General features: G+C 65.0%; 100 protein-coding genes and 1 pseudogene (2 of these 101 running past the window's edge). 60 read left to right on the top strand and 41 right to left on the bottom strand.

The genetic code is table 11. The features are described from left to right. A protein-coding gene (locus tag F3J17_RS16895) for a winged helix-turn-helix domain-containing protein (protein WP_167060820.1) crosses the window boundary here: on the top strand, positions 1-1,534 show its 3' portion. 281 nt of this gene lie to the left of the window's left edge; 1,534 of the gene's 1,815 nt are visible here — the last part of the coding sequence; its start codon lies off the left edge, out of view; it ends in the stop codon at positions 1,532-1,534. 61 nt (positions 1,535-1,595) lie between these two features. Here F3J17_RS16895 and F3J17_RS16900 read toward each other — a convergent pair whose 3' ends face one another. After that, a complete protein-coding gene (locus F3J17_RS16900; RefSeq protein WP_240161020.1) occupies positions 1,596-1,856 on the bottom strand; it encodes a hypothetical protein in 261 nt (86 codons plus the stop codon). A 359-nt stretch (positions 1,857-2,215) separates the two neighbouring features. On the opposite strand from F3J17_RS16900, the gene F3J17_RS16905 reads away from it, so the two are divergent. Further along, complete coding sequence (locus tag F3J17_RS16905; protein WP_167060822.1) at positions 2,216-3,400, top strand: MFS transporter; 1,185 nt, start codon at positions 2,216-2,218, stop codon at positions 3,398-3,400. Positions 3,401-3,467: 67 nt separating this feature from the next. Beyond that, entirely contained in the window at positions 3,468-4,619 is a 1,152-nt protein-coding gene (locus F3J17_RS16910; RefSeq protein ID WP_167060825.1) for an MFS transporter, read from the top strand. 100 nt (positions 4,620-4,719) lie between these two features. Here the strand turns inward: F3J17_RS16910 and F3J17_RS16915 are convergent, their stop codons facing one another. The 3 genes from F3J17_RS16915 to hmgA all read right to left on the bottom strand — a co-directional run bounded on the left by F3J17_RS16915 (position 4,720) and on the right by hmgA (position 8,609). Then, positions 4,720-5,805, bottom strand: a complete 1,086-nt coding sequence (locus F3J17_RS16915) for an acyltransferase (protein WP_240161021.1) — start codon at positions 5,803-5,805, stop codon at positions 4,720-4,722. A 198-nt stretch (positions 5,806-6,003) separates the two neighbouring features. Then, complete coding sequence (gene fahA, locus F3J17_RS16920; RefSeq protein ID WP_167061185.1) at positions 6,004-7,305, bottom strand: fumarylacetoacetase; 1,302 nt, start codon at positions 7,303-7,305, stop codon at positions 6,004-6,006. A gap of 2 nt (positions 7,306-7,307) precedes the next feature. Further along, a complete protein-coding gene (gene hmgA / locus F3J17_RS16925) occupies positions 7,308-8,609 on the bottom strand; it encodes a homogentisate 1,2-dioxygenase (RefSeq protein WP_240161032.1) in 1,302 nt (433 codons plus the stop codon). A 364-nt stretch (positions 8,610-8,973) separates the two neighbouring features. On the opposite strand from hmgA, the gene F3J17_RS16930 reads away from it, so the two are divergent. Next, positions 8,974-9,801 (top strand): EAL domain-containing protein, encoded by an 828-nt coding sequence (locus F3J17_RS16930; RefSeq protein WP_167060830.1) that lies wholly within the window; start codon positions 8,974-8,976, stop codon positions 9,799-9,801. Between the two features lie 72 nt (positions 9,802-9,873). On the opposite strand, the gene murB is transcribed toward F3J17_RS16930, so the two are convergent. Next, positions 9,874-10,929: a UDP-N-acetylmuramate dehydrogenase gene (gene murB / locus F3J17_RS16935; protein ID WP_167060833.1), complete on the bottom strand. Its 1,056-nt coding sequence runs from the start codon at positions 10,927-10,929 to the stop codon at positions 9,874-9,876. Positions 10,930-11,110: 181 nt separating this feature from the next. Between murB and F3J17_RS16940 the strand changes: the two genes are divergently transcribed. After that, on the top strand, positions 11,111-11,596 hold the full coding sequence (locus F3J17_RS16940) for a YajQ family cyclic di-GMP-binding protein (protein WP_167060835.1): 486 nt from the start codon (positions 11,111-11,113) through the stop codon (positions 11,594-11,596). 43 nt (positions 11,597-11,639) lie between these two features. On the opposite strand, the gene F3J17_RS16945 is transcribed toward F3J17_RS16940, so the two are convergent. The 8 genes from F3J17_RS16945 to queG form a co-directional block, all read right to left on the bottom strand. After that, the gene (locus tag F3J17_RS16945; RefSeq protein ID WP_167060838.1) at positions 11,640-12,116 is read right to left on the bottom strand and encodes an SRPBCC family protein; all 477 of its coding nucleotides are present in this window, start codon (positions 12,114-12,116) and stop codon (positions 11,640-11,642) included. Positions 12,117-12,161: 45 nt separating this feature from the next. Continuing rightward, positions 12,162-12,608, bottom strand: a complete 447-nt coding sequence (locus tag F3J17_RS36275) for a DUF2442 domain-containing protein (RefSeq protein WP_240161022.1) — start codon at positions 12,606-12,608, stop codon at positions 12,162-12,164. A 472-nt stretch (positions 12,609-13,080) separates the two neighbouring features. Then, positions 13,081-14,880: a methyl-accepting chemotaxis protein gene (locus F3J17_RS16955; protein ID WP_167060843.1), complete on the bottom strand. Its 1,800-nt coding sequence runs from the start codon at positions 14,878-14,880 to the stop codon at positions 13,081-13,083. Positions 14,881-15,178: 298 nt separating this feature from the next. Beyond that, positions 15,179-15,802, bottom strand: coding sequence for a glycerol-3-phosphate 1-O-acyltransferase PlsY (gene plsY, locus F3J17_RS16960; protein ID WP_167060846.1), 624 nt, complete (start codon positions 15,800-15,802; stop codon positions 15,179-15,181). Between the two features lie 144 nt (positions 15,803-15,946). Further along, complete coding sequence (gene ybaK / locus F3J17_RS16965) at positions 15,947-16,438, bottom strand: Cys-tRNA(Pro) deacylase (RefSeq protein ID WP_167060848.1); 492 nt, start codon at positions 16,436-16,438, stop codon at positions 15,947-15,949. Between the two features lie 68 nt (positions 16,439-16,506). Further along, a complete protein-coding gene (gene xerD / locus F3J17_RS16970; RefSeq protein WP_240161023.1) occupies positions 16,507-17,583 on the bottom strand; it encodes a site-specific tyrosine recombinase XerD in 1,077 nt (358 codons plus the stop codon). Then, complete coding sequence (locus tag F3J17_RS16975) at positions 17,580-18,065, bottom strand: methylated-DNA--[protein]-cysteine S-methyltransferase (protein ID WP_345891212.1); 486 nt, start codon at positions 18,063-18,065, stop codon at positions 17,580-17,582. Before F3J17_RS16975 ends, xerD begins: the two co-directional genes overlap by 4 nt. Before the next feature lie 162 nt (positions 18,066-18,227). Next, entirely contained in the window at positions 18,228-19,457 is a 1,230-nt protein-coding gene (gene queG, locus F3J17_RS16980; RefSeq protein ID WP_167060854.1) for a tRNA epoxyqueuosine(34) reductase QueG, read from the bottom strand. A gap of 119 nt (positions 19,458-19,576) precedes the next feature. Here queG and tsaE point away from each other — a divergent pair, with 119 nt between their 5' ends. Together tsaE and F3J17_RS16990 are read left to right on the top strand one after the other, a co-directional pair. Then, complete coding sequence (tsaE, locus tag F3J17_RS16985; protein WP_167060857.1) at positions 19,577-20,161, top strand: tRNA (adenosine(37)-N6)-threonylcarbamoyltransferase complex ATPase subunit type 1 TsaE; 585 nt, start codon at positions 19,577-19,579, stop codon at positions 20,159-20,161. After that, positions 20,143-21,696 (top strand): N-acetylmuramoyl-L-alanine amidase, encoded by a 1,554-nt coding sequence (locus F3J17_RS16990; protein ID WP_167060860.1) that lies wholly within the window; start codon positions 20,143-20,145, stop codon positions 21,694-21,696. The genes tsaE and F3J17_RS16990 overlap by 19 nt, the downstream gene beginning before the upstream one ends. 90 nt (positions 21,697-21,786) lie before the next feature. Here F3J17_RS16990 and F3J17_RS16995 read toward each other — a convergent pair whose 3' ends face one another. Further along, the gene (locus tag F3J17_RS16995; RefSeq protein WP_167060862.1) at positions 21,787-22,692 is read right to left on the bottom strand and encodes an EamA family transporter; all 906 of its coding nucleotides are present in this window, start codon (positions 22,690-22,692) and stop codon (positions 21,787-21,789) included. 201 nt (positions 22,693-22,893) lie between these two features. Here F3J17_RS16995 and F3J17_RS17000 point away from each other — a divergent pair, with 201 nt between their 5' ends. Together F3J17_RS17000 and trxA are read left to right on the top strand one after the other, a co-directional pair. Then, positions 22,894-23,778, top strand: coding sequence for a pirin family protein (locus tag F3J17_RS17000; protein ID WP_167060865.1), 885 nt, complete (start codon positions 22,894-22,896; stop codon positions 23,776-23,778). A 73-nt stretch (positions 23,779-23,851) separates the two neighbouring features. Then, positions 23,852-24,700: a thioredoxin gene (gene trxA, locus F3J17_RS17005; RefSeq protein ID WP_167060867.1), complete on the top strand. Its 849-nt coding sequence runs from the start codon at positions 23,852-23,854 to the stop codon at positions 24,698-24,700. 102 nt (positions 24,701-24,802) lie between these two features. Here the strand turns inward: trxA and F3J17_RS17010 are convergent, their stop codons facing one another. Then, positions 24,803-24,955, bottom strand: a complete 153-nt coding sequence (locus F3J17_RS17010; RefSeq protein WP_167060870.1) for a hypothetical protein — start codon at positions 24,953-24,955, stop codon at positions 24,803-24,805. A gap of 153 nt (positions 24,956-25,108) precedes the next feature. Next, entirely contained in the window at positions 25,109-26,005 is an 897-nt protein-coding gene (gene tcdA, locus F3J17_RS17015) for a tRNA cyclic N6-threonylcarbamoyladenosine(37) synthase TcdA (protein ID WP_167060873.1), read from the bottom strand. A gap of 180 nt (positions 26,006-26,185) precedes the next feature. Between tcdA and pdxH the strand changes: the two genes are divergently transcribed. From pdxH to F3J17_RS17030, 3 genes are all read left to right on the top strand, one after another. Further along, entirely contained in the window at positions 26,186-26,827 is a 642-nt protein-coding gene (gene pdxH, locus F3J17_RS17020) for a pyridoxamine 5'-phosphate oxidase (protein WP_167060876.1), read from the top strand. A 190-nt stretch (positions 26,828-27,017) separates the two neighbouring features. Then, positions 27,018-28,232 carry a cyclopropane-fatty-acyl-phospholipid synthase family protein gene (locus F3J17_RS17025; protein WP_167060879.1) on the top strand — a complete coding sequence of 405 codons (1,215 nt, stop codon included), beginning with the start codon at positions 27,018-27,020 and terminating at the stop codon, positions 28,230-28,232. Positions 28,233-28,314: 82 nt separating this feature from the next. After that, the gene (locus tag F3J17_RS17030; RefSeq protein WP_167060882.1) at positions 28,315-29,649 is read left to right on the top strand and encodes a DUF72 domain-containing protein; all 1,335 of its coding nucleotides are present in this window, start codon (positions 28,315-28,317) and stop codon (positions 29,647-29,649) included. 61 nt (positions 29,650-29,710) lie between these two features. On the opposite strand, the gene msrA is transcribed toward F3J17_RS17030, so the two are convergent. Then, complete coding sequence (gene msrA, locus F3J17_RS17035; protein ID WP_167060884.1) at positions 29,711-30,256, bottom strand: peptide-methionine (S)-S-oxide reductase MsrA; 546 nt, start codon at positions 30,254-30,256, stop codon at positions 29,711-29,713. Between the two features lie 182 nt (positions 30,257-30,438). On the opposite strand from msrA, the gene F3J17_RS17040 reads away from it, so the two are divergent. After that, the gene (locus F3J17_RS17040) at positions 30,439-30,951 is read left to right on the top strand and encodes a flavin reductase family protein (RefSeq protein ID WP_167060887.1); all 513 of its coding nucleotides are present in this window, start codon (positions 30,439-30,441) and stop codon (positions 30,949-30,951) included. A 74-nt stretch (positions 30,952-31,025) separates the two neighbouring features. Here F3J17_RS17040 and F3J17_RS17045 read toward each other — a convergent pair whose 3' ends face one another. Then, positions 31,026-31,529 (bottom strand): Lrp/AsnC family transcriptional regulator, encoded by a 504-nt coding sequence (locus F3J17_RS17045; protein WP_103702042.1) that lies wholly within the window; start codon positions 31,527-31,529, stop codon positions 31,026-31,028. 131 nt (positions 31,530-31,660) lie between these two features. Between F3J17_RS17045 and kynB the strand changes: the two genes are divergently transcribed. The 3 genes from kynB (at position 31,661) to kynA (ending at position 34,598) form a co-directional block, all read left to right on the top strand. Next, positions 31,661-32,293, top strand: coding sequence for an arylformamidase (gene kynB, locus F3J17_RS17050; RefSeq protein ID WP_167060889.1), 633 nt, complete (start codon positions 31,661-31,663; stop codon positions 32,291-32,293). 87 nt (positions 32,294-32,380) lie between these two features. Next, positions 32,381-33,631 (top strand): kynureninase, encoded by a 1,251-nt coding sequence (gene kynU / locus F3J17_RS17055; protein ID WP_167060892.1) that lies wholly within the window; start codon positions 32,381-32,383, stop codon positions 33,629-33,631. A gap of 10 nt (positions 33,632-33,641) precedes the next feature. Then, positions 33,642-34,598, top strand: coding sequence for a tryptophan 2,3-dioxygenase (gene kynA / locus F3J17_RS17060; RefSeq protein ID WP_167060895.1), 957 nt, complete (start codon positions 33,642-33,644; stop codon positions 34,596-34,598). A gap of 100 nt (positions 34,599-34,698) precedes the next feature. Here kynA and purM read toward each other — a convergent pair whose 3' ends face one another. Next, complete coding sequence (gene purM / locus F3J17_RS17065) at positions 34,699-35,760, bottom strand: phosphoribosylformylglycinamidine cyclo-ligase (RefSeq protein WP_167060897.1); 1,062 nt, start codon at positions 35,758-35,760, stop codon at positions 34,699-34,701. A gap of 241 nt (positions 35,761-36,001) precedes the next feature. On the opposite strand from purM, the gene F3J17_RS17070 reads away from it, so the two are divergent. The 7 genes and pseudogenes from F3J17_RS17070 to panB all read left to right on the top strand — a co-directional run bounded on the left by F3J17_RS17070 (position 36,002) and on the right by panB (position 43,061). Beyond that, complete coding sequence (locus tag F3J17_RS17070) at positions 36,002-37,081, top strand: AI-2E family transporter (protein WP_167060899.1); 1,080 nt, start codon at positions 36,002-36,004, stop codon at positions 37,079-37,081. Positions 37,082-37,153: 72 nt separating this feature from the next. Further along, a pseudogene (gene hda / locus F3J17_RS17075) lies at positions 37,154-37,837 on the top strand (DnaA regulatory inactivator Hda); the annotation flags it as partial. Positions 37,838-38,523: 686 nt separating this feature from the next. Next, entirely contained in the window at positions 38,524-39,210 is a 687-nt protein-coding gene (locus F3J17_RS17080) for an HAD family hydrolase (protein WP_167060901.1), read from the top strand. Beyond that, the gene (pcnB, locus tag F3J17_RS17085; RefSeq protein ID WP_167060904.1) at positions 39,207-40,856 is read left to right on the top strand and encodes a polynucleotide adenylyltransferase PcnB; all 1,650 of its coding nucleotides are present in this window, start codon (positions 39,207-39,209) and stop codon (positions 40,854-40,856) included. Before F3J17_RS17080 ends, pcnB begins: the two co-directional genes overlap by 4 nt. Positions 40,857-40,928: 72 nt before the next feature. Then, entirely contained in the window at positions 40,929-41,495 is a 567-nt protein-coding gene (folK, locus tag F3J17_RS17090; RefSeq protein ID WP_167060906.1) for a 2-amino-4-hydroxy-6-hydroxymethyldihydropteridine diphosphokinase, read from the top strand. Further along, positions 41,492-42,172: a deoxynucleoside kinase gene (locus F3J17_RS17095; RefSeq protein WP_167060909.1), complete on the top strand. Its 681-nt coding sequence runs from the start codon at positions 41,492-41,494 to the stop codon at positions 42,170-42,172. Before folK ends, F3J17_RS17095 begins: the two co-directional genes overlap by 4 nt. A 73-nt stretch (positions 42,173-42,245) precedes the next feature. Beyond that, complete coding sequence (gene panB, locus F3J17_RS17100; RefSeq protein ID WP_167060912.1) at positions 42,246-43,061, top strand: 3-methyl-2-oxobutanoate hydroxymethyltransferase; 816 nt, start codon at positions 42,246-42,248, stop codon at positions 43,059-43,061. An 86-nt stretch (positions 43,062-43,147) separates the two neighbouring features. Here the strand turns inward: panB and pabB are convergent, their stop codons facing one another. The 7 genes from pabB to hrcA all read right to left on the bottom strand — a co-directional run bounded on the left by pabB (position 43,148) and on the right by hrcA (position 52,559). Then, positions 43,148-45,037, bottom strand: coding sequence for an aminodeoxychorismate synthase component I (gene pabB, locus F3J17_RS17105; RefSeq protein ID WP_167060915.1), 1,890 nt, complete (start codon positions 45,035-45,037; stop codon positions 43,148-43,150). Between the two features lie 66 nt (positions 45,038-45,103). Then, positions 45,104-46,237 (bottom strand): molecular chaperone DnaJ, encoded by a 1,134-nt coding sequence (gene dnaJ / locus F3J17_RS17110; protein ID WP_167060918.1) that lies wholly within the window; start codon positions 46,235-46,237, stop codon positions 45,104-45,106. A gap of 287 nt (positions 46,238-46,524) precedes the next feature. Continuing rightward, positions 46,525-48,483 carry a molecular chaperone DnaK gene (dnaK, locus tag F3J17_RS17115; RefSeq protein WP_167060920.1) on the bottom strand — a complete coding sequence of 653 codons (1,959 nt, stop codon included), beginning with the start codon at positions 48,481-48,483 and terminating at the stop codon, positions 46,525-46,527. Positions 48,484-48,772: 289 nt separating this feature from the next. Then, positions 48,773-49,333, bottom strand: a complete 561-nt coding sequence (gene grpE, locus F3J17_RS17120; protein WP_167060924.1) for a nucleotide exchange factor GrpE — start codon at positions 49,331-49,333, stop codon at positions 48,773-48,775. A gap of 505 nt (positions 49,334-49,838) precedes the next feature. Beyond that, complete coding sequence (locus F3J17_RS17125; protein WP_167060927.1) at positions 49,839-50,246, bottom strand: RNA-binding S4 domain-containing protein; 408 nt, start codon at positions 50,244-50,246, stop codon at positions 49,839-49,841. Between the two features lie 54 nt (positions 50,247-50,300). Further along, positions 50,301-51,368: a ferrochelatase gene (gene hemH / locus F3J17_RS17130; protein WP_167060928.1), complete on the bottom strand. Its 1,068-nt coding sequence runs from the start codon at positions 51,366-51,368 to the stop codon at positions 50,301-50,303. A 171-nt stretch (positions 51,369-51,539) separates the two neighbouring features. Then, positions 51,540-52,559 (bottom strand): heat-inducible transcriptional repressor HrcA, encoded by a 1,020-nt coding sequence (gene hrcA, locus F3J17_RS17135; protein ID WP_167060931.1) that lies wholly within the window; start codon positions 52,557-52,559, stop codon positions 51,540-51,542. Between the two features lie 241 nt (positions 52,560-52,800). Here hrcA and F3J17_RS17140 point away from each other — a divergent pair, with 241 nt between their 5' ends. Both F3J17_RS17140 and recN read left to right on the top strand, forming a co-directional pair. Further along, a complete protein-coding gene (locus F3J17_RS17140; protein WP_167060933.1) occupies positions 52,801-53,721 on the top strand; it encodes an NAD kinase in 921 nt (306 codons plus the stop codon). Positions 53,722-53,866: 145 nt separating this feature from the next. Beyond that, complete coding sequence (gene recN / locus F3J17_RS17145) at positions 53,867-55,549, top strand: DNA repair protein RecN (protein WP_167060936.1); 1,683 nt, start codon at positions 53,867-53,869, stop codon at positions 55,547-55,549. A gap of 43 nt (positions 55,550-55,592) precedes the next feature. Here the strand turns inward: recN and glnE are convergent, their stop codons facing one another. Continuing rightward, positions 55,593-58,433: a bifunctional [glutamate--ammonia ligase]-adenylyl-L-tyrosine phosphorylase/[glutamate--ammonia-ligase] adenylyltransferase gene (gene glnE / locus F3J17_RS17150; RefSeq protein WP_167060939.1), complete on the bottom strand. Its 2,841-nt coding sequence runs from the start codon at positions 58,431-58,433 to the stop codon at positions 55,593-55,595. Between the two features lie 319 nt (positions 58,434-58,752). On the opposite strand from glnE, the gene F3J17_RS17155 reads away from it, so the two are divergent. From F3J17_RS17155 to aroG, 4 genes are all read left to right on the top strand, one after another. Beyond that, positions 58,753-63,093 (top strand): AsmA-like C-terminal region-containing protein, encoded by a 4,341-nt coding sequence (locus tag F3J17_RS17155; protein WP_167060942.1) that lies wholly within the window; start codon positions 58,753-58,755, stop codon positions 63,091-63,093. A gap of 151 nt (positions 63,094-63,244) precedes the next feature. After that, entirely contained in the window at positions 63,245-64,087 is an 843-nt protein-coding gene (locus F3J17_RS17160) for a carbon-nitrogen hydrolase family protein (RefSeq protein WP_167060945.1), read from the top strand. Between the two features lie 91 nt (positions 64,088-64,178). Continuing rightward, entirely contained in the window at positions 64,179-65,645 is a 1,467-nt protein-coding gene (gene tldD, locus F3J17_RS17165) for a metalloprotease TldD (RefSeq protein ID WP_167060948.1), read from the top strand. A gap of 433 nt (positions 65,646-66,078) precedes the next feature. Next, the gene (gene aroG, locus F3J17_RS17170) at positions 66,079-67,152 is read left to right on the top strand and encodes a 3-deoxy-7-phosphoheptulonate synthase AroG (RefSeq protein ID WP_167060951.1); all 1,074 of its coding nucleotides are present in this window, start codon (positions 66,079-66,081) and stop codon (positions 67,150-67,152) included. 82 nt (positions 67,153-67,234) lie between these two features. Here the strand turns inward: aroG and hmpA are convergent, their stop codons facing one another. Together hmpA and F3J17_RS17180 are read right to left on the bottom strand one after the other, a co-directional pair. Next, complete coding sequence (gene hmpA / locus F3J17_RS17175; RefSeq protein ID WP_167060954.1) at positions 67,235-68,440, bottom strand: NO-inducible flavohemoprotein; 1,206 nt, start codon at positions 68,438-68,440, stop codon at positions 67,235-67,237. Between the two features lie 109 nt (positions 68,441-68,549). After that, the gene (locus F3J17_RS17180; RefSeq protein WP_167060957.1) at positions 68,550-69,134 is read right to left on the bottom strand and encodes a cob(I)yrinic acid a,c-diamide adenosyltransferase; all 585 of its coding nucleotides are present in this window, start codon (positions 69,132-69,134) and stop codon (positions 68,550-68,552) included. A gap of 192 nt (positions 69,135-69,326) precedes the next feature. Between F3J17_RS17180 and F3J17_RS17185 the strand changes: the two genes are divergently transcribed. The 6 genes from F3J17_RS17185 to proC all read left to right on the top strand — a co-directional run bounded on the left by F3J17_RS17185 (position 69,327) and on the right by proC (position 76,661). Further along, positions 69,327-70,751 carry an FAD-linked oxidase C-terminal domain-containing protein gene (locus F3J17_RS17185; RefSeq protein WP_167060959.1) on the top strand — a complete coding sequence of 475 codons (1,425 nt, stop codon included), beginning with the start codon at positions 69,327-69,329 and terminating at the stop codon, positions 70,749-70,751. 87 nt (positions 70,752-70,838) lie between these two features. Beyond that, positions 70,839-72,380: an FAD-linked oxidase C-terminal domain-containing protein gene (locus tag F3J17_RS17190; RefSeq protein ID WP_240161024.1), complete on the top strand. Its 1,542-nt coding sequence runs from the start codon at positions 70,839-70,841 to the stop codon at positions 72,378-72,380. Between the two features lie 126 nt (positions 72,381-72,506). Then, positions 72,507-73,595: a glycolate oxidase subunit GlcE gene (glcE, locus tag F3J17_RS17195; protein WP_167061194.1), complete on the top strand. Its 1,089-nt coding sequence runs from the start codon at positions 72,507-72,509 to the stop codon at positions 73,593-73,595. Positions 73,596-73,613: 18 nt separating this feature from the next. Beyond that, positions 73,614-74,843 (top strand): glycolate oxidase subunit GlcF, encoded by a 1,230-nt coding sequence (glcF, locus tag F3J17_RS17200; RefSeq protein ID WP_167060962.1) that lies wholly within the window; start codon positions 73,614-73,616, stop codon positions 74,841-74,843. A gap of 281 nt (positions 74,844-75,124) precedes the next feature. Next, positions 75,125-75,823, top strand: a complete 699-nt coding sequence (locus F3J17_RS17205) for a YggS family pyridoxal phosphate-dependent enzyme (RefSeq protein ID WP_167060965.1) — start codon at positions 75,125-75,127, stop codon at positions 75,821-75,823. A gap of 22 nt (positions 75,824-75,845) precedes the next feature. Next, on the top strand, positions 75,846-76,661 hold the full coding sequence (proC, locus tag F3J17_RS17210; protein WP_167060967.1) for a pyrroline-5-carboxylate reductase: 816 nt from the start codon (positions 75,846-75,848) through the stop codon (positions 76,659-76,661). Between the two features lie 74 nt (positions 76,662-76,735). Here proC and ubiA read toward each other — a convergent pair whose 3' ends face one another. The 5 genes from ubiA to recG form a co-directional block, all read right to left on the bottom strand. Further along, positions 76,736-77,599 (bottom strand): 4-hydroxybenzoate octaprenyltransferase, encoded by an 864-nt coding sequence (gene ubiA / locus F3J17_RS17215; RefSeq protein WP_167060970.1) that lies wholly within the window; start codon positions 77,597-77,599, stop codon positions 76,736-76,738. A 171-nt stretch (positions 77,600-77,770) separates the two neighbouring features. Continuing rightward, entirely contained in the window at positions 77,771-78,259 is a 489-nt protein-coding gene (locus tag F3J17_RS17220; protein ID WP_167060998.1) for a Dps family protein, read from the bottom strand. A 208-nt stretch (positions 78,260-78,467) separates the two neighbouring features. Beyond that, positions 78,468-78,644, bottom strand: a complete 177-nt coding sequence (locus tag F3J17_RS17225) for a hypothetical protein (protein WP_167061001.1) — start codon at positions 78,642-78,644, stop codon at positions 78,468-78,470. Positions 78,645-78,946: 302 nt separating this feature from the next. Then, on the bottom strand, positions 78,947-79,906 hold the full coding sequence (locus F3J17_RS17230) for a hydrogen peroxide-inducible genes activator (RefSeq protein WP_167061004.1): 960 nt from the start codon (positions 79,904-79,906) through the stop codon (positions 78,947-78,949). Between the two features lie 162 nt (positions 79,907-80,068). Next, entirely contained in the window at positions 80,069-82,363 is a 2,295-nt protein-coding gene (gene recG / locus F3J17_RS17235; protein ID WP_167061007.1) for an ATP-dependent DNA helicase RecG, read from the bottom strand. Positions 82,364-82,619: 256 nt separating this feature from the next. Here recG and queA point away from each other — a divergent pair, with 256 nt between their 5' ends. The 5 genes from queA to secF all read left to right on the top strand — a co-directional run bounded on the left by queA (position 82,620) and on the right by secF (position 88,817). After that, positions 82,620-83,681: a tRNA preQ1(34) S-adenosylmethionine ribosyltransferase-isomerase QueA gene (gene queA, locus F3J17_RS17240; RefSeq protein WP_167061010.1), complete on the top strand. Its 1,062-nt coding sequence runs from the start codon at positions 82,620-82,622 to the stop codon at positions 83,679-83,681. Positions 83,682-83,787: 106 nt separating this feature from the next. Further along, a complete protein-coding gene (tgt, locus tag F3J17_RS17245; RefSeq protein ID WP_167061013.1) occupies positions 83,788-84,987 on the top strand; it encodes a tRNA guanosine(34) transglycosylase Tgt in 1,200 nt (399 codons plus the stop codon). Positions 84,988-85,290: 303 nt separating this feature from the next. Further along, on the top strand, positions 85,291-85,617 hold the full coding sequence (gene yajC / locus F3J17_RS17250; protein ID WP_167061016.1) for a preprotein translocase subunit YajC: 327 nt from the start codon (positions 85,291-85,293) through the stop codon (positions 85,615-85,617). Between the two features lie 176 nt (positions 85,618-85,793). Next, positions 85,794-87,851 (top strand): protein translocase subunit SecD, encoded by a 2,058-nt coding sequence (gene secD, locus F3J17_RS17255; RefSeq protein WP_167061019.1) that lies wholly within the window; start codon positions 85,794-85,796, stop codon positions 87,849-87,851. Between the two features lie 15 nt (positions 87,852-87,866). Beyond that, positions 87,867-88,817, top strand: coding sequence for a protein translocase subunit SecF (secF, locus tag F3J17_RS17260; RefSeq protein ID WP_167061022.1), 951 nt, complete (start codon positions 87,867-87,869; stop codon positions 88,815-88,817). A gap of 78 nt (positions 88,818-88,895) precedes the next feature. Here the strand turns inward: secF and F3J17_RS17265 are convergent, their stop codons facing one another. Further along, positions 88,896-89,471: a YceI family protein gene (locus F3J17_RS17265; RefSeq protein ID WP_167061197.1), complete on the bottom strand. Its 576-nt coding sequence runs from the start codon at positions 89,469-89,471 to the stop codon at positions 88,896-88,898. Positions 89,472-89,540: 69 nt separating this feature from the next. After that, positions 89,541-90,170, bottom strand: coding sequence for a YceI family protein (locus F3J17_RS17270; protein WP_167061025.1), 630 nt, complete (start codon positions 90,168-90,170; stop codon positions 89,541-89,543). A 416-nt stretch (positions 90,171-90,586) separates the two neighbouring features. On the opposite strand from F3J17_RS17270, the gene F3J17_RS17275 reads away from it, so the two are divergent. From F3J17_RS17275 to F3J17_RS17310, 8 genes are all read left to right on the top strand, one after another. Further along, positions 90,587-91,441, top strand: coding sequence for a paraquat-inducible protein A (locus F3J17_RS17275; RefSeq protein WP_167061027.1), 855 nt, complete (start codon positions 90,587-90,589; stop codon positions 91,439-91,441). 37 nt (positions 91,442-91,478) lie between these two features. Next, the gene (locus F3J17_RS17280) at positions 91,479-92,177 is read left to right on the top strand and encodes a paraquat-inducible protein A (RefSeq protein WP_167061030.1); all 699 of its coding nucleotides are present in this window, start codon (positions 91,479-91,481) and stop codon (positions 92,175-92,177) included. After that, on the top strand, positions 92,170-93,783 hold the full coding sequence (locus F3J17_RS17285) for an MlaD family protein (RefSeq protein WP_167061033.1): 1,614 nt from the start codon (positions 92,170-92,172) through the stop codon (positions 93,781-93,783). Before F3J17_RS17280 ends, F3J17_RS17285 begins: the two co-directional genes overlap by 8 nt. Beyond that, positions 93,780-94,553 (top strand): PqiC family protein, encoded by a 774-nt coding sequence (locus F3J17_RS17290; protein ID WP_167061036.1) that lies wholly within the window; start codon positions 93,780-93,782, stop codon positions 94,551-94,553. Before F3J17_RS17285 ends, F3J17_RS17290 begins: the two co-directional genes overlap by 4 nt. A 136-nt stretch (positions 94,554-94,689) precedes the next feature. Further along, complete coding sequence (locus tag F3J17_RS17295; RefSeq protein ID WP_167061038.1) at positions 94,690-96,822, top strand: site-specific recombinase; 2,133 nt, start codon at positions 94,690-94,692, stop codon at positions 96,820-96,822. Positions 96,823-97,016: 194 nt separating this feature from the next. Beyond that, on the top strand, positions 97,017-97,295 hold the full coding sequence (locus F3J17_RS17300) for a type II toxin-antitoxin system RelE/ParE family toxin (protein ID WP_167061200.1): 279 nt from the start codon (positions 97,017-97,019) through the stop codon (positions 97,293-97,295). A gap of 9 nt (positions 97,296-97,304) precedes the next feature. Beyond that, positions 97,305-97,595: a HigA family addiction module antitoxin gene (locus F3J17_RS17305; RefSeq protein ID WP_167061041.1), complete on the top strand. Its 291-nt coding sequence runs from the start codon at positions 97,305-97,307 to the stop codon at positions 97,593-97,595. Between the two features lie 103 nt (positions 97,596-97,698). Then, positions 97,699-99,021 (top strand): class I SAM-dependent RNA methyltransferase, encoded by a 1,323-nt coding sequence (locus tag F3J17_RS17310; protein WP_167061045.1) that lies wholly within the window; start codon positions 97,699-97,701, stop codon positions 99,019-99,021. Between the two features lie 29 nt (positions 99,022-99,050). Here F3J17_RS17310 and F3J17_RS17315 read toward each other — a convergent pair whose 3' ends face one another. After that, positions 99,051-99,845 (bottom strand): glycosyltransferase family 2 protein, encoded by a 795-nt coding sequence (locus F3J17_RS17315; protein WP_167061048.1) that lies wholly within the window; start codon positions 99,843-99,845, stop codon positions 99,051-99,053. A gap of 286 nt (positions 99,846-100,131) precedes the next feature. Here F3J17_RS17315 and F3J17_RS17320 point away from each other — a divergent pair, with 286 nt between their 5' ends. Continuing rightward, positions 100,132-100,557: a VOC family protein gene (locus F3J17_RS17320; protein ID WP_167061203.1), complete on the top strand. Its 426-nt coding sequence runs from the start codon at positions 100,132-100,134 to the stop codon at positions 100,555-100,557. Between the two features lie 109 nt (positions 100,558-100,666). Beyond that, complete coding sequence (locus F3J17_RS17325) at positions 100,667-101,353, top strand: YafY family protein (protein WP_167061051.1); 687 nt, start codon at positions 100,667-100,669, stop codon at positions 101,351-101,353. A 57-nt stretch (positions 101,354-101,410) separates the two neighbouring features. On the opposite strand, the gene F3J17_RS17330 is transcribed toward F3J17_RS17325, so the two are convergent. The 3 genes from F3J17_RS17330 to F3J17_RS17340 are packed head-to-tail and all read right to left on the bottom strand — an operon-like array spanning position 101,411 to position 104,359. Continuing rightward, on the bottom strand, positions 101,411-102,865 hold the full coding sequence (locus F3J17_RS17330) for an NAD(P)(+) transhydrogenase (Re/Si-specific) subunit beta (protein WP_167061054.1): 1,455 nt from the start codon (positions 102,863-102,865) through the stop codon (positions 101,411-101,413). Further along, the gene (locus tag F3J17_RS17335; protein ID WP_167061057.1) at positions 102,862-103,194 is read right to left on the bottom strand and encodes an NAD(P) transhydrogenase subunit alpha; all 333 of its coding nucleotides are present in this window, start codon (positions 103,192-103,194) and stop codon (positions 102,862-102,864) included. The genes F3J17_RS17330 and F3J17_RS17335 overlap by 4 nt, the downstream gene beginning before the upstream one ends. Before the next feature lie 13 nt (positions 103,195-103,207). After that, entirely contained in the window at positions 103,208-104,359 is a 1,152-nt protein-coding gene (locus F3J17_RS17340) for a Re/Si-specific NAD(P)(+) transhydrogenase subunit alpha (RefSeq protein ID WP_167061060.1), read from the bottom strand. 280 nt (positions 104,360-104,639) lie between these two features. Between F3J17_RS17340 and F3J17_RS17345 the strand changes: the two genes are divergently transcribed. The 3 genes from F3J17_RS17345 (at position 104,640) to F3J17_RS17355 (ending at position 108,224) form a co-directional block, all read left to right on the top strand. Then, complete coding sequence (locus F3J17_RS17345) at positions 104,640-105,143, top strand: NUDIX hydrolase (protein WP_167061062.1); 504 nt, start codon at positions 104,640-104,642, stop codon at positions 105,141-105,143. A gap of 6 nt (positions 105,144-105,149) precedes the next feature. Beyond that, the gene (gene mnmA, locus F3J17_RS17350) at positions 105,150-106,370 is read left to right on the top strand and encodes a tRNA 2-thiouridine(34) synthase MnmA (RefSeq protein ID WP_167061065.1); all 1,221 of its coding nucleotides are present in this window, start codon (positions 105,150-105,152) and stop codon (positions 106,368-106,370) included. Positions 106,371-106,616: 246 nt separating this feature from the next. After that, entirely contained in the window at positions 106,617-108,224 is a 1,608-nt protein-coding gene (locus F3J17_RS17355; protein WP_167061067.1) for an FMN-binding glutamate synthase family protein, read from the top strand. Between the two features lie 125 nt (positions 108,225-108,349). On the opposite strand, the gene F3J17_RS17360 is transcribed toward F3J17_RS17355, so the two are convergent. After that, positions 108,350-108,961, bottom strand: a complete 612-nt coding sequence (locus F3J17_RS17360; RefSeq protein ID WP_167061070.1) for a glutathione S-transferase C-terminal domain-containing protein — start codon at positions 108,959-108,961, stop codon at positions 108,350-108,352. Between the two features lie 222 nt (positions 108,962-109,183). Here F3J17_RS17360 and F3J17_RS17365 point away from each other — a divergent pair, with 222 nt between their 5' ends. From F3J17_RS17365 to purH, 7 genes are all read left to right on the top strand, one after another. Beyond that, the gene (locus tag F3J17_RS17365; protein ID WP_167061073.1) at positions 109,184-110,665 is read left to right on the top strand and encodes an aminopeptidase P N-terminal domain-containing protein; all 1,482 of its coding nucleotides are present in this window, start codon (positions 109,184-109,186) and stop codon (positions 110,663-110,665) included. 36 nt (positions 110,666-110,701) lie between these two features. Continuing rightward, positions 110,702-111,973, top strand: a complete 1,272-nt coding sequence (locus F3J17_RS17370; protein WP_167061075.1) for a UbiH/UbiF/VisC/COQ6 family ubiquinone biosynthesis hydroxylase — start codon at positions 110,702-110,704, stop codon at positions 111,971-111,973. Positions 111,974-112,065: 92 nt separating this feature from the next. Continuing rightward, entirely contained in the window at positions 112,066-112,308 is a 243-nt protein-coding gene (vapB, locus tag F3J17_RS17375) for a type II toxin-antitoxin system VapB family antitoxin (protein WP_167061078.1), read from the top strand. Further along, complete coding sequence (locus F3J17_RS17380; RefSeq protein ID WP_167061081.1) at positions 112,305-112,703, top strand: type II toxin-antitoxin system VapC family toxin; 399 nt, start codon at positions 112,305-112,307, stop codon at positions 112,701-112,703. Before vapB ends, F3J17_RS17380 begins: the two co-directional genes overlap by 4 nt. Before the next feature lie 230 nt (positions 112,704-112,933). After that, a complete protein-coding gene (gene dusB / locus F3J17_RS17385) occupies positions 112,934-113,998 on the top strand; it encodes a tRNA dihydrouridine synthase DusB (RefSeq protein ID WP_167061084.1) in 1,065 nt (354 codons plus the stop codon). Continuing rightward, positions 113,995-114,228 carry a Fis family transcriptional regulator gene (locus F3J17_RS17390; RefSeq protein ID WP_027816854.1) on the top strand — a complete coding sequence of 78 codons (234 nt, stop codon included), beginning with the start codon at positions 113,995-113,997 and terminating at the stop codon, positions 114,226-114,228. The genes dusB and F3J17_RS17390 overlap by 4 nt, the downstream gene beginning before the upstream one ends. Positions 114,229-114,301: 73 nt before the next feature. After that, positions 114,302-115,343: the 5' portion of a bifunctional phosphoribosylaminoimidazolecarboxamide formyltransferase/IMP cyclohydrolase gene (gene purH, locus F3J17_RS17395; protein ID WP_167061086.1), read on the top strand. Its footprint extends 524 nt past the window's final position; 1,042 of the gene's 1,566 nt are visible here — the first part of the coding sequence; the start codon lies at positions 114,302-114,304; the stop codon falls past the right edge of the window.

Below are 115,343 nucleotides of genomic sequence, written 5' to 3' on the forward strand. Positions count from 1 at the left end.
CGTGAAGGGCAAAGGCTATCGGCTCGACGGTGCGGATTTCGCCAGCCAGCCCAACGCCAGCGCAAGCGACTCCGCCGATGCGATCGACACAGCGGGCGCACATAGCGCCGTGCGCGTGCTGGTGCTGCCGTTTGCAAACCTCACCGGCGACGGCAATCAGGAATACCTGTGCAGCGCCCTCGCCGATGAAATCTCGGCCACGCTGGGCACGATCGGCGCACTGGGCGCACAGCCGTTGCGCCTGATCGCGCGGACGACGGCGGCGCGTTACCGCGACACGGCCAAGGGCATTGGTGAGATCGCGCGCGAGCTCAAGCTCGACTACGTGCTCGAAGGTTCGCTCTCGCGCGAAGGCCCGCGTGCGCGCATCCTCACGCGCCTGATCCGCTGCGCCGACGAAGTGCAGATCTGGAGCCGCGCACACGAGCCGGTTTCGCCTGGCGCGCTCGACATCCTCAAGGAAGCCGCCGCCGCGCTCGCGCAGGATCTCGCCGCCACACTGCCTGAGCTGCAGCGCTCGATGCTCGCGCGGCGCCTGCCCGTCGATCCCGCCGCGCACGACGCCTACGTGCGCGGACGCTACTTCTGGTATCGGCGCGTGCATTTCGATGCGGCGTTCTGCGCGCATCACGGCATCGACGGCGAGGACTTCGCGCGCAGCCGCGGCTACTTCGAAACCGCGCTCGAACACGATCCGAACTACGCGCTGGGCTATGCGGGCCTGTCGAACTACTACGGCGCGACCGTGGTGCACGGCATGTTCGCGCCCGACGACGGCTGGCCGATCGCACGCGCGCTCGCGCACAGCGCACTCGAACTCGACCCCGACCTGCCTGAAGCGCACCACGCGCTCGCCGCCGTGCGCTACTTCTTCGAATGGGACTGGGCGCGCGCCGAAGCCGGCTTCAAGGAGGCGCTGCGGCGCAATCCGAGCTACCCGGAAGCGCACCGGCTGTATGCGCGCCTGCTGCTGTCGGCGGGCCGCCGTGCTGAAGGCGAAGTGGAGATGGCGCGCGCAGAGCGCATCGATCCGCTGGCGTTCCAGGGCTCGCGCGCCTTCGGCATGATTCTCGCGGGACGGCACGAAGAAGTGGTGAGCGACTATCTCTCGCCGGGCCACATGGATTATTCGCCGCTCGCGTATCAGGTGCTCGCAACGGCCTTCGAAGTGAAAAAGCTCTACGCGCAGGCCGTGGATGCGACCGTGGAGGCGCTGGTGCGCTGCGGCCTGCACGCGCGCGCAGCGACGATCCGCGCGCAATGGGACGTGGGCGGTTACGACGCGGTGCTGCACTGGTATCGCGACGATCTGCTGACGAGACGACGCAGCCAGTACACCTCGCCGCTGCTGATCGCCGAAATCTACGCGCGCCTAGCGCAACCCGACGAAATGTTCCACTGGCTCGACGCTGCAGTCGCCGAGCGCAGTTCGCGCCTGTGCGAGCTGCGCATGAATCCGTGGTTCAAGCCCTATCGCCCCAGCGGGCGGATGAGGAAAATCGAGCAACTGATTGGCGAAGGCCGGGCGCAATAGCCATGCAAAAGCGGCGTCGCGCTCCGGCCCTGAGAAAGACGGTCTCCTGGCGTCGAGCGTCCTAGTTGCCGTGATAGAGATCGTTGTTCAGACGATCGCGTTCACCCGTCTGCTCCGAGCGCAACAGATCCTGATAGACCTGTGCGTGCGTGAGCGCCATCGGCGCGCCCGAGGCGCTATTGGTCATGGGCGTGCCGCCCACATCCTGCGACGCCGACGGCGCGGCCTGTGACGGATCGGCGGGCGTATCGGCCAAAGCGAGTCCTGCAAACAAGGCGGCCGAGCAGGCCACCGCGATGCGTACGGTATTCAGCGTGTTCATGTCATCGCTCCAGGAAAATCCACGAAAGGAAAAGCGCATGCGAGGCGGCCGCCATGCGCGGTGCGGACGAAAACCGGCCCGATGCGCTGACACGGCGGCGGCGGGCGGGTTCGTCGTCGCATGGTGCGGCTCGCCCGCGTCGCGCACCATGGACGTAACCTGAAGAAATCGTCAAGGCAACCGGCCAATGGGCGGTGTTGCGTAAGAAGAACGCAAGAAAAGGGTGTCGCATGCGGCGCGGCGCATTTCAGTACAATCCCGGCTTGACTCCTGCTCGATTTCAGCCAGAGGCCCGCAAACGGGGCTTTGCGCATGCGGGATCTGCCCCGATCACGTCCGATCACGCCAGCCACACAGCCATGCCACTGCCCCTCCTCGCCCTTGCCGTCGCCGCGTTTGGTATCGGTACCACCGAATTCGTCATCATGGGCCTGCTGCCCGATGTCGCGCGCGACCTCTCCGTGTCGATTCCGGCGGCGGGCATGCTGGTCTCGGCCTACGCGCTGGGCGTGACGATCGGCGCGCCCATCGTCGCCATCGCTATCGCCAACGTGCCGCGCAAGGCGGCGCTGATGCGGCTGATCGGCATCTTTATCGTCGGCAACCTGCTGTGCGCACTGGCGCCCAATTATTCGATCCTGATGGCCGCGCGCATCGTCACGGCGTTCTGCCACGGTGCGTTCTTCGGCATCGGCTCGGTGGTGGCGGCCGGACTGGTCGCGCCCAACCGGCGCGCCCAGGCGATCGCGCTGATGTTCACGGGCCTGACGCTCGCCAACGTGCTGGGCGTGCCGCTGGGCACGGCGCTCGGCCAGCTCGCCGGCTGGCGCACGACCTTCTGGGCCGTGACGGGCATCGGCCTGCTGGCGGCGCTCGCCTTGCAGGTCTGCCTGCCGAAGCACATCGAAATGCAGAAAGCGAGCCTCGTGCGCGAATTCAGCGTGCTCAGGAATCCGCAGGTGCTGATGGTGCTGGGGATCAGCGTGCTGGCGTCGGCGAGCCTGTTCTCGGTGTTCACCTACATCACGCCGATCCTCGAAGACGTCTCCGGCTTCTCGCCGCACGAAGTCACCTTCGTGCTGCTGCTGTTCGGTCTGGGCCTGACGGTAGGCAGCACGCTGGGCGGCAAACTCGCGGACTGGAAGCTGATGCGCTCGCTGCTGGTGTTCCTCGCGATGATCGGCGTGGTGCTCGCGGTGTTCTCGGCGACCATGCACGACCCGGTCATGGCGAGCGCGACCATCTTCGTCTGGGGCGTGCTGGCGTTTGCGATCGTGCCGCCGCTGCAGATGCTGATCGTCAACCGTGCGAGCGAAGCGCCCAATCTGGCCTCGACGCTCAATCAGGGCGCGTTCAACCTGGGCAATGCCGGCGGCGCGTGGATCGGCGGCGTGGCGATCGGCTCGGGCGCCGCGCTCACGACGCTGCCGTGGGTGGGCCTGCTGATGGCGCTGGCCGCACTTGGCCTCACGTTCGTATCGGCGCAACTGGATCGCCGCGCGCGTCGCCGTACTGCGGTGAGCGGACCGACCACGGCGGTCTGACACGCCAGCGGGATTTTTCCACACGGACGGCATGGACAACACAGCGGGCGTAGTAGGATTGCGCCCGATGAAAACCGTCCTTACCCGCGATTTCCTCGCGCTGATCCTGAGCGTGGCTGTGGTTGGCCTGGGCTCCGGCGCGACTCTCCCGCTCACTGCTCTCGCGCTGACTGACGCCGGCTACGGCGCGACCGTGGTCGGCCTGCTCACGGCTGCCCAGGCGCTCGGCGGCCTGATTGTCGTGCCGATGACGGCGTGGATCGCCGCACGATTTGGCTCGCGCCAGGTGATCGTGGGGTCCGTGCTGGCCGTAGCCGTGGCGACGGCGCTGATGCAGTGCTGCGCGAATCTGTGGCTATGGGGTCTGCTGCGGATGATCTGCGGCGCGGCGCTGATGCTGCTGTTCACGATCGGCGAAGCGTGGGTCAACGAACTTGCCGACGACACCAATCGCGGCCGCGTGGTGGCGATCTACGCGACCACTTTCACGCTGTTCCAGATGACGGGGCCGGTACTGGTGAGCCAGATCGCCGACTATACGGCGTGGCGCTTCGCGATCTGCGGCGCGATCTTCCTGGTCGCCTTGCCGATGCTGGCGGCGATCCGCTCCAGTCCTCACACATCCGATCTGCATGAGCCGCATGGCAGCTGGCGACACGTGCTGCCGAAGATGCCGGCGCTGATTATCGGTACGGGATTTTTTGCGCTGTTCGATACGCTGGCGTTGTCGCTGCTGCCGCTCTTTGCGATTGGGCATGGGATTGGCAGCGAAGAGGCGGTGCTGTTTGCTTCGGTGGTGCTGCTCGGCGATACGACCATGCAGTTTCCGATTGGCTGGCTTGCCGACCGGCTCGGGCGTGAGCGGGTGCATGCGCTGATGGGCGTCGTCGTGGTTGCGTTGTTGCCGTTGCTGCCTTTTGTTGTCGAGGTGCCGTGGTTGCGCTGGCCGTTGTTGTTTGTTTTGGGGGCGGCGGCTGGGTCGATCTACACGCTATCGATTGTGGCTTGCGGGGAGCGGTTTGAAGGGGTGGCGCTGGTGTCGGCTAGCGCGTTGGTGAGCGCTTCGTGGAGCGCGGCTAGTTTTGGTGGACCGATTGTTACCGGGGCGCTAATGCAGCGTGCCGGGGGCGATTCCATGCTGTGGGTGCTGTTTGTTTGTGGGCTGATGTTTTTGGGGGCGTTGCGGTGGGAGCGGGTTCGCGCCATTGCGCGGCCATAGTGCCCGGCCTCTCATAAAATTGATCGGACCGCAAATCAATCACGAAAAGGTTCAGGTGTAACGGGCACTGCCAAACTTATTTCGCGAAATCAATACAACTTCACGTGCGTACCGACTGGAGAATCCGGGCGGACCTTTTGTCCGCGAACCAGCCCAGTAGCGGCTTTTCGACGTACAAGTGAACAATCACAGCCGACGCAACCGCAAGACCCGCTATGCTGGCGACTGCCAGCCAGAGGCTGAACTGATGGTGGAACATCCCGGACTTGATGGCCTTAGCAAAGACGTTCATCCAGAATCCGTGAGTCAGATAGAGTACATAGGACGCGTTGCCGAGCAATGCCAGGGTGCGCCCTAATCGGCCATGCCGGTCCTCCATGCGCATAAATGCGGCTACCAGCAGCACTGCCGGAATCCCCCAGGCCCACCATCTGAACGTGGTCGGCAGGCCGGCTGTGGCTTTATCGGGCGAGACCAGCGAAGCCCAATAGAAGAGCGCGACACACGCCATCGACACCATCCATCTGATGCGGGAGCTGGATTCAGGCAACCGCATGCCTACAGCGCCGAGAAATATACCGGCCAGAAATTCGACTACGATCGGATTTCCGTAATATTCGCCTTGTGCAGTGGCACCGACCGTTGAAAGCACGATCGGCACACCGGCGATGAGTGCGCCGATGAACGCCAGCCGATACTTTTGCCACGGAAGAAAGAGTGCAGCGGTACAAATGAGGTAAAAATAGACCTCATACACGAGCGTCCATGCAACGCCGAGAACCAAACCCGCCGAGGTAGTCGGTGGAAGCAAAAATGCCGATTCCACTAGGCCCACGGCTGCCAGCGGCCGGTGCTTATAGGCAATTCCGCTGCAGGATAGCGCGATCACCACGGCAAGGAACATCCAGTAAGGCGGGATGATTCGCGTAAGGCGACGGGTGAGAAAACGCTTGGCCGACGTTTGCGAAGAGAAGCCCGCAGTCGTGTGCCACATAACCAGCCCGCTGATCACGAAAAACACGTCGACACCGCATGCGCCTACACGCTGTATGGCAGCAGGCACATGCGCGAGCGGGCTAGCCGACATTTCTTCGAGAATGTGATGCGCCAGCACCGCAAATGCCGCAAAAAAACGCAGGTATTCCAGGCCACAGAGCTTGGGTTGCTGGTTCGTACGCATCGTCATAACTGAATGACTCCGGCGACATATCGGGTGTGGACCGCGAGATTATAGAATCGCGCCGTTGATGCCTGCGATCAAACTACTGCGTAACGTGCTTTAGACCACAGTACGGTGGCTTTCCGCGCGACAAAAAAATGCTGTCCCGCACGGGGACAGCATGAGTCGAACAGAGCGGCACGATCACCAGATCGTGCCAACGAGTTACTTAAGCGCAGGCAAAACCACCCCAACAGACGCCCCAAACCCTACGCGATACCCATCGCCTTGACACCATCCAGCCAGCGTCAGCTCATCGCCATCCTCGATAAACCCACGCGTCCCACCCGACTTAAGCGCAAGCGGATTTTTAGCGTTCCAGGTAATCTCAAGCAAACTTCCAAACGAATCCTCAGTAGGCCCAGAGATCGTCCCCGATCCCATCAGATCGCCCACGCGCGTGTTACATCCAGCGACCGTGTGATGCGCGAGCTGCTGCGCCATCGTCCAATACATGTGCTTAAAGTTAGTCCGCGAAATCGTCGTAGCCTCATCAGCGCCTTCAGGCCGCAGCAGCACTTCCAGCTCGATATCAAACCCATGCTCGCCAGCATGGCGCAGATACGCCAGCGGCTGCGGCTCCTGCACCGGCTGCGCCACGCGGAACGGTTCCAGCGCATCGAGCGTCACGATCCACGGCGAGATCGTCGTCGCAAAGCCCTTCGAATTGAACGGTCCCAGCGGCACATATTCCCACTGCTGGATATCGCGTGCGCTCCAGTCATTGAGCAGCACCATCCCGAAGATATGCGTCTCGGCATCCTCGCAGGCGATCGGCTCGCCCAGCGCGTTGCCCCGCCCGATGATGAATCCCGTCTCCAGTTCGATGTCGAGCTTGCGGCACGCGCCAAACACCGGCCGCTCCTGGTCCGGCAGCTTCAGCTGACCATTCGGACGGCGCACCGGCGTACCGCTCACCACCACCGACGATGCACGTCCGTTATAGCCAATCGGCATTTCCGACCAGTTCGGCAGCAGCGCATTCTTCGGATCTCGAAACATCGATCCCACGTTGGTGGCGTGCTCTTTCGACGAATAGAAGTCCGTGTAGCCGGGAATATCCACCGGCAGATGCAGCTTCGCATCGGCGAGTTTGACGAGCGCGCGGGCGCGCAGTGCGGCGTCGTCACGCAACGGGGCGGTGTCCTTCGCGAGCAGCGACGATAGCTGTACCCGCACGCTGCGCCATGTATCGCGGCCGAGTGCGATGAAGTCGTTCAGCGCCGGCCGCGCAAACACATTCGCCTCCGACGGCAGGCGCAGCAGTCCGGCTTCAACCAGCGCGGCCAGATCCGCGACCTGATCGCCGATCGCCACGCCCACGCGCGCATGCGCCTGCTGCGCCGTGCTGAACACGCCGAACGGCAGGTTCTGGATCGGGAAATCGCAGGCCGCGTCGTTTGCGCTGTCGATCCAGCTCTTGCGCGCGGGGTCGAGGGTCGCCTGCAGATCGCTATGGTTAGGGATGCTCATTGCTGCTCCGGATTGAAGTGTTTCTTGAGGCCTTGCCAGCACTCGTAGTAATGCGCCTGCAGCTGGCTCGTTTCGAGCGCGAATTGCGTCGGGCGGATCAGCGTGCGGGTCTCGAACATGAACGCCATCGTGTCGCCAACTTTGTGCGGCTTGCTCGTATCGGCGTTCGAGGCTTTTTCAAAGGTCTCGGCATCCGGGCCGTGGCCCGACATGCAGTTGTGCAGGCTCGCGCCGCCCGGCACGAAGCCCTCGGCCTTGGCGTCGTAGACGCCGTGCACGAGGCCCATGAATTCGCTCGCCACGTTGCGGTGATACCAGGGCGGGCGGAAGGTGTTCTCGGCGGCCAGCCAGCGCGGCGGGAAGATCACGAAGTCGATCGAATCGACGCCCGGCGTGTCGGTCGGCGCATGCAGCACGAGGAAAATCGACGGGTCCGGATGGTCAAAGCTGATCGAGCCAATCGTGTTATAGCGGCGCAGATCGTACTTGTAGGGCGCGTAATTGCCGTGCCACGCCACCACGTCGAGCGGCGAATGGCCCATATCCGCGCGCCACAGTTCGCCGTTCAGTTTGGTGACGAGTTCGAACTGCCCTTCACGGTCTTCATAGGCGGCCACCGGCGTCAGGAAATCGCGCGGGTTCGCCAGTCCGTTCGAGCCGATCACGCCCAGATCCGGCAGGCGCAGCAGCGCGCCGAAGTTCTCGCAGATATAGCCGCGCGCCTCGCCATCGGGCAATTCGACCGCGAAGCGCACGCCGCGCGGGATCACCGCGATCTCGAACGGCTCGATGTCGAGCTTGCCCATTTCCGTCGCAATCGACAGTCGCCCCTGTTGCGGAACGATCAGCAGTTCGCCATCGGTGTTGTAGAAGAAGCGGTCCTTCATCGAGCGGTTGGCCGCGTAGAGATGGATCGCGCAACCGCTCATCGAAGCCGCCGAGCCATTGCCCGCCATCGTCACCCAGCCGTCGATGAAATCGGTCGGCGCGGTGGGCATCGGCAGCGCGTCCCAGCGCAGCTGGTTGGGCGGCGTGGGCGGCACAGCACCGAAATCGGCGACGAGGCGCGCGCCTTCGCCGTCGGCTTTGCTAGCGAGCGGCGTGAACGGCTGATGCACCGCGCCCGGACGGATGCGATAGAGCCACGAGCGACGATTGTGCGAGCGCGGCGCGGTGAAGGCCGTGCCCGACAGCTGCTCGGCGTACAGGCCGTAGGCGCAGCGCTGCGGCGAGTTCTGGCCCGCGGGCAAGGCGCCGGGCAACGCTTCGGTCGCGAATTCGTTGCCGAAGCCGCTCATGTAGCCATCCGGGTAACCGTCGTGGCCGCGAGCGGGCGCGTGCTTCACGTCGGGCAAAGGTGCGTTCATCACTGTCTCTCCAGGTTCCCTACCGATTCGGCCGGCGCGGCGGCATGGTCAAGCTGTCTTCCGTCGCGCGATTTACGAATAGTAAAACGGATTCTGATTAGTGAAATTACATGTAAACCCTGGGAATCCCCTTCCTGAGCGGCGGAGCCACGCCTGGCAAGCCTTCGCGTGTGGATATCGTTATCACCAATCAGTGCATGCCGCAGCGTCCGGGGCTGCTACCATCAAGTCATGCGGCCCCCGTGGCCGCGTCGCTGTTTTTTCTTTCCGACTTCCTGGTTCTCTTCATCGCGTCATGATCGCTCCGACCATTCCCGAGCTTGTTGCCCGCTCCGCCAGCCATCCTTTTCTCGGCGAGCACCTGGCGATGGGGAGCGGCGCGCATCACGCCGAAGCCATCGCGCGGCGTCGCGGCGTGGAAATGCTCAGCGCCTACGAGCCGATCTACGACATCAGCGTGCACGGCGGCGCACAGTCGCTCACCGCCGATCTGTCGTCGGCTGCGCGTTTTGGCGACGAACTCGGCTTTCAGGCGGTGACGCTGCGCGACGACGGCGGCAAGATCACGCCCTTCGATCCCTTCTCCGACACGCTCGACGACCCCGAACTGGTGGCGCTCGATCGCTGCGTGCGGGCGCTGCATACGATCAACTTTCTGGGTTCGCAGCAGCACGGCCTGCTGTTCCTGCGCGTGCACGAGCGTCTGCTCAAGAGCGTGAAATACGATCACGGACGCCATTTTTCGAACGTGCTGGTGTCGTTCGGGCTCAATCCCGGGCGGGTAGTGATTGAATTGCCGGCGGCGGCGGTCGCGCATCGCACCTTCGTCGGCTATCTGACGAAGAGTTATCAGCGCTATGGCTTCAAGGTGGCGGGCAATCTGTCCAACGCGGGGCAGATCCTGTCGGTGTCCGACAGCGCGCGGCTCGATTTCGTGAAGATGGACGCCAGTTCGGCGTTGCGCGATTCGATGGTCAAACCGCTCGTGAGTTACGCGGCGCGGCTGCGCATTCCGCTGATTTTCAACCGCGTGATGGACGTCGCCCAGTTCGAGCAATTGCAGCAGTACGACGTGCGCTTCGTGCAGGGGCCCGTGTTCGACGCGCAGAACAGCGCGGCTTGATGAGCCTGAAAAGCAGAACGCCGCGCTTCAAAGGCGCGGCGTTCTGCTTGTAGAGGATGCGGGTTGCCCGGTTTAGAGGCTGATCGGTTCCTGTTCCAGTTCCACGCCAAAGCGCGCCAGCACATCGGCCTGGATCGCCCGCGCGAGGTCGAGGATGTCGCTGCCGCACGCGCCGCCGCGATTCACCAGCACGAGCGCCTGACGCTCATGGACCGCCGCCGCGCCCAGCGCGCGCCCCTTCCAGCCACACTGATCGATCAGCCAGCCCGCCGCCAGCTTGACGCGGCCATCGGCCTGCGCATACGAGACCACCTGCGGCTCGCGCAACACGAGCGCGTCGAACTGCTCCGCCTCGATCACCGGATTCTTGAAGAAACTGCCCGCGTTGCCGAGCACGAGCGGATCGGGCAGCTTGGCGCGGCGCACCGCCACCACCGCGTCGAACACGTCGCGCGCGTGACGCGCTTCGGCGAGCCCTTGCTGCGCGAGTTCGCGCGCCAGGTCGGCGTAACCGGCGTTGGCGCGCCAGGCCTTCGGCAACCGGAACGTGACCGATGCGATCACGAAGCGATCGCGCCCTTCGCGCTTGAAGAAGCTGTCGCGATAGCCGAAGCCGCAGTCGGCGGCGTCGAATTCATAGGCCGTGCCGGTTTCAAGCTCGATGGCGCGCACGCGGACGCAGCGTTCGGCCATTTCCAGCCCGTAAGCGCCGATGTTCTGGATCGGCGCGGCGCCCACCGTACCCGGGATCAGCGCGAGGTTTTCGAGACCCGGCATGCCCGCTTCGAGCGTCCACGCCACGAAATCGTGCCAGTTCTCGCCCGCGGCGGCTTCCACGTACCACGCGGCGTCGTCTTCGTGCACGACGCGCTTGCCTGCCAGCGCGATCATCAGCACGAGACCGTCGAAGTCGCGCGTGAGCACGACGTTGCTGCCGCCGCCCAGCACGAGCGTGGGCAGACCGGCGGCGCGCGGGTCGTTCAGCGCCTTCGTGAGATCGGCTTCGTGTTCGATGCGGCAGGCCAGACGCGCGCGCACGTCGAAGCCGAAGGTGTTATGCGCGCGCAGCGCATAGCCAGCGGAAAACCACACGGGGGACGGATCGGCGGGCGCGAGAGAGGCAGACATCGGGAAAAATCGGGACGGAAACTGGACGGGATCGGGCTGAGGGGCTGTCGTTGCGCTTCGCGCCGCGCAGCCTTGGGCAAACCGGGCCACGCCGGTAAAATGGCGCGGTCCGTGATTATAGCGAGTGCGCGGCGCGTCTCAGTATGCGACGCAGCGTGGCTCGCACCTTTGGGAGAAAGCAATGCCATCGTTTGACGTCGTCAGCGAAGCCAACATGATCGAAGTGAAGAACGCGATCGAGCAATCCAACAAGGAGATCTCCACTCGCTTCGACTTCAAGGGCTCGGATGCGCGCGTCGAGCAGAAGGAACGCGAGCTGACCGCGTTCGCCGACGACGACTTCAAGCTCGGCCAGGTGAAGGACGTGTTGATCTCGAAAATGGCCAAGCGCAATGTGGACGTGCGTTTCCTCGACTACGGCAAGATCGAAAAGATCGGCGGCGACAAGGTGAAGCAGATCATCACCGTGAAGAAGGGCGTCTCGGGCGACCTCGCCAAGAAAATCGTGCGTCTGGTGAAGGACAGCAAGATCAAGGTCCAGGCCAGCATCCAGGGCGACGCCGTGCGCGTGACGGGCGCCAAGCGCGACGATCTGCAGAACACCATCGCCATGCTGCGCAAGGACGTGACCGACACGCCGCTCGACTTCAACAACTTCCGCGACTGATGTAGCCGCACGCCGCTCGTTGCGGCGGGACTTGAGGCAGGTTTCAAGCGCCCGTCGCGACGAGCGGCATCAATACCTCGCCCGTTTCCAGCAGGGTCTTCAGATTCGACAGGATGCGCGGCCAGCCGTCCGACACGGCGTCGATGAACTTCGAGCCTGGGCGGTTCACCCGATGCGTGACCGTAAGTTTCACGGCATGCTCCACCGCCTCGATTTCCAGCGTGCAGAGGGAATCGCCCTCCTCGCTCAGCTCCGGGCGAAACACATTGCGCCAGCGAATCACCAGTCGTTTCGGCTTGGCTGCTTCAACGATCTCGCCCGAATCGGCCACGCGGCCATCGGCGAAATGCAGCGACCAAGGCGAGCCCGCCTGCCAGTCGCTTTCCTGATGCATGCCGTACCAGTAGCGCTCGGTAAAAGCGGGGCTCGTGAGCGCCGTCCAGAGTTCGTCGGGCGTGGCGCGGATGTAGGTGACGTAGGTGAAGCGTGATTCGCCCGCTGCGTTTGCGTCATGGGGCATGTCGGTTTCCTTGCGCTTCGATCGACTCAACGAGCATACGCATGCTCATACCGTTCTTTCAAGCTCCATCTCCAATGGCGTTGCCGACCTCTGACGCAACAGTCCCGTCTGGCGGCCCTTTTCACGAATGATCCTCGCTCTGGCCCGCGCCCTGAGCGCCGACGTGGCTCGCGTGATGTCTTCCATCCAGATCTTCGAACCATATGCCCCATTGAGCAGCCCTGGCGCCCATACCGCTTCATCCAGACGCGGAAAGTAAATCGACGACCCCGCGCCCCAGATTTCGATCCTTGCCAGTTGCGTCGGCGTGGGCCACGACTCCATGAAGTGGAATTCTTGAATCAGCACGATGGGCACCGCGATATCTACGCCATGCGCGTACGAGATTTCGAGTTTGCGACTTGTGCGGTTGTAATGCGCGGCGACCGCGACCGGAATTTTCTCTCCCGCCCGCCCAGCGGCTTCGTACTCCTCACAGGTGAAGACAACCATGTTTGAGATCTCCTGAAGTCAATTTGTTTCCAGTGCCAGCAAAGGTGTCGGACTTCCGGTTGCAGCGCTTTTACGAAGCGTCTGACGACGCGTTGTGTAAGCGGAGTGCGTTCGCGCAAAACCGGCGGCCCATCCGGACAATTGAGGTTTAAGACGCACTCGCCGTCAGAGGTCTCGACGTGAACATGCGCTGGATCATGGTCATTCGAATGGATTCTCACGAGAGCGCCTAAGACACGAAGAACGATTGGCATTGGGACTTCGAAATTAACCGAATGTGAGGTTTCCTGAGCGTCCGTTCCCGGCAAAGCCACAGCGCTTCCTTGCGCCAAAACAAAGCCATCCACAAACGCGATCGAAGCCCAGCATAAGCATTCGCACCGATGCTGAAACCTCAGCCAAACGGCCAAAACTACAGGCGAAAAAAACGGCGCCGCAGCGCCGTTTTCCCACTTCCGCTCAACCAAAAAAATCAATCGAGCTTGAACTGCCCCACCGCTTCCGCGAGATTCACCGCCTGGCTACGCAACGCGGCCGCAGCCGCCGTCGATTGCTCGACCAGCGCCGCGTTCTGCTGCACCATCTCGTCGAGCTGGCTCACCGCGCGGTTCACTTCCTGAATCCCGCGCGTCTGCTCGCCGGCGGCATTGGTCACTTCCGAAATGATGGTCGTCACGTTCGAGACGTTCGCGACGATCTCGTCCATCGTTTCGCCCGCGCGGCGCACCAGTTGCGAGCCCGAATTCACGCTCGCCACCGTCGATTCGATCAGCCCCTTGATCTCGCGCGCCGCCTGCGCGCTGCGCTGCGCGAGGCTGCGCACTTCGCCCGCGACCACCGCGAAACCGCGCCCCTGCTCGCCCGCGCGCGCTGCTTCCACCGCCGCGTTGAGCGCCAGAATATTGGTCTGGAATGCGATCCCGTCGATCACGCCGATGATGTCGGCGATCTTCACGGAAGCCTTCTCGATCGCGCCCATCGTATCGACCACGTCGCTGATCACCGCGCCGCCGCGCGACGCCACCGTCGAGGCCGAGTTCGCCGTGATGTCCGCCTGCTGGGCGGCGTTGGCCGATTGCGCGACCGTCGCGGTGATTTCCTCCATCGAGGCCGCGGTTTCTTCCAGGCTCGCCGCCGCCGATTCCGTGCGGCCGGATAGATCGATGTTGCCAGCGGCAATTTCATCGCTCGCGGTGCGTACGGACTGGCTCGCGTCGCGGATATGGCGCATCACGTCGCGCAGTTTGTCCATGAAGCCGTTGAACGAGCGCGCGATCTGTGCGACTTCGTCGTTGCCGGTGACCGGCAGGCGCTGCGTGAGATCGCCCTCGCCCGCGCTGATCGCGTCCATCGCGTCGCGCACGCTCGACAGGCGCTTGAACGATACCGAGGTCGCCGCGCCCACCACCAGCGCCGCCACCACCGAAATCACCACCAGCGTAATCAGAGAAACGGTGAGCAGCGAGCGCATGCCCGCCAGCGCATCAGCGCGGTCGAACGCGACGATCACGCGCCAGTCCGTGCCCGCAATCGCCTGCGCGCGCATCAGCTTGGCGTCGCCGTTCACGTCGATATGCACCGGGCGCGTCGCGGCAAACAGCGCGGCCAGCTTGTCGCCGGAGAGATCGGGCGCAACGTCGGTGACCGGCTTGAGCGTGAGCTTGGCGTCGTCGTGCGCGACGATCTCGCCCGCGCTGTCGACCAGCATGCCGAAGCTCGCCGGCGTCGGGTGAATCGAGCGCACGTTGGCGATCACGCTGTCCATCGCCACGTCGCCGGAAATCACGCCCTTGACCTGGCCATCGCGGATCACGGGCGTGGCGAACGCCACCACCAGCTTGCCGGTGCCCACGTCGACGTAAGGCGGCGTCACCACGCCCTTGCCCGCCGCCACGGCTTGCTTGTACCAGGGACGGCCGGTCGGGTCGTAGTCGGGCGGGATGCCGGTCGCGTCGGAGAACTTCGCGGTCTTGTCGGCGTAACCGACGTAGACGTTGGTGAAGCCGCCGGCCGTCGCGATCTGCTTGAGCATCGGCACGGGATCGGGTTGCAGCACGGCGTCCTGCAACGATTCGATCATCTGCGCGTGCGTCGCCACCCAGTCGCCAATGCCCTCGGCGTGGCTGTTCTCGACCGCAGTCAGTGTCGCGTCGATCGAATCCTTGTTGTGCGAGTTCGCAACGAAATAGTCGAGCGCGGTATTGGCCGCAAGCGCCACGACGACGATAACGACGCATAGCGCGACGATGCGCGCGCGAATGGTGGAAAACATGGGTGAAAAAGCGCCGTGTGGGAGTGGTTTGAATCAGACTGCCGAACAGAAAAAACTGACTGCGACTGACTGCCATGAGTGGACGACAGACGCAATTACGGCAGGCGGCGCAGGCGACTTGAGTAGGGTTTATCGGGGTATGAACGCGCGATTATTCGGGCATGCGCGCGCAATCGGTAAATCGCATAAATGCCTGATCTGGCGGGAATTTATTGCAGGCGGATCGAAAGCTGAAATGCAAAACGGCCCGCACACAGGGCGGGCCGTTTCAGGGCAATCGGTTCAACCGTAAAAAGCCTTATTTGCTGGCCGCGGCGGCCTTCTTTTTATCGCCGATACGGCTTTCGGTGCCGTTCATCAGCTTGCTGATATTGGCGCGGTGACGCCAGAACAGCAGCACGCTCATGGCGAGAATCGCCAGCGCCATGACGTGCGCGCCGAACATGAAGACGTCGAACAGCGGCGCAAACACCGCAGCGGCCAGCGCCGCCAGCGACGAATAACGCGTGAAGAACGCGACGATCAGCCAGGTGAGCAGCGTCAGGCCGCCCAGTACGGGATTGACGGCGAGCAGCACGCCAGCGGCGGTCGCCACGCCCTTGCCGCCCTGAAAGCGGAAGAAGACCGGATAGAGATGGCCGAGAAACACGGCGATGGCGGCCAGCGCCACGGCGGTTTCACCCAGACCGAATTGCGGCGCGAAGCGCGCCGCCAGCCAGACCGCGAGCCAGCCCTTGAAGGCGTCGCCGATCAGCGTGAGGATGGCGGCCTTCTTGTTGCCGCTGCGCAGCACGTTGGTCGCGCCCGGATTGCCGGAGCCGTAGGAACGCGGGTCATCCAGGCCCATCACGGCGCTGACGATCACGGCAAACGAAATCGAGCCGATCAGATAGGCGGCGACGGCGACTAACAGGTTGTACATGCACGAAACCCGAAGGAGTGGAAACAGAGCGCTGCGTGCGCGAAGGCGCTCATTCTACCGAAGCAGGCGCGCGCTTTCCCCCTGTATTCCACCTATAGCAGGGAAACCCATGGAAACCAGGGATCGAACGTTGGCGGCGCTTGCTCAGTCAACCAGCGCGCACTGGACCGGCTTGGCGCCCAGCAGCGTGGTCAGCACCGCGGGCGCGAGGCTCACGAGATAACCGCGTTTGCCGCCGTTGAGCCAGATCTGGTCGAGTTCGAGGATCGTCGATTCGACGTAGACCGGCATCGCCTTCTTCGTGCCGAACGGCGACGTGCCGCCCACCAGATAACCCGAATGACGATTCGCGACTTCCGGTTTGCAGGGCTCGACGCTCTTCGCGCCAATCTGCCGCGCGAGATTCTTGGTCGACACCTTGCGGTCGCCGTGCATGAGGACGATCAGCGGTTTGGCGCGCTCGTCCTCCATCACCAGCGTCTTGACGACGCTATGCTCGTCCACGCCGAGCTGGCGCGCGGATTCTTCCGTGCCGCCGTGCTCGACATACTCATAGGGATGCTCGCCGAACGCGACGCCCGCGCGGCGCAGCATCTGCGTGGCGGGCGTTTCGGAGACGTGTTTCGATTTGCTCATGGCGCGCATTTTAATGCGCAACGCCAGCCAACGTCGGGCAAGGCCGCCGCGCCGCACATCGGATCGCTTCAACCGCGCGGATGATGCTTCGCGTGCAGCAGGCGCAAACGCTCGCGCGCAACGTGCGTGTAAATCTGCGTGGTCGAAATATCGCTATGGCCGAGCAGCAGTTGCACCACGCGCAGATCCGCGCCGTGATTGAGCAGGTGGGTGGCGAAGGCGTGCCGCAGCGTGTGCGGCGAAAGCGGCGCATGCACGCCCGCTTGCAGCGCGTGGCGCTTGATGATGTGCCAGAACTGCTGACGCGTCATGCCTTCGGCGCGAGCGGTGACGAACAGCGCGTCGCTCGTGCGCGCGCCCAGCAGCGCGGGCCGCGATTCGCGCAGATAGCGCGTGATCCACGCCGACGCCTCTTCGCCAAAAGGAATCAGCCGCTCCTTCGAACCCTTGCCGAGCACGCGCACGACGCCTTCGTTCAACCCCACCTCGACGGTCTTGAGCGTGACGAGTTCGGTCACGCGCAAGCCGCTCGCGTACATCAGTTCGAGCATGGTGCGATCGCGCAGGCCCAGCGGCGTGGCGACATCGGGCGCGCCGAGCAGCGCCTCGACCTGGGCTTCCGTGAGCGTGGTGGGAAAGCGCGGCGCCTGTTTCGCCGAGCGGATGCGCACGGTTGGGTCCGCGCTCACGCGCTGCTCGCGCAACGCCCAGCCGTAATAGCGGCGAAACACCGAAAGCCGCCGGTTCGCCGAAGTCGATTTATCGTCCTTGCGGCGCGCGCTATAGGCGATCAGATCGTCTTCCTGCACCACGTCGAGACCGTGTTCGCGCGCCCTGGCGAGCCATTGCGCGAACAGGCGCAAATCGCGCCGGTAAGCATCGAGCGTGTTGCGTGACAGATTGTGCTCAAGCCACATGGCGTCGCAGAACGTGTCGATGGCGAGCTGGCTCGTGGCGAGCGCCTGCGCGGCGGCGGGCGTGAGCGTGCTTTCGTCCGCGTCGGCGGCGTCGGTCGCTCCGATTGCTTCGTCGGCGAACGCGTCTTCGTGCTCGTCCGCGAAATCGTCGTCGCTCGGGCCGTTGTCGGGGTCTTCGTGTAACTCGTGCTGATCGTTCATGTCTTTCGGGTTGTGCGCCGCGCTCATCGGATCGTGACGCCTTCGTGGGCGAGCAGCCAGCGTTTCACGTCGCGGAAAAAACCGTCGCCGCCGTGATGCGAAAAGCCGCCGATGCCGCTGGCCGACACCACGCGATGGCAGGGAATCACGATCGGAAAATAGTTCGAGCCGCAAGCCTGCCCCACCGCGCGCGCGTTGATGGTGCCGACGCGCTGCGCCAGCTCGCCGTAAGTGAGCACGCTGCCGAGGCCAATCGAGCAGATGCCGTCCCACACGCGGCGCTGGAAATCGGTGCCGAGCGGTGCAAGCGGCAGATCGAAAGGCGCGGCTGCGTCGTCGAGATAGCGCACGATCTGCACGGCAGCGCGTTCGGCGAGTGCGGAATTGGGCGCGAGGCCCGGCGTGTCGCCAGGCAGATAAACGATATCGCGCACGCCGTCCTCGCCAGTGACGATGCCGACCTTGCCGAACGGCGCGTCGATCACCGCGTTGTAGTTGCGCGGCGCGATCTTGCGCAGCGCCTGCGCGCTGGGCGCTTTTTCGGGCTTTGCGGGCCTCGCGGGTGGCGCGGGCGGCACGTGCGCGGCCTCGCGCATCGCCGCGTCTTCCGCGTCGTCCCACAGTGAATACGATGCCGATGCTTTCATCTCGTCGCTCCTTGTCCGGATCGATCAGGCCGCTTCCAGCGCCCACTCCACATGTTCGCGCACAATCGCCGATTCGTCATGCGCGCGCTCGCGCAGCGCCGCCACGATGGCCTCGCGTCGCTCCGGCATGTCGCTTGACGCCGGATTGCGCAGCGCATTACCCATCGCCACGGCGATGTTGCGCGACCAGCTCTCGAAGCCGATGCGCCGGATCGCGCTGCCTTGCATGCGCTCGTCGAATTGCGCCGCGCTCCAGCCGAACAGCTCGACCAGACTCGCGCGATCGAGCCCATGCCGCACGTCGAAATCGGCCACCGGCGCGGCCTGCGCGAACTTGTTCCACGGGCACACCAGCTGGCAGTCGTCGCAACCATAGACGCGATTGCCGATCGGCTCGCGCATCTCCAGCGGGATGCTGCCCTTGAGTTCGATCGTCAGATACGAAATGCAGCGCCGCGCATCGACGCGATACGGCCCGGTAATCGCGCCCGTCGGGCACGCGTCGATGCAGCGCGTACAACTGCCGCAATGCGCGCCGGGCGTTTCGGGCGCGGCGGATTCGGGATCGTCGGCATCGGTCGGCAGCGGAATATCGACGAAGATTTCGCCGAGGAAAAACAGCGAGCCCGCATCGCTTTGCAGCAGCAGCGTGTGCTTGCCGCGCCAGCCGATGCCGGCCTTCTGCGCCAGTTCCACTTCGAGCACCGGCGCGGAATCCGTAAAGACGCGATAGCCGAATGCGCCGATTTCCTTTTCGATGCGCTCGGAAAGCTGTTGCAGGCGCGCGCGCATGACCTTGTGATAGTCGCGCCCGCGCGCATAGACCGAGACGACCGCTGCGTGCGGGTCGGCCAGGCGGGCGTGTTCGCGTCGACGCCAGTCTTGCGGCGCGCTTTCAGACTGCAATTCGGGCGTCTTTCCCGATGCGTTCGCCTGCGCAACGCCCTCCAGCGTCGAAGCCGGTAAATACGCCATGCGGGCCGTGATGACACGTCGCGTACCGGCCACAAGCTCGGCGGGCCGCGCGCGTTTCATGCCATGTTTGGCCATATAATCCATCTCGCCGTGGCAGCCCGCTTCGAGCCATGCGGCAAGGCCCGCCTCGGCATGCGACAGGTCGGTATCGCTGATACCGATCGCACCGAACCCCAGCTCGCGCCCCCATGCGCGGATACGCGCCGCGAGCGCGGCCAGCGCCGCCTCGTCGAGCGTTGCGGTTTGCTCGCGAGCAGCCGCGTCAGCGCCCGACGCCATATTCGACGCCACTGCTGGCTGTGCTGGCTGTGCTGGCTGTTGCGAGGCAGGCGCTGCGTTCGACGCGCGCGCCTCGTCCGAGGGGGAAAGCAAGGGGTTCATCACGCTATTTTACGAGAATGCCCGACACGCCCGAACAGCACCACGCGAGCCTGCCCGCCGTTCCCGTTCAACTCGAACGCCGTTTCGAGCTCGCGGACGAAACCGCCACCGATGCGTTCGGCGCTCGCTTCGCGCACGCGCTCGACGCCCTGCGCACGCAAGAATCCAGCCAGTCAGACGCCTCACGGCCTGCATTCGCGGGCCTGCACGTGCAGTTGCTCGGCGATCTGGGCGCAGGCAAGACCTCGCTCGTGCGCGCCGCGCTGCGCGCGCTCGGCCATACGGGCCGCGTGCGCAGCCCGACCTACACACTGGTCGAGCCTTATACCGTCGCGCGCCCGGATAGCGCGGGCGGGGAACTCCAGCTCTATCACTTCGATCTGTATCGATTCAGCGACCCGGCCGAATGGGCCGACGCCGGCTTTCGCGAGTATTTCGCGCAAGGCGCGGTCTGTCTCGTCGAATGGCCCCAACGCGCGGGTGGCCTGCTTGGCGTGCCCGACCTCGTGTTCCAGCTCGAACCCGGTCCGCACGGTGAAGGCCGCGTGCTCACCGCCTACGCATACAGCGCATCAGGAAAGGCATGTCTAGAAAGATGTTAATCAAACCGTTCCGCTCGATCGAATCGGCCGCCACCGCCACGCACAACTGGCGACGCCGGCAGATCCTGAAAGCGGGCGCGTCGTCGCTGTTGCTGGGCCTCGCCGCTCCGCGCCTCGCGTGGGCGACCTCGGTGATGGGCGTGCGGGTGTGGCCGGCGCGCGATTACACACGCGTGACCATCGAATCCGATCAGCCGCTCACCAACACGCAGACGCTGCTGCAAAACCCCGATCGACTCGTGGTCGATCTAAGCGGCCTCGATCTCGACGACGCACTGAAGAACCTCGTCTCCAAGATCACGCCGAACGATCCGCAGATCCAGGCGGTGCGCGTCGGGCAATACCAGCCGCACGTCGTGCGCATGGTGTTCGACCTCAAGGGCACGGTCAAGCCGCAGGTGTTCACGCTGCAGCCGGTGGGCTCGTACAAGTACCGGCTGGTGTTCGACCTTTACCCGGCCGTTGCGCCCGATCCGCTGATGGATCTGCTCGCGCAGACCGAACACAAGCAGCAGCAACTCGACGCCCACCAGGCGATGCGCGACAGCGCGCCGCCCTCGACGCCGTCTACGCTGGCCGGTCCCAACACGCCGCCTGCGCACGACAACAGCGACGCGTTCTTCAACCGCTACGCGCAGAACGACGGCGCGCCCGCGCCTCGGCCCACGCCGTCTGCTCCGTCCATGCCGCCTGTGCCGCCCGTCATGGCGAAGCCGAAGCCCGCGCCAAAGCCGCCCGTCGTCGCCCAGAACAACGACGACGATGGTGGCAAGGACAGCGACAACTACGCCTTCACCACGCCGAAGTCGAACAAGAGCGGCACCACGCGTCTGCTGACCGTGGCGATCGACCCGGGCCACGGCGGCGAAGATCCGGGCGCGATCGGCAGCGGCGGCACCTACGAGAAGCACATCGCGCTCGACATCGCCAAGAAGCTGCGCGCCAAGATCGACGGCCAGCCCAATATGCGCGCGATGATGACGCGCGACGCCGACTTCTTCGTGCCGCTCAACGTGCGCGTGCAGAAGGCGCGCCGCGTGGGCGCGGACCTGTTTGTGTCGATTCACGCCGACGCCTTTACGACGCCTTCGGCGCGCGGCTCGTCGGTGTTCGCGCTGTCGGAGCACGGTGCGTCGAGCGCGGCCGCGCGCTGGATGGCGAACAAGGAAAACTCGTCGGACCAGATTGGCGGCATCAGCGTGCAGACGGCCGACGCCGCCGTGAACCGCGCGCTGTTCGATATGTCGACCACGGCGCAGATCCGCGATTCGCTGCGCTACGGCAATTTCGTGCTCAACGAAGTCGGCGACATCAACCATCTGCACAAGGGTTCGGTCGAGCAGGCCGGCTTCGCGGTGCTCAAGGCGCCCGATATTCCGTCGATCCTCGTGGAGACCGCCTTCATCAGCAACCCTGAAGAAGAATCGAAGCTCAACGACGACGCCTATCGCGACAAGATGGCCAACGCCATCCTCAAGGGCATCAAGCGCTATTTCGCGGCCAACCCGCCGCTGGCGAAGAACCGCATGACGTAACGCGCGCATTCGCACGCGCCGCTTACGCGAAAACGCCGCGCCATCCTCACGGATGCGCGGCGTTTCCTTTTGCTGCCAGGCTAGCGCGGCTTACGTGCGCGCCGCCGAAAACCGCTGCTTCACCCAGCCGCCGAACACGTTGACGATCAGACCGGCCATCACCAGCGCCGCGCCGCCGACCTGCGCCCCCGTCAGACGCTCGCCAAGCAGCACGGCCGCCGAAGCCAGCCCGACGATCGGCACGAGCAGCGAGAACGGCGCGACCTGGCTGGCCGGATACTTCGAGAGCAGGCGGCTCCAGAGGCTGTAACCGAGGATCGTCGCGATAAACGCCAGATAGACGATCGCGCCGATCGACGGCATGCCAATGCCGGTGAGCGCGGCCTCGATGCGCTGCGGCCCTTCCATGAAGTACGACAGCACGAGGAACGGCAGCGGCGGAATCAGGCTCGCCCACACCACGAGACCGACCAGATCGATCTTGCCCACCTTCTTCGTGACGATATTGCCGAGCGCCCACATGCAGGCCGCGCACAGCGTCAGCACGAAACCGGCCGCCGTCATGACCTGCGCGCTTGCAGCGCCGCCTCCCGACGACTGCAGTCCGATCAGCGCCAGCCCGCCCGCCGCGATCAGCAGGCCGATCACGTTCTGCGCGCGAAACCGCTCGCCGAGGAAAAACGCCGCGAACACCAGCGTGAAGAACGCCTGCGCCTGCAGCACCACCGACGCGAGCCCAGCGGGCATGCCCACGTACATCGCCGTGAAGAGAAACGCGAACTGGCCGAACGAGATGGTCGCGCCATAGGCCAGCAGCCAGCGCAGCGGCAGCTTCGGGCGCTTGACGAACAGCACCGCCGGGAACGCCGCCAGCGCGAAGCGCAACGCGCCGAGCAGCAAAGGCGGCACGCCGTGCAAGCCCACCTTGATCACGACGAAATTCACACCCCACGCGAGCACCACGACCAGCGCGAGCAACAGGTCCTTCGGTGACATCTCCGGCTCCGGTTATTGTTCTGTCAAATGAATCTGTAAGTTTAACGGTTGCGTCGCTGACGCGTCGGCCCCCGCCTTACACGGACTTAACGGCATACCGTCAGAGCGAGCGTTAGAATGAGCGCCTGTCCGCGCGGCGGCCCTTCGCCTGCCGTGCCTCACCTCCAGATTCGTACCGTCCGGTTCATCAAGGAAGCGTCCATGTCCTCATCGATCAAAGCGGTCCTCAAGCCCCACCAGCGCGACATCGGCAATCTCTATGTGCGCCGCGTGCTGCCCGCGATGGCCGCGCGCCTGGTCGGGCCGTTCATCTTCTTCGATCACATGGGCCCGGCCACGCTCGCGCCCGGCGCGGGCGTCGACGTGCGCCCGCATCCGCATATCGGCCTGGCCACCGTCACCTATCTGTTCGACGGCGCGCTGATGCACCGCGACTCCATCGGCTCGAATCAGAAGATCCTGCCTGGCGACGTCAACTGGATGACGGCGGGACGCGGCATCGTCCATTCGGAGCGCACGCCCGAGGACAGCCGTGACGGCAGCCTCACGATGCACGGGATCCAGACCTGGGTGGCGCTGCCGCTCGAACATGAAGACACCGATCCCTCGTTCTTCCACCACGAAGCCGCCACGCTGCCCAAGGTGGAGCGCAACGGCGTGACGCTGTGCGTGATCGCGGGTACGGCGTTCGGCGCGACCGCGCCCGTCAAGACCTTCTCGGGCACGCTCTATGTGGCCGCCGATTTCGCGCCGGGCAGCGTGATCGCCCTCGACGCGGAACACGAAGAACGCGGCGTCTATCTGGTCGAAGGCGATCTGACGATCGACGGCACGCCGCTCGAACAGCACACGATGGCCGTGCTCACGCCCGGCGAAACCGTCACGCTCGCGAGCACCAATGGCGCGCGCGTAATGCTGCTGGGCGGCGAAAAGCTGGCGGGCGAGCGCTTCATCGAATGGAATTTCGTGGCCAGCTCACGCGAGAAGATCGAAGCGGCCAAGGCGGCGTGGACACGCCAGGAAATGGGGCAGGTGCCGGGCGAGACGGAATGGATTCCGTTGCCCGAGAAAAAGCCCGCGCATTGACGCGCGTTCGCATTGAAGCACATCGTTTTGCCCCCATCTTCGCGAATGACGGAATTTTCCTAACGAGGACGCAATGGATACCACTCTGGCCACTTTTGAAAAGGACGTGATCGAAGCGTCGGCGCTCGCGCCCGTGCTGGTCGACTTCTGGGCGCCGTGGTGCGGCCCGTGCAAGACGCTCGGCCCGATGCTCGAAAAGCTGGAAGCCGAATACGCGGGCAAATGGAAGCTCGTGAAGGTGAACGTCGACGAAAACCAGGAACTAGCCGCGCACTTCCAGGTGCGCAGCATTCCGCACGTCGTCGCTTTCGCGGATCGCCAGGCGGTGGACCAGTTCATCGGCGTGTTGCCGGAAAGCCAGTTGCGCGCGTTCCTCGACCGCCTGATCCCGGACTCGGCCGAAGCCTCGCGCCTCGCCGCCCAGGAAGCGCTCGCCGAAGGCCGCCGCGAGGATGCCTATGAAGCGCTGCAGGCCGCGCTCGCCTATGACCCGGGTTTCGACGAAGCCCGCATGGATCTGATCGAACTGCTGCTGGCCGACAATCGCGCCGACGACGCGCACAAGGAAGTCGAACTGCTCTCGCCCAAGACCACGCAGGGAATCGATGCGCGCTTCAATGCGCTGAAGACGCGTCTGGACGCGCTGGACGTCGCAGCCGATCTGCCGCCGACCGACGCGCTGGAAGCCCAGGTGAGCGCGAATCCGGACGACCTGGAAGCGCGTTTCGATCTGGCGAGCGCCTTGATCGCGCGCCGCAAGTACGCCGGTGCGCTGGAGCACTTGCTGGAGATCGTGAAGCGCGACCGCACGTTCCGCGACGATATCGGCCGCAAGACCATGCTGTCGGTGTTCGATCTGGCCGAACATCAGCCGCAACTGGTCAGCGAATGGCGACGCAAGTTGAGCGCGACGCTGAACTGAGTCCGCGCCGATCCGCAATGACTGCCCGCAAAAAAGCCCGCGAACTGCGGGCTTTTTGCTGGGCGCGCTTTGAGGTGTGATTAGCCGGGGCGCGTCTTGCGGCTATGCCTCAGACTGCCGACGTAAGCGACGCTCATGAGCTGCGACATAAAGCCGGAACAGATACGAAAGCGCCTGAACAATGCAGAACGTGATGCCCGCGATGATCAGCACGCCATAGTTGTGTGAAAAATTCCACGCGAGATTCGTCATCATGTTGCCTGCGGGATTAGCGTCATTCGATGCTACAACGACGCCGCCGCTCATTTCGCGAACAACACAGAACTCCGAAGCATCAAAAGCTTTGCGAGATCAAACTTCCAGCGCGGCACGCGACCGTTAGTTCCGGAAACTGCGCGCCGCCGCACCTCAACGCGAATTCGCCTGATGCGCAAGCGTGCGCAGCACATACGCCGCGGCCGCAAAACCAAAGCTCGCGGTCACGCAGACGCTCGATCCAAAACCCGCGCAATTGAGCCCCACCGGACCTTGATGGCCCGGCGACGTCGTCACGTGCTCGGCTTCGTTATCGACGTCGCACACGGCGGCTTCCGGATAAATCAACGGTTCGTCCGAATACACCGCGCTCACCTTGAAGCGCGCCTTCGGGCCGCGCGGAAAACCGTGGTGCTTGCGCAGTTGCCCGCGCACCTTCGAAAGCAGCGGGTCCTGAATCGTGAGCGCGAGATCGTCGATACGGATGCGCGTCGGGTCCAGTTGACCGCCCGCGCCGCCCACGGTGATAAGCGGCACGCGATGCTCGACACACCACGCAATCAGCGCGGTCTTGGTACGCACGCTGTCGATCGCGTCCACCACGTAGTCGAAGCCGCTGCCCAGTAGCGCGTCAAAATTCGACGGCTCGACGAAATCCTCCACGAGGCGCACGTCGCAGTCCGGGTTGATCAGCTTGATGCGCTCGGCCATCGCTTCGACCTTGGGCTTGCCGTAGTTGCCGTCGAGCGCGTGGATCTGGCGGTTGGTATTGCTTTCCGCCACGTTGTCGAGGTCGATCAGCGTCAGCGTGCCGATGGCGCTGCGCGCAAGCGCCTCCGCCACCCAGGAACCCACGCCGCCGATGCCGATCACCGCCACATGCGCGCGCTCGAACGCTTCGAGCGCGGGTGCGCCGTAAAGCCGCGCCACACCGCCGAAGCGGCGCGCCCGGTCGGCAACATCGGCCGCGTCGGGCGCGGTAAGATCGGCGGGTTCGGCCGCGGGTTGGAACGAGGCGGTCGAAGCGGAAAGCGGTGTACTGGTGGACATGACGGTAGAAGATCGAAAGCGGACCGATTGCATACTGTCACGGCCCTGGCAAGACCCGTATTTTGCCTGATCGCGCCGTGTTGGGCTGAGCGCCGTCTCGCCACGGTGCGCCCCGCCCGTCCGCGGCATCCGGCCCGCATTCTGGTTATACTCGTCCGCACTGAAGCGCCTGCATAAAACATGACCTCCCTCGCCGATCTCCGCAAGAACTACTCGCTCGGCTCGCTCGACGCCGCCGACGTCGACGCCGATCCGATCCGCCAGTTCCAGACCTGGTTTGCCCAGGCGCTCGACGCGCAGCTGCCCGAACCCAACGCGATGACCGTCGCGACCGTCGACGCCGATGGCCGTCCGGCCGCGCGCATCCTGCTGATCAAGGGCGTGGACGAGCGCGGCTTCGTGTTCTTCACCAACTACGACAGTCGCAAGGGCCGCGAGCTGGGCGCCAATCCACACGCCGCGCTGCTGTTCCACTGGGTCGAACTGGAGCGACAGGTGCGTATCGAAGGCCGCGTCGAGAAGACCAGCGATGCGGAAAGCGACGCCTACTATCAGTCGCGTCCGCTCGGTTCGCGCATTGGCGCGTGGGCGTCGGAGCAAAGCGCGGTGATCGACAGCCGTGCCCAACTCGAAGCGCGCGAGCGCGAAATCAGCGCACAGTATGGCGATGCGCCGCCGCGTCCGCCGCACTGGGGCGGCTACCGCCTCGTGCCGGACGCCATCGAGTTCTGGCAAGGCCGCCCCTCGCGGCTGCATGACCGCATCCGCTATACGCGCGAGAACGCGCAGGCGCCGTGGCGCATCGACCGGCTCGCGCCCTGAGCGCGTTCTGACCGTCGATCGACCCAGGGCGCGCAGCGCAAGGCACGCCCGCCGTTTCGCCCGAGTTTTGTAGTGCGCATCGCAATTCGCTTTTGTCTTTTTGCTTGAGCCGTTCAATTCACAGCAATCAACCCGCATGGGACCGGACTCAGTGCGCCGCACTCGCTCCGGGCGACACGGAGAGAAACGCATGTTCTGGGAGAAAAAACTCGCACAATGGGTCGACGATGTGCGCAGCAAGGCCAACCTGCCGGCGCGGCTGGTGCTGTGGAGCGGCCAGCAATACGATTTCGGCCACTTCGCCGCGCCGCAGGTCACGCTGAAGGTCAATAGCGCTTCCGCGCTGCCGCTGCTGCTCGAACCGAGCCTCGACAATCTCGGCGAGGCCTACATCAAAGGCAAGATCGACATCGAGGGCAAGGTCGCCGACATCATCAACATCGGCTACTCGCTCGCGCGCAGCACGGTCACGAGCGCCAGCAAGCTCGCGCGGGTGCGCCGCTACTTCACGCACTCGAAGTCCACCGACAGAAAGGCCATCCAGTATCACTACGACGTCTCGAACGCGTTCTACAAGCTCTGGCTCGACGAGAACATGGTGTATTCCTGCGCGTACTTCGAGAACGGCGACGAAGATCTCGCCACGGCGCAGATCAAGAAGATCGACCACATCCTCACCAAGATCCAGTTACAGGAAGGCCAGACGCTGCTCGATATCGGCTGCGGCTGGGGCGCGCTGGTGCTGCGGGCGGCGCAGAAGTTCGGCGCGCGCTGCGTGGGCGTGACGCTCTCGCAGAACCAGTTCGATCTGGCCACGCAGCGCGTCAGGGACGCGGGCCTGGAAGACCGTATCGAAATTCGTCTGCAGGACTATCGCGACGTGCAGGGCCAGTTCGACCGCATCACGAGCGTGGGCATGTTCGAGCACGTCGGGCGCAAGAATCTCCCGGGCTACTTCACGAAAGTACGCGAACTGCTCGCCGATGACGGCATCGCCATGAATCACGGCATCACGTCCTCGGATGCCGAAAGCGGCGAGACGGCGCTGGGCGGCGGCGAATTCATCGACCGCTACGTGTTCCCCGACGGCGAGCTGCCGCATATCAGCCTGGCGCTGGAGGCGGCGCAGCGCGGCGGTCTGGAAGCGGTTGACGTGGAGAGCCTGCGCCGTCACTATGCGCACACGCTCGATCTCTGGGCCGACAACTTCGAGGCGCACGCCGAGGAAGCGAAAAAACTCGTCGACGACGAGAAGTTCCGCATCTGGCGCGTCTATCTGGCAGGCTGCGCCTACGCGTTCGAGCACGACGATGTGTCGATTTATCAGATCGTCTGCCGCAAGGCCGGCCGCAGCGCGACGACGCTGCCGTGGTCGCGCCGCTATATGTATGAAAAGCCGCTGTGAAGTCGCTATGAAGCACGTCTCGCGAGTGAGGCAGGCGGCGTTTCCTTGATCGCCCGCCCTCACTCGCCATCCTGAAATCTGCATGAACGAACGCGACGACGGCCTTTTTCCCGATCTGCCGGATTTCGGGGCGCACAACCACGATGGAACGGCTTCGGCGCAAGGTCGCACGCGTGGGACGACGCGCACGGCTTCGCGGCGCGCCGCCCCCGTCGAGCGCACGGCCGAACCGCAAACCGATCTGTTCGGCTTCGCGCCGCCCGAGCGGTCCACATCGTCGAAGCATGCCGAATCGGCGAGCGCCGAAGCCCCTGCCGCCAAACCCGCCGACTCGCCCGCCCCAAAGCGCCGCGCGCGCGGCGTACTGCCCGCCGAGCCCACGCAGGATGTGCTCGATCTCGCCGTCGACCTGCCCGCCGGCGTGCGTCTGGGCACCTCATCGTGGTCGTTTCCGGGCTGGAACGGCATCGTCTACGGCGACGACTACAGCAATTCGAAGCTCGCGCGCGACGGCCTCGCGGCCTATGGCGTGCATCCGCTGCTGCGCTCGGTGAGCATCGACCGCTCGTTCTACGCGCCGCTCACCGTGACCGACTATCTGCGTTACGCCCAGCAGGTGCCGGATCACTTCCGCTTCATCGTCAAGGCACCGGCGCTCATCACCGACGCCAGCGTGCGCGGCGATCGCGGCGAGCCGGTGTCGGCCAATCCCTGCTTTCTGAACGCGGAAATGGCCGCGCGCGACTTCGTCGAGCCGTGCCTCGCGGGCCTGGGCAAGAAAGCGGGCGCGCTGGTGTTCCAGTTTCCGCCGCTGCCCGATCAACTGCTCGCCGATCCCGCCGTGTTCGTCGAGCGGTTGTCGGCGTTTCTCGCCGCGCTGCCGCCGCTGCCCGCGCCCAGCCTGGACAACACCGAAGACGCCGCGCCCGGCGACGCCACCTGCTACGCCGTCGAGATCCGCGACGGCATTCTGCTCACGCCACGTTTCGTGCGCGCGCTGCGCGCGGCGGGCGTGCGGTATTGCGTCGGGCTGCACGCGCGCATGCCCGATCCGCTGCGCCAGGCGACCGCCCTCGCGCTGATGGACGGCGAAGCGCCCGCCGGGCCGCTGATCGTGCGCTGGAGCCTGCACAGCGGCTTCAAGTACGAACAGGCGAAAGCGCGCTATGAACCGTTCGACAAACTCGTCGACGAAGACCCGCACACGCGCGACACGCTCGCCGAACTGGCCGCGCGCTACGCCATCGCGGGCCAGCCGGTGCTGATCACGACCAACAACAAGGCCGAGGGATCCGCGCCGCTCACCTGCCAGAAACTCGCCCGCGCCATCGCCGATGAAATGGCGCGGCTGCGCGCCGAAGCCGAAGAAAGCGACGAAGGCGCCGAAGGCGACGAGAGCAACGACAGCGCGCCATAGGTAAAAACGAGCGCGGTCCGTATCCGGAACCGCGCCCGCCGTCAGAAAATCCTAAGCCCGCTCAAGCCTTGAGCCGATGCGCGAACTTCTGGCGGAACTTCGCCACCTTCGGCGCGACCACGAACGCGCAGTAGCCCTGATTGGGATGCTGCTCGAAGTAGTTCTGGTGATAGGCCTCGGCGGGGAAATAGTTGCCGTCGAGCGGCAGCACCTGGGTGACGATCTTGCCGTCGTAGACGCCTTCAGCCGTTACCTCGCGGATCGCCTGTTCCGCGATTTCGGCCTGTTGCGGCGAATGCGTGAAGATCACCGAGCGGTACTGCGTGCCAATGTCATTGCCCTGACGGTTCAGCTGGGTCGGATCGTGAATCGCGAAGAAGATGTCGAGGATCTCGCGATAGCTGATCTTCGACGGATCGAAATCGACCTTCACGACTTCGGCATGGCCGGTCACGCCGTCACAGACCTGCTCGTAGGTCGGGTTGAGCGTCTGGCCGCCCGCATAGCCCGATTCCACCGCCGTCACGCCGTCCACACGCAGATAGACCGCTTCGAGACACCAGAAACATCCGCCGCCCAGGGTGGCCGTTTCGATCGTCTGACTCATGCTCAACTCTCCTTTGACAATGGCGGGCGCGCCGTGCGCGCCATGCGCAAATTGCGCGGTAACCGCTGCGCGAGTGGGTCTAAATCCCAGCCGCGCGCTGCTTTTCGCTAAAATTGGGGCAATTCGCCGAAATTCCACATGACGTTCATTCCGACTTCCGCTACGACCGAGGGCGTGCAGCCATGACCCGCCGCGCCAGCCCGCCCAACTTCGACGCCGCCTCTTTCCGCCGCGCGCTCGGCCAGTTCGCGACCGGCGTAACGGTCATCACGACGCGCGCGCCCGACGGCCAGCTCATCGGCATCACGGCCAGTTCGTTCAACTCGGTGTCGCTCGATCCGCCGCTGGTGCTCTGGAGCCTCGCGACGCGTTCGGCGTCGATGCCGGTGTTTCGCAGCAACAGCCATTATGTGGTGAATGTGCTCGCGGCGTCGCAGCTCGACCTGTGCAAGCGCTTTGCCACCGTGAAGGGCGACCGCTTCGAAGGCGTCTCGCACGCGGCCGGCGACTCCGGCATGCCGGTGCTGGACGGCGCGATCGCCTGGTTCGAGTGCCATAACCGCAGCCGCTACGACGAAGGCGATCACGTCATTTTCGTCGGCGAAGTGGAGCGCTGCGGCGTGCGCGAGGATCTCGATCAGGCTTCTCCGCTGGTGTTCCACGGCGGCGGTTTCCATAAGATCGAGCCGCTTTAAGCGCGAGAAAGTGGTCGAATGAGCGGTCGAAAAGCCCGGCGCAACACCGGGCTTTCGTTTGCCTCAGTGCAGCCTCAATTCGCCTTCGGCTCCCCGCGCTGCGCGATCAGATCGACGGGCACGCCCGCTTCCACCTTCAGCGTCGTCAGCACGATATTCGAGCGGATATCCATCACGCCCGGCGCCTTGTACAGCTTGTTGAGCACGAAATCCGAATAGTGCTTGAGGTTGTGCGCGAGCACGCGCAGCAGATAGTGCGTTTCCCCCGTCACCACGTACGCGCCCACCACTTCGGGCCAGTCGCGCAGCGCCGTGACGAAGCGCTCGTGCCAGCTTTCCTGGTCGTTGCGCATCGACACCTGCACGAAAGCCTCCATCTCGAAGCCGAGAATCTCCCGGTTCAGACTGGCGCGGTAGCGCTCGACCACGCCCTGCTCTTCCAGCAGGCGTAGCCGCCGCAGACACGCGGATGGCGACAGCGAAATCCGTTCGGCCAGATCGAGGTTACTGATGCGTCCCTCGTTCTGTAGAACGGCGAGAATCCGGCAATCGGTTGCGTCGAGCGAGATAGCGTTCATATTTGGTCCCCTTTCCCCTCTTGTAACAAATTATGTGCCAAGAACTGTAGCCTAAGGCGTTTTTTTCGCAAGCACATTTCGCGACGGGTTGCCTATCATTCGAAAAATACGGAGACAACCTTGTCAGCGCAATGAAAAAGCTCTGGGATATTTCCCCTTCGATCCATCCTGCAACGCCCGTCTGGCCCGGCGACACGACCGTAAACGTCGAGCGTGTCTGGCGTATGGAAGCCGGTTCGCCGGTCAACGTGGCGCGCGTGACGCTCTCGCCGCACACCGGCGCGCATACCGACGCCCCGCTGCATTACGACGCCGAAGGCGCGCCCATCGGCGAGGTGCCGCTCGATACGTATATCGGCCCGTGCCGCGTGATTGATTGCATCGGCGCGGCGCCGCTGGTGCTGCCCGAGCATGTAAAAACTGCACTCGACGGCATTCCGCCGCGCGTCTTGCTGCGCACCTATGCGCACGCGCCGCAGGATCGCTGGGATAGCGCGTTTTGCGCCGTCGCGCCCGAAACCATCGAATTGCTCGCCGCGCGTGGCGTGCGTCTGATCGGCATCGATACGCCGTCGCTCGATCCGCAGGAATCGAAGACGATGGACGCGCATCACCGCATCCGCGCGCATCGCATGGCGATTCTCGAAGGCGTGGTGCTCGACGACATCGACGCCGGCGACTATGAACTGATTGCGCTGCCGCTGAAATTTACGACGCTCGACGCCAGCCCCGTTCGGGCTGTGCTGCGCGCGTTGCCGCAATAAAAACGCACGGAATTTTTACGAACGACGCACCAACATCGTTTCGATTGCACCGCAATCGCCCCGAGACACCTTCAAGCCCCCATCGATATGAACGACCGTAACGAAGCCCTGGCGCTGGATAGCGCCGACCCGCTCGCGGCCTTGCGCGATCAATTCACGCTCGCCGCCGGCACCATCTACCTCGACGGCAACTCGCTGGGCGTGCCGCCCAGTGCGAGCGCCGCGCGCGCCCAGGCCGTGATCGGCGGCGAATGGGGCGAAGGCTTGATCCGCAGCTGGAACACGGCGGGCTGGTTCGCGCTGCCGCGCCGTCTGGGCAACAAGCTCGCGCCGCTGATCGGCGCAGCCGAGGACGAAGTGGTCGTCACCGACACCATCTCGATCAACCTCTTCAAGGCGCTGTCCGCCGCGCTGCGCGTCGCCAACGAGCGCGATCCGAAGCGCCGCGTGATCGTATCGGAACGCTCGAATTTCCCGAGCGATCTGTACATCGCGCAAGGCCTGATCGAGCAACTCGACCGCGGCTACGAGCTGCGTCTGGTCGACGACCCGTCGGAACTGCCCGCCGCGATCCGCGAAGACGTCGCCGTGGCGATGATCACGCACGTGAACTACCGTACCGGCGAGATGCACGACATGCGCGCGCTCACCGAACACATCCACGCGCAAGGCGCGCTGGCGCTGTGGGATCTGGCGCATTCGGCGGGCGCGGTGCCGGTCGATCTGAACGGCGTGAATGCCGACTACGCGGTCGGTTGCACGTACAAGTATCTGAACGGCGGCCCCGGCTCGCCGGGCTTCGTGTGGGTGCCCAAGCGCAACCAGAACACCTTCTCGCAGCCGCTGTCGGGCTGGTGGGGCCACAAGTCGCCGTTCGAGATGAACCCGACCTACCGCCCCGACGACGGCATCGGCCGCTATCTGTGCGGCACGCAGCCGATCGTGTCGATGTCGCTGGTCGAATGCGGCCTCGACGTGTTCCTGCAAACCGATATGCAGGCGATCCGCGCCAAGTCGCTCGCGCTCACCGATCTCTTCATCGAACTGGTGGAGACGCGCTGCGCCGGCCTGGATCTCTCGCTCGTCACGCCGCGCGAGCACGCGCAGCGCGGCTCGCACGTGAGCTTCGAGCATCCGCATGGCTATGAGGTGATGCAGGCGCTGATCGCGCGCGGCGTGATCGGCGATTATCGCGAGCCGCGTGTGCTGCGCTTTGGCTTCACGCCGCTGTACGTGCGTTACGTCGATGTGTGGGACGCCGTGGAAACGCTGCGCGACGTGCTCGCCACCGAGTACTGGCGCAAGCCCGAATTCGCCGCTCGCGGCGCGGTGACCTGAGGAACGCGCGATGAACGACCACATGCAGATTCCGGGCGTGCCCGAAGACGCCAGCGCGCCGAACGACGCGCCGCGCGGCGGTTGCCCGTTTGGGCACGGCACTGCTCAAACCGCGCCGTCCACGCCGGTCAGCACGGAAGAAAAAGGCGACGGCTGGCACGACGCCCAGCTCGACTTCTCGAAGTCGATGAGCTACGGCGACTACCTCGGGCTGGATAAGGTGCTGAACGCCCAGCATCCGCTTTCGCCCGACCACAACGAGATGCTGTTCATCGTCCAGCATCAGACCAGCGAGCTGTGGATGAAGCTGGCGCTGTACGAGTTGCGCGCGGCGCTCGCCAACGTCCATCGCGACGAGTTGCCGCCCGCCTTCAAGCAACTGGCGCGCGTCTCACGCATCCTGGAGCAGCTGGTGCAAGCGTGGAGCGTGCTGTCGACGCTCACGCCGTCCGAATACACGGCGATGCGGCCGTATCTGGGCGCGTCGTCGGGCTTCCAGTCGTATCAGTATCGGATGATCGAGTTCCTGCTCGGCAACAAGAACGCGCAGATGCTCAAGCCGCACGAGCATCGGCCCGAAATCCTCGCGCAGGTGAAGGCGACGCTGGACGCGCCGTCGTTCTACGACGAAGTGATCCGCCTGCTCGCGCGGCGCGGTTTCGCGATCGCGCCCGAGCGCCTGAATCGCGACTGGAGCCAGGCAACCGAACACGACACGACGGTCGAAGCGGCGTGGCTGGAGATTTACCGCAATCCCTCGAAGCACTGGGATCTGTACGAAATGGCCGAAGAACTCGTCGATCTGGAGGACGCGTTCCGTCAGTGGCGCTTCCGCCATGTGACGACGGTGGAGCGCATTATCGGCTTCAAGCAGGGCACGGGCGGCACCAACGGCGCGCCGTATCTGCGCAAGATGCTCGATGTGGTGCTGTTTCCGGAGTTGTGGCACGTGCGCACTGTGCTTTGATTTCCGCCAAGCACTTCGCTGAGTGCCAGAAATGCAAAAAGCCCGCCATCAAGGCGGGCTTTTTTACGAGAAGAACGCGGCGCGCTTAGACGGGGTCGCCTCAGACCACCACGGTCTGCGCTTCGCCTTCGCGGCTTTCGCGCACGTGGCCGATCTTCCAGACCTGCTCGCCCGCTGCGGCCAGCAGTGCAGCGGCTGCGTCGGCCTGATCGGCTGCCACGACCACAGCCATGCCGATGCCGCAGTTGAACACGCGATGCATTTCCGCGTCCGCCACGCCGCCTTCCTTCTGCAGCCACGAGAACAGCGGCGGCAGCGGCCATGCGGCGTGGTCCAGCTCAGCCGTGAGGCCGTCGCGCAGCACGCGCGGAATGTTTTCGACCAGACCGCCGCCGGTGATGTGCGCCATGCCCTTCACGGTGATGGTTTCCATCAGCTTGAGCAGCGGCTTCACGTAGATGCGCGTGGGCGCCATCAGCGCGTCGCCCAGCGAGCGGCCGTCGAAGTCGGCGTTCAGGTCCGGGTTCGCGCGCTCGATGATCTTGCGCACCAGCGAGAAACCGTTCGAGTGGATGCCGCTCGACGCGAGACCCAGCACCACGTCGCCCGGGGTGATGGTGCTGCCGTCGATGATCTTGCTCTTTTCGACCGCGCCGACCGCGAAGCCCGCCAAGTCGTATTCGCCGTCCGGGTACATGCCCGGCATTTCAGCGGTTTCGCCGCCGATCAGCGCGCAGCCCGACAGTTCGCAACCTTGTGCGATGCCCTGCACGACCGTGGCCGCCGTATCGACGTCCAGCTTGCCGCAGGCGAAGTAGTCGAGGAAGAACAGCGGCTCGGCGCCTTGCACGAGGATGTCGTTGACGCTCATCGCGACGAGATCCTGGCCGACCGTGTCGTGTTTGTTCAGATGAAACGCGAGACGCAGCTTGGTGCCCACGCCGTCCGTGCCCGACACCAGCACGGGTTCCTTGTAGCGCTTCGGCACTTCGAAGAGCGCGCCGAATCCGCCGATGCCGCCCATCACGCCTTCGCGCAGGGTCTTCTTTGCAAACGGCTTGATGCGGTCGACGAGCGCGTCGCCCGCGACCATGTCGACGCCGGCGTCGGCATAGGAGAGGCCTTGAGCCTGATTAGCGGGGCCGGATTTCGGTTGATTCATGGGGAAGCGCCAGAAGGTCGGTAAAATGCGATTTTAACCGATTGACGGCGACCCGCCGCCGCGCCCTGGGTGAGTATTTTGGGATGACGCCTGGGATCAGCGCTTTGGATGCGCCCCACGCGAGCGGAACGACAGGCGCGCCGCGGCGCGCCAGCACGGGCAGGAGACAAGGCGAAACACGCGCGGAGCACGGCTCGCGCATGACCGACGCCAGCCCGCCCTACAACCGGAAAACAACGTTTTGTCGCAGAACACACCGATTTTCACGCCGTATCAGCGTCAGGCCTTCATCTGGGCCGCGCTCGCGCTCGCCTTCGGCATCGTGCTCTGGCTGCTGCGTCCCGTGCTCACGCCCTTTCTGCTCGGCGGGCTGCTCGCCTATGTGCTGCAGCCGGGCGTGGCGTGGCTGGTGCGCCGGCGCGTGCCGCGCGGCCTCGCCGCGCTCACCATGATGCTGTTTTTCGCGCTGGTCGTGACCATGCTGGTCGTGCTGCTGCTCGCCGTGATCCAGAAAGAAGGGCCGCAGCTCAAGCAGCAGGTGCCCGCGATGATCACGCATCTGCACGACTGGGCCACGCCCAAGCTGGCATTTCTGGGCGTGAACGACGATGTGCTCGACTTCCAGAGCCTGCGCGACCTGATCACGAGCCGCGTGGAAGGCAGCGCGCAGACCATCGCGCTCTACGCGTGGACGTCGATTCGCACCAGCAGCAACGTGGCGATCGAAGTGATCTCGAACGCCGTGCTGGTGCCGCTGGTGCTGTTCTATCTGCTGTACGACTGGAACGCGATGCTCGCGCGCGTGCAGACCTTCGTGCCGCGCCGCTGGTTTGCGCGCACCATGGAACTGGCCGGCGAAATGGACCGCATGCTGGCGCAATATCTGCGTGGCCAGTTGCTGGTGATGGCTATTCTCGCGGCGTTTTATGCGATTGCGCTGTCGATCGCGGGCTTCGAAGTGGCGCTGCCGGTCGGCGTGTTCACGGGCCTCGCGGTGCTGATTCCGTATCTGGGTTACGCGACGGGCCTCGTGCTCGCACTCGTGGCCGCGCTGTTGCAGTTCGGCAGCTGGTATGGTTTCGGCGCGGTGGCGCTGATCTACGGCGTGGGCCAGGTGCTCGAAGGCTTTTTCCTCACGCCGCGGCTGGTGGGCGAGCGCATCGGGCTGCATCCGCTCGCGGTGATTTTTGCGTTGCTCGCCTTCGGGCAACTGTTCGGGTTCTTCGGCGTGCTGCTCGCGCTGCCGGCCAGCGCGATCCTCTCGATCGCCCTGCGTGAATTGCGCCGCAGCTATCTCGCCAGCGCGCTCTATCGGAATTGAACGAGCAGGAACCGGATTCGTACTGAGAGCACTGAACGCACTGAGAGACCCGACACTTCGGCCAGACATACCGTGCAGCGACAGCTAACGCTCGATCTCGGCACCCCGCCGCCATCGACCTTCGACAACTTCCACACCGGCGCCAACGCGGAGCTGGTCGCGCGCCTGCGCGGGCTCGATGCCGCGCTCGCTGCCGGCGTCGATCCGAAGGCCGACCGCACGTTCTACGTCTGGGGCGAACCGGGCAATGGCCGCTCGCATCTGCTGCGCTCGCTGGCTTACGAAGCGCCGCCGGGCCACGTGCGCTATCTCGGGCCGCAAAGCGGCCTGGCCGCCTTCACCTTCGATGCGCGCGTGACGATTTACGCGGTGGACGACTGCGATTCGCTTTCGGGCGCGCAGCAGATCGCCCTGTTCAACCTCTTCAACGAAGTGCGCTCGCATCCGGCCACGGCGCTGGTCGCCACCGGCAATGCGCCGCCGATGGGCCTCGCGGTGCGCGAGGATCTGCGCACGCGCCTGGGCTGGGGGCTGGTGTTCCACCTCGCGCCGCTCTCGGATGCGGGCAAGGCCGCCGTGCTCAAGCAGGCGGCGCGCGAACGCGGCATCAATCTCGCCGACGACGTGCCCGCCTATCTGCTCACGCACTTCCGCCGCGACATGCCGAGCCTGATGCGCCTGCTCGACGCGCTCGACCGCTTTTCGCTGGAGCAAAAGCGCGCGGTGACGCTGCCGCTGCTGCGAACGATGCTCGCGAACGGCGAAGGACCGCTGAGCCCCGAAGCGCTCGCAGGCAATGACGCCGCACTGTTCGCACTGCGGCCTGATGGAACGGAACACGCCGACATTGCCGATATCGCGGATCTCCCGGAGCTGGGCGAAGCACAGGACGATGCGGCCCCGGAATCCGCCGCCGCACCGGCAGGCGTCGAACTCGAACTGTTCCCGCCGCAGGACGCGACGGACCCGACGGACTCGCACCCGGCCGATCCGGCCTACGAAGCGCCCAAGGCCCCGGCCCTGCAGACCCGCGAGCCGATGGACGACAAGCCCTTCGAGCCGCCAACCGACAATGTCGATGGCGAACTGGGGGTCAAATTCCGCGACGTCGTGCATCGCGAACTGGGCACCGACCTGCAAGGCGAGGTCAACGCCGACGTCAGCAACGAAATGAGCGGCGAGCTGAACGGCGATCTCGATCCGCCCGCCGCGGACGCGAACGCGCCCGAGGCTGCGACCGCTCCTGCGAGCCCGACCGAAGCACCGCCAGCGCAGCCTGACGCCAACGCGGCGCCCACCGCAGCGCAGACGCCGGACGCACCAGACGCATCGGACGCACCGGAAGCAGCGCCCGCGCCCGACGAATCCAACACGCAGCCCGCCCCGCCGGCCCACGCCGGCACCGGCAACGGCTTCACCCGCTTCAAGTAAAATGAGCGCCCATGGCTAATCTCGCACTTTTCGATCTCGATCACACGCTGATCCCCACCGACAGCGACCACGAATGGGGCCGCTTCATGGTGAAGCTCGGCCTCGTGGACGCCGAGCGCTTCACCGAGCAGAACGACTTCTTCTACGGTCAGTACAAGGCCGGCACGCTCGACATCAACGCGTACCTCGTCGCCGCCCTCACGCCGCTCGCCAAGCACTCGCGCGCGCAGCTCAAGGCCTGGCACGACCAGTACATGCACGAAGTCATCAAGCCGGCCATGCTGCCGGTGGCGATCGAACTCGTGCGCGAGCACAAGGACGCGGGCGACCTCGTCTGCATGGTGACGGCGACCAACGAATTCATCACCGCGCCCATCGGCGAAGCTTTTGGCGTGGACAAGCTGATCGCGTGCGAAGTTGAAACCGTGGACGGCCATCCGGAATCGGCTTTCACCGGCCGCCCGACCGGCACGCCGAGCTTCCGCGAAGGCAAGATCACGCGCGTCGAAGCCTGGCTGGCCTCGATGGGCAAGACCTGGTCGGACTTCGATCGCAGCTACTTCTACAGCGACTCGCACAACGACATTCCGTTGCTCGAAAAAGTCACCGACCCGATCGCGACCAACCCCGACGACACCCTGCGCGCCCACGCGCAACAAGCAGGCTGGCGCATTCTCGATTTGTTCCAAGCCTCGTGATCAAGAAATTCATCCGCAAGCTGTTCGGCCAGGACGACGCCGAAGCCGTTGAAACGCAAGGCGAACACGGCGACGACGCCCGCGCAGCAGCGCATGACGGCGACGCCGCCGTCGGCACCGATGTGGGCACCGATGTGGGCACGACTGCCCGCGCGCGCCGCAAGACCGTCACCGTCAAGAAGGAAACCAAGCCGCGCGGCGCGCAGGGCAAGAAAGGCGCCGCCGATCCGACCACGCCCGTGATCCTGTCCGCCGACGTGCACGGCATCAACCCGGCGCTGATTTCCCGCAATGCGGTGCGCGTGACCGAAGGCCTGCAGCAAGCGGGCTTCCGGGCGTTCATCGTCGGCGGCGCGGTGCGCGACCTGCTGCTGGGCATCGCGCCCAAGGATTTCGACGTCGCCACCGACGCTACGCCCGATCAGGTGCAGAAGCTGTTCCGCCGCGCGCGCATCATCGGCCGGCGCTTCCAGATCGTGCACGTGCAGTTCGGCCAGGAAATCATCGAAACCTCGACGTTCCGTGCGCTCGTCGATCCGCCGCCCGCGAATGCCGCGCCCGCCGCGCCGCAAAAGCGCATGCGCCGCGACGAACTCGACCGCAAGACACACCACGTGGACGCCAGCGGCCGCGTGCTGCGCGACAACGTCTGGGGCGAGCAGCACGAAGACGCCACGCGCCGCGACTTCACGATCAACGCGATGTACTACGATCCGGCCACGCAAACCGTGCTGGACTACCACAACGGCATGGCCGACATGCGCGCGCGCCTGTTGCGCATGATCGGCGACCCGGCCACGCGCTATCGCGAAGATCCGGTGCGCATGCTGCGTGTGGTGCGTTTCGCGGCCAAGCTCGGCTTCGAGATCGAAGAACACACGCGCGGCCCGATCCAGGAAATGGCCGATCTCATCAACAACGTGCCGGCGGCGCGTCTGTTCGACGAGATGCTCAAGCTGCTGCTGTCGGGTCACGCGCTGGAATGCCTGCGCTGGCTGCGCAAGGAAGGCCTGCATCACGGCCTGCTGCCGCTGCTCGACGTGGTGCTGGAGCAGCCGCAAGGCGAACGCTTCATCACGCTCGCGCTCTCGAACACCGACGCGCGCGTGCGCCAGGGCAAGCCGGTGTCGCCGGGCTTCCTGTTCGCCACGCTGCTGTGGCACGACGTGCAGCAACGCCTCACCCAGTACACAGCCGAAGGCGAATTCCCGGTGCCCGCGCTCAATCGCGCGATGGACGACGTGATCGACATGCAGACCGAGAAGCTGGCGATCCATCGCCGCTACTCGTCGGATATGCGCGAGATCTGGGGCCTGCAACTGCGCCTCGAAAAGCGCGGCCGCAGCGCGATCAAGCTGCTGGAACACCCCCGCTTCAGAGCGGGGTATGATTTCCTCCTGCTGCGCTGCGAATCGGGCGAGCTTGATGCCGAAATCGGCCAGTGGTGGACCGACTTCATCAGCGGCGATCTGACCGCACGCGAAACGTTGCTCAATGCCGGCGGCAATCGCGAGCGCTCGCCGCGCAAGCGTCGCCGTCGCGGCGGCGCGAAGAACCGTAAAGCGGGCGAAGCTGGCGCCGGAACCGAGAGCACCGGCGCGGATGCATCGCACGACCAGGCCGACGACGGCCCGTACGAGGACTGACGCCATGCAGGCGCAGCGTAGTGTGGGCGCAGTCAACGCGCCTTTGCAACGATAGCCGCAGGAAGTGAAGCCATGACGGTTGCCTGGCTGGGAATTGGCGCAAATCTGGGGGATGCGCGCCAGACCCTCAAAGACGCGGTGGTGTGTCTTGCGCAACAGCACACCATCACCGTGGTCGCCAAATCGAGTCTGTACCGCACCGCGCCGATCGACGCGGGCGGCGACGACTATTTCAACTGCGTCGTGAAGCTCGAAACGTGCCTCACGGCGCACGATCTGCTTGGCCTGTGCCAGCGCATCGAAGATCACTTCGGCCGCGAACGCCCCTTTCGCAACGCGCCGCGCACGCTCGACATCGACGTGCTGATGTTCGGCGACGCCGTGATCGACGACCCCGACCTGATCGTGCCGCATCCGCGCATGACGGGCCGTGCGTTCGTGCTCGCGCCGCTGGCCGAAATCGACGCGGAACTCGTGATTCCCGGCCAGGGCGTGGTCAGCGCGTTCCTGCCCGGCGTCGCCGATCAGCGTATCGAGAAGCTGCGGCCGCTGTGCCAGTGTCTGGGCGCGGCGCCCGAACCGGCGGCGGCGGATCATGCCGTCGACGGCGTCGACAAGAAACCAGGCACCTGCCGATGAACACGCCCCTGCCGATCGTCACCGCGCGCGCCGTACGGCCCGCGCTCGACTACATCGTGATCGAAGGGCCGATCGGGGCAGGCAAGACCGCGCTGGCCACGCGTCTGGCCGAGCGCTGGCAGATGCAGACGCTGATCGAATCGCACGCCGATAACCCCTTTCTCGAACGCTTCTACCGCGACGCCTCGCGTCACGCGCTGGCCGCGCAGCTTGCCGTAGCGCTGCAGCGCGAGCGTCTGTCGCATGAAGTGAGCGCGCGTCGCGGCTCGGGCGCGCCGCTCGTGACCAACTTCCTCGCCGAGCGCAACGACGTGTTCGCGCGTCTCACGCTGCCCGAAGAGGAACTGCCGCTCTATCGCGCGCTGGCCGCGCGCCTGCCCGTGCAGGCGCCTGCACCCGACCTGGTGGTCTATCTCCAGGCCAGCCCCGAAGCGCTGTTCGCGCGCATCCAGAAACGCGCCGTGCCGGTGGAACAGCACATCTCCGACGCCTTCCTGCGTGGGTTGTGCGACAGCTACAACGAATTTTTCTATCATTACGACCGTGCGCCGGTACTGACGGTCGGCGTCGAAAATCTGAATCCGCTCGACTCCGACGAGGACCTTGCGCTGATCGCCGAACGTATCGAAACGATGCGCGGGCGCAAGGAATCGTTCGTCAAGGGCACGTCGCTCTGAGCCTTGCCAGGCTTATTCCCGCGACAGCCCTTCCGGTTTCTCCCTCCATAACGGATCACCCCAGGATTTCCCCATGAGTTATCTGCAGGAAACGAGCCGCAGCGCGGTCACCGTGCCCAAGCTCCAGACCATGCGCGACGCCGGCGAAAAGATCGCCATGCTCACGTGCTACGACGCCAGCTTCTCCGCGCTGTGCGACCGCGCGGGCGTCGATACCGTGCTGATCGGCGATTCGCTCGGCAATGTGCTCCAGGGCCACACCACCACGCTGCCCGTCACGCTGGACGACATCGCCTATCACACGGCGTCGGTGGCGCGCGCGCAGCCGAAGGCGCTGATCATCGCCGATCTGCCGTTCGGCACCTTCGGCACGCCGGAAGAAGCCTTCGCCAGCTCGGTGAAGCTGATGCGCGCGGGCGCGCAGATGGTCAAGATCGAGGGCGGCGAATGGCTCGCGCCCACGGTAAAGATGCTGGTCGAGCGCGCGGTGCCGGTGTGCGCGCATATCGGCCTCACGCCGCAGTCGGTGCACGCGTTCGGCGGCTTCAAGGTGCAGGGCAAGACCGATGCAGGCGCGGCCCAGCTGGTGCGCGACGCGCTCGCCCTTGAAGCAGCGGGCGCGCAGCTGGTGGTGATCGAGGCGGTGCCCTCGGCGCTCGGCGCGGAAGTCACGAAGCAGCTGCGCATTCCGACCATCGGCATTGGCGCGGGTGTGGACTGCTCGGGCCAGGTGCTCGTGCTGCACGACATGCTGGGCATTTTCCCCGGCAAGCGTCCGCGCTTCGTGAAGGACTTCATGGAAGGCCAGCCGAACATCGAATCGGCCGTGCGCGCCTATGTGAAGGCAGTGAAGGAAGGCACGTTCCCGGGACCCGAGCACGGCTTCTGAAGCCGTTTTTCGTGCCGATGTAAAAAAAGCGCGTGACCGTTATGGCACGCGCTTTTTTTGTTTGGGGCTGTGCGGTTGCGCAGCTTTTACATCAGCTTCGCGGGCACTGCGCCGCGCAGGGCGTTGGTGAGCAGGAGCGCTTCGGCTTCCAGCACGTCGCCGCGTGTGAGCACGCGTTCCTGCGCGCCGAACGCTTCATCGTCGAGCAGCACGCCGCGCATCACGCCCGGCAGCACGCCCGAGGCCAGCGGCGGCGTCCACCACTGACCGCCGAGTTTCACGAAGACGTTCGAGCGCCCGCCTTCGGTCAGCTCGCCGCGTTCGTTGAAGAACAGCATGTCAAAGGCGCCGTGTGCTTCCGCCTCGCGCCATGCGCGGTCGAATTCGGCGCGGCGCGTGGATTTGCGCAGCAGCAGCGCATCGGCGGCGGCGACCGGCGCGAAGCCGTGGTCCGGCGCGAACATCACGCCCACGGTGTCGTGCGCGAGCGGCGCGAGCGGCGCGGACGTCAGCGTGAATTCGCCGCTTTTCGCCAGCGCAACGCGCACGCGATGCGGCGCGTCGCTCGCGACATCGCCGGGCCATTCAGCGCAAGCCTGCGCGAGACGCGTACGCAAGGCCTCGACATCACACGGAAAGCCGAACCACGCGGCGCTCGATGCGAGCCGCACCAGATGACGTTCGAGGTGACGCACGCCCTGTGCGCGCGTCGCGTACATCGTCTCGAACAGTTCGATGCCGGGATCGGCCCCGGTCAGGAAACGGGCTTTCAAACGCATCTCCTCGTATTCGTCGGCGGCCACGCTGTCGAGCACGATGCCCGCGCCCACGCCCATTTCGCCGCGTCGCATTCCGCCCATGGCCGCTTCCAGCGTCAACGTGCGAATCACCACCGACAGACAAAAATCGCCGCAAGCCTCGCCATCGCGCGCCGCGTCGAGCCAGCCGATCGTGCCCGTGTACAGCCCGCGCGGGCCGTGCTCCAGCGCGTCGATCAGTTCCATCGTGCGATGCTTGGGCGCGCCCGTGATCGAGCCGCACGGAAACAGCGCGCGCATCGCATCGGCGAAGGTGGTGCCTTCGCGCAACTTCGCTTCGACCGTCGAGGTCATCTGCCACACCGACGCATACGGTTCGACGCTGAATAGCGCCGGCACGCGCACCGTGCCCGTCTGCGCCACGCGCGAAATATCGTTGCGCAGCAGATCGACAATCATCACGTTTTCGGCGCGATTCTTGGGATCGTTGCCAAGGAACTGCGCGGCGGCGGCGTCCTCGGCCGGATCGGCCCAACGCGCCGCGGTGCCCTTCATCGGTTTCGCGCGCAAGGTGTCGCCGTGTTTCTCGACGAACAGCTCCGGCGAGCACGACAGCACCCAGCGGTCGCCCGGCAGCGCGATCAGCGCGCCGTAGCGCACGCGCTGACGCTCGCGCAAGCGCCGATACAGCGCCAGCGGCGACCCAAACGCCTCGAAACCGAGCCGATAGGTGTAGTTGACCTGATACGTATCGCCGATGCGCAGCGCGTCCTGCACCGCGCCGATATCGCGCTCGAAACGCTCGCGGTCGACACCCATCGTGACGCCCGCGATGCCTGCGGAATGGGGCGCTTCTTCGTCCGACGTGCAGCCCTCGCGCGCGGCGAGCCAGGCATCGGTTTCATCGCGCGAAAGCGTCTCGCAGCGCTCGAACAAGAAAAAACGCAGCGCGGCGTGGCCGTGCTGCGTTTCATGAATGGGGGCAGTCTGCTTGCCGAGCACGAGCGCGCGCCCGAAGTCGTAATCGCCGAGCACGAGGCTGTGCAGCCCCGCTTGCTGCGCGGCGCGCACCTGCTCGCAAATCGTGTCGAGATCGGCTGGGCGCTCGCACGCGAGTTCGCGCACGAAGCCCGTATAGAGACGGCTCGAACGGCGCTGCGCCGTCGAGTCGCCATCGTCGAGCAGCGCGAACACCGCGCCGCCTGGAGTAACTGCCATTGTGTGACTACCTGCCTGACTGGTCCGGAACGCGCTGGTCATCCAGCGCGCCCCAGGAACCGCGCATCAATCGAAGAAGCTCTTCACGCGGTCGAACCAGCTCTTGCTTTGCGGGCTATGACGCGAACCGCCTTCCACGAGCGACTTCTCGAACTGCTGGAGCAGTTCGCGCTGATGGTCGGTGAGCTTGACCGGCGTTTCCACCTGCACATGCACGTAGAGATCGCCCGCGATGCTCGAACGCAGACCCTTGATGCCCTTGCCGCGCAGACGGAACGTCTTGCCCGACTGGGTGCCTTCGGGCACCGGGAAGGTCGCGCGACCCGCCAGCGTGGGCACTTCGATCTCGCCGCCGAGCGCCGCCGTGGAGAACGGGATCGGCATCTGGCAATGCAGATCGTCGCCGTCGCGCTCGAACACGCCGTGCTGCTTGATGTGGATTTCGACGTACAGATCGCCCGACGGACCGCCGTTGATGCCCGGCTCGCCGTTGCCGGCCGAGCGGATGCGCATGCCGTCGTCGATACCCGCCGGAATCTTCACTTCCAGCGTCTTGGTTTCCTTCACCTTGCCCGCGCCGTGGCAGGACGTGCAGGGTTCAGGGATGTACGACCCGGTGCCGTGGCACTTCGGGCACGTCTGCTGGATGCTGAAAAAGCCCTGCGACATGCGCACCGAACCCGAACCGTGGCAGGTCGGGCAGCTTTCCGGCTTGGTGCCGGGCTTCGCGCCCGAACCGTGACAGACTTCGCAGCTGCTCCAGCCCGGCACGCGGATCTGCGTTTCGTAGCCGTGCGCGGCCTGTTCCAGCGTGATTTCCATGCTGTAGCGCAGATCTGCGCCGCGATACACCTGCGGGCCGCTGCGCTGGCCGCCGCGGCCGCCTGCCGCCTGGCCAAAGATATCGCCGAAGATGTCGCCGAAGGCGTCCGCGAAACCGCCGAAGCCCTGCGCGCCCGCGCCGCCCATGTTGGGATCGACGCCCGCATGGCCGTACTGGTCGTATGCCGCGCGCTTTTGCGAGTCCGACAGCATTTCATAGGCCTCTTTGACCTCCTTGAAATGCTCTTCCGCATCCTTGTTGTCCGGATTGCGGTCGGGGTGGTACTTCATCGCCAGCTTGCGATACGCCTTCTTGATTTCGTCGTCGCTCGCGTTCTTCGCGACGCCCAGAACCTCGTAGTAATCCCGTTTCGCCATATCGGTTCAACGCCGAAGCGCACGCTGCGCGCACGCCGGCTCCTCTTGAATGCTGGATCTCGTGACCCGTTAGCCGTTCCTTTTGAACCCCGCGCACGCGATGTCGACGCGCTTGCGGCCCCTGAAAAAGAACGACCTCCATAAAACAAATGTGCCCGGAGGGCCGTGAAGGCCCGCCAGGCGCTGCAATGCAGAGCGCATCGTAACCGATGCGGCCGCTGCCGTCCCTACTGCTTCGGCCGCAACCATGGGGCCGTGACCGAAGCGGGTGGACACTGTCAGGACACTTAGTCCTTCTTGACTTCCTTGAACTCGGCGTCGACGACGTCGTCGGCGTGGTTCTGCGCGCCTTGCTCGGCACCGGCTGCACCTGCACCCGCCGCACCCGCTGCACCTGCCGCGCCAGCCTGCTGCGCCTGCATGTCGGCGTACATCTTTTCGCCGAGCTTTTGCGATGCCGTCGAGAGCGCCTCGACCTTCGCTTCGATCGTCGCCTTGTCAGCCGACGCATCCTTCAGCGTGTCTTCGAGTTCCTTCAGCGCGGCTTCGATCTTGTCCTTTTCGGACGCGTCGATCTTGTCGCCGTACTCAGCCACGGCCTTCTTCGTGCTGTGCACCAGAGCGTCGCCCTGGTTGCGCGCGTCGGCCAGCTCACGCAGACGGTGATCTTCTTCCGCGTTCGCTTCGGCGTCCTTCACCATCTTTTCGATTTCGGCTTCGGACAGACCCGAGTTCGCCTTGATCGTGATGCGGTTTTCCTTGCCGGTCGCCTTGTCCTTCGCGCCGACGTGCAGAATGCCGTTCGCGTCGATGTCGAAGCTCACTTCGATCTGCGGCACGCCGCGCGGTGCCGGCGGAATGCCTTCAAGGTTGAACTCGCCCAGCAGCTTGTTGCCGGCTGCCATTTCGCGCTCGCCCTGGAACACCTTGATCGTCACGGCCGACTGGCTGTCGTCAGCCGTCGAGTAGACCTGTGCGTGCTTGGTCGGGATCGTGGTGTTCTTGTTGATCATCTTCGTCATCACGCCGCCGAGCGTCTCGATACCGAGCGAAAGCGGGGTCACGTCGAGGAGCAGCACGTCCTTGCGGTCGCCCGACAGAACCTGACCTTGAATCGCGGCGCCAACGGCCACGGCTTCGTCCGGGTTCACGTCACGGCGCGGATCCTTGCCGAAGAACTCCTTCACCTTTTCCTGCACCTTCGGCATACGCGTCTGGCCGCCGACGAGGATGACGTCGTCGATGTCGCCGACCTTCACGCCTGCGTCCTTGATCGCCACGCGGCACGGCTCGATGGTGCGCTCGATCAGGTCTTCGACCAGCGCTTCCAGCTTGGCGCGCGTGATCTTCAGGTTCAAGTGCTTCGGACCCGATGCGTCTGCCGTGATGTACGGCAGGTTGATTTCGGTCTGCTGGCCCGACGACAGTTCGATCTTGGCCTTTTCAGCGGCTTCCTTCAGGCGTTGCAGCGCGAGCACGTCCTTCGAGAGGTCGACGCCCTGCTCTTTCTTGAATTCGCCGATGATGTAATCGATGATGCGCTGGTCGAAGTCTTCGCCGCCGAGGAACGTGTCGCCGTTGGTCGAGAGCACTTCGAACTGCATTTCGCCGTCAACGTCTGCGATTTCGATGATCGAGATGTCGAACGTGCCGCCGCCCAGGTCGAACACGGCGATCTTGCGGTCGCCCTTTTCAGCCTTGTCCAGACCGAAAGCCAGTGCGGCTGCGGTCGGTTCGTTGATAATGCGCTTGACTTCCAGACCGGCGATGCGGCCTGCGTCCTTGGTGGCTTGACGCTGGCTGTCGTTGAAGTACGCGGGAACCGTGATCACTGCTTCCGTGACCGGCTCGCCGAGGTAGTCTTCAGCGGTCTTCTTCATCTTGCGCAGCACTTCTGCCGAAACCTGCGACGGTGCGAGGTTCTGGCCGTGCGCGGCAACCCATGCGTCGCCGTTGTCGTGCTTGACGATCTGGTAAGGCATCAGGTTGATGTCCTTCTGCACTTCCTTTTCGTCGAAGCGGCGGCCGATCAGGCGCTTGACTGCGTACAGCGTGTTGCGCGGGTTCGTGACCGACTGACGCTTGGCCGGTGCGCCGACCAGCACTTCATTGTCGTCCATGTAGGCGATGATCGACGGCGTCGTGCGAGCGCCTTCCGAGTTCTCGATCACCTTGACCTGATTGCCTTCCATCAGCGCCACGCACGAGTTCGTGGTGCCGAGGTCGATACCGATGATTTTGCCCATTTTTCTCAATTCTCCAATTTGATCCGCTGTAGCGTCCGCCGCTCATCCAGTGGCTGGCTTGACGCCTCAATAAATTCAGAACTGCTGCCCAAATAAGTGCCGAGACGGCGTTTTCAAGAGCTTCGGGCTATGCGTTCGTTAATTTTTTTCAATCGGCGGCGCATTTTCGCGATGTTCGGGGAAATGCGCCACCCTTCGCTTTCGAATGCCTTTCACGCACAGCGTAAAAGCCGTTGAAAGCGGTAATCGAGGCAACCGGCTACGGCAGTTATCGACCGCCTGGTGCCGTTTATTTAGGCTGGGAAACCGTGACCAACGCCGGACGGAGCACGCGCTCGGCGATCACATAGCCCTTTTGCAGGACCGAAACAACGGTGTTGGCGTCCTGCTCGGACGGCACCATCGAGATAGCCTGATGGCGGTGCGGATCGAACTTCTCGCCAACCGGGTTGATCGCCACGACCTTGCCCTTCTCCAGCGCGCCGGAGAGCTGCTTGAGCGTGAGTTCGACGCCTTCGTTGACCTTGGCCAGGTCGTCCGAGCCGTGCGCGAGCGCGGCTTCGAGGCTGTCCACCACCGGCAGCAGGTGCTCGGCGAAGCTTTCGATCGCAAACTTGTGGGCCTTGGTGACGTCTTCCTGCGCGCGGCGGCGGACGTTTTCCGTCTCGGCCTTGGCGCGGATGAACGCGTCCTGCAGCTCGGCGATCTTCGCCTGGGCTTCGGCCAGCGCGGCGTCCGCGCCTTCGGCTGCCGGTGCAACGCCTTCCTGCTGGGCGGCGGCAGCGGCTTGCGACGCCTCGTCCGCGGGCGTGGGGTTCTGGCTCGTCGGGTTCTCTTGCGTGTTTTCCATGTCGCTGAACGTCGTTGAATAGTAAAAAGGGAACGAAGCGCGGGCCATCTAGCCCCTCTGTCCGCAGCGCGTTGCGCCAGCGCGACAGATGCTTCGTACATTGCGACAGCACATGGGTGCCGGATCGCTTGTTTCAAGGGCTCCCGCGCGCTTTTTTAGACAAATTTCAAAGCGCCGAAACCGGCGGTTACAACCATTACTGCAGCGCGGAAAAAATCGAATTGAGTGCGCCGCGCGGCTGACCTACACTCAGGAACAGGTGCTGCTCACGGGGTGTTTACCCGGAGCTTTCAGCACCCCACCGAACCGGTCCGCACGCACCATAACGGACCCCATGTCTGGCCGTTTTGCAGCGATCCCTTGGGGAGTACCGTGAAACTGACCTTTGCCATCTCGGTGGTCGCTCTGGTACTCATCGCCGGGACCACCACCATCTGCATGTCGGGCGCCGTGAACGACAACACCACGGAATATGGGAGCGCGCACGCCACGATGGAAGCGCTCTTCAATCCTCACGCGAAAGTTTGTCGATAGTGCGCCGGTCGCGTTTGGTCGGCCTGCCGTGCAACGCGGAGGCCGGCTCGCGAAACAGCTTGCGCCGCTCCTGCTCAGCCACGCGCGCCACGCGGCTTTCCTCGGTTTCGGCATAAAGCTGCTGCGCGACGCTCGCCGGCCCGCGCACTTCGCAGATTCCCAGCACGTCCACTTCCCAACGCACGTGATCGATCTCGATTTCAACTCGATCGCCCACGCGCACGTCCTTCGACGCCTTGACGGCCTCGCCGCTAATCCGCACATGGCCTTTGTTCACGGCATCCGTGGCCAGCGAACGCGTCTTGAAAAACCGCGCCGCCCAGAGCCATTTATCGATGCGCAGACGCGCGCCGGGTTCGGTGGAGATCTTGTAGTTCATCGATGACTTCCTGCTGACAATGCTGCAGCCGTGCTCAAACGCAATCAGGCGCTGTCAGGCCGCCGCGCCCGCATGAGCCGGCGCCTGCACCGGCCAGCCTTGCAGATTCTGCGCAACGATCTCTCCCAGCGCCGAAATCCACGCCGGCGAATTGTTCAGGCACGGAATACGGTGGAACTCCTTGCCGCCGCCATGCAGGAATTCGTCGCGCACTTCCATGCCGATTTCCTCGATGGTTTCCAGGCAATCCGCTGTAAAACCGGGGCAGAACACGTCCGCGCGACGCACGCCGCCCTGCCCGAGTTCCTTGAGCGTGGGCGCGGTGTAAGGCTGCAACCACTGCGCCTTGCCGAAGCGCGACTGGAACGTCACGCGGCATTCGACCGTCGACAAACCCAGCGCATGCATGAGCAGCGAAGCGGTCTGCTGGCACTGATCGTGATACGGATCGCCGAGATCGAGCGTGCGGCTCGGCACGCCGTGGAAGCTCAGCACCAGACGGTCGCCCGAAGCGAAATCAGGGCGGCCATGCGTCTGCCAGTACTGCTGGACCTGCGCCGCCAGCGCGCCGATGTACGCCGGATGGTCGTGATACGACCTGATGGTGCGGATTTCCGGCTGATTGCGCATGCGCCGCAGTGCAGCAAAAGCGGCGTCGAAAGCCGTCGCGGTGGTCGAGGCCGAATACTGCGGATACATCGGCACCAGCAGGATGCGCTCCGCGCCCGACAGCTTGAGCTGATTGAGGATCGCGGGAATGTCGGGCGTGCCGTAACGCATCGCGTAATCGACCAGCACGGTGTAATCGTTGATCTGGAACAGGTGGCGCAGCGCGTCGGTCTGCTTTTGCGTGTGCACGCGCAGCGGCGATCCCTCGGGCGTCCAGACCGCCGCGTACTTCTTCGCGGACGAGCGGCCACGCAGCGGCAGGATCAGCGCGCGCAGGATCACCTGCCAGATGGGCGCGGGTATCTCAACCACGCGCGGATCGGAGAGAAATTGCGCGAGATAGCGGCGCACGGCGCGCGGCGTGGGCGCGTCGGGGGTGCCGAGATTGATGAGCAGCACCGCGACACGATGCGCGACAGCGGACTGCAGGGGCCGCTCGAGGTCGAAACGCATAGGCGATCAGGAACGCCACGCGCGAGGCGCGGCAACGGTTGCACAAGTGCGCATTATAGCGGGCGGGGTTTTACCCGGATGCGACCGGACTACGTTAGCCATTCGGCTAATGGCGCGCCGCGCCGCTTCGGGCGATCATGCGTGCAAAGGGAGAAGCGGACCGGCAAACGCTCAGTTCTGGCTGAGCGTGAGCGAAAGCAGGCGCGCGGTGATATCGACAATCGGAATCACGCGGTTGTAGGCCATGCGCGTGGGGCCAATCACGCCCAGCGTGCCGACGATCTTGCCGTTGACTTCGTACGGCGCGGTCACCACGCTCATTTCCTCGATCGGCACGAGTTGCGACTCCCCGCCGATGAAGATCTGCACGCCCTGGGCGTGGCTGGAGACGTCCAGTAGTTGCAGCAGGCTGGTCTTCTGGTCGAACACGTCGAACAGCTTGCGCAGGCGCGCCATGTCCGAGGAAAGATCGGCCACTTCCAGCAGATTGCGCTCGCCGGAAATGAGCACGGTCTCGCCGGTATCGGTGTCCTCGGTGCTGGCGGTCACGGCCGCGTGCATGAGGCTGGTCATGTCGCCGCGCAGGGCGTCGATTTCCTCGCGCAGGCGACGGCGCACCTCGTCGAAGGAGAGACCCGCGAAATGCGCGTTGATGTAATTGGAAGCTTCGATCAGCTCGGAAGGCGTGAAGTCGCGCTGCGTCGCCATGATGCGGTTCTGCACGTCGCCTTCGGGCGTCACGATAATCAGCAGGATGCGCTTGTCCGACAGGCGCATGAACTCGATCTGCTTGAACACGTGGCTGCGGCGCGGCGTCAGCACCACGCCCGCGAACTGCGAGAGGTTCGACAGCACGCTGGCCGCCGCCGCCACCACCTTCTGCGGCTCGCCGGGGCGCAGCGTGGTCTTGACCGCGCGCGTGACGGCGTCCTCCTCAGTGGAGGGCTCGACGGTCAGCATGGTGTCGACGAACAGACGGTAGCCGCGCGGCGTGGGCACGCGGCCCGCCGAGGTGTGCGGGCTGGAAACGAGCCCCAGCTCCTCCAGGTCGGACATCACGTTGCGGATCGTCGCCGGGCTCAGTTCGAGCCCGGAGAAACGCGACAGCGTGCGCGAGCCGACCGGCTGACCTTCGGCGATGTAGCGCTCGATCAGCGTTTTGAGGAGGGTTTGTGCGCGGGGATCTAGCATGACTGAAAATTCTAGCCTAATGCCGGGTTGGCGGCGAGTACGGGCGCGGGCGGCAGTGTTGCGCCTGCCGCTTGACAGCGCGCGCACCGGCGTTTGCGCGTGTCTTACGTTCATCGGCAGGTCACGCAGATGTCAAAGCCGTGTCACCGGCATCTGCCCAGGAGCGGTCCGGCCCACGCCCATTGGGCATGAGCGCGGTCGTGAGGTTCTTTTCATGCACTGACTATGGTGTAATGCGGGCATGCAGATCCAGAAGATCCAGAGCCAGTTCAAAACGGTTGCGCTCGTTGGGCGCAGCAATACGCAAGGCATTGGCGAGCCGCTGACGGCGCTCGCCCAGACCATCTCCCAGCGTGGCTTCGACGTCGTGTTCGAAGCGCAGACCGCCCAGGAGATCGGCGTGAGCGGTTATCCCGCGCTGCAACCCGCCGAAATCGGCGCGCGCGCGGACGTGGCCGTGGTGCTCGGCGGCGACGGCACGATGCTCGGCATCGGCCGCCAGCTCGCGCCCTACCGCACGCCGCTCATCGGCATCAATCATGGGCGTCTAGGCTTCATCACTGACATCCCGTTCTCCGACATGCAGGAGATCGTGCCGCAACTGCTCGCGGGCAGCTTCGAGCGCGAGGAGCGCTCGCTGCTGGAATCGCGCATCATGCGCGACGGCGACCCGATCTACCATGCGCTCGCCTTCAACGACGTGGTGGTGAACCGCTCGGGCTTCTCGGGCATGGCGGAACTGCGCGTCCATGTGGACGGCCGCTTCATGTACAACCAGCGCTCGGACGGCCTGATCGTCGCCACGCCCACGGGATCGACGGCGTATGCGCTGTCGTCGCAAGGGCCGATTCTGCATCCGCAACTGCAGGGCATCGTGCTCGTGCCTATCGCGCCGCATGCGCTCTCGAACCGCCCGATCGTGCTGCCGGACGACTGCAAGGTGAGCATCCAGATCGTCGCGGGCCGCGACGTCAACGTGAACTTCGACATGCAGTCGTTCACCGCCGTCGAGCTCAACGACGTGATCGAAGTGCGCCGCTCGCGCCATACCGTGCCGTTCCTGCATCCGGTCGGCTACAGCTATTACCGGACGCTGCGCCAGAAGCTGCACTGGAACGAGCCGCCCGCGCTGCAAAACCTGACGCCTGATCCGCAGGACTGACGCACGAATCTGTCAGCGATGCGCGCGCGTCGGCCGCCATCGCGACAGTCGTGACGATCGTGACAATCGCGAAGATCCTGACGATCCCGCTGAAACAACGAACCATCGACCCGGCGCCAGCGCCATCCGCCAGATTCAAGACGCCATGCTCCGTCATCTCTCGATTCGCGACTTCGTGATCGTCGCCGCGCTCGACCTCGAATTCGACAGCGGCTTCACCGTGTTTTCCGGTGAGACCGGCGCGGGCAAGTCGATTCTCATCGACGCCCTTGCGCTCACGCTGGGCGCGCGCGCCGACGCGGGCGTGGTGCGCGCAGGCGAGAGCCGCGCCGACATCACCGCCGAATTCGATGCGCCGCCGCACGTCGCGGCATGGCTGGAAGAACAGGCGCTCACCAACAGCGACGCCGAGAACGGCGTGATCCTGCGCCGCGTGGTCGATAGCGGCGGCCGCTCGCGCGCGTTCATCAACGGCACGCCCGCAACACTGGCGCAACTGCGCGACATCGGCGAGCGTCTGGTAGATATCCACGGCCAGCACGCGCACCAGTTGCTGATGCGACCGGACGCCCAGCGCGAACTGTTCGACACGCACGCGGGCCTGCTCGAACTGGCCGCGCGCGTCACCCGCGCCTGGCGCGACGCGCGCGATGCGCGCTTCGCCGTGCAGACCGCGCAGGCGCGCGAGCGCGAGCAACAGCTCGAACGCGAGCGCCTCGCCTGGCAACTCGCCGAACTCGACAAGCTCGCGCCGCAGCCGGGCGAATGGGAAGAAGTGAGCGCGGAACACACGCGCCTGTCGAATTCGGCGAATCTGATCGAAGGCGTGCAAGGCGCACTGGTGGCGCTGTCAGAATCCGACGACGCGATGATTTCCGGTTTGAACTCGATCGTCTCGAAGCTGCGCGATCTGGCCGAAGTGGATGACGGACTCAGCGATGCGCTCGCCGCGCTCGAACCGGCGGCGATCCAGCTTCAGGAAGCGGCCTACTCGCTGTCGCATTACGCGCAGCGGCTCGAACTCGATCCGAACCGCCTCGCCCAGGTCGAAAAACGCCTGGACGCGCTGCACTCGGCGTCGCGCAAATTCCGCCTGCAGCCGGAGGCCCTGCCCACGGAACACGCCTCGCGCCGCCAGCAACTGGCGCTGCTCGACGCCGCGTCCGATCTCGACGCGCTGCGCGCCGCCGCCGACAAGGCGCACGAAGCGTACATGGTCGAAGCGCGCCAGCTCTCGGCGGCGCGCGCGGGCGCCGCGCAGGCGTTGGGCGCGGCGGTCACGCAGGGCATGCAGGAACTCTCAATGGCGGGCGGCAGCTTCGAAGTCGCGCTGGTGCCGCTGGGCGGCAATAGCGGCAACGGCGAGCCCGTCGGCGGCGCGCATGGTCTGGAGCAGATCGAATTCCGCGTCGCGGGCCACGCGGGCGTGCCGCTGCGCCCGCTCGCGAAGATCGCCTCGGGCGGCGAACTCGCGCGTATCAGCCTCGCGCTCGCGGTGATCGCCAGCGCCGCGAGCCCCACGCCCACGCTGATCTTCGACGAAGTGGACACGGGCATTGGCGGCGGTGTCGCAGAAGTGGTCGGGCGGCTGCTGCATCAGCTTGGGCAAGCGCGTCAGGTGCTGTGCGTCACGCACTTGCCGCAGGTGGCGGCGCGCGGCGACCAGCACTTCCAGGTGGCCAAGGCCGGTGATGGCAACGGCGGCACGGTTTCGGCGGTCACGGCGCTCGACAAAACCAGCCGCGTGGAGGAAGTCGCGCGCATGCTCGGCGGACTGGAAATCACCGCGACCACGCGGCGGCATGCGAAGGAGATGCTGGCGGCTTGAGCCTCGCGATTTCGCGATCTGGCGAGCCGCCAGCGCTCACTGCTCACTCCCCGCTTCGCTCCCCAAACACCCGCTTCCACAACCCCAGCACCACCTCGCGCTCCGCTTCCACGCGCGCCGGATCGACGCGTGCGGTTTCCATCCCGTCCAGCCGCAGCTGATGCTGCAGCTTGCGATACAGCCGATACGCCGAACCCACGGCGTCGGCTTCCGCTTCGCTCATCAGCCCGAACCGCGACACCTCGCGCAGCAGCGCGATATTGCCGGTATTGCGGATCAGCTCCGGGTCCTGCGCGGCGTGCAGCAGCACCCAGTACTGCACCGTGAACTCGATGTCGACCATGCCGCCGCGATCGTGCTTCAGATCGAACAGCGCCGTGCGGTTCGGGTGTCCGTCCTCGACGCGCTGACGCATCTCGACAATTTCCTGCGCGAGCGGCGCGGCGTCGCGCGGCGTCGTCAGCACCTGCACGCGGATCGCCTCGAAGGCATTGCCAATCGCCGCGTCGCCCGCCGAAAAGCGCGCGCGCGTGAGCGCCTGGTGCTCCCACACCCAGGCCGTATTCGCCGCGTCGCCTTCGCGCAGCTGATAGCGCCGGAAGGAATCGAGATCCGTCACGAGCAGGCCCGACTCCCCATTGGGCCGCAGCCGCAGATCGATGTCGAACAGCGTGCCCGCGCCCGTCGCCGTGGTGAGCCAGGTGATGAGGCGGCGCGCGAACGCCGCGTAGATTTCCGCGGCGCGATCGTCCTCGTCGTCGTAGAGGAAGATGATGTCGAGGTCGGAGGCGTAGCCCAGTTCCTTGCCGCCCAGCTTGCCGTAGGCGATCGCCGCGAAACGCGGCACCTCGCGATGGCGTTTCGCGAACTGCTTCCAGACGGTTTCGATGGTGACGTCGAGCACCGCATCGGCGAGTTCGGACAGCCGGTCGCTGACATGCTCCACCGAGAGCCGCCCCGCCAGATCGTTAAGCAGGATGCGGAACACTTCGGCCTGGTGCGCGTGGCGCAGCAGATCCATCTGCTGCTCCATGTCGGCGGCGGTGGCGAGGCGCGCGCGCAGCAGACGCGAAAACACGGGCCAGTCGAACGGCGACGAAATCGCCTCGTCGTCGAGCAGTTCGTCGAGCAGTTGCGGATGGCGGATCAGATAGCCCGCCGCCCAGCGCGACGCGCCCAGCACTTTGAGCACGCGGTTGAGCGCATCCGGATATTCGGTAAGCAGCGCCAGATACGCGCCGCGCCGGATCACGGCTTCGAGCAGGTCGAACATGCGCGCGAGCGTGTCGCCGCGCCGCTCGCGCGGCTCCATCGTGCGCGCCGCTTCGAGCGCGCGCTTGGCGACGCTGTCGAAGCGTTCGCGGCTTTTCTCGGGCAAGCCGGTGTAGCGCGACGACTGCCACAGGCCGCGCAGACGCGCGAGCAGCGGCGCGGGATCGTCGATGCCGAGTTCGGTCAGACGCTCCAGCAGATCGCCGTCGGCGCCCTCTTCCGCAAGCGCGCTGCTCCAGACCCACGCCGCTACGCCGTCGTCGGGCGCGCCGCAGCCGCTTTCGCCGCCCACCTTGTCGGAGAAAATCTGGTCGAACTGAAGTTCGACCTTTTCGCGATGCGCTTCGAGCACGGTCATGAGCCCCGCGTAGTCGTCGTAGCCCATCGACTGCGCGAGCGCCGCGCGCTCGGCTTCATCGACGGGCATCGCGTGCGTCTGCGCATCGTCGCGGTATTGCAGGCGGTGTTCGAGTTCGCGCAGGAAGTCGTAAGCCAGCGTCAGTTCGTGGCAGATCTCGGGGGCGATCAGCCCGCGCGCGGCCGCATAGCCGAGCACCGCAAGCGTCGGGCGCACGCGAAAGCCCGCGTCCTGGCCGCCGCGAATCAGCTGGAACACCTGGGCGCTGAATTCGATTTCGCGGATGCCGCCGCGCCCGAGCTTGATGTCGTCGGCCTTGTCGGGGCGCATCATGGCGCGGCGCTGCGCTTCCTGGCGGATCTGCAGATGCAGCGCGCGGATTGCGCTGATCACGCCGAAGTCCAGATAGCGGCGATAGACGAAGGGCTTCACCAGCGCGTCCAGCTGCGTAGCCAGACGCTGGGCGCTATCGCTCTCGCGTTCGGAAACCAGCCGTCCCTTGATCCAGGCGTAGCGCTCCCACTCGCGGCCCTGCACGTAAAAGTACTCTTCGAGCATGCCGAGGCTACACACCAGCGGCCCCGAATCGCCGTTCGGGCGCAGGCGCATATCGACGCGGAACACGAAACCGTCCGCCGTCACGTCCGACAGCGCGCCAATCAGACGCTTGCCCACGCGCGTGAAAAAGTCCTGGGTGGCGATCGGCGAGCGCTGGCCGCCGGTGGTTTCGCCGTCGTCCTCGTAGACGAAGATCAGGTCGATGTCAGACGAAACGTTGAGTTCGCGCCCGCCAAGCTTGCCCATGCCCACCACGCCCAGCGTCAGGCGCTCGCCGTTGGGGCCGCGAGGCTCGCCGAAGAGCATTTCGAGGTCGGCGCTCACCACCGCCAGCGCGCGCTCGATCGCGACTTCGGCCAGGTCGGTCATGGTGCCGGTCACTTCGACGACGTCGGCGCTACGGGCGAGGTCGCGCTCCATCACCGCGCAGATCGTTTCGATGCGCAGGTGGCGCAGGGCTTTTTTCAGTTGCTCGTCGGTGAGCGCCGGGAGGCTGGAAGCCGTGGACGCGCCGGGCGTGCCGCTTGCTGGCTGACTTGCCTGCAGACACAGGGCGTCGAGCCGCGCGACGATGCGCTCGCGCGTGATCGGCGCGGCGGCCAGCGCCGCGACCTCGTTGGCCAGCTCCGGACGGGCGGCATAGACGCGCGCCGCATAGCGCGAATAACTGGAACTCAGGAGAGGAATGTCAGTCATGAAGGCTCTGGCCAGGTGGATAGCTAGGCGGGTCACGCGGCAGTCGAGCGGCAGTCGATCTGGCCAACGTGTTTGGCATGCAACGCAGGGAGCGGAGATGGCGAGAAAAAACTGGCAGGTGTGTCGATGACGGCTATAGCCGCTAACGCGCGCCAAACGTGCATGATCGGCAGGTGGCCGGGCCATTTATTCGTGCGCGCGATGCCGTGCAAAGCCCGGCCGACAACCATCCCGGCTTCCCCGGATGGCCGGTCCCACGGTCCCGTGTGATACATTTCGTCGTCAGAACGCAACGCTACCATACCCCACCCGCCGCAGCATGTCCGAGCGTAACGATCCCGCCGGCCCGCCTCATACCGGACATGCCAGCCGGGAAAGCGCAGACGCGGGCCCGCAACATCATCACCCGGTTCTGCGCCACTCGCTGCGCGTGCTGGCGTGCATCGCGCTCGTCTTCTACTTCATCGTCGCCGTGCTGCTGCTCGGGCTGCGCTATGTCGTGCTGCCCCATGTGGACGATTTCCGTCCGCGCATCGAAAAGCTCGTCTCCGACAAGATTCACGCCGACTTCCGCATCGGCAAGCTCTCGCCGCACTGGTCGGGCTTTCAGCCCGGCATCGACATCGCCAACCTGACGATCCGCGACCGCCACGGCAATCTCGCGCTGAACGTGCCGCATGCCACCGCTTCGGTCGCCTGGCGCTCGGTGGTGATGCTGGAGCCGCTGCTCTCCAGCGTGATCGTCGAGAATCCCGACGTCTCGATCGCGCGCGAGGACGACGGCACGCTCACCGTGGCGGGCGTGCCCGTGCCGACCGCGCACACCGGCAACGCCACCTTCACCACCTGGCTGATGCGCCAGCAGGCCATCGTGCTGCGCGGCGGCACGCTGCGCTGGCGCGACGCCACGCGCGACGTCCCCGAACTGCGCCTGTCGAACATCCGTCTGGCGATCCTCAACGACGGCTACGACCACCACATCGCGCTGCAGGCACCCGCGGAAGGCACCGTGCTGCACGGGCCGCTCGACTTCCGCGCGCAGTTCAAGCACACGCGTTTCGCGCCGGCGGGCAAGCCCAACACCTGGAGCGGCAGCGCCTATATCTCCACCGGTCCCGTCGATCTGCCCACTCTGGCGCGCTACATTCCGCTGCCGCTCACGACCTATGCAGGGCGCATCGATAACGCCATCTGGGCGAATTTCGAGGACGGCCGCATCGTTTCCGCCGACGGCACGCTCAGCGGCAACGACATCGCGCTGCGCGTGAAGCCGACGCAACCGCGCCTCGATCTGCCGATCGCGAGCTTCAACTGGCGCATGGGTCTCGCGCCTGGCGACTACACGCTGCAACTGCGCGACCTGCGCGCCGAACTCGGCCAGCCGCCGCTCGACGACGGCACGCCGCTCACGCGCTCGCTCACGTTCAATCACCTCGACGCGCATTTCCGTCAGCAGACGCTCCAAAGCGGCCAGCTGATTTCGGTGAGCGGCGATCGCATCGACCTGGGCATCCTCGCCGAGTTCATGCGCGGTCTGCCGCTGCCGGGCCGCGTGCAGAACGCGCTGGTGCGCTTCAATCCGCGCGGTCTGGTGGCCAATTACGATCTGGCGATGGAACGCGCCAAACCCGATTCAGGCGAAGCCGCCGCCGAGCAGCGCAGCACCAGCGCGGAGCCTCTGTTGCACTACCGCTTCAACGGCGACCTGCAAGGCTTCAGCGTGGCCGCCCAGGAACCGGGGCCAGGCCTCACGCCGCGCGAACACCCGCGCGCGGGCCTGCCGGGCGTGGAGAATCTCTGGGGGCGCATTGACGCCGACGAATCGCACGGCACCATCAAGTTCGATTCGACGGCCGCCGCCATCACGCTGCCCGGCGTATTCGACGATCCGCGCCTGCGCTTCGACCGTCTGTGGGGCGCGGCCAAATGGACCGTGGCCGCGCAGCGCCAGCCGGGCGACAAGATCAAGGGTTTCGACGTCGACGTGACCGAACTGGGCGTCCAGAACGCCGACGCCCGCGCGAAGATGACCGCGCACTATCGCAACCCCGGCCACGGACGCGGCGCGCTCGACCTGGTGGCGCATTTCGATCAGGCGCAGGTCAAGGCCATCCCGCGCTACCTGCCCACCAGCATCAGCGAGAAAACCCGCACCTATCTGGGCCACGGCTTGCAAGCCGGGCTCTCGAAAGGCGCGACCATCGAGATTCACGGCGATCTCGCCCAATTCCCCTATTCGCGCGACCCGAGCGCGGGCCAGTTCCGCATCGTCGCGCCGTTTGCGAATGGGCGCTTCGACCCGTCGCCGTTCCCGCCCAAGAAGATGCGCAACGGCGCGCCCAACGTCTGGCCGGCGTTCGACGGCATCGACGGCACCTTCAAGCTGGCGGAAAACAAGCTGCGCTTTGACGTCGCGCACGGCCATTACCGCCGCTTCGTGCTGCACGACGTGAGCGGGCGTATCGACGAGCTGGGCGTGAAGGGCTCCGATCTCGTGATCGAGGGCGCGGGGCGCGGGCCGCTCGCCGATCTGCTCGATTACGCCGATAACAGCTCGCTGGGCGCAATGTCGAAGCACGCGACCGCCAAGGTCGAGGCGCAAGGCCCGGCCACGCTCGCGCTCAAGCTCACGATTCCGCGCAAGCCGATGCCGAAGGTTGCCGTGGCCGGCGCGATCGGCTTCGAGAACAACACGCTTGCCGCGCACAATGTGCCGCCGCTATCGAACCTCAACGGCAAGGTCCGCTTCACCAACCGCAGCGCTCAGGTCGACCATCTGACGGGCCGTTTCCTCGGCGGCGATCTGCGCGCCAATGGCGGCATGCGCGAGGACGGGCGCTACGACGTTCATGTCGCGGGCGATGTGGCCGTCGATGCGGCGCGCGGGCTGAACCTGCACGGCACGGCGGCGGCGGTGCTGGGACGCTTCTCGGGCGCGGCGCCCTATTCGCTGTCGGTGACCGGCACGCGCGGCCATCTGCCCGACGTGAAGGCCAGCTCCGATCTGACCGACCTCGCCATCGACCTGCCTGCGCCGTTCGGCAAGACCGCCGGCACGCCGATGCCGCTGCGCTTCGCCCTGCAGCCCGGTCCCGGCGACGATCCGGCTTCGGCGATGCTGTCGGCGAGCGACGCCGCGGCGTTCCAGCACGCCGAACTCACGCTCGGGCCGCTGGCCGCGCGCTACGTGCTGCGGCGCAATCCGGGCCATGTGCCCGAAGTGGTGCGCGGCGCGATCGGCATGAACAAGCCCGCCGATCTGCCGTCCGAAGGCGTGACTGCGGCCGTCGATCTGCCATCGTTCGACGCCGATGCGTGGCGGCGCGTGGCGCAGGAAATTCGCGGCACGGCGGCGGCGAATCCGGCCGCTCCCGCTGTAGCAGCGAGTTCGACCGCTGCCGCCCCGCAAGCCGCTTCGCAAACTGCGACGCAAACGATGGCGTCGCCCGCCGCCGCGGCCTCGTCGCCGCTCGCGCCCGGCGGCGCGTTCGCGTCCTATGTGCCGTCGCGCTTCGCCGTCCACGTCGGCACGCTCACGCTGCTCAAGCGCCACTGGGAAAACGTGATCGTCGGCGCATCGCGCGACGCCAACCAGTGGCAGGCCAACATCGCCTCGAACCAGGTCTCGGGCCACGTCTCGTGGAAACCGGGCGCGGTGCCGGGCTCGCCCGGCACGCTGGAAGCGCGTCTGGCGCGCCTCGTCGTCCCTTCGGCGACCGAGAACGATCTGCTCGGCCAGGCCGTCTCGCAGCCTGCGCAGAACATGCCGTCGATCGACCTCGTCGTGAACCAGCTGATCGTGCGCGGACGCGACTTCGGCCGCCTGCAGATCAACGCCCACAACTTCGACGAAAACGGCGTGCCGGTCTGGCAGCTCGACACGCTCGACATCGTCAATCCGGCCGGCCACTTCACCGCCACGGAAAACTGGCGCGCCATCGGCGACGAATCCGCACCCGCCGATACCGCAGGCGGCGCGACACAGACGCCGCGTCGTACGGCGCTCGACTTCCATCTCGATATCAAGGATGCGGGCGATCTGCTCGAACGCGCGGGCGTGGCGCACGCAATCAAGGGCGGCACGGGTACGCTCAGCGGTAATCTGGAATGGCGCGGCGGCCCCAACAAGCTCGACTTCCCGACGCTCAACGGCAGCCTCGCGCTCGATCTGCACCACGGCGAAATTCTCAAGATCCATCAAGGCGTGGCGACGCTGCTGGGCGTACTCAGCCTGCAAAGTCTGGCGCGCTACGCGAGCATGGATTTCCGCGACGTGATCGGCGAAGGGCTGCCGTTCACCAGCGTCACGGGCAGCGCGCAGATCCAGAACGGCATTGGCCACACCAACGATTTCAAGCTGGTGACCGCGCCGGGCCGCGCGCAGATGGTGGGCAGCGTCGATCTCGCGCACGAAACCCAGGACCTGCGCGTGCATGTCGTGCCGACGGTGAGCGCGGGCGCGGGCGTGATCGTCGCGGCCATCATCAATCCGCTGCTGGGTCTGGGCGCGCTGATCGGCGATGTCGCGCTCTCGCATACGGTCGAAACCACCTTCGCGCGCGACTACGCCATCACGGGTTCCTGGGCCAAACCGCACGTTGAGCGACTGCATGGCGATCAGGGTAAGATGGACGCGCAGGCTCCGGCGGCGGCCCATTGAGTTCCAGATCAATCAATGACGTTGTTGATGGCCGTCAACAGGCATGCGCGATGCGCGCCGAGGTGACATCGAAAACACCAACCGCGCAGCGCCCTGCTCCGCCGCTCCGAGCCCGATTATTCATCTGACTTCGTCCAATCAAGAGCCGTCGATGAGCGAAACTTCTTCTTCCGCAGCGCCGGTTACGCCATTCAAGGTCGCGGCGCTGCAGATGGTCAGCACGCCCGATCTCGCGCGCAATCTCGCCGACGCGGAACGTCTGATCGCCGAGGCCGCCGCAAAGGGCGCGCGCCTCGTGCTGCTGCCCGAATACTTCTGCTTCATGGGCCACAAGGACACCGACAAGCTTGCCGTGCGCGAGCCCTACGGCGACGGCCCGATCCAGCAATTTCTCGCTGATGCCGCGAAGCGCCATAACGTGTGGATCATCGGCGGCACGCTGCCGTTGAAAGCGCCGGAAGAAAACCGCGTGCTCAACACCACGCTCGTGTTCGATCCGAGCGGCGCGGAGCGCGCGCGTTACGACAAGATCCATCTGTTCAGCTTCGAGAAAGGCGCCGAATCGTTCGACGAAGCACGCACGATCCGCCCCGGCGACGAGGTCCGCACCTTCGACGCGCCGTTCGGCCGCGTGGGCCTGTCGGTCTGCTACGATCTGCGCTTTCCCGAGCTGTACCGGCGCATGGGCGACTGTGCGCTGATGGTCGTGCCCTCGGCGTTCACCTACACGACGGGCCGCGCGCACTGGCAGACCCTGCTGCGCGCACGCGCCGTCGAGAACCAGTGCTACGTGCTCGCCGCCGCGCAGGGCGGTACGCACGAGAACGGCCGCCGCACATGGGGCCACAGCATGCTGATCGACCCGTGGGGCGAAATCGTCGATGTGCTCGACGAGAACCCCGGCGTGGTGACCGGCGATATCGATCTCGAACGCATCGCCGCCGTGCGCGCGAGCCTGCCCGCGTGGCGGCATCGCGTGCTCGACTGCGACTAATCCATCCTTACGTCAACCCTATCGACCGAGGGCGTCTTGATTTCGCCGTACCGCGCCCGAATCTGACATCTGAAACTTCCACATTGAGCGCATGAACATCATCGAACCCGGCATCCGCAATCTGGCGACCGCGAAGGAAGTGCTCCTCGCGCCCTACGGCCTCGACGAGGCGCTGCTCACGCGCACGCTCGGCGAGATTTTCACGCACCGCGTCGACTACGCCGATCTCTACTTCCAGGCCACCCGCAGCGAGGCCTGGAGCCTGGAGGAAGGCATCGTCAAGTCGGGCAGCTTCAGCATCGATCAGGGCGTGGGCGTGCGCGCCGTGTCCGGCGAGCGCACCGCCTTCGCCTACTCCGACGATCTGTCGCCCGAAGCGATCCGCCAGGCGGCCATCGCCACGCGCTCGATCGCCAAGGCCGGCGGCGGCAAGCAGAAGATTCAGGTAGCCACTTCGCTCAAGGGCGTCGCGGGCCGCGATCTGTATCTGCCGTCCGATCCGCTCGCTTCGCTCGACGCCACCGAAAAGGTCAAGCTGCTCGAACGCGTCGAGCAGATGGCGCGCAGTCGCGACCCGCGCATCACCCAGGTGATGGCGGCGCTCGCGGGTGAATACGACGTGGTGCTGGTCGCGCGCAGCGACGGCGTGCTGGCCGCCGACATCCGCCCGCTGGTGCGCGTCTCGGTCACGGTGATCGCCGAACAGAACGGCCGCCGCGAAATCGGCAACGGCGGCGGCGGCGGCCGCTACGACTACGGCTATTTCACTGACGACGTGCTGTCGAAATACGTCGACGACGCGGTGCATGCGGCGCTCGTGAACCTCGAAGCGCGTCCCGCTCCGGCGGGCGCGATGACCGTCGTGCTCGGACCGGGCTGGCCCGGCGTGCTGCTGCACGAAGCGATCGGCCACGGTCTGGAGGGCGATTTCAACCGCAAGGGTTCGTCGGCGTTCGCGGGCCAGATCGGCCAGCGCGTGGCTGCCAAGGGCGTCACCGTGGTGGACGACGGCACGCTGCCGAACCGCCGCGGCTCGCTCAATATCGACGACGAAGGCAACCCGACGCAGTGCACCACGCTGATCGAAGACGGCATTCTCAAGGGTTACATCCAGGATTCGCTCAACGCGCGCCTGATGAAAATGCCCGTGACCGGCAACGCGCGCCGCGAATCCTACGCCGCCCTGCCGATGCCGCGCATGACCAACACCTACATGCTCAACGGCGACAAGGATCCGCAGGAAATCCTCGCTTCGGTGAAGAACGGGCTGTATGCGGTGAACTTCGGCGGCGGTCAGGTCGACATCACCAACGGCAAGTTCGTGTTCTCGGCGTCCGAGGCCTACATGATCGAAGACGGCAAGATCACGTACCCGGTCAAGGGCGCGACGCTGATTGGCAGCGGCCCGGAATCGCTCAAGTACGTGAGCATGATCGGCAACGATATGCGCCTGGATTCGGGCGTGGGCGTGTGCGGCAAGGAAGGCCAGAGCGTGCCGGTGGGCGTGGGCCAGCCGACGCTGCGCATCGACAAGATGACGGTTGGCGGCACGGTCTGATCGGGCCGGATCGCCTGAGCCGATTTGCGAGGTTCATGCATGGCGATGCGGAAATTCCGCACCGCCATGCGGAATTCCTGCATTGAATCGTCTTTTTCCGCGGATCACCCGCTTTTTCTGCGATACCCGCTTGCCAGCCTGAAGAAGGCCGGGTTATAAAGGCAATCACCCTTTTCGACGCAACGAACCGATTTCGCCATGTTCGCCACGAAGTTTTACTTTTACTTCTTTTGGTATCTCAGACCGCTGGCGGATCGAGAGGGTTGATAGTACGCGCAGGACCCCGAACAAACGAGAAACCGCCAGCCAAGCCTGGCGGTTTTTTTTCGTCTGGCTTCTTTGGCCCCACTCACCTACGAGCCTCACTTTCATCTAGCAGATTGATGCCGTTTCGCGACGCGAAGCACGCTACACAGGATCAGGAGAAAACAACATGCCCCCGCACAACACCGACGATGTCCGCATTCGCGAGCTGAAAGAACTCACGCCGCCCGCTCACCTGATCCGCGAATTCCCGTGCTCCGAAGCCGCGTCCACGCTGATCTTCGAATCGCGCCGCGCGCTGCATCGCATCCTGCACGGCATGGACGACCGCCTCGTCGTCGTGATCGGCCCCTGCTCGATCCACGACACCAAGGCCGCGATCGATTACGCGAAGAAGCTCGTCGAGGAACGCGCGCGCTTCAAGAACGAACTCGAAATCGTCATGCGCGTGTATTTCGAAAAGCCGCGCACGACGGTGGGCTGGAAGGGTCTGATCAACGACCCGTTCATGGACAACAGCTTCAAGATCAATGACGGCCTGCGCACCGCGCGCGAACTGCTGGTCTCGATCAACGAGCTCGGCCTGCCGGCAGGCACCGAATACCTCGACATGATCAGCCCGCAGTACATCGCCGATCTGATCTCGTGGGGCGCAATTGGCGCGCGCACGACCGAATCGCAGGTGCACCGCGAGCTGGCTTCGGGTCTCTCCTGCCCGGTCGGCTTCAAGAACGGCACGGACGGCAACGTGAAGATTGCCGTCGATGCAATCAAGGCCGCGTCGCAACCGCACCATTTCCTGTCGGTGACGAAGGGCGGCCACTCGGCCATCGTCTCGACGGCGGGCAATGAGGACTGCCACGTGATCCTGCGCGGCGGCAAGACGCCGAACTACGACGCGGAAAGCGTCAACGCAGCGTGCAACGACATCGGCAAGGCGGGTCTGGCCGCGCGTCTCATGATCGACGCGAGCCACGCAAACAGCTCGAAGAAGCACGAAAACCAGATTCCGGTCTGCGCCGATATCGGCCGTCAGATCGCGGGCGGCGATGAACGCATCGTCGGCGTGATGGTGGAATCGCACCTCGTGGCGGGCCGCCAGGATCTGAAGGAAGGCTGCGAGCTGACCTACGGCCAGAGCATCACCGATGCGTGCATTAGCTGGGACGAAAGCGTGGGCGTGCTCGAAGGCCTGGCCGAAGCGGTCAAGCAGCGCCGTATCGCGCGCGGCAGCGGCAACTAAGCGCAATACTGAGCACCGTGCTCGATAAAAAAGCCCGGTCGGCAATCACGCTGACCGGGCTTTTTTGCTTTTTACGGCGCGCTCAATCGAGCATGCCCGAACCGAAAATCTCCGTGTGGATGCGCGACGCGTCCACACCGCGCGCCACCAGCGCCTCGCGCTGCGCACGCATGAAGGCGACAGGGCCGCAGATGTAGTAATCGGCATCCGGCAGCATCACGTCGGCTTCGATGCGCGCGATATCCACGCGACCTTCGAAGTCGTAATCCTTGCCCAACTGATCGTCCGCGCCCACGGCTTCGTAGAACACCGCGCGCTTGAGGTTCGGATGCTCGGCGGCGCTGCGGCGCAGCCAGTCGCTAAACGCATGCACGCGGCCATTGCGGCAGGCGTGCACGAAGGCGATCTGGCGTTCGCTGCGCTCGGCCAGCAGCGTCGCCAGCATCGACGCCATCGGCGTAATGCCCACGCCACCGCTGATCAGCACGACCGGCGTGCTCTTCTTGCGATCGAGCTTGAACTCGCCCATCGGCGCGCTGACGTGGACGATCGCGCCCTGCTCGACGCCGTCGTGCATCAGGTTCGAGACGTGACCCGGCTGCACATCGGCCGAACCGGCTTCGCGCTTCACCGAAATGCGCAGCCAGCGGCCGTGCGGCGCGTCCGACAGGCTGTACTGGCGCGGCTGATCGACGCCGAGTTTATCCACGAAACGCGTCACGCTCACATACTGGCCCGGCTCAAAGCCGCCAGCGGGCGCGCCATCGGCGGGAGCGAGATAGAACGAGGTGATTTCGTCGCTTTCCACCTGCTTGCGCACCACCTTGAACGGCCGGAAGCCGCTCCACGGCGCCGCCTCGTAAAGCTTCGCCTCCACGCCGATCATGATCTGCGCGAGCTGCTCGTACGCAACCGCCCAGGCGTCGAGCGTCGGCTGATCGACGGCGTCGCCGAGCACGTCCACCACCGCGCCCAGCAGATGACGCCCGACGATCGGATAGTGTTCCGGACGGATATTCAGGCTCGCATGCTTGTGCGCGATATGCGTGACCGCGCCGCCCAGCGCGCCCAGATTGTCGATGTTTGCCGCGTAGGCGTAGACCGCGCGCGCCAGCGTTTCAGGCTGACTGCCGCTTTGCTGGTGCGTCTGGTTGAAAAGGTTCTTCAGTTCCGGATGCGCATTGAACATGCGCTGATAGAAATGCTTCGTGATGGTCGGGCCATACTCGGCAAACACAGGCGCGGTGGCCTTGACGCGGGCGATCTGGTCGGCGGTGAGCGCGGTCATTGCGGCTTCTCCTCGTTAAAGATGCACACAAGATACATCTTTAAGGGCGCGCGCTCTCCGGGCATTTTGTCGCACCCCAGCATTTCTGCTGAAGTGCGGCCTTCGATCTTTATTCTGTGCCCGCCTGGCCGCGGTCGTGACGCCACAGCACGTCGCTCCCGCCCGCCGACCGATTGAGCACGCGCGCCAGCACGAACAGCAGGTCGGACAGACGGTTCACGTAGCGGCGCGGCGTTTGCGCGAGCGGCGCAGTGTGTTCACCCCCATCCTGCGAATCACCGAGCGTCACAATCGCCCGCTCCGCACGCCGACACACCGTGCGGCAAACATGCGCGAGCGACGCCGCGCGTGAACCGGCGGGCAGGATGAACTCCTTGAGCGGCGGCAGCGTGGCGTTGTAATCGGCGAGCCAGCCGTCGAGCCGGGCGAGATGCGCATCCGTCACGATGGTGTGGCCCGGCATGCACAGCTCGCCGCCCAGGTCGAACAGATCGTGCTGGATCGCGACAAGCGCGGCGCGCACGTCGTCGGGCAGCGTCTCGCAGAGCAGTACGCCAATGTTCGAGTTCAGTTCGTCGACGTCGCCAATCGCGGCGATACGCGCGTCGTCCTTGCGCACGCGGCTGCCGTCGCCGAGGCCGGTCGTGCCGTCGTCGCCGGTGCGCGTGGCGATCTTGCTCAGGCGATTGCCCATGGTGTGTCTCCCGAAACGTAAGCGTGCGTGAAAAACCGATTGTCGCCTGTACGGGCGTTGCGTGGATCATGCGGTGCAGCAAAACGCGAGTCTCGCGCGGGCGTCCACTGGGGCTCCCCCGCCTTTTCGCCTGGACGGTTGAGCGTAGAATCAAAAGCGCACAACGAACATGTCCAACCAGGAGACCCCCGCGTGAATCATCCCGCGCCGCCGACGCTTGGCGAATCCGCCCGTCGCCCGTTCCCCGCCGCTCTCCTCGACAGTCTGCGCCACGCCTTCGGCGAGCGCGTCTCCACGTCTGAAGCCGTGCGCGCCCATCATGGCCGCGACGAATCGCGCTTCGACCCGCAGTTGCCCGACGCCGTTGTCTACGCGCAGAACACCGAAGAAGTCCAGACTATCGTCAAACTATGCGCGCAGCATGGCGTGCCGATCATTCCCTACGGCAACGGCTCCTCGCTCGAAGGCCATCTGCTCGCGGTGCAAGGCGGCGTGTCGATCGACCTCTCGCAGATGAACCGCGTCCTCTCGATCAACGCCGAAGACCTGACCGTGACCGTGGAACCCGGCATCTCGCGCAAGCAGCTCAATGAAGCGCTGCGCGACACCGGCCTGTTCTTCCCAATCGACCCGGGCGCGGATGCGAGCATCGGCGGCATGTCGGCGACGCGCGCCTCGGGCACCAACGCCGTGCGCTACGGCACGATGCGCGAGAACGTGCTGGGCCTGACCGCCGTGCTCGCCGATGGCCGCGTCATCAAAACCGGCACGCGCGCGCGCAAATCGTCGGCGGGCTATGACCTGACGCGCCTGTTCGTGGGCTCCGAAGGCACCCTCGGCGTCATCACCGAAATCACGGTGCGGCTCTATCCGCAGCCGGAAGCGGTGTCGGCGGCGATCTGCGCATTTCCGTCGATGGCCGAAGCCGTGCGCAGCGTGATCGAAACCATCCAGATCGGCGTGCCGATCGCGCGAGTGGAGTTCATCGACGCACTCGCCGTGCGCGCGATCAACAAGCATTCGAACCTGACGCTGCGCGAAAAGCACACGCTGTTCTTCGAGTTTCATGGCACCGAAGCGGGCGTGGCCGAACAGGCGCAGCTCGTGCAGGACATCGCCGCGCAGAACGGCGGCGAAGGCTTCGAATGGGCCACGCGCCCGGAAGATCGCAGCCGCCTGTGGAACGCGCGTCACAGCGCCTACTTTGCGATGCTGCAACTCAAGCCCGGCTGCCGTGCGGTGACAACCGACGTGTGCGTGCCGATCTCTCGACTGGCCGAATGCGTGGTGGAAACCGAGGCCGACCTGAAGGCCTCGCCGCTGCCCTGCCCGATCGTCGGCCACGTGGGCGACGGCAACTTCCACGTGGCGATCCTGATCGATCCGGACAAGCCCGAGGAAATCGACGAGGCCGAGCGCCTCAATCATCGCATCGTGCAGCGCGCGATCCGCATGGACGGCACCTGCACGGGCGAGCACGGCGTGGGCCTGCACAAGATGGACTTCCTCATCGAAGAGCACGGCGCGGACACCATCGACACCATGCGCGCCATCAAGCACGCGCTCGATCCGCACAACCTCATGAATCCGGGCAAGATTTTCAGCTGGGCCGCCTGAGTTGTGATTCGCTGAGCCAAAGCCATCCAGGCCGGGACCATCCAGTCCGGGACCCTCCAGTCCGGGACCATCCCACGAGGAGGAGACATGAACGCACCGGACGCGAATCTGCCCGACGCCAACCAGGCGCTCAAACAAGGCGACAGCCCGGAACTCACGCCCGAAGCGCTCGCGCAGCGTCAGCGCGAAGTCGTGCAGGCACTCATGGCCGTACTGCCCGCGCATTGCCTGCTGCATCGCGAGGAAGACACCGTAGCCTACGAGTGCGATGGACTGGCCGCCTATCGTCGCCTGCCGCTGGCGGTGGCGCTGCCGGAAACCGAATCGCAGGTGCAGCGCATCGTGCAGATCTGCCGTCGTCTGGACGTGCCCGTGGTGCCGCGCGGTGCGGGCACGGGCCTGTCGGGCGGCGCGATGCCGATCCGCCACGGCATCGTGCTGTCGCTCGCGCGCTTTCGGCGCATTCTCGAAGTCGATCCCTACGCGCGCACGGCCACCGTGCAGCCGGGCGTGCGCAACCTCGCGGTTTCCGAAGCTGCGGCGCCCTACGGGCTTTACTACGCACCCGATCCGTCCTCGCAGATCGCCTGCACCATCGGCGGCAATGTTTCCGAGAATTCGGGCGGCGTGCACTGTCTCAAATACGGCCTCACCGTGCATAACGTGCTGCGTGTGCGCGCGGTGACGATGGACGGCGAGATCGTCGAATTCGGTTCGCTCGCGCCCGATGCGCCGGGCCTCGATCTGCTCGCCGTGATGATCGGCAGCGAGGGCATGTTTGCCATCGTCACGGAAGTCACCGTCAAGTTGATCCCGCGCCCGCAAACCGCGCAGGTCATCATGGCGAGCTTCGACGACGTCGTGAAAGGCGGCGACGCGGTGGCGGGCATCATCGCCTCGGGCATCATTCCGGCCGGCCTCGAAATGATGGACAAGCCGGCCACGCAGGCGGTCGAGGAATTCGTCAAGGCGGGCTACGACCTCGACGCCGCAGCGATCCTGCTGTGCGAAGCCGACGGCACGCCCGAGGAAGTCGCCGACGAGATCGCGCGCACGACCGCGGTGCTGCGCGAGCATGGCGCGACCCGCATCCAGATCTCGCGTACCGAGGAAGAGCGCCTGCGCTTCTGGTCCGGGCGCAAGAACGCGTTTCCGGCCGCGGGCCGCATTTCGCCCGACTATTACTGCATGGACGGCACGGTGCCGCGCCGCGCGATCGGCCCGCTGCTCGCGCGCATCCACGAGATGGAGTTGCAGTACAAGCTGCGCTGCATCAACGTGTTCCATGCGGGCGACGGCAACATGCATCCGCTGATCCTATTCAACGGCAACGATCAGGACGAATGGCATCGCGCCGAGGCGTTTGGCTCTGACATCCTCGAAACCTGCGTCGAACTGGGCGGCACGGTCACGGGCGAACATGGCGTGGGCATCGAAAAAATCAATTCGATGTGCGTGCAGTTCTCGCCCGAAGAGCGCGACGCGTTTCACGCCGTGAAGCACGCGTTCGATCCCGCGAGGCTGCTCAATCCCGACAAGGGCATTCCCACCAAAGCGCGCTGCGCGGAGTACGGCCGCATGCACGTGCGCGGCAATCTGCTGCCGCACCCCGACATTCCGCGCTTCTGACTGGCGTCCCCCGCCCGCATACGGCGCACGCCGCATGCGGGCCTGCCCCGGGTTGTCAGCGCGAGTCGCGTCAGTACAATCGAACGAACCACAACGACAACGCCCGACAAACGCGCCATGGGAAGCATGCAAGAGGACGACATCGTCGCGGTCTGGTCCGAGCGCGTCCGCGCCGCAAGCGCCGACGGCAAGCCGTTGCGCATCCGCGGCGGCGGCACCAAGGACTGGTACGGCCAGGCGCTCGAAGGCGACGTGCTGGATACGCGCGCGCATCGGGGCATCATCGCTTACGATCCTGCGGAACTGGTCATCACGGCGCGCGCCGGCACGCCGCTGCTCGAAATCGAACATGCGCTGGCTACGCACGGCCAGATGCTGCCGTTCGAGCCGCCCCACTTTGGCCCGCAGGCCACCTTCGGCGGCTGCATCGCGGCGGGTCTGGCCGGCCCGCGCCGCGCGAGCGCGGGCGCTGCGCGCGATTTCGTGCTGGGCGCGGTCATCATGAACGGACACGGCGCGGTGCTGCATTTCGGCGGTCAGGTCGTGAAAAACGTGGCGGGATACGACGTGTCGCGCCTGCTGGCGGGTTCGCTCGGCACGCTGGGGCTGATCCTCGAACTGTCCGTTAAGGTCTTGCCGCTGCCACAGGCCGAAGCCACGCTGCGCTTCGACATGAACGGCACCGACGCCGTGCGCAAGCTCAACGAATGGGGCGGCCGGCCCCTGCCGATTACCGGCAGCGCCTGGCGCAACGGCACGCTCGCGGTGCGCCTGGCCGGTGCGGAAGCGGGCGTGAAAGCGGCGCGCACCTCGCTGGGCGGCGAAGTGGTCGATGCCGTGGAGGCCGAGCGCTTCTGGGCCGGTCTGCGCGAACAGAGCGACCCGTTCTTCGCCTCGATTGCGCCCGATGCCGCGCTCTGGCGGCTCGCCTTGCCCTCGATTGCCGAGCCTTTGCAACTGCCCGGCGCGCAACTGATGGAATGGGGCGGCGCGCAGCGCTGGTGGATCACCGAAACCGACGCACAAACCGTACGCATAACCGCCAAGCAAGCCGGCGGCCACGCCACCATTTTCCGCACGGGACGCGGCTACGACCGCAGCGCAGGCGTATTCACGCCGCTGCCCGCGCCGCTCATGAAGATCCATCGCGGCCTGAAAACCGCGTTCGACCCGGCCCGCATCTTCAATCGCGGCCGCCTGTATTCCGACTTCTGACCAGACCATCACGCGGCGATGCAGACGAACCTTGCGGACTTCATTCGCAACACCCCCGACGGCGACGAAGCCGACGCGATCCTGCGCAAGTGCGTGCATTGCGGCTTCTGCACCGCGACCTGCCCCACCTATCAACTGCTGGGCGACGAGCTCGACGGCCCGCGCGGTCGGATCTATCTGATGAAACAGATGGTGGAAGGCGCGCCGGTCACGAAGAGCACGCTCACGCATCTGGACCGCTGCCTCACCTGCCGCAGTTGCGAGACCACCTGCCCGTCGGGCGTGCAATACGGGCGGCTGGTGGAAGTCGGTCGCAAGCATGCCGAACAAATGGTGGGACGCCCGCTGCGCCAGCGCTTGATCCGCGGTTTTCTGGCGGGATTTCTGCCGCGCCGCATGCTGTTTTCGCCGGCCATGCGCGCCGCGCAGCAAGTGCGCGCACTGCTGCCGCGCCGCCTGCGCGACAAGGTGCCGGTGCGCCAGCGTCCGCTCGCGTGGCCGAGCGCGAAGCACGAGCGCAAGATGCTGATGCTCGCGGGCTGCGTGCAGCCTTCGATGATGCCCAACATCAACACGGCGACGGCGCGCGTGCTGGACGCGATCGGCATCGAAACCATCGTCGCCCCGCAGGCGGGCTGCTGCGGGGCGATCCGCCTGCACATGGGCTACGCCGACGATGCGCTCGACGACGTGCGCGCCAATATCGACGCCTGGTGGCCCTACGTCGAGCAAGGCGCCGAAGCGATCGTGATGAACGCCTCGGGCTGCGGCGCGACGGTCAAGGAATACGCGCACCTGATGCGCAACGACCCGGCCTACGCGGGCAAGGCCCAGCGCATCGCGAGCCTCACGCGCGATCTCAGCGAAATCCTGCCCGCGTTCGAGGACCGCCTGATGTCCGCCACGCGCCGGCGCGGCATTCATACCGTGGCGTATCACCCGCCCTGCACGCTGCAGCACGGCCAGCAGTTGCGCGGCGGCGTAGAAAAAGTGCTGGGCGCGCTGGGTCTGGAGGTGCGCCTGCCCGCCGACAGCCACCTGTGCTGCGGCTCCGCCGGCACCTATTCGATCACGCAGCCGCGCCTCTCTTACACGCTGCGCAACCAGAAGGTCGATCGCCTCAAGGCGCTGGAGCCGCAACTGATCGTATCGGCGAATATCGGCTGCATCGCGCATCTGCAAAGCGGCACGAAGATTCCGGTCACGCACTGGATCGAGCTGGTCGAGCATATGTTGGCGGCCAATTGACGAGCGAAGGATTCGGGCGGCGAATGGGGTTCACATCGGGTTCACATCGGGCTCCATGCCGGGTTGCACCTCGGCAGAACCCTGGTTGCACTTTTGCCGTCCGCCGGTAACATTCGCAGCCTAAACAAAAGCCGCGCGTCCCGGCAGTCGGCCATTCGGCCTATGACTTTTGGCGGATGCCTCGCGCCTCGCGCAGTCCGTATAATTGGCTTCGTTCGTTTTCAGGCGCCTAACCCCAGTGCGCGGCCGCGGGCAGCGCAGCGCGGCCGGCCAGAATTCTCATGACCGATCTCGCTCACCACCTCGAAGCCGTTCGTCAACGCATCGCTACCGCCGCCCGCAATGCGGATCGCGCGCCGGAATCCGTCGAACTGCTCGCGGTGTCGAAAACCTTTCCGGCTGAAGACGTGCGCGCCGTTCACGCGGCCGGCCAGCGCGCCTTCGGCGAGAACTACGTGCAGGAAGCTGTGGACAAGATCGAGGCGCTCGCCGATCTGCGCGCGAGTCTCGAATGGCATTTCATCGGGCCGCTGCAATCAAACAAGACGCGCCCCGTGGCGGAGCGTTTCGACTGGGTGCATTCGGTCGACCGCCTGAAGATCGCGCAACGGCTGTCCGAGCAGCGCCCCGCCAGCATGGCCCTGCTCAACGTGTGCCTGCAGGTCAACGTAAGCGGCGAAGATTCCAAGAGCGGCGTCGCGCCGGAAGAAGCCGTCGAGATCGCTCACGCCATCGCCGCGCTGCCTAATTTGCGTCTGCGCGGACTGATGTCGATTCCCGAACCGGCCCAGACGCTCGACGAACAACGCGTCCCTCACCGCCGCCTGCGCGAGCTGTTCGACGCACTGCGCGCCGACGGCCTCGCGCTCGACACGCTCTCGATGGGCATGTCGGCGGATCTCGAAGCGGCGGTGCTCGAAGGCGCGACCATCGTGCGCGTTGGCACCGCGATCTTCGGCGCACGCGATTACTCCCACTGATTTACTGACGCACTCCAACACCATGAAAATTGCCTTCATCGGCGGCGGCAACATGGCCGCTGCACTCATCGGCGGCCTGATCCGCAAGGGCGTCCCGGCCGCGAATCTGTACGCGATCGACCCGAACGAAGACGCCCGCAAGCGCACCGCCGACCAGTTCGGCGTGCAAACGGGCGCGGCAGCAGACGGCGCACTGGCCGCATACGACGCAGTCCTGATCGCCGTCAAGCCGCAGATCGCCAAGGCCGTCGCGGAAGGACTCGCGCCGCATCTGGGCGCGCATCAGGTCTTGATCAGCATCATGGCCGGCATCCGTATCGAAGACCTGTCGCGCTGGCTCGGCGGCCACGCGCGCGTGGTGCGCACGATGCCCAACACGCCTGCGCTGATCGGCATGGGCGCAACGGGTCTGGTGGCCAGCAGCGGCGTGGATGCAGCGGGCCGCGAACTCGCCTCGAACGTGCTGGGCGCGGTCGGCCAGACGGTATGGTTCGACGACGAAGGCAAGATCGACGCGGTGACGGCGATCTCGGGCAGCGGCCCGGCCTACGTGTTCTATTTCATCGAAGCGCTCGAAGAAGCCGCGCGCCAGCTCGGCATGGACGAGCAGCAGGGCCGCGCGCTCGCCATCGCCACCTTCACGGGCGCGGCGCAACTCGCGCTCAATTCGGACGAACCGCCCGCCGTGCTGCGCGAGCGCGTGACGTCGAAGGGCGGCACGACGGCGGCGGCGCTCGCCTCGTTCGACGCTTCGGGCATCAAGGATGCGATCGTGCGCGGCGCGCTCGCAGCCGATGCGCGCGCGAAGGAAATGGGCAAGGAATTCGGCGCTCAGTAAGCGTTCATTTCGCTGCGACCATAAAAAAAAGCGCCCTGATGGGCGCTTTTTTCGTCTCAAGCCAGAGCGATGAATTACAGGCCGGACGCCGCGTAGTGCGCCGCGATACCCACGAACAGCGCACCGCCCAGCCAGTTGTTGTGACGGAACGCAGCGAAACACGGCATGCGCTCGCGGTTCTTGATCAGCGTGTAGTGGTAGATCGCGCAACCCACTGCCGCCGCCCAACCCAGCCAGTACAGCACGCCGAATTGCTGCGTGAGCCCCACCCAGACGTAGATGCCGAGCGTGGCGGCGTAGCAGAGCATGATCGCGAGCACGTCGAAGCGGCCAAAAGTGAGCGCCGAGGTGCGAATGCCGATCTTGATGTCGTCGTCGCGATCGACCATCGCGTATTCGGTGTCGTAGGCCACTGACCAGAACACGTTGGCGATCAGCATGATCCACGCGAGCATCGGCACGTGATCCTGAATGGCCGCGAACGCCATCGGAATGCCGAAGCCGAACGCGATGCCCAGATACGCCTGCGGAATCGCGAAAAAGCGCTTGGTGAACGGATACGACGCCGCCACGAACAGCGCCACCACCGAAAGCTGCTTGGTGAGCCCGTTGAGCGGCAGGATCAGCAGGAACGACACGATGGCGAGCGCCGCGGCAATCGCCACCGCTTCCCAGGCGCGGATGCGCCCCGAAGTGATCGGGCGCTCGGCCGTGCGTTTGACGTGACGGTCGAAATCGCGGTCGGCGTAGTCGTTGATCGCGCAGCCCGCCGAGCGCATCAGCACCGTGCCAACAGTGAAAATCACCAGCAGCGAGAGCGACGGATGGCCGTTCGAGGCGATCCACAGCGCGTTGAGCGTCGGCCACAGCAGCAAGAGGCTGCCGATCGGCTTGTCCATGCGGACGAGCCGCAGATAGAGCGGGAGTCGGGCGAACATGATAGAGGCGCGAAAAACGATGCCGCTATTGTAGGCCAGGCATACGCCAACCATGAGGCAGCCCGGCGTCATCCTCGCCGTTCGCCGTCTGGGGCGATCAGCGGCGCAGAAAAGCAAAAGCCCGCTGGACCGGCCAGCGGGCTTCTCAACCTGACAGCGCCTGACGGACGCTCAGGCCAGCATCGAACGCAGCATCCACGCCGTCTTTTCGTGCGTCTGCATGCGCTGCGTGAGCAGGTCGGCGGTCGGCTCGTCGTGGGCGTCCTCGGTTGCCGGGAAAATCGCGCGTGCGGTGCGCACCACGGCTTCCTGACCTTCCACCAACTGGCGAATCATGTCTTCAGCAGCCGGCACGCCGTCCGCTTCCGGAATCGACGACAGACGCGCGAAATCCTTGTAGGTGCCCGGCGCGTGCACGCCCAGCGCGCGAATACGCTCCGCGATGGCGTCAACGGCCAGCGCCAGTTCGTTGTACTGCGTCTCGAACATCAGATGGAGCGTGTTGAACATCGGCCCCGTGACGTTCCAGTGGAAGTTGTGCGTCTTGAGATACAGCGTGTACGTGTCCGCGAGGAGGTGCGAGAGACCGTCGGCGATCTTCTTGCGATCCTTGTCGGTGATACCGATATTCACGTGCTGCACAGCAGATTTTTTGGCCATGACGACTCCTTTTGTAGCAGTGAGACTACCCATCCGGAACGATGCGACATCAACGTCGCCGCGCGCGGTGGCACCGATGCCCGGTGCCGCTCGCGAACGCTCGCTTGGGTCTCAGTTTATCTTATAAAAGCCGGAAAACAGGGCCATGCGACCCCATGCTCCAATCCATCTCAAGCAGCGTGCGTGCCCGCTCTGGCACATCGCCGTATCAATGTCCGGCGATGTGAGCCAGTACCTGCGTCAGCAGCGCCACGAAGCCACTCGACAGGATCGCGAAACCCACCACGCGACGCACGATGTCGGTGCCTTGCGCACGCGAGCGGGCCATATCGGCGCCACGTCCGGTGCCTACGGTCTTGAGTGTCATCGTCATCGTTCTGGTCATGATTGCGCTCCTGGCGATTTCCGTTGTCTGGTGCGGCGGGACGTGATTTACGCCCCGCCGCGGCTCCCTGATTTGCCTGCGTTTGTTATGCGTAGTGCGGTTGAGAGAGACTGTAACATCGGCTATTGATGGCGATAATTTGATTTATTTTATCTATCAAATAGGCGCGAGTTATTGGGCTGCATTTGGGCTACAAAGCCGCCACAGAACGAAATCAGCGCGGGCCAACAAGCGGACGAACGCCGCTCAGAAAAGACAACGCGCCGCGCATCGCGCGGCGCTAACATCAGACTACACGTGCATCAAGCCGCCTCGACCGGCGCCTCGATCTTCTTCACGCCAGGCAGTTCGCAGGCGTTGATCGCATCGACGATGGCCTCGATAGCCGGCATGCGCGTAAAGCTCTTGCGCCACGCCAGCACCACACGGCGATCCGGCACCGGCTCGTCGAACGGCACATAGGACAGCAGCCCCGAATCGACGCCGCCCGCATGCGGCTTCACCTCGGTCACCGACATGCGCGGCAGCACCGTAATGCCAACGCCGCTCGCAACCATATGGCGAATGGTTTCCAGCGACGAACCCTCGAAGGTCTTCTGGATGCCGTCCGCGTTCTGCGAGAAGCGCATCAGTTCCGGGCACACGCCCAGCACGTGGTCACGGAAGCAATGGCCGCTGCCGAGCAGCAGCATGGTTTCCTGCTTGAGATCTTCCGGGTCGATCTTGTCGCGCTTTTCCCAGACGTGGCCCGAAGGCAGCGCCACGACGAACGGTTCGTCGTAGAGCGGACGCAGCGTGAGCCCGGTTTCGGCGAACGGCAGCGCCATGATCGCGACGTCGATTTCGCCCTGCTTGAGCAGCTCGATCAGCTTGAGCGTGTAGTTCTCCTGCAGCATCAGCGGCATCTGCGGGACGCGCTTGATCATCTGCTTGACGAGCGTGGGCAGCAGATACGGCCCGATCGTGTAGATCACGCCCAGACGCAGCGGCCCGACCAGCGGGTCCTTGCCCTGCTTGGCGATTTCCTTGATCGCGAGCGTCTGCTCCAGGACGCGCTGCGCCTGCGTAACGATCTGCTCGCCGATGGGCGTCACGCTCACTTCGCTCGTGCCGCGTTCGAAGATCTGCACGTTCAGTTCGTCTTCGAGTTTTTTGATGGCTACCGACAACGTCGGCTGGCTGACAAAGCAGGCTTCGGCGGCCCGTCCGAAGTGGCGCTCGCGGGCAACCGCGACGATGTATTTCAATTCAGTGAGCGTCATTTCATTGGGGACCAATCAAAAAGGGTGAATCAATAGTTTGTACTTATACACCTATGGCGGCGATTCGCCAATAATCAACGCCCCTATCGGGGGCGCGATCATGAGGAGGGTCAGACGGCGGGAAAGCGCGCAGGTTCCGCTGATGTGGGGGCAATAGATTATTCAGGCTTTCAGATACTGCTCGCGCGCACCCAGCCAGCGGTTCAGGTGCTGAGTGACGACGTGCGGATATTCGTGCAGCAGCCGTTCGGCGGCCTCGCGCGCGGGCTCGATCAGCCAGGCGTCGTTTTCGAGACTGGCGAAGCGCAGCATGGCCGCGCCCGACTGACGCGCGCCAAGGAACTCGCCCGGACCGCGAATCTCCAGGTCGCGGCGCGCGATCTCGAAGCCGTCGGTGGTTTCGCGCATGGTCTGCAAACGCTGACGCCCGGTGAGCGAAAGCGGACCCGTGTAAAGCAGCAGGCACACCGACGCCGCCGTGCCGCGCCCCACCCGCCCGCGCAACTGGTGCAATTGCGCGAGACCAAAGCGCTCGGCGTGCTCGATCACCATCAGAGACGCATTGGGCACGTCCACGCCCACTTCGATCACCGTGGTCGCCACCAGCAACTGCACTTCGTTGCGCGAAAACGCATCCATCACGGCGGCTTTGTCCGCCGCTGCCAGCCGCCCGTGGACGAGGCCAACCGATAACTCAGGCAGCGCCGCGACCAGCGTTTCGTAGGTCTCGACGGCGGTTTGCAGTTGCAGCGTCTCGCTTTCCTCGATCAGCGGGCAGACCCAGTACACCTGCCGCCCCGTGAGCGCCGCGGCGCGCACGCGCGCGATCACTTCCTCGCGGCGCGCATCGGAAACGAGCTTGGTGAGAATCGGCGTGCGGCCTGGCGGCAGTTCGTCGATGGTGGAGACTTCGAGATCCGCGTAATAGGTCATCGCGAGCGTGCGCGGGATCGGCGTCGCGGTCATCATCAGTTGATGCGGCTGGAACTCGCGCGCGGCGTCATCAGGAGATTTCGCGTTTTGCGCCTTCGCGCGCAATGCGAGCCGCTGCTCGACGCCAAAGCGATGCTGTTCGTCGACGATCACGAGACCCAGCCGCGCGAATTCCACGGCGTCCTGAATGATCGCGTGCGTACCGATCACGAGCTTCGCCGTGCCGAGCGCCGCGGCTTCCAGCGCAGCGCGCTTTTCCTTCGCCTTGAGGCTGCCCGAGAGCCACGCCACCTGAACGCCGAGCGGTTCGAGCCAGCCGCGCAGCTTGCGCGCGTGCTGTTCCGCGAGGATTTCGGTGGGCGCCATCAGCGCGGCCTGATAACCGGCGTCGATGGCCTGCGCGGCGGCGAGAGCCGCCACCACAGTCTTGCCCGCGCCCACATCGCCTTGCAGCAGACGCTGCATCGGATGCGGCGCTTCGAGGTCCTGCGCAATCTCGCCAACCACACGCTCCTGCGCGTTCGTGAGCTTGAACGGCAGCGCTTCGCGCAGGCGCGCGAGCAGCGTTTCCTCGCTCTTGCGGCCCGCGACGTGACGCGCCATCGCCGGTGCGGCGCGCGTGCGGCGCTCTTCGTGCGCGCGCTTGAGCGAGAGCTGCTGCGCGAGCAGTTCGTCGAACTTGATGCGCGTCCAGGCGGGATGCGAGCCGTCGATCAGTTCGTTTTGATCGGCGTTGATGGGCGGATGGTGCAGCGTTCTGACCGCATCCATCAGGCCGGGCACGTTGAGCGGCGCGAGAAATTCCTGCGCGATGGGTTCCGGCAGCAGTTCGGGCAGATGCGCGCGTTCGAGGGCGTTGTCGATGGCCTTGCGCAGATACGCCTGGCTCACACCCGCCGTCGACGGATACACCGGCGTGAGCGCCTGCGGCAGCGGCGCATCGCCTTCCACGACCTTCACCGCCGGATGCACCATCTCCATGCCGAAAAAGCCGCCGCGCACGTCGCCGCGCACGCGCAGGCGCTTACCCACCGCCATCTGCGCGACCTGCGAGCCGTAGAAGTTCAGAAAGCGCAGATGCAGTTCGTCGCCATTGTGGTCGCGCAGTTTGACGACCAGCTGGCGGCGCGGGCGATAGGCGACTTCGTTGTCGAACACCACGCCTTCGGTCTGCTCGACGCCGCCTGGCAGCAACTCGCCGATGGGCGTGAGCGTGGTTTCGTCCTCGTAGCGCATCGGCAGATGCAGCACGAGGTCGATGGCGCTCTTCAGGCCCAGTTTGGCGAGGCGGTCGGCGGTTTTGGTGAGCTTGGGCTTGTCTTTCGCGTCGGCTTTGGCGTCGGCTTTGGCGTCGGCTTTTTCGGCCGCTTTCTTCGAGGCGGTGCGTTTGCGCGGCGCCGCGGCGTTGGGCGCGCCGTCCTGGACATCGTCGCTGGCGTTGGCGCGCGCTTCCGGCTGCGTGTCGTCGTTGGGGACGCTCGCGGGATCGGATTCGGCAATCATTCGGCTAACGGACGAGGGCATGGGCTGCTTCACAAGTACAATATCGGCTTTCCGGCATGGCGCGGCACGTCCGCGCATCGGCCCGCCGCTGTCTACGCTGCGGTCAATGCCGCTTTCGAGGCTGCTGGCTGGCCGGTTCCGCAATCATACTTGCTCGTTCCGCCCGAGCGGGCATCCAGGCCGTTTTTGGGGCGCAACCGCTACGCGTTCCGATCCCAGAAACCCGCCGCCGCGCCGTATCGTCGGCGCCTTATCGCTTACCGTGTTTTCAGGCCGTATGTTCAAGCTTTCCGATTTCGATTTCGATCTTCCCGAAGCGCTGATCGCGCAGACCGCCCTGCCCGAGCGCAGCGCGAGCCGTCTCCTGGAAGTCGATAACACGGTGCAGCCCGCGCGGCTGACCGATCGCACGTTCGCCGATCTGCCCGCATGCATCGCGCCCGGCGACCTGCTCGTGTTCAACGATACCAAGGTGCTGAAGGCGCGTTTCTTCGGCCAGAAGGCCAGCGGCGGCAAGATCGAAGTGCTGGTCGAGCGCCTGACCGGCGCGCGCACGGCGCTCGCGCAGATCCGCGCGAGCAAGAGCCCCGGTCCCGGCACGGTGCTGCGTCTGGCCGACGCGTTCGAGGTCACGGTGGGCGAGCGCGTCGAGCCGTTCTTCACGCTGCATTTCCCCGACGACTGTCTCACACTGATCGAACAGTTCGGCCGTCTGCCGCTGCCGCCCTACATCACGCACGACGCCGATGCCGGCGACGAAACGCGCTATCAGACCGTGTTTGCGCAGAATCCCGGCGCGGTGGCCGCGCCCACGGCGGGCCTGCATTTCGACGACGCGCTGCTCGCGAAACTCGACGCCATGGGCGTGGAGCGCGCCACGCTCACGCTGCACGTGGGCGCGGGCACGTTCCAGCCGGTGCGCGTGGACAACATCGCCGAGCACAAGATGCACAGCGAGTGGTATCAACTGCCGCAAACGCTGGTCGACAAGATCACCGCTACGCGCGCGCGCGGCGGCAAGGTGATCGCGGTGGGCACGACCTCGATGCGCGCGCTCGAAGCTGCCGCACGCGACGCCGCGAACGAGAATCGCCCGCTCGCGGCCACACAGGCGGAAACCGATATCTTCATCACGCCGGGCTATCAGTTCCGCGTGGTCGACCGGCTCGTCACGAACTTCCATTTGCCGAAATCGACGCTGCTGATGCTGGTGTCGGCGTTCGCGGGCATCGAAACCATTCGCGCCGCGTATCGTCACGCCATTGCCGAGCGTTATCGCTTTTTCAGTTACGGCGACGCGATGCTGCTCACGCGCACCGAAGACGCGCTGAACAAGTAAAAAGCGATAAAACGCCCCTTTTCCAGCCGCCTCGCGCCTCACGAACGCGCGGCGGCGTTTCACCAATTGCGCCGGACTGTTTTCCGGTAGCACAGGAGTCAACCGCATGACCGACGGTCAGCAAAACAACGCACGCGCCGAACACGGCGCCTATCTCGGCGAACGCCCGCAAAACGGCCTCAAATTCGAACTGCTCGGCACCGACGGCCTCGCGCGCCGCGGCCGCGTCACGCTCAATCACGGCGTGGTCGAAACGCCGATCTTCATGCCCGTGGGCACCTACGGCACCGTGAAGGCGACGCAGCCGCGCGAGCTGGAGGAAATGAAGGCGCAGATCATCCTCGGCAACACCTTCCACCTCTGGCTGCGTCCGGGTCTGGAAACCATCGAGGCGCATGGCGGCCTGCATCGCTTCATGGGCTGGAACCGGCCGATCCTCACCGATTCCGGCGGCTTCCAGGTGTTCTCGCTCGGCGACCTGCGCAAGATCTCGGAAGACGGCGTGCGCTTCGCCTCGCCCGTGAACGGCGACAAGCTGTTCCTGTCGCCCGAAGTGTCGATGCAGATCCAGAAGGTGCTGAATTCGGACATCGTCATGCAGTTCGACGAATGCACGCCCTACGCAACCAATGGCGTCACCACGACGCACAAGGAAGCGGCGGATTCCATGCGCATGTCGATGCGCTGGGCGCAGCGCTCGATCGACGAATTCAACCGTCTGGGCAATCCGAATGCGCTGTTCGGCATCGTTCAGGGCGGCATGTTCGAGGATCTGCGCGACGAATCGCTCGCTGGCCTGTCGCAGATGCCGTTCCACGGTTATGCGATTGGCGGGCTGTCGGTGGGCGAGCCGAAGGAAGACATGATGCGCGTGCTGCAGCACATCGCGCCGAAGCTTCCGGCCGACAAGCCGCACTACCTGATGGGCGTGGGCACGCCGGAAGATCTGGTGGCGGGCGTGGCCGCGGGCGTCGACATGTTCGACTGCGTGATGCCCACGCGCAATGCGCGCAACGGCTGGATCTTCACGCGTTTCGGCGACATCAAGATCCGCAACGCCACGCACAAGAACTCGCTGCGCCCGCTCGACGAGCAGTGCGGCTGCTACACCTGCCGCCACTTCACGCGCGGCTATCTGCATCACCTGCATCGCGTTGGCGAAATCCTCGGCGCGCAGCTCAACACGATCCACAACCTGCACTACTACCTGGAACTGATGAGCGAAATCCGCACGGCGATCGAGACGAAGTCCTTCACGGCCTTCCGTCAGCGTTTCGCCGAAAACCGCGCGCGCGGCGTGGATTGAACGCGGGAAGTGCGGGGCCACGGCGCGCGCCAGCAAGCTTTAGAAGGTTTTTGATGGCGCGCCGCCGCCAACGCCCGCACACTTTACAATTACCTTTCGCAACGACCGCGCGTCATGCGCGGCTGACCATCGAGTGCGTCGCGGCCGGGCTCGCGCAAGCGGGCAACCCGGCTGTACAGCGGCTAACAGCTTGATCGGAAAGCCTATTTGACGCCATCGTCGCGTTAGTTGCCGGTGGTAGAATAACCGGCTCGCTTTTGATCGTATCTTTGATCGTACAGATCGTATAACGGAGAGACCAACGTGTCGTTTATTTCCAATGCCTTCGCAGCACCTGCAGCTGGCGGCGCAGAATCGAGCCTGATGAGCTTCCTGCCGCTGATTCTGATGTTTGCCGTGCTGTACTTCATCATGATCCGTCCGCAGATGAAGCGTCAGAAGGAACACCGCAACATGCTCGCCGCCATGGCCAAGGGCGACGAAGTCATCATCAGCGGCGGCATCGTCGGCAAGGTCACGAAGGTCAATGAAGCGTATGTTGGCGTCGAAATTTCCGACGGCACGGAAGTCACCGTGCAGAAGGCGTCGGTGACGACCATCCTGCCGAAGGGCACGATCAAGTCGCTGTAAGCGCGAGACGATCGATCACGCATTGATCGTTGCATTGATCAGTTCAGGCCGCGGCTAACCCTGCGGCCCAGCGCGTCCGGCCCGGCCCCTGATTGCACCCAGAGCGGGCGGCACGAAGGCCTCGCCGGACGCGTGCGCATCGAGATGGCAACTCCCCTCCCCCGTTGGGCCAACCAATGAACCGTTATCCCCTCTGGAAATATGTCGTGATGGTCGTGGCGCTTGCCATCGGCCTCGTGTACACATTGCCCAATTTCTTCGGCGAAGCGCCCGCGGTCCAGGTGTCGAGCGGTAAAGCCACCGTGAAGCTCGACTCCGGCACACTCGCCCAGGTCGAAGCCGCGGTCGCCGCCGCCAACATCAAGGCCGACGACGTCACCTTCGACAACTCGTCGATGAACGCGAATATCCGCGTTCGCGTGGCCGACACGGACACCCAGCTGCGCCTGAAAGACGCGCTGAATCACGCGCTCAACGCCGATCCCACCGATCCGCAGTACATCGTTGCGCTGAACCTGCAGAGCGCCTCGCCGCGCTGGCTGACCGCCCTGCACGCGCTGCCGATGTACCTCGGTCTGGACCTGCGCGGCGGCGTGCACTTCCTGCTCCAGGTGGACATGAACGGCGCGCTCAACAAGAAGCTCGATTCCGACGCTTCGGACGCCCGCTCGCTCCTGCGCGACAAGAACATCCGCGACGGCGGCGTGAACCGCGTCAACCAGACGGTGGTGATCAATTTCGCCGATCCGTCGGTCGCCGACGCTGCGCGCCAGACGCTGTCGGGCACGCGCGGCATCGCCGAACTCACGTGGTCGACGCAGAACAATCCTGAAGGCGGCGTGCAGCTGGTTGGCTCGTTCACGCCGGCGGTCAAGAAGGCCGTGCAGGACGCCGCGCTCAAGCAGAACATCCAGACGCTGCACAACCGCGTGAACGAACTGGGCGTGTCCGAGCCCGTGATCCAGCAGCAAGGCGACGACCGCATCGTGGTCGAACTGCCGGGCGTGCAGGACACCGCGAAGGCGAAGGACATCATCGGCCGCACGGCGACGCTCGAAGCGCGCCTCGCCGACCCGAACGGCCTGCACCCGAATCCGGGCGACCCCGTGCCGCCGGGCGACGAACTGTTCACGCAAGGCAACGCCGCGCCGGTGCTGCTGCGCAAGCAGGTGATCTTCACCGGCGACCGCATCATCGACGCCTCGGCGGGCTTTGACGAACATCAGCGTCCGTCGGTCAACATCCGCCTGGATTCGGCGGGCGGCCGCGCGGTGGGTCAGGTTTCGCGCGACAACATCGGCAAGCCGATGGCGATGGTGCTGTTCGAAAAGGGCAAGGGCGAAGTGCTGACGGTGGCGACCATCCAGTCTGAACTGGGCGACCGCTTCCAGATCACGGGCCAGCCCACGCCGCAGGCGGCAACCGATCTCGCGCTGCTGCTGCGCGCCGGTTCGCTGGCCGCGCCGATGGACATCATCGAAGAACGCACGGTCGGCCCGAGCCTGGGCGCGGACAACATCCGCAAGGGTTTCGACTCGGTGGTCTACGGCTTCGCCGCGATCGCCGTGTTCATGGTCTGCTACTACCTGCTGTTCGGCGTGATCTCGATGATCGGCCTGTCGGTCAACCTGCTGCTGCTGGTGGCCGTGCTGTCGATGATGCAGGCCACGCTGACGCTGCCGGGTATCGCCGCTATCGCGCTCGCGCTCGGTATGGCGATCGACGCGAACGTGCTGATCAACGAGCGCGTGCGCGAAGAACTGCGTAACGGCGCGCCGCCGCAACTGGCGATCCAGAACGGCTACGCACACGCCTGGGCAACGATTCTCGACTCGAACGTCACTACGCTGATCGCCGGTCTGGCGCTGCTGGCCTTCGGTTCGGGCCCGGTGCGCGGTTTCGCGATCGTGCACTGTATCGGCATTCTGACCTCGATGTTCTCGGCCGTGTTCTTCTCGCGCGGTCTCGTGAACCTCTGGTACGGCGGCAAGAAGAAGCTCAAGTCGCTGGCTGTCGGCCAGGTGTGGCGTCCGGAACCGGAAGCGGCTGGCGCACCCGCGCTGAACGCCGAAGACACGGACACCGACACGGGCCGCGCCCTCGCCTCGAACGCCGTCAAGCGTCAAACGGGTCAGGCCGCGAAGGCCGGCGCCAAGGGTGCCGCGCGCGCGAAGCCGACGGTTCGCCGCCGCAACGACCCCAGCAGCCCCGACAACACCGGTTCGTCCCGCTGATACGGAGACTAGAAAATGGAATTTTTCCGCATCCGCAAGGACATCCCGTTCATGAAGCACGCGTTGATCTTCAACGCGATCTCCTTCATTACGTTTATTGCGGCGGTGTTCTTCCTGTTCCACCGCGGCCTGCACCTGTCGATCGAATTCACTGGCGGTACGGTGATCGAAGTGCAGTATCCGCAGGCAGTGCCGCTGGAACCCGTGCGTGATTCGCTCGCGAAGATCGGTTACGGCGACGCCCAGGTGCAGAACTTCGGCACCTCGCGCGACGTGCTGATCCGCCTGCCGATCAAGCAGAACCTCAGCTCGGCGCAACAGAGCGACCAGGTGATGGGCACGCTCAAGGCAGCCGAACCGCAGGTTCAGCTGCAGCGCGTGGAGTTCGTCGGCCCGCAGGTCGGCAAGGAACTCGCGACCGACGGCCTGCTCGCGCTCGCCTGCGTGGTGGCCGGCATCATCATCTATCTGTCGTTCCGCTTCGAGTGGAAATACGCCGTGGCCGGCGTGATCGCCAACCTGCACGACGTGGTGATCATTCTGGGCTTCTTCGCGTTCTTCCAGTGGGAGTTCTCGCTCTCCGTGCTCGCGGCGGTGCTCGCCGTGCTCGGCTACTCGGTGAACGAATCGGTCGTTATCTTCGACCGGATTCGCGAGACCTTCCGGCGCGAGCGCAAGATGAGCGTCACGCAGGTTATCAACCACGCGATCACCAGCACGATGTCGCGAACCATCATCACCCACGGCTGTACGGAAATGATGGTGCTGTCGATGTTCTTCTTCGGCGGCCCGACGCTGCACTACTTCGCACTGGCGCTGACGGTGGGTATTCTGTTCGGTATCTACTCGTCGGTGTTCGTGGCGGCCTCGCTGTCGATGTGGCTCGGCGTGAAACGCGAAGACCTCATCAAGGACAAGAAAGACAAGTTCGATCCGAACGATCCGAACGCAGGCGCGCAGGTTTAAGCGCTTGTACAGGTCGAACGAAAAGCCCCGCGCCAGTCGCGGGGCTTTTTTTCGTCCCTGTGGTGCGTCGCGCGAGCCTTACTGCTTGATGCCCTCGGCCTGGATATGCAGCTTCGTCTTCATGCTGAAGCCGTACTTCTTGCCCATCTCCATGCCGAAGTCGTCGCGATTGAATTCGGCTTCGGCCTCTACGCCGCAGACTTCGCGCTTGAGCATCGGGTGCGGCATGCACTTGAACGAGTCGATCTCCAGCTTCAGCGGCTTCGTCACGCCGTGCAGCGTGAGCGTGCCCACGACTTCCTTCGGCGTGTCGCCGTCGAACACGATCTGCGTACCCTTGTAGGTGGCGACCGGATACTTCGCGACGTCGAAAAACTCCTCGCCGCGCAGGTGCTTGTCGAGCTCGGTATTGCCCGTCTGGACCGAAGCCGGATCGATGCTCACGTCGACCGTGCCGGTCTTCGCGGCGCGGTCGAGCGTGACGGTGCCCGTGGTTTTGGTGAACTTGCCGCGCCACACCGACAGACCGGCGAAGTGATCGGCTTCGAAACTCGGGTAAGTGTGGTTGGGATCGAGCTGATAGGTATCGGCGGCCTGCGCCATCGACGGGATCAACGATGCGGCGATCGACAGCGCGGCGGCACCGGCGGTCATCACGTTTTTCAACACGAATGGGTTCAAGTACGCCTCCTTTTCGCTACGGGATGGGGGGTGAAGAAAACGCTAGCGCGCCGCATGCTGCGCCGCGACGACGATGTGAAACTTGATCAGCACTTCGTCCGCGACCGTCGACGTGTCTTTCCACTCGCCCGTGCCGATACCGAACAGCAGGCGGTGAATCGGCAAGGTGCCATCAAAGGTCTGCGTCGTGCCCTGCTGCGTGAGCACGACGGGCACCGCGACGCTCTCCGTGTGCCCCTTGATCGTCAGGTTGCCGCTCACGCTGTACTGGTTGGGGCCGGTCGAGGCAATCGCCGTCGAGACGAAAGTGGCTTGCGGATACGTCTTCGCGTCGAACCAGGCGGGGCCGCGCACGGAATCGTTATAGGTCGAATCGCCCAGATCGTAGCTGGCCGTGTCCACCGTCAGGCGCGCCGTTCCGCCAGCGGGCTTGGCCGGATCGAAGTCGATCTGGGCGTCGAACTTCGTGAAATTGCCTTCCACCCGCACGCTCAACTGCCGCGAAATCGCGACAATCGTGCTCTTGTCCGCATCGAGCTGCGCCCATGCGCTGCCCGCGGCAAACAGCAGTGCACCCGCCAGCAAGGCCGGCACGGCAAGTACCGATGCGAGCGCGCACACGTCGCGCGGCCCGCTGCGGGTATCGCCTGCCCGCCCTGTCGCTGCTTTCATGGCCATCCCCGAGCCGGGCGCAAGTGCCTGACAGCGCGCCCTCCGCCCGCGAAGGTGCGCTTGAGCGTGGCCGAAAAGCCGGCCGCCCACCTGCAAAGATAGCCGAACGTATAAAAACCGGCGCGACTGCAAACATCTAGATAAAGCGCAAACCCGGCTGCGAAAAATATTGCGCAAGTCTGTGCTGGCGCAGAATGGCTGCCCGGCTCGCATACGTAGCTGCGGCAAACGTGGCACACTCCACGACCCATCGAGCAGGGCCCAGGTCGCGGCGTAGCAAATGCGCGCCGCCATCCGCCTTTGGTAACATGGCCGGCAAGGCCGCTGCGGGCCGCCGCCCATCTTTGAGGCAAGCGGGCCGCAGCCGCGCCGGCGCTGCTCGTCCCCGTTCACGTCGTTTTGCGTCATCCGACCGCATGGCCCAGGACAATCTGATCGCGTGTCACGAATGCGACGCGCTCTACCGCAAACCACGCCTGCTCGGGCGACAGTCCGCGCGTTGCTCGCGCTGCGGCGCCACGCTCTATCAAAGCAGCTCGGCGCAGCTCGACCGCATCTGCGCGATGACCGTCGCCGCGCTCGTCACGTTCATCATCGCCCAGTCGTTTCCTATCATCGAACTCGACGCCAACGGCATCCATTCGGAGTCGAGCCTGTTCGGCGCGCTCGTGGTGCTGTGGAACGAGGACATGCAGATCGTCGCGGTGATGGTGTTCTGCGCAACGATTCTGTTTCCGCTCACCGAGATGGTCGCGCTGCTCTACGTGCTGCTGCCGATCCGGCGCGGCTTCATTCCACCCGGCTTCAATCAGGTGCTGCGCGCGATCCAGTTCGTGCGGCCCTGGGGCATGCTCGAAGTCTTCATGCTCGGCGTGCTCATCACGATCGTGAAGATGGTGAGCCTCGCGCGCGTGATCCCAGAAACCGCGCTCTTCGCGTTTGCGGTGCTCACGCTGATGTTCACGGTGGTGGTGACGTTCGACTCGCGCACGCTCTGGGATATCGCCGATGCACTGCGCGCGGGCGCGCGTCATGCCCGCCATCCGGGGCGCGGCGGATCCGGGTCGCACGGCGCCACACCTGCCGGCCCCGATATCGACCCGGACGGTTTGCTCGACCCGGGCGTGCCGCCCACGCTCGGCGGCCTGGAAGGCGGGGCGGCGGTCGACCACCCCATCGGCGAACCCGACATCCGCGACCCGTCGTCACCCAAGCCCGCACCCGCGCCCAAACCCGGCGCGCCCGATTCGCCGGGCTGGACTCCGCGATGAAGCACACGCTGAACAACCCGCGTACCGAGGCATCCCGATGAAATACGTCACCGCCACCGACGCCGGCCTCATTTCCTGCCACGCCTGCGGCCATCTGCAGCCGCGTGCGCGCGCCAAAGCCAGCGGCGCGGCTCATGCCGCGCACCAGCGCTGCGCACGCTGCAACTCGCCCTTGCATCTGCGCCATCCCGACAGCCTCGCGCGCACCTGGGCGCTGCTGATCGCGGCGGCGCTGCTCTACATCCCCGCGAACCTGCTGCCGGTGATGCACACGGCCTCGCTCGTCGGCGACGAAGACGACACCATCATGAGCGGCGTCGTCTACTTCTGGACCTCGGGCGACGCGCCGCTCGCGGTGATCGTCTTCATCGCCAGTATTCTGGTGCCGATGCTCAAGCTCACCGTGATCGCGCTGCTCTGCATCACCTCGCAGCGCCGCTCGACGTGGCGGCCGGTCGAGCGCTCGAAGCTCTACCGGCTGGTCGAATTCATCGGCCGCTGGTCGATGCTGGACATCTTCGTGGTCACGCTGACCGTCGCGCTGGTACGCTTCCAGTCGCTTGCGGTGATCACGGCGGGGCCGGGCGCCATCGCGTTCGGCTCGGTCGTGATCCTGACGATGATGGCGTCGATGCAGTTCGACCCGCGCCTCATCTGGGATCCAGTGGACGAAGACAAACATCAGCAGTACCAGCAGCAACCCACGCAACACTCTCAGGATCGCCCCCATGAATAGTCCGCAAGGACCGAATCCGCCGGACCTGCCCGAGCCGGATATCGTCAAGCCCAAACGCTGGCTGCCCTCGCTCGTCTGGATCGTGCCGCTCATCGCGGCGCTGATCGGCGTCGCGCTGGTGGTGAAGTCGGTCGCCATGCGCGGCCCGACCATCACCATCAGCTTCATGACCGCCGAAGGGCTTGAGCCCGGCAAGACCAAGGTCAAATACAAGGATGTCGATATCGGCTCGGTGCGCGCCATCAAGCTCTCGCCGAACCTCTCGCACGTGCTCGTGACCGTCGAGCTGACCAAGGACGCTGAAAACTTCGCCAAGAAGGACAGCCGCTTCTGGGTGGTGCGTCCGCGCATCGGCGCGAGCGGCGTTTCGGGCCTCGGCACGCTGCTGTCAGGTTCCTATATCGGCGCGGACGCGGGTCGTTCGGAAGAAACCGCCAGCGACTTCACCGGGCTGGAAACCCCGCCCGCCGTCACCATCGACGAGAAAGGCCATCGCTTTACCCTGCATAGCGAAACCCTCGGCTCACTCGACATCGGCACGCCTATCTTCTATCGCCGCATCCAGGTTGGCCAGGTTACCGGCTATTCGCTCGACAAGGACGGCACGGGCGTGACCGTGCAGGTCTTCGTGAGCGCCCCTTACGATCAGTACGTGGGCACCAACACGCGCTGGTGGCATGCGAGCGGCGTGAACGTGCAGCTCGACTCCAGCGGCATCAAGGTCAACACGCAGTCGCTCGCGACCGTCGTGGTGGGCGGCCTCGCCTTCCAGGCGCCGGCCGGCCAGGCAATGGGCCCGCAGGCGCCCGACAACGCCACCTTCACGCTCGCCTCCGACGAGAGCGAAGCGATGCGCGAGCCGGATGGCGCGCCGGTGCGCGTGGTGATGTACTTCAACCAGTCGCTGCGCGGCCTGTCGGTGGGCGCGACGGTGGACTTCCGCGGCATCGTGCTTGGCCAGGTGACCGATATCGGCATCGAGTACGACCCGAAGGAGCACAACTTCACCATGCCGGTGACGATGGATCTGTATCCGCTGCGTCTGTCGCGCCGTACGCGCGGCGAGCCGCCTGCGCCGCATACGCCGCAAAGCCGCGAGCTGGTCAAGCGTCTGGTGGCGCGCGGGCTGCGCGGCCAGCTGCGCACGGGCAACCTGATCACGGGTCAGCTCTACATCGCGCTCGACGTGTTCCCGAAGGCCGGGCCCGCGAAGGCGGACCTCGACCACGATCCGATGGAGCTGCCGACGGTACCGAACTCGCTGGAAGAACTGCAGCAGCAGGTCGCGGACATCACGAAGAAGCTCAATCAGATTCCGTTCGACAAGATCGGCAACAACCTGAACGAGTCGCTGAAGAACGCGAACCAGCTGTTCGGCAAGGTCAACGACGAGATCCTGCCGCAGATGAAGGGCACGCTCGACGAAGCGCAGAAGACCTTCAGCGCCGCGCAGTCCACGCTGCAGCAGGATTCGCCGCTGCAATCGGACGTCCATCAGGCGATGCAGGAACTCACGCGTACGCTGCAATCCCTCAACGCGCTCACGGACTATCTGGAGCGCCATCCCGAATCGCTGCTGCGCGGCAAATCAGGAGACCAGCCATGACGTTTCGCCGGCTCAACCTCCGGCTTCCCGCCGCCCTTCCGGTGCTCGCCTCGGCGTTCGCCCTGACCCTCGGGGCGGCGCTCGCGGGCTGCGCCTCGCCGGCCAGCCGCTTCTACACGCTGAGCCCGACCGGCGACGGCGCCCGTAATCCGGCGCCTGCGGCTGTCACGGCCAGCCCCGCCAATCCGGCCTGGCTGATCGAGCTTGCGCCGGTGGACGTGCCGCCGCAGGTGGCCAAAGCCCAACTCGTGGTGCAGACCGACGCCACCCAGGTGAAGGTGCTGGAGCAGGAACGCTGGGCTTCGATGCCCGGCGACGAGATCCGCCGCGCGCTCTCGGGCGACCTCACGCAGCAGTTGAACACCATCGACGTCTACGGCTCGCCGCATCCGGACACCGTGCCGGTCTATCGCGTCAGCGTGAACGTGCAGCGGTTCGAGTCGTGGCCCGGCTCGCATGCGCTGATCGACGCGGTGTGGAGCGTGCGTGCGCTCAACACGCAGACGGTCATGACCTGCCGCAGCGTGCTCAACGAACCCGTCGGCGATGGGTATGACGCGCTGGTGGTCGGACATCGCCGCGCGGTGGCCGATCTCTCGCAGGCGATTGCGAGCGGCGTACGCGCACTGGCCGCTACGCCGCAAATCAGCATGCCGGCATCGACATCCTCGACGTCGACCAAAGGCGGCGCGAAACCCGCCGTGCGCATGAAAGCGCCCGCCAGCATCGCCTGCCCGCAGATCGCGCCTGCCGCCGCTTCGGCGGGCTAACGGCCAAGCACAGCCCGGACGACGCGCGCGACTGCCGCCGCGTCGTCACCTTTCCCCCCACGTTGAGCCATTGCGAATAGCTCAAATCGCGCGGCCCGCGATAATGTCGGCTTGCCTCACTGCCCGACACTCTCGTATGTTCCGTTCGATTACGACGCTCTGGAAAAAATGGCGCGCCTCCCGCAGCGCCGGACAGCAGCTCGACGCGCTGCTCGCCAGCGCCGACGCCGATGCCCCCTATGCCGAACGCAGCGACTGGCTGATCGAGCTTGCGCACTGGATTCACCGGCGCGGCAAGCTCGATGCCGAAGCGGCGTCCGAACCCGCACCCGACGCACCACTGCGCACGCCGCCTGAGCATGTGCGCGTGCGCTATCTGCTGCATGTGCTCGACCGCAACCCGGCGTGGAAAGCCAATGTCGGCGCCATGGTGCGCAAGCTGCTGCGCGATAGCGACAGCATCTCGCTACTCTGCGACGCCGGCATGCCGGTGCATTCGGGCCTGCTGGGCGCGCTGGTCGAGCGCGTGCAGGCGCAGTTGATCCCGCCCGCGCCCAACCGACGCGACCTCGCGGCGCTCGTCACCCTGATGTTCCCGGCGACGCACGATCCCGAATGGATCGCGACCTTGCCCGCTGACCTGCTCAAACGCCTGCAGGCCTTGATCGCCGAGCCCGCGCCTTTGCCCGTGACTGCCGATGGCAGCGACGCCGCACCGCCCGCCCGCCTGCCGGGCGACTTCTCGCTCGACCTGCTCACGGCGCTCCACAACCTGACCTGCCAGATCAGCTCGACCGGTCTCTCGCCCACGGTGCGCAGCCGCCTGTCCAGCGACGAAGCGCGCGTCGCCATCGAAAAGCTGCCGTTCTTCCGCCTCACGCGCGCGCTGCTCGCGGTGGAAAACGCGCGCGATGCGGGCGAACCCGCGCGTCTGCTGCAGGAAGTGAGCTGGCTGCGCCTGTTGCTCGACGACTGCCGCAAAGCCACCGACGATGTGTTCGCGCACCTCTATCGCCACGGCGTGCGCGTGGACACGGTGTTCCAGGTCGAGCGCATGCGCATGCGGATCGTGCGCGCCGAGCGCCTGCTCGACGCGTGGATGGCCGCCGACGACGCCCCGACCCAGGCGCGCCTCGTCGCCGATCTCGTGAGCGCGAACCAGCGCAGCCAGAGCGTCGCGCACCTCGTACGCAGCAACTTTGCGCTGCTCTCGCGCAAGGTCGTGGAACTGTCCGCCGATACCGGCGAGCACTACATCGCACGAGATCGCGCCGAATACCTCACGATGCTGCGCATGGCGGCGGGCGGCGGTCTCGTCACCGCCGTCACGGTGTACGTGAAGTTCGGCGTCACGGGCGCGCATCTGCCATCGATGATCGAGGGGCTGTTCGCGGGCGTCAATTACGCGCTCAGCTTCCTCGTGATGCACTTCTGCCACTTCTCGCTCGCGACCAAGCAGCCCGCCATGACCGCGCCCACGCTTGCGCGTGAACTCGATGGCACGAATGTGGCGGCGGGCCGGGCGCGCTTCGTCTCGTCAGTGGTGGCGCTGATCCGCACGCAGGCAGCCGCCGTGCTCGGCAATGTGCTGCTTGTGTTTCCCGCGTGTCTGGCGATCCAGCTCGCCTGCGGCTGGCTGTTCCACGTCAATCTGATCTCGCCCGCGAAGGCGCACGCCACGCTGCAGTCGTTCTCGCTGTTCGGACCGACGCCGTTCTACGCCGCGCTCACGGGCGTGCTGCTGTGGGCGTCGAGCCTGTTCGCGGGATGGGCCGACAACTGGTTCGTACTCCATCGCGTTGAAGATGCGCTCGCGTGGAACCGGCGCCTGCGCATGACGCTGGGCGCTTCGGGCGCGGCGCGCCTGGCGCGCTTTTGCCGTGTGAATGCGGCAGGCGTGTGGGGCAATCTGGTGCTCGGCATGATGCTCGGTCTGGTGCCGGCGATCGTGTCCGCCGTGGCGTTCCACTTCGAGGTGCGGCACGTGACCTTGTCGGCGGGGTCAATCGGCGTGGCCATGGGCGTGCTCGGCACGCGCACGCTTGAAAGCGGCGAACTCTGGTGGGCCGTGGCAGGCGTGGCCAGCATGGCCGTACTCAACGTGACGGTGAGTTTCGCGCTCGCGCTGCATATGGCGCTGCGCTCGCGCGACCTCGGCCGCCGCGACGTGCGCCCGCTGATGCGCGCGTTCTGGCGGCGCGTGAGGAAGCATCCGATGGCGCTGGTCTGGCCGATCCGGCGCGGCGGGTTGCGGGAAGACAACGAATGAGTGAGGGCTTTTCTATATCGGATGGCCAGCGTTGCAAGCTGATCTGATCAAGCCCAAACAATGCGGCAAGCCTTGATGACACGGTGAGGAACGCTCGCGCTGCGGCATTTGCTGTGGCGTTCCTCAACCGCCTCTGCACCGCAATATGCCAACGCATGGCACTTGCAGCGTGTAGTCAACCAGGCTACAGTCGCATGATAAAAACCTTTCGGCACAAAGGTCTTGCAGCATTTTTTCTGGACGGCAACAAGGCGGGCATTCAGGCGAATCACGCGGGCAGGCTGCGCGTTTTGCTGGGAGCGCTCGATGTGGCGCGTGGCCCACTTGACATGAACTCGCCTCCCTGGCGCCTGCATGCGCTGCGCGGCAGTCTCCGCGATCACTGGGCTGTCTGGGTGAACGGCAACTGGCGTCTGACCTTCACGTTCGAAGGCGAGGATGCCATCCTCCTCGACTATCAGGACTACCACTGAAGGGCACGCATGAGCTGCAGAATGTACAACCCGCCGCATCCCGGCGAAGTCCTGCGCGAATGGATTCCGCCGGACATGACCGTGACGGAAGCCGCAAATGCGCTCCAGATCAACCGTGTCACGCTGTCGAATCTGCTCAACGGCAAAGCGAGCGTGACGGCCAATATAGCGCTGCGACTGTCCGCATGGCTTGGCACGTCGGCGGATCTCTGGCTGGGCATGCAGAATCAATGGGACCTCTGGCAGGCCAGCCGCCTGCCGCGGCCGACGATCAAGCCACTGGTTCGGGACGCAGCCTGAGCGTCGCGCAGCCGCGCATCCGACTCGCCCGCACCACGCCGCCCGGCCCCGCGCGCTAACCCGCGTACAATAGCGCCTTCCCCGCAGCGTCACCTCTCTCCTCATGTCTTTCGATTTCTTTGCTCCCTGCCCGCGTGGCCTCGAAGCCGCGCTCGCCGCCGAACTGGCCGAAACCGCGCAACTGCGTTTGCCGCCCGGCGCGCTTCAGGTCGGCGCCGAAGTCCCCGGCGGCGTGCATTTCCGCGGCAACTGGGCCGGCGGCATGGCCGCGAACCTGCATTCGCGCATCGCCAGCCGCGTGCTCCTGAAGATCGCCCAGCGTCCGTATCGCGGCGAGCAGGATATTTACGCGCTCGCGCGCGAGCAGCAATGGGAGAAGTGGTTCTCGCCGAACGAAACGATCCGCATTGACATCACCGCGATCAAGTCGCCGCTGCGCAGCCTCGAATTCGCCACGCTGCGCGTGAAGGATGCGATCTGCGACCGTATGCGCGACAAGGCCGGCTCGCGTCCGAGCGTCGATACCGCGTATCCGGATGTGCGCATCTTCGCCTTCCTCACCGCCACCGACTGCACGCTCTACCTCGATACGTCGGGCGAGCCGCTCTTCAAGCGCGGCTGGCGTCTGGACAAGGGCGCGGCGCCGCTGCGCGAAAATCTCGCCGCCGGCATCCTGCGTCTGACCAACTGGTCGCCTGAGCAGCCGCTCTATGATCCGATGTGCGGTTCCGGCACCTTCCTCGCCGAAGCCTGTCAGGTCGCCCTGGACATCGCGCCGGGTCTGTCGCGCAGCTTCGGTTTCGAGCGTCTGAAGCAGGCCGATACGGCCGCATGGCGTCATCTGAAGAGCGAAGCCAACACGGCGCGCAATACGGCGATGAGCCGCGCGAAGGATCTGCAGATTTTCGGCAGCGATATCTCGGACGTCATGCTGGAGAAGGCTCGCGCCAACTTCTCGCGCGCCGGTCTGGGCAACGTGCCGCTCAAGCAGATCGACGCGCGCAACATGACGCCGCCCGCCGCGGGCAACGGCATCCTGGTGGCCAATCCGCCGTACGGCGAGCGTATCGAAGTGCGCGGCCGCAACGCGCGTGGCGAGTTGCGCGAGCGCAATCCGCGTGACGACGACGGCTACGACGCGCTCGACTCGTTCCGCCGCGCCCACACCGATGCGCCCGACGCCGAGTTCTTCCAGGCGCTCGGCGATGCGCTCAAGCAGCGCTTCACGGGCTGGCGCGCGTTCTTCCTCACTTCGGACCGCAAGCTGCCGGGCCAGTTGCGCCTGCGCGAAGCCGCCAAAACGCCGCTCTTCAACGGTGCGCTCGAATGCCGTCTGTTCCGCTTCGACCTGATCGCGGGCAGCGTGCGCCAGCGTCCGGCGAAGGACGCAGCAGAAGGCGACAGCAACGAAAGCAAGCCGGGCTAAAGCGCTCGCGTCGGGCCGCCGCGCGCGTATCAGACGCGCGCAGGCCCGACCTGTCCGCCACCCGCCTCGACGGGCAGCGGATACCCTTCGTACTCCGGAAACAATTTCGGCAGCAGAAACATCGGCAAGGCGTAGCGCGAAAAGCAGCGCGACGTCGACGCCGGATGAATCAGATGCAGGCAGCTCGCCTGCGTATCCTCGGCCGCCAGCACTTTCCCGCCCGCCTCCACCACGCGCCGGATGAAGCTTTCGTCTTCGCCCAGATTCACATCGTCGTATTGCGCCGTCTCGAACAGCGACTTGCGATACACGTAGGCAAAGCCGTAAAACAGAATGAAATCCGCGCCAATCTGCATCTTCTCGTGGAATGTCACGGTGCTGACCGACTGGCCACGCAGTTCGTAGTGCAAACCAACGCGCGCACTCAGATCCATATAACCGAGAAACTGCGTATGCGGCGCGTACATCCAGAAGGTGGATAGCTTCATGAGCGCGGCGTCGTTCTCATGCAGCATGCGCGTCATGCCGGAAAGATAGTGGGCAGCGTAGTGATCGTCGTCATCGAAGTGGGCGATGACGTCGGCTTTGGATTCGGCCACGAGCCAGTTGCGCTTCGCGCCGATCGACATCGGCGTCTTCGACCAGTAGTAGCGCACGCGTGCATCGCTGCGCGCGAGTTGCTGCATGAAGGCGCTCGGCTGCGGGCTGTCGTCGAGTACGAGCCATTCCCAGGCGACCTGCTGACGCGCCACGCAGCGCGCGATGGCGGGAAGAAACGCCTCGCGGTTCGCGGTAGGCGTGATGATCGAAACGTTTGGAGACATGAGAGGCGTAGAAGCGGCACGTGCGCCGTCGTTGAAGCGGATACGTCGATTACAGCAGAGTCGCGCGCGCGTCTCTCTCGAAAAAGTTCGAATTGTGCGCTCATGAACGAGCGCGCAACGCGACGGCGCAGCTACTGACAGGACGCTGTCAGCAGCACTCCCGCACACTGCCTCTACCCCAAGCCGCACGCCGCATCGCGCACGGGGCCGGCACTCCGGCATCCCGCCAGCCGCCGACATCCGAACATCTACGCCGTCTCTCCAGGAGCGCATCATGTCTACCGAAATGCTTGAAAAGCCGCAGACCGTGCCCCAGCAATCTGCGACCTCCCAGGCTGCCCGCGTCATCTCGTGGTTCGAAATTCCCGCGCACGATCTCGATCGGGCGGCGCGCTTCTATGAATCCGCGCTGGATACCTCGCTGCAACGCGAAGTGGTCGGCGGCGTGCCGATCGCGATCTTCGGCCATTCCGAAACCGAAACCGGCGGCTGCATCGTGTTCAATCCGCAGGACGCCAAGCCGGACCCGAAAGGCGTGCTCGTGTATCTGAACGCGCAGCCGTCGGTCACGGCCGTGCTCGATCGCGTGGAAAAGGCGGGCGGCAAGCGGCAAGGCCCGGCGCTGGAACTGCCGAACAACTACGGCTATATCGGCTTTTTCATCGACACCGAAGGCAATCGCATCGGTCTGCACGCGGCCAAGCTCGGCTGACGCGTTCGGCCGGGTGCGGCGCGCGCGGCGCTATCATCTGCGGCACAGGGCGCGCGGCCTGTCAGCAGGTTGGCATCGCGCGCCCATCAACCCACTCAGCGGCTACTTCATGACCCGTCGCGCCGACCGCCTGTTCCAGATCGCCGAGCTGCTGCGCGGCCGCCGCCTCACGACGGCGCAACAGCTGGCCGAATGGCTTGCCGTGTCGCCGCGCACGGTCTATCGCGATGTGCGCGATCTGCAGCTCTCGGGCGTGCCGATCGAAGGCGAAGCGGGCATCGGCTACCGGCTCGCGCGCACCGCCAGCCTGCCGCCGCTCACCTTTACCGCCGATGAACTCACCGCGCTGGCCGTGGGTGCGCGCATGGCCGAATCATGGGGCGGCTCGGCGCTCGCGGGCGGCGCGCGGGGTGCGCTCGCCAAGATCGCCGCGGCCATGCCCGCCGACAAGCGCGCGGTGCTCGAACGCATCGCCGTGTTCGCGCCGTCGTATCACGTCGATGCGGCGTACTCGGAGAAGATCGACGCGTTGCACCGCGCCGTCGATGCGCGGCTGGTGGTGCGTTTCGCGTATTGCGACCGTATCGGCGCGCAGACGGAACGGCGCGTCTGGCCGCTCGGGCTGGTCTATTGGGGCGCACAGTGGACGGTTGGCGCGTGGTGTGAAATGCGCGAGGGCTTTCGCAATTTCAACATCGCGCGCATGAATGGTGTGGAAGTGCTGGAGCCGTTTCCCGATGTGAGCGGACGACGGCTCGCGGATTATCTGCGGCATGTGCATGCGCCCACGCGATGAAAAAAGCCCGCTGTTTCGCGGGCTTTTCTGCATCCATCAAGTCTTGCGGGCAGGCGCTTACTCCACCGCCTTCACCATGTCCTCGATCACCTTCTTCGCATCGCCGAACACCATCATGGTTTTATCCATGTAGAAGAGTTCGTTATCCAGCCCAGCGTAACCCGCCGCCATCGACCGTTTGTTGACGATGATGGTGCGCGCCTTGTAGGCCTCGATGATCGGCATGCCGGCGATGGGCGACTTCGGATCGTTCTTCGCGGCCGGATTCACCACGTCGTTCGCGCCGAGCACCAGCACCACATCGGTCTGCCCGAACTCGTTGTTGATGTCCTCCATCTCGAACACCATGTCGTAGGGCACTTCGGCTTCGGCGAGCAGCACGTTCATGTGGCCCGGCATGCGGCCCGCGACTGGATGGATCGCGTAACGCACGTCCACACCCTTTTCGACGAGCTTATCGGTCAACTCCTTCAGCGCATGCTGCGCGCGCGCCACGGCCAGACCGTAGCCCGGCACGATCACCACGCTTTCCGCGTTGCCGAGCATGAACGAAGCATCATCCGCCGAACCCGATTTCACCGGACGCTGTTCCTGCGCGCCGCCCGTCGCCGCCCCGCCCGCTTCGGCGCCAAAGCCGCCCAGCAGCACGTTGAAGAACGAGCGGTTCATCGCGTGGCACATGATGTACGACAGGATCGCGCCCGACGAGCCCACCAGCGACCCCGCGATAATCAGCATCGCGTTGTTCAGCGAGAAGCCGATGCCCGCCGCCGCCCAGCCCGAGTACGAGTTCAGCATCGACACGACCACCGGCATATCCGCGCCGCCGATCGGGATGATGATGAGCACGCCCAGCGCGAACGCGATCAGCGTCATGATGATGAACGGCAGCCACGATTGCGTGATGAAGAACAGCACGCCAAAGCCGATCATGCCGATCGCCAGCATCAGGTTGATCAGATGCTGCCCCGCGTAGACCACGGGCGCGCCCTGAAACAGCCTGAACTTGTATTTGCCCGAGAGCTTGCCGAAGGCGATCACCGACCCGCTGAACGTAATCGCGCCCACAAACGTGCCGATAAACAGTTCGATGCGGTTGCCATACGGCAGGAAGCCCGGATACGGCGCGTCTTCCGCCACCAGCCCGAAGGCAGCGGGTTCGGACACCACCGCATACGCGATGCACACCGCCGCCAGACCGATCAGCGAGTGCATGGCCGCGACCAGTTCCGGCATCTTGGTCATCTCGACGCGCGCAGCGACGAACGCCCCCAGCCCGCCGCCGACGATCAGCACCGCGAACAGCAGCGTCAGCCCCAGCCCAAGATTCGAGCCGAACTGTGCGGACTCCTTCACGATCAGCGCAATCGTCGTGAGGATGGCGATGGCCATGCCGACCATGCCGAACAGATTGCCGGCGCGCGCACTGCGCGGATTCGACAAGCCCTTGAGCGCCTGAATGAAGCAAACCGACGCCACCAGATAGAGCAGCGTAACGACGTTCATGCTCATCGTGCGCCCTCCTTACCTTCGGCCGAAGCAAGCTTTTTAGGCTCCTTCTTGCGGAACATCTCCAGCATGCGCCGCGTGACGAGAAACCCGCCGAACACGTTTACCGCCGCCAGCAGCACCGCCAGCGTGCCGAAGAATTTCCCCGCGAAGCCCACGGTCAAGCCCGTAGCCAGCATCGCGCCGACGATCACGATCGCCGAAATCGCATTGGTCACGGCCATGAGCGGCGTATGCAGCGCCGGCGTGACATTCCACACCACGTGATAGCCCACGTACACGGCCAGCACGAAGATGATCAGGTTGATGACGGTATGGTTGATCAGTTCCATTGCCGGTCTCCTCTCAGGTCTTGCGCGTGACCACGCCGTCACGGGCCAGCAGCGTGGCCGCGACGATGTCGTCCGCGAGATCGATGTTGAGCGTGCCTTCCTTCGTGACGATGAGCTTGAGGAAGTCGAGCAGATTGCGCGCGTAAAGCGAGGACGCGTCGGCGGCCACCATCGACGCCAGATTCGTGTAGCCGCAGATCTGTACGCCGTGCTGGGTCACCACCTGGTCCGCGACGGTGAGCGGGCAGTTGCCGCCGCGCCGTCCGCTCGCTTGATCCGCAATCGGGCCGCGTCCTGCCGCGAGGTCGATGACCACCGAACCCGGTTTCATCGCCTGCACGGTTTCCGAGGGCAGCAGCGTGGGCGCGTCGCGGCCCGGAATCAGCGCGGTCGAAATGACGATGTCGGCCTGGCGCGCGCGCTCGTGCACCAGGGCAGATTGCCGCGCCAGCCAGGAAGGCGGCATCGGTCGCGCATAACCGCCTACGCCGACCGCTGCTTCGCGCTCCTCATCGGTTTCATAAGGCACGTCGAGGAATTTCGCGCCCAGCGATTCGATCTGCTCTTTCACGGCCGGGCGCACGTCGGAGGCTTCGATCACCGCGCCCAGCCGCTTGGCCGTCGCAATCGCCTGCAAGCCCGCTACGCCCGCGCCGAGAATCAGCACGCGAGCGGCCTTCACGGTCCCGGCGGCGGTCATCAGCATCGGCATGAAGCGCGGATACAGCGTGGCCGCCACCAGCACCGCCTTGTAACCGGCGATATTGGCCTGCGAGGACAGCACGTCGAGGCTTTGCGCGCGCGTCGTACGCGGCGCGGCTTCGAGCGCGAAGGCGGTCAGACCGGCTTCGGCGAGTTTTTGCGCGTTATCCGCATTGAATGGATCGAGCATGCCGGCCAGCACCGCCCCGCGTTTCATGAACGCGAGTTCGCTGACATTCGGCGATTGCACCTTGAGGACGAGTTCCGCGCCAAAAGCGGCCGCCGCATCGGTGATCTGCGCGCCGACGGCCGTATAGGCTTCGTCCGGGAAGCTGGCGCCGTTGCCGGCGCCGGACTGGATCGTGACCGTGTGACCCTGCGCGACGTATTTCTTGACTGTCTCCGGCGTCGCGGCCACGCGGCTTTCGTTCGCCCGCGTCTCTGCGGGCACTCCGATATGCATCGTTGTTTCCTCCTCGGCCTGCTTCTCTTTTTGATCTGGAGTATGGCCGACGAGGTTCGCCGGCTTTTATTGCAACGTTCGTGGTACGGCTGAAACGGGCAATGCAACGGCAAACGACGCACCACTTTAACCGAAAGCGGCGACGGCTTTGAAGCGGGATTTATCCCTTTTTGTGCACTGCACACAACACAGCGGGCAGTCCGACCGGACGGTCAGGCCACAGTCCGAGCGCGATCCGGCCCCGGGCAGCGTTGAGCGCCTACCGGTAAAATACCGGCCCATGAACGATGAAACCTGGGCACCCCACGTCACCGTGGCCGCCGTGATCGAGCGCGACGGGCGTTTTCTGCTCGTCGAGGAACACACGCAGTTCGGCTTGCGCCTGAACCAGCCCGCCGGGCATCTGGAAGCGGGCGAGACGCTTGATGAAGCCGTCGTGCGCGAGACGCTCGAGGAGAGCGCCTACTCTTTCACGCCCGATGCGCTGGTCGGCATGTACATGACGCATTTCGGCAAACCGGGCGAATCCGGCACGACGTATCTGCGCTTCACGTACTGCGGCAGCGTGGCGGCCGAGCCGGAAGATCGCGCGCTCGATCCCGATATCGTGCGCACGCTGTGGATGAGCGCCGATGAACTGCGCGCGGCGAGCGATCGGCATCGCACGCCGCTCGTGATGCAGTGCGTGGACGACTACCTCGCGGGCAAGCGCGTGCCGCTCGATTTCGTGCAGACGCACGCGGTCGGTCCCAGGCTGGCAGACAAGACAGGCAGCAAAGGCTGAGCAGAGATGAGCAAACAAAGAGTGGTGGTAGGCATGTCGGGCGGCGTGGATTCGTCGGTGACGGCATGGCTGCTCAAGGAACAGGGTTACGACGTGGTCGGCCTGTTCATGAAGAACTGGGAAGACGACGATGACGGCGAATACTGCTCGACGCGTCAGGACTGGATCGACGTGGTGTCGGTCGCGGATCTGATCGGCATCGACGTGGAAGCGGTCAACTTCGCCGCCGAATACAAGGACCGCGTGTTCGCGGAGTTCCTGCGCGAGTATTCCGCGGGCCGCACGCCGAACCCGGACGTGCTCTGCAACGCCGAAATCAAGTTCAAGGCCTTCCTCGACCACGCGATGTCGCTGGGCGCGGAAACCATCGCCACGGGCCATTACGCCCGCGTGCGCCAGAACGCGGGCAACGGACGCTTCGAACTGCTGAAGGCGCTCGACCATACCAAGGACCAGTCCTACTTCCTACATCGCCTGAACCAGGCGCAGTTGTCGAAGACGATGTTTCCGCTGGGCGAAATCCCCAAGACGAAGGTGCGCGAAATCGCCGAGCAGATCGGCCTGCCGAACGCGAAGAAGAAGGATTCGACCGGCATCTGCTTTATCGGCGAACGGCCGTTCCGCGACTTCCTGAACCGCTATCTGCCGACCAAACCGGGCCCGATGATGACGCCCGATGGCAAGGTGGTGGGCGAGCATATCGGTCTGGCGTTCTACACGTTCGGGCAGCGCAAGGGCATTGGTCTGGGCGGCAGCAAGGACGGCAGCGGCGATCCGTGGTTCGTGGCGGGCAAGAACATCGAGACCAACACGCTCTACGTGGTGCAGGGTCACGATCATCCGTGGCTGCTCGCGCATGATCTGCGCGCAGGCAATGTGAGCTGGGTGGCGGGCGAGCCGCCTGCCGAAGGTCACGCGTGCGGTGCGAAAACGCGCTATCGCCAAGCCGATGCGCCCTGCTCGTTCGCAGCGGCAAGCGAATTCGGCGAAGGCCAGTTCTCGCTGCGCTTCCCGGACGCGCAATGGGCCGTCACGCCGGGCCAGTCGGCCGTGCTGTACGACGGCGAAGTGTGCCTGGGCGGCGGCATCATCGAAGCCGTGACGACGCTGGAGGCGCACGTGCCGGCCGTGTTGCCGCCGGTCGCGCCGAAGAAAAAGCGCTCGCCGCGCAAGAAGTCGCCGCAGTTCGCGGCCAAGGCTTCCGCTGCGACGGAAAGCCAGACGTAAGCTCAAAGTCACGCAAAAACCGCGCGGCGCGTTCTGTGCCGCGCGTCTCTCCTCGATCCTCCTGCGCTTTTCAACGCGCCTTTGCGCGGCATCGGCTCCGGCCCCGCAAAATCCTGCCCGCTTCCCGGCCAGTTTCACAAACTTGCGGCATCATTCGGGCACGTCAGCGCCGTACCCCGGCGCGGCGGGTTCGCGCGGCCCATGATCGGAGTTCGCGCGGCGAATCAAGAGATCGAGGAGTCCCCCATGTTTTCCCGACGTTACCTCGCCATGTGGTGCGCGGTGCTGCTACTCGCGGCCTGTGTCATCGCAGCGGCGCTCCATCATCTGTCGTGGTTCTGCGCCATCGTGCCTGCGCTGTTCGTCGCGCTCGGCATCTACGACATGACCCAGTTGCGCCACGCCATCCTGCGCAATTACCCGCTCTGGGGCCATCTGCGTTTCCTGTTCGAGTTCGTGCGGCCTGAAATCCGCCAGTACTTCGTCGAAGACGACACCGACGAAAAGCCCTTCTCGCTCGTCCAGCGCAGCGTGGTGTATCAGCGCTCGAAGAATGTCGTCGATAGCCGCCCTTACGGCACCGAACTCGACGTCAAGGCCATCGGCCACGAATGGATCAGCCATTCGCTCGCGCCCACCAAACTGAACGGCAGCGACTTCCGCGTACTGGTTGGCGCGAGCCGCGCGCAGCCGTATTCGATGTCGATTTTCAACATCTCGGCGATGAGCTTCGGCGCGCTGTCGGCCAACGCAATTCGCGCGCTCAATCTGGGCGCGAAAAAGGGCGGCTTTGCGCACGACACCGGCGAAGGCTCGATGTCGAAGTATCACCGCGAGCACGGCGGCGACATCATCTGGGAAATCGCCTCCGGCTACTTCGGTTGCCGCAACGACGACGGCACCTTCAGCGCCGACAAATTCCAGCGTCTCGCCAACGAGCCGCAAGTGAAGATGATCGAGGTGAAGCTCTCGCAAGGCGCGAAGCCGGGCCACGGCGGCATGCTGCTCGCGGCCAAGGTCACACCGGAAATCGCCGAAACGCGCGGTATTGCGATGGGCCAGGATTGCGTCTCGCCCGCACGCCATTCGGAGTTTTCGACACCGCGCGGCCTGCTCGAATTCGTCGAACGTCTGCGCAAGCTCTCGGGCGGCAAGCCGACCGGCTTCAAGCTGTGTATCGGCCATCCGTGGGAGTTTTTCGGCATCGCCAAGGCCATGCTCGAAACCGGCATCCTGCCCGACTTCATCGTCGTGGACGGCGCGGAAGGCGGCACGGGCGCCGCGCCCATCGAGTTCACCGATCACATCGGCACGCCGCTGCAGGAAGGCCTGCTGCTGGTGCACAACACGCTCGTCGGTATCGGCCTGCGCGACAAGATCAAGATCGGCGCGAGCGGCAAGATCATCACCGCATTCGATATCGCCAAGACGATGGCGATTGGCGCGGACTGGGTGAACTCGGCGCGCGGCTTCATGTTCGCGGTCGGCTGCATTCAGGCGCAGAAGTGCCATTCGGACCGCTGCCCAACGGGCGTCGCCACGCAGGATCCGGTGCGCCAGCGCGCGCTCGACGTGCCCGACAAGGGTGAACGCGTCTACAACTTCCATCGCAATACGCTGCACGCGCTGCAGGAAATCATTCAGGCCGCGGGTCTCGACAGCCCGGCCGATCTGCGCGCGCATCACATCGTGCGCCGCGTTTCCTCATACGAAGTGAAGCTGATGTCGGAGTTGCTGAAGTATCTGAAGCCGGGCGATCTGCTCGAAGCGCGCTATCGCTATCAGTTGTTTGAAAAGTGGTGGCCGGTGGCGCGTAGCGATTCGTTCGCGCCTGAAGTGGAGAAAATCGTTTGATGTTTTATCGTCGATGGTTGCGCGTGCAACCATCATCGCCAAACTCGCAGACGTAAAAAAAGCGCGCATCGAAATGCGCGCTTTTTTATTGCCGTTTAACAGGGGAATTTAAACGGCGTCGAGCTTCAAGCCTGCGGAATCGTATCCGCGAACGAAGGACGCTGCATCAGCTTCTCGAAGTGCTTCGCGAGATTCGGATGCAGATCGCGCCAGTCGAGTTCCGGCTGACGGAAGTCGAGATAGCCAAGCGCGCAACCCACCGCGATATCGGCGAGCGTGTAGCGGTTGCCCGCGCACCAGGCGTTGCCGCCCAGTCCCTTGGCCATCGCTTTCAGGCCTTCGTGGATCTTGCGGTTCTGACGCTCGATCCATGCGGCCGATTGCTGTTCGGGCGTGCGCTGCGTGCCTTCGTTGCGGATCAGCACGGCGGCGTCGAGCATGCCGTCGGCGAGCGCTTCCCAGCACCGCACTTCCACGCGCTCACGTCCGCCTTGCGGAATCAGCTTGCCGACCGGCGAGAGAATGTCCACGTATTCGCAGATCACGCGCGAGTCGAATACGGCTTCGCCATCCTCCATCACGAGGCACGGCACCTTGCCGAGCGGGTTGAAATCGTGGATCGCCGTTTCGGCGGCCCACACGTTTTCAAGCACCAGCTTGTAGTCGATTTTCTTTTCGGCGAGCATGATCCGCGCCTTGCGGACATACGGGCTGCCGAGCGAACCGATAAGTTTCATCGCACCTGCCTTTTCTGGAATTCGGCGGAAGTATACGTGGTAATCGGCAAATTCTGACGAGTTGCCCGCGCTATGGCGTGAATTCGGCTGCTGGCTGCGGCTGGCTGCGGTTGACTCTGTAGGCTCGATGCAACATCGGGCGCGTCGCGATGAGACTTGCGCCATGCATGGCGCTGCGCGGCGGCCGCGCGCTGACCAGACGGTCGGCGCTACAATCGCACGATGGACACGACCCTTACGCAAAGCGCCTCGGCGCCCGACGCTTCGGCCGCTTCGCGCACGGCAGCCGATGCAGTAGCCGACGCAGCCGCCGATTTACCGCGCGGCCCCGATGGCGGCGCAGCGCTCTATCGCGCGCGCCGCGAGCGCGTGCTGGCCGCGCTGCGCGCGCAAGGCGGCGGCGTGGCGCTGGTGCCCACCGCGCCCGAAGTCATGCGCAATCGCGACGCCGATTATCCCTATCGGCACGACAGCTATTTCTATTACCTCACCGGCTTTACGGAGCCCGAGGCGCTGCTCGTGCTCGACGCCAGCGCCGATGAAAATCAGCCCGCGTCGATCCTGTTCTGCCGCGCGAAAAACGTCGAACGCGAAACGTGGGAAGGCTTTCGTTTCGGTCCCGATGGCGCGCGCGAAGCGTTCGGTTTCGACGCCGCATTTCCCATCGACGATATCGACACCCAGATTCCGCGCCTGATCGCAGGCCGCCCGGCATTGCACTATGCGCTTGCGGCGTCTGAACGTTTCGATGCGCAAGTGCGCGGCTGGATCGACGCCGTGCGCGCGCAGGCACGCAGCGGTGTGAGCGCACCCGCCGCCGCTTACGACCTGCTGCCGCTGCTCGACGAGATGCGTCTCGTGAAAGACGCACACGAACTCGACACGATGCGCCGCGCCGCGAAAATTTCGGCGCTCGCGCATATTCGCGCGATGCAGACGTGCCGCACCGGCATGCGCGAATACGAAATCGAAGCCGAATTGCTCTACACGTTCCGCAAGCACGGCGCACAGGCGCCCGCTTACGGATCGATCGTGGCGGCCGGCGCGAACGCGTGCGTGCTGCACTATCCGGCGGGCAATGCGGTTGCGCGCGAAGGCGACCTGATCCTGATCGACGCGGCCTGCGAGTTGAACGGCTACGCATCGGACATTACGCGCACCTTTCCCGCCAGCGGCCGCTTCACGAGCGCACAACGCGAACTCTACGACATCGTGCTCGCCGCGCAGCAAGCCGCGGTGGACGCAACGCGCGCAGGCGTGAATTTCGAGGCGCCGCACGACGCGGCCGTGCGCGTGCTCGCGCAAGGTCTGCTCGATACGGGCATTCTCGATCGTCAGCGCTTTGCCAGCGTCGACGATGTGATCGCCGAACGCGCGTATGCGCGCTTTTACATGCATCGCACGGGCCACTGGCTCGGCATGGATGTGCATGACGTGGGCGATTATCGCGAGCGTGGTGAGCAGAGCACGAGCGATACACCGCCGTGGCGCACGCTGCGCGCAGGCATGACGCTCACCATCGAGCCCGGCCTGTACATTCGCGCGGCGGAAGATGTGCCCGAGCGCTATTGGGACATCGGCATCCGTATCGAGGACGACGCCATCGTCACCGAGACCGGTTGCGAACTCATCACGCGCGGCGTGCCCGTGAACGCCGACGAAATCGAAGCGCTGATGCAGGACGCGCAGCGCGCGGGCGTTTAAACGCTCATCGACACAACAAAGAACGAAGCCAGCGACATGAACGCAGTCAACGCAGCCAGCGAGCACACCACGCCCGCCCCTTTCGACCACGACGTCATCATCGTCGGCGCGGGGCCGGTCGGGCTCGCGCTTGCGGGCTGGCTCGCGCAGCGCAGCGCGACCTCGTCGCTATCGGTTGCGCTGATCGACGCGCGCGAGCCCGAGGACAGCGCGGGCGACCCGCGCGCCATCGCAGTTTCGCAAGGCAGCCGCACGCTGCTGCAGGCACTCGCCTGGCCGCAGGACGCCACGTCGATCGAACGCATTCACGTCTCGCAGCGCGGCCACTTTGGCCGCACGCTGATCGATCGCCATGATTACGACCTGCCCGCGCTCGGTTACGTGGTGCGCTATGGGTCGATCGTCCAGTCGCTTGCGCAGGCCGTGCGCGGTACGTCCGTGCAATGGCTGCACCGTACGCATGCGCAGGAACCGGTGGTCGAACACGACGGCGTGACGCTGCAGGTGGAAACTGCGGGCGTATCTCGCACGCTGCGCACGCGTATTCTCGTGAATGCCGAAGGCGGTTTGTATCGCGTGCAATCGCCTGCGGCCGATGCCGGGCAACAAGACGATGCAGCAAGCGCGACGCCTCAAGCCGCGCTGCAACGCGCGCAAAAACGCACGCGCGATTACGGCCAGACGGCGCTGGTCGGCGTGGTGACGGTGTCGTCACCGCAAGCCCACATGGCGTGGGAACGCTTCACCGACGAGGGCCCGATCGCCCTGCTGCCAATGGGCGGCGCGCGCGATGCCGATTTCGCGCTCGTGTGGTGTTCCGCGCCCGTCGAAGCGGCGCGCCGTGCAGCGCTTTCGGACGCCGAATTCCTCGCCGAACTCGGCGCCGCGTTCGGTACGCGCATGGGCCGCTTCACGCAGATTCAGGGGCGCGCGGCATTTCCGCTCGGTTTGAATGCGCTCGATACGCTGGTGTCCGGCCACGGTCGCATCGCGGCGGTCGGCAACGCGGCGCAGACGCTGCATCCGGTTGCGGGCCAAGGGCTGAATCTGGGCCTGCGCGACGCGCACGCGCTCGCCGACGCCCTCGCGCAGCACGGCGCAACGCCGCTCGCACTAGGCGACTTCGCGGGCCGTCGCGCCTTCGACCGGCGCATGACGATCGGCGCAACGGATACGCTCGCGCGTCTGTTCACGGTGGATTTCCCCGCGCTCGGCGCGCTGCGCGGGCTGGCGCTGACGGCGCTGGAATTCGTGCCGCCGGTGAAGACCGCGCTGGCGCGGCAGATGATGTTTGGGCAGCGGAGTTGATTTAACGCAGATTGAACGGTTCGAGAGACATGCGCGGGTGCGGCAGCTGCTGTAATATATCTATAATTTGTAGATACAAATGAGGTGCGCGCATGGATACCGCGAAGATCTTTAAGCATGGTGGTTCGCAAGCCGTTCGGTTGCCGAAGGATTTCCGATTCGAAACCGCTGAAGTCCGCATTCGACGCCACGGCGCTGCGGTGATTCTCGAACCCGTTCCCAGCGACTGGGCCTGGTTGGCACCGTTAATCGGGCCGGTTGATTCAGATTTCGAAACCGGAGCAACAACACAGCCGCATGAGCAGTCACGTCCTGGTCTGGACGTGTTCGAATGAAATTCCTGCTCGACACAAACGCGGTGATTGCCATACTCAAAGGCGAATCGCCCGTGTTGGCTCGTCTTCGAGAGCATTCGCCCAGCGATTTCGGATTGCCTTCGATCGTCGCGCATGAACTGTATTTCGGTGCCTATAAAAGCCAGCGCTCCATCGAAAATGTGGCGCGCGTGAGCGCCCTTCAATTCGAGGTCGTCTCGTTCGACGCTGAAGACGCCCAGCACGCCGGCGACATCCGCGCAAAGCTGGCATCCGTCGGCACGCCAATCGGCCCATACGACGCGCTGATTGCCGGACAGGCACGCGCTCGCCAACTCGTCCTGGTGACGCACAACGTGCGCGAATTTGCGCGCGTCAGCGGGCTGCTCATTGAAGACTGGCAAACCAACGCCTGAACGCTCGAAAAATACGCATTCCGCGAACACGATTTATAGGGTTGCATCACTTTCCGGCGCGCTATGCACGCACTTGCGCGCCGCTCCAAACAACACCAGGGTCCGCGACCCGAGCCCCCGCATCTCGTTAACGCTAAAATAGCGGTTTCCCCTTTTCGAGCCGCAGACGCGCCAACGCCTTCGACTTTCGTCGGAGCCTGCCGGGCGCGCTGCCGCTTTTGTCGCGCATCATGTTCACAATCGGCCGTCACACCCTGCGCAATAACCTGTTCGTCGCCCCGATGGCGGGCGTCACGGACAGGCCGTTCCGTCAGTTGTGCAAGCGCCTGGGCGCGGGCTACGCCGTCTCGGAAATGGTTGCGTCCAACGCGCAGCTCTGGAAGAGCGAAAAGACCATGCGCCGCGCCAATCACGCGGGCGAAGTCGAGCCGATTTCCGTGCAGATCGCGGGCGCCGCCCCCGAAATGATGGCCGAAGCCGCGCGGTATAACGTCGCAAACGGCGCGCAGATCATCGACATCAACATGGGCTGTCCGGCCAAGAAGGTCTGCAATGTGGCCGCCGGTTCCGCGCTGCTGCAGAACGAGCCGCTGGTTGCGCGCATCGTGAAAGCGGTTGTCGATGCCGTGGGTGTGGGGCCAGATGCCGTTCCCGTCACGCTGAAAATCCGCACCGGCTGGGACCGCGATAATAAAAACGCGCTCACCGTCGCGCGCATCGCCGAAGACTGCGGCATTTCCATGCTGACCGTGCACGGCCGCACTCGCGCCGATCTTTACCACGGCGAAGCGGAGTACGAAACGATTGCCGCGGTGAAGGCCGCCGCGCGCATTCCGGTGGTCGCCAACGGCGACATCACCAGGCCGCAAAAAGCCAAACACGTGCTCGAAGTGACGGGTGCGGACGCCATCATGATCGGTCGCGCGGCGCAGGGGCGTCCGTGGCTGTTCCGCGAAATCGAGCATTTTCTCGCTACCGGCGAGCTGTTGCCGCCGCCGCGCGTCGACGAAATCCAGATGATCATGAATGAGCATCTGGAGGACCACTACGCGTTTTATGGCGAGTTTACGGGCGTGCGTACTGCGCGCAAGCATATCGGCTGGTACACTCGCGGCCTTTGCGGCGCCAACGCGTTCCGGCATCGCATGAACACGCTGGACACCACACGCGAACAACTCGCCGCCGTCAATCAGTTCTTCGACGAGCAAAAAGCCGTTTCCGAGCGCCTCGTCTACGAAGACGATGAAAACGGCGCACAAGGCGAGCGCGAACCCAACGATCGACTGGCAGCATGAGCAAGCACAATATCGAACAATCCGTCCGCGATAGCCTGGGAGTCTATTTCCAGGATCTCGACGGCAGCAATCCGCACGACGTCTATGAAATGGTGATGGCGTGCGTTGAAAAACCGATGCTCGAGGTGGTGCTCGAGCAGGCCGGCGGCAATCAGTCGCTGGCCGCCGAGTACCTCGGCATCAACCGCAATACGCTGCGCAAGAAGCTCCAGCAGCACGGTCTGCTGTAACGGCCGTCGCGGCCCGCCGCACCTCTGGACTTCCAGCGCTCACTTCTCGATCTCCCGGCAACTCTCCCCCATCATGATCAAGCAAGCGCTCATCTCCGTTTCCGACAAGTCAGGCATCGTCGACTTCGCGAAATCGCTGTCGGACCTCGGCGTCAAGATCCTCTCGACCGGCGGCACCGCGAAACTGCTCGCGGACGCGGGCCTTCCCGTTACCGAAGTGGCCGATTACACCGGCTTCCCGGAAATGCTCGATGGGCGCGTGAAGACGCTGCATCCGAAGGTTCACGGCGGCATCCTCGCCCGCCGCGACCTGCCGGAACACATGGCCGCGCTCGACAAGCACGACATCCCGACGATCGATCTGCTGGTCGTGAACCTCTACCCGTTCGTCCAGACGATCTCGAAGGAAGAGTGCTCGCTGGAAGACGCGATCGAGAACATCGACATCGGCGGCCCGACGATGCTGCGCTCGGCAGCGAAGAACCATCGTGACGTGACGGTCGTGGTCGACCCGACCGACTACGCGAAGGTGCTCGAAGAGATGCGCGCAAACAGCAACAACGTCGGCTACGCGACCAACTTCCGCCTGGCCACCAAGGTGTTCGCGCACACCGCGCAGTACGACGGCGCGATCACGAACTACCTGACGAGCCTGACCGAAGCGCTTGAGCACAAGTCGCGCAACGCCTTCCCGGCGACGCTGAACCTGGCGTTCGACAAGGTGCAGGATCTGCGTTACGGCGAAAACCCGCACCAGAGCGCTGCGTTCTACCGCGATCTGGCCTCGCCCGCTGGCGCACTTGCGAACTACAAGCAGCTGCAAGGCAAGGAACTCTCGTACAACAACATCGCGGATTCCGACGCGGCGTGGGAATGCGTCAAGACTTTCGACGTGCCGGCCTGTGTGATCGTCAAGCACGCGAATCCGTGCGGCGTGGCAGTCGGCAAGGACGCGCTCGAATCGTATTCGAAGGCGTTCCAGACCGACCCGACCTCGGCGTTCGGCGGCATCATCGCCTTCAACCGCGAAGTGGACGAAGCCGCGGCGCAAGCCGTGTCGAAGCAGTTCGTCGAAGTGCTGATCGCGCCGTCGTTCTCGGATGCGGCCAAGGCCG

Source organism: Burkholderia sp. Ax-1719 (genome assembly GCF_011753055.1).
In the GTDB taxonomy this organism is placed as follows: Bacteria; Pseudomonadota; Gammaproteobacteria; order Burkholderiales; family Burkholderiaceae; genus Paraburkholderia.

Excerpts from the sequence above, each read along its gene's own strand:
- F3J17_RS16900 (WP_240161020.1), bottom strand. The coding sequence starts at position 1,856 with ATGAACACGCTGAATACCGTACGCATCGCGGTGGCCTGCTCGGCCGCC.
- F3J17_RS16905 (WP_167060822.1), top strand. The coding sequence starts at position 2,216 with ATGCCACTGCCCCTCCTCGCCCTTGCCGTCGCCGCGTTTGGTATCGGT.
- F3J17_RS16910 (WP_167060825.1), top strand. The coding sequence starts at position 3,468 with ATGAAAACCGTCCTTACCCGCGATTTCCTCGCGCTGATCCTGAGCGTG.
- F3J17_RS16915 (WP_240161021.1), bottom strand. The coding sequence starts at position 5,805 with ATGACGATGCGTACGAACCAGCAACCCAAGCTCTGTGGCCTGGAATAC.
- hmgA (WP_240161032.1), bottom strand. The coding sequence starts at position 8,609 with ATGAGCGGCTTCGGCAACGAATTCGCGACCGAAGCGTTGCCCGGCGCC.
- F3J17_RS16930 (WP_167060830.1), top strand. The coding sequence starts at position 8,974 with ATGATCGCTCCGACCATTCCCGAGCTTGTTGCCCGCTCCGCCAGCCAT.
- murB (WP_167060833.1), bottom strand. The coding sequence starts at position 10,929 with ATGTCTGCCTCTCTCGCGCCCGCCGATCCGTCCCCCGTGTGGTTTTCC.
- F3J17_RS16940 (WP_167060835.1), top strand. The coding sequence starts at position 11,111 with ATGCCATCGTTTGACGTCGTCAGCGAAGCCAACATGATCGAAGTGAAG.
- F3J17_RS16945 (WP_167060838.1), bottom strand. The coding sequence starts at position 12,116 with ATGCCCCATGACGCAAACGCAGCGGGCGAATCACGCTTCACCTACGTC.
- F3J17_RS36275 (WP_240161022.1), bottom strand. The coding sequence starts at position 12,608 with ATGGTTGTCTTCACCTGTGAGGAGTACGAAGCCGCTGGGCGGGCGGGA.
- F3J17_RS16955 (WP_167060843.1), bottom strand. The coding sequence starts at position 14,880 with ATGTTTTCCACCATTCGCGCGCGCATCGTCGCGCTATGCGTCGTTATC.
- plsY (WP_167060846.1), bottom strand. The coding sequence starts at position 15,802 with ATGTACAACCTGTTAGTCGCCGTCGCCGCCTATCTGATCGGCTCGATT.
- ybaK (WP_167060848.1), bottom strand. The coding sequence starts at position 16,438 with ATGAGCAAATCGAAACACGTCTCCGAAACGCCCGCCACGCAGATGCTG.
- xerD (WP_240161023.1), bottom strand. The coding sequence starts at position 17,583 with ATGAGCGCGGCGCACAACCCGAAAGACATGAACGATCAGCACGAGTTA.
- queG (WP_167060854.1), bottom strand. The coding sequence starts at position 19,457 with ATGGCGTCGGGCGCTGACGCGGCTGCTCGCGAGCAAACCGCAACGCTC.
- tsaE (WP_167060857.1), top strand. The coding sequence starts at position 19,577 with ATGCCCGACACGCCCGAACAGCACCACGCGAGCCTGCCCGCCGTTCCC.
- F3J17_RS16990 (WP_167060860.1), top strand. The coding sequence starts at position 20,143 with ATGTCTAGAAAGATGTTAATCAAACCGTTCCGCTCGATCGAATCGGCC.
- F3J17_RS16995 (WP_167060862.1), bottom strand. The coding sequence starts at position 22,692 with ATGTCACCGAAGGACCTGTTGCTCGCGCTGGTCGTGGTGCTCGCGTGG.
- F3J17_RS17000 (WP_167060865.1), top strand. The coding sequence starts at position 22,894 with ATGTCCTCATCGATCAAAGCGGTCCTCAAGCCCCACCAGCGCGACATC.
- trxA (WP_167060867.1), top strand. The coding sequence starts at position 23,852 with ATGGATACCACTCTGGCCACTTTTGAAAAGGACGTGATCGAAGCGTCG.
- F3J17_RS17010 (WP_167060870.1), bottom strand. The coding sequence starts at position 24,955 with ATGATGACGAATCTCGCGTGGAATTTTTCACACAACTATGGCGTGCTG.
- tcdA (WP_167060873.1), bottom strand. The coding sequence starts at position 26,005 with ATGTCCACCAGTACACCGCTTTCCGCTTCGACCGCCTCGTTCCAACCC.
- pdxH (WP_167060876.1), top strand. The coding sequence starts at position 26,186 with ATGACCTCCCTCGCCGATCTCCGCAAGAACTACTCGCTCGGCTCGCTC.
- F3J17_RS17025 (WP_167060879.1), top strand. The coding sequence starts at position 27,018 with ATGTTCTGGGAGAAAAAACTCGCACAATGGGTCGACGATGTGCGCAGC.
- F3J17_RS17030 (WP_167060882.1), top strand. The coding sequence starts at position 28,315 with ATGAACGAACGCGACGACGGCCTTTTTCCCGATCTGCCGGATTTCGGG.
- msrA (WP_167060884.1), bottom strand. The coding sequence starts at position 30,256 with ATGAGTCAGACGATCGAAACGGCCACCCTGGGCGGCGGATGTTTCTGG.
- F3J17_RS17040 (WP_167060887.1), top strand. The coding sequence starts at position 30,439 with ATGACCCGCCGCGCCAGCCCGCCCAACTTCGACGCCGCCTCTTTCCGC.
- F3J17_RS17045 (WP_103702042.1), bottom strand. The coding sequence starts at position 31,529 with ATGAACGCTATCTCGCTCGACGCAACCGATTGCCGGATTCTCGCCGTT.
- kynB (WP_167060889.1), top strand. The coding sequence starts at position 31,661 with ATGAAAAAGCTCTGGGATATTTCCCCTTCGATCCATCCTGCAACGCCC.
- kynU (WP_167060892.1), top strand. The coding sequence starts at position 32,381 with ATGAACGACCGTAACGAAGCCCTGGCGCTGGATAGCGCCGACCCGCTC.
- kynA (WP_167060895.1), top strand. The coding sequence starts at position 33,642 with ATGAACGACCACATGCAGATTCCGGGCGTGCCCGAAGACGCCAGCGCG.
- purM (WP_167060897.1), bottom strand. The coding sequence starts at position 35,760 with ATGAATCAACCGAAATCCGGCCCCGCTAATCAGGCTCAAGGCCTCTCC.
- F3J17_RS17080 (WP_167060901.1), top strand. The coding sequence starts at position 38,524 with ATGGCTAATCTCGCACTTTTCGATCTCGATCACACGCTGATCCCCACC.
- folK (WP_167060906.1), top strand. The coding sequence starts at position 40,929 with ATGACGGTTGCCTGGCTGGGAATTGGCGCAAATCTGGGGGATGCGCGC.
- F3J17_RS17095 (WP_167060909.1), top strand. The coding sequence starts at position 41,492 with ATGAACACGCCCCTGCCGATCGTCACCGCGCGCGCCGTACGGCCCGCG.
- panB (WP_167060912.1), top strand. The coding sequence starts at position 42,246 with ATGAGTTATCTGCAGGAAACGAGCCGCAGCGCGGTCACCGTGCCCAAG.
- pabB (WP_167060915.1), bottom strand. The coding sequence starts at position 45,037 with ATGGCAGTTACTCCAGGCGGCGCGGTGTTCGCGCTGCTCGACGATGGC.
- dnaJ (WP_167060918.1), bottom strand. The coding sequence starts at position 46,237 with ATGGCGAAACGGGATTACTACGAGGTTCTGGGCGTCGCGAAGAACGCG.
- dnaK (WP_167060920.1), bottom strand. The coding sequence starts at position 48,483 with ATGGGCAAAATCATCGGTATCGACCTCGGCACCACGAACTCGTGCGTG.
- grpE (WP_167060924.1), bottom strand. The coding sequence starts at position 49,333 with ATGGAAAACACGCAAGAGAACCCGACGAGCCAGAACCCCACGCCCGCG.
- F3J17_RS17125 (WP_167060927.1), bottom strand. The coding sequence starts at position 50,246 with ATGAACTACAAGATCTCCACCGAACCCGGCGCGCGTCTGCGCATCGAT.
- hemH (WP_167060928.1), bottom strand. The coding sequence starts at position 51,368 with ATGCGTTTCGACCTCGAGCGGCCCCTGCAGTCCGCTGTCGCGCATCGT.
- hrcA (WP_167060931.1), bottom strand. The coding sequence starts at position 52,559 with ATGCTAGATCCCCGCGCACAAACCCTCCTCAAAACGCTGATCGAGCGC.
- F3J17_RS17140 (WP_167060933.1), top strand. The coding sequence starts at position 52,801 with ATGCAGATCCAGAAGATCCAGAGCCAGTTCAAAACGGTTGCGCTCGTT.
- recN (WP_167060936.1), top strand. The coding sequence starts at position 53,867 with ATGCTCCGTCATCTCTCGATTCGCGACTTCGTGATCGTCGCCGCGCTC.
- glnE (WP_167060939.1), bottom strand. The coding sequence starts at position 58,433 with ATGACTGACATTCCTCTCCTGAGTTCCAGTTATTCGCGCTATGCGGCG.
- F3J17_RS17155 (WP_167060942.1), top strand. The coding sequence starts at position 58,753 with ATGTCCGAGCGTAACGATCCCGCCGGCCCGCCTCATACCGGACATGCC.
- F3J17_RS17160 (WP_167060945.1), top strand. The coding sequence starts at position 63,245 with ATGAGCGAAACTTCTTCTTCCGCAGCGCCGGTTACGCCATTCAAGGTC.
- tldD (WP_167060948.1), top strand. The coding sequence starts at position 64,179 with ATGAACATCATCGAACCCGGCATCCGCAATCTGGCGACCGCGAAGGAA.
- aroG (WP_167060951.1), top strand. The coding sequence starts at position 66,079 with ATGCCCCCGCACAACACCGACGATGTCCGCATTCGCGAGCTGAAAGAA.
- hmpA (WP_167060954.1), bottom strand. The coding sequence starts at position 68,440 with ATGACCGCGCTCACCGCCGACCAGATCGCCCGCGTCAAGGCCACCGCG.
- F3J17_RS17180 (WP_167060957.1), bottom strand. The coding sequence starts at position 69,134 with ATGGGCAATCGCCTGAGCAAGATCGCCACGCGCACCGGCGACGACGGC.
- F3J17_RS17190 (WP_240161024.1), top strand. The coding sequence starts at position 70,839 with ATGAACGCACCGGACGCGAATCTGCCCGACGCCAACCAGGCGCTCAAA.
- glcE (WP_167061194.1), top strand. The coding sequence starts at position 72,507 with ATGCAAGAGGACGACATCGTCGCGGTCTGGTCCGAGCGCGTCCGCGCC.
- glcF (WP_167060962.1), top strand. The coding sequence starts at position 73,614 with ATGCAGACGAACCTTGCGGACTTCATTCGCAACACCCCCGACGGCGAC.
- F3J17_RS17205 (WP_167060965.1), top strand. The coding sequence starts at position 75,125 with ATGACCGATCTCGCTCACCACCTCGAAGCCGTTCGTCAACGCATCGCT.
- proC (WP_167060967.1), top strand. The coding sequence starts at position 75,846 with ATGAAAATTGCCTTCATCGGCGGCGGCAACATGGCCGCTGCACTCATC.
- ubiA (WP_167060970.1), bottom strand. The coding sequence starts at position 77,599 with ATGTTCGCCCGACTCCCGCTCTATCTGCGGCTCGTCCGCATGGACAAG.
- F3J17_RS17220 (WP_167060998.1), bottom strand. The coding sequence starts at position 78,259 with ATGGCCAAAAAATCTGCTGTGCAGCACGTGAATATCGGTATCACCGAC.
- F3J17_RS17225 (WP_167061001.1), bottom strand. The coding sequence starts at position 78,644 with ATGACCAGAACGATGACGATGACACTCAAGACCGTAGGCACCGGACGT.
- F3J17_RS17230 (WP_167061004.1), bottom strand. The coding sequence starts at position 79,906 with ATGACGCTCACTGAATTGAAATACATCGTCGCGGTTGCCCGCGAGCGC.
- recG (WP_167061007.1), bottom strand. The coding sequence starts at position 82,363 with ATGCCCTCGTCCGTTAGCCGAATGATTGCCGAATCCGATCCCGCGAGC.
- queA (WP_167061010.1), top strand. The coding sequence starts at position 82,620 with ATGTTCAAGCTTTCCGATTTCGATTTCGATCTTCCCGAAGCGCTGATC.
- tgt (WP_167061013.1), top strand. The coding sequence starts at position 83,788 with ATGACCGACGGTCAGCAAAACAACGCACGCGCCGAACACGGCGCCTAT.
- secD (WP_167061019.1), top strand. The coding sequence starts at position 85,794 with ATGAACCGTTATCCCCTCTGGAAATATGTCGTGATGGTCGTGGCGCTT.
- secF (WP_167061022.1), top strand. The coding sequence starts at position 87,867 with ATGGAATTTTTCCGCATCCGCAAGGACATCCCGTTCATGAAGCACGCG.
- F3J17_RS17265 (WP_167061197.1), bottom strand. The coding sequence starts at position 89,471 with ATGACCGCCGGTGCCGCCGCGCTGTCGATCGCCGCATCGTTGATCCCG.
- F3J17_RS17270 (WP_167061025.1), bottom strand. The coding sequence starts at position 90,170 with ATGAAAGCAGCGACAGGGCGGGCAGGCGATACCCGCAGCGGGCCGCGC.
- F3J17_RS17275 (WP_167061027.1), top strand. The coding sequence starts at position 90,587 with ATGGCCCAGGACAATCTGATCGCGTGTCACGAATGCGACGCGCTCTAC.
- F3J17_RS17280 (WP_167061030.1), top strand. The coding sequence starts at position 91,479 with ATGAAATACGTCACCGCCACCGACGCCGGCCTCATTTCCTGCCACGCC.
- F3J17_RS17285 (WP_167061033.1), top strand. The coding sequence starts at position 92,170 with ATGAATAGTCCGCAAGGACCGAATCCGCCGGACCTGCCCGAGCCGGAT.
- F3J17_RS17290 (WP_167061036.1), top strand. The coding sequence starts at position 93,780 with ATGACGTTTCGCCGGCTCAACCTCCGGCTTCCCGCCGCCCTTCCGGTG.
- F3J17_RS17295 (WP_167061038.1), top strand. The coding sequence starts at position 94,690 with ATGTTCCGTTCGATTACGACGCTCTGGAAAAAATGGCGCGCCTCCCGC.
- F3J17_RS17300 (WP_167061200.1), top strand. The coding sequence starts at position 97,017 with ATGATAAAAACCTTTCGGCACAAAGGTCTTGCAGCATTTTTTCTGGAC.
- F3J17_RS17305 (WP_167061041.1), top strand. The coding sequence starts at position 97,305 with ATGAGCTGCAGAATGTACAACCCGCCGCATCCCGGCGAAGTCCTGCGC.
- F3J17_RS17310 (WP_167061045.1), top strand. The coding sequence starts at position 97,699 with ATGTCTTTCGATTTCTTTGCTCCCTGCCCGCGTGGCCTCGAAGCCGCG.
- F3J17_RS17315 (WP_167061048.1), bottom strand. The coding sequence starts at position 99,845 with ATGTCTCCAAACGTTTCGATCATCACGCCTACCGCGAACCGCGAGGCG.
- F3J17_RS17320 (WP_167061203.1), top strand. The coding sequence starts at position 100,132 with ATGCTTGAAAAGCCGCAGACCGTGCCCCAGCAATCTGCGACCTCCCAG.
- F3J17_RS17325 (WP_167061051.1), top strand. The coding sequence starts at position 100,667 with ATGACCCGTCGCGCCGACCGCCTGTTCCAGATCGCCGAGCTGCTGCGC.
- F3J17_RS17330 (WP_167061054.1), bottom strand. The coding sequence starts at position 102,865 with ATGAGCATGAACGTCGTTACGCTGCTCTATCTGGTGGCGTCGGTTTGC.
- F3J17_RS17335 (WP_167061057.1), bottom strand. The coding sequence starts at position 103,194 with ATGGAACTGATCAACCATACCGTCATCAACCTGATCATCTTCGTGCTG.
- F3J17_RS17340 (WP_167061060.1), bottom strand. The coding sequence starts at position 104,359 with ATGCATATCGGAGTGCCCGCAGAGACGCGGGCGAACGAAAGCCGCGTG.
- F3J17_RS17345 (WP_167061062.1), top strand. The coding sequence starts at position 104,640 with ATGAACGATGAAACCTGGGCACCCCACGTCACCGTGGCCGCCGTGATC.
- mnmA (WP_167061065.1), top strand. The coding sequence starts at position 105,150 with ATGAGCAAACAAAGAGTGGTGGTAGGCATGTCGGGCGGCGTGGATTCG.
- F3J17_RS17355 (WP_167061067.1), top strand. The coding sequence starts at position 106,617 with ATGTTTTCCCGACGTTACCTCGCCATGTGGTGCGCGGTGCTGCTACTC.
- F3J17_RS17360 (WP_167061070.1), bottom strand. The coding sequence starts at position 108,961 with ATGAAACTTATCGGTTCGCTCGGCAGCCCGTATGTCCGCAAGGCGCGG.
- F3J17_RS17365 (WP_167061073.1), top strand. The coding sequence starts at position 109,184 with ATGGACACGACCCTTACGCAAAGCGCCTCGGCGCCCGACGCTTCGGCC.
- F3J17_RS17370 (WP_167061075.1), top strand. The coding sequence starts at position 110,702 with ATGAACGCAGTCAACGCAGCCAGCGAGCACACCACGCCCGCCCCTTTC.
- vapB (WP_167061078.1), top strand. The coding sequence starts at position 112,066 with ATGGATACCGCGAAGATCTTTAAGCATGGTGGTTCGCAAGCCGTTCGG.
- F3J17_RS17380 (WP_167061081.1), top strand. The coding sequence starts at position 112,305 with ATGAAATTCCTGCTCGACACAAACGCGGTGATTGCCATACTCAAAGGC.
- dusB (WP_167061084.1), top strand. The coding sequence starts at position 112,934 with ATGTTCACAATCGGCCGTCACACCCTGCGCAATAACCTGTTCGTCGCC.
- F3J17_RS17390 (WP_027816854.1), top strand. The coding sequence starts at position 113,995 with ATGAGCAAGCACAATATCGAACAATCCGTCCGCGATAGCCTGGGAGTC.